This is a genomic window from Herbaspirillum sp. WKF16 (genome assembly GCF_028993615.1).
In the GTDB taxonomy this organism is placed as follows: domain Bacteria; phylum Pseudomonadota; class Gammaproteobacteria; order Burkholderiales; family Burkholderiaceae_D; genus Herbaspirillum.
In genome coordinates this window covers 113,402-225,648 of sequence record NZ_CP118632.1, presented here as the reverse complement: position 1 = coordinate 225,648, position 112,247 = coordinate 113,402, and the positions used below count along the sequence as shown (strand labels likewise).

Annotated in this window: 112 protein-coding genes and 4 tRNA genes (2 of these 116 running past the window's edge); 27 read left to right on the top strand and 89 right to left on the bottom strand. The window is 64.0% G+C overall.

From position 1 onward, the window contains the following. From putA to Herbaro_RS00980, 9 genes are all read right to left on the bottom strand, one after another. On the bottom strand, positions 1-3,491 hold the 5' portion of the coding sequence (gene putA, locus Herbaro_RS01020) for a trifunctional transcriptional regulator/proline dehydrogenase/L-glutamate gamma-semialdehyde dehydrogenase (RefSeq protein ID WP_275011990.1). The gene continues 202 nt to the left of window position 1, outside the view; only the first 3,491 of its 3,693 coding nucleotides appear in the window; it begins with the start codon at positions 3,489-3,491; its stop codon lies off the left edge, out of view. Positions 3,492-3,670: 179 nt separating this feature from the next. After that, the gene (locus Herbaro_RS01015; RefSeq protein WP_275011989.1) at positions 3,671-4,714 is read right to left on the bottom strand and encodes an acyltransferase family protein; all 1,044 of its coding nucleotides are present in this window, start codon (positions 4,712-4,714) and stop codon (positions 3,671-3,673) included. Positions 4,715-4,870: 156 nt separating this feature from the next. Further along, entirely contained in the window at positions 4,871-5,593 is a 723-nt protein-coding gene (locus Herbaro_RS01010; RefSeq protein WP_275011988.1) for an ABC transporter ATP-binding protein, read from the bottom strand. Between the two features lie 48 nt (positions 5,594-5,641). Then, positions 5,642-6,409, bottom strand: a complete 768-nt coding sequence (locus tag Herbaro_RS01005; RefSeq protein WP_275011987.1) for an ABC transporter ATP-binding protein — start codon at positions 6,407-6,409, stop codon at positions 5,642-5,644. A 12-nt stretch (positions 6,410-6,421) separates the two neighbouring features. Beyond that, positions 6,422-7,636: an ABC transporter permease subunit gene (locus Herbaro_RS01000; protein WP_275011986.1), complete on the bottom strand. Its 1,215-nt coding sequence runs from the start codon at positions 7,634-7,636 to the stop codon at positions 6,422-6,424. 149 nt (positions 7,637-7,785) lie between these two features. Beyond that, positions 7,786-8,715, bottom strand: a complete 930-nt coding sequence (locus tag Herbaro_RS00995) for a branched-chain amino acid ABC transporter permease (protein ID WP_275011985.1) — start codon at positions 8,713-8,715, stop codon at positions 7,786-7,788. 181 nt (positions 8,716-8,896) lie between these two features. After that, positions 8,897-9,835: a delta(1)-pyrroline-2-carboxylate reductase family protein gene (locus Herbaro_RS00990; RefSeq protein ID WP_275011984.1), complete on the bottom strand. Its 939-nt coding sequence runs from the start codon at positions 9,833-9,835 to the stop codon at positions 8,897-8,899. Between the two features lie 27 nt (positions 9,836-9,862). Then, on the bottom strand, positions 9,863-10,873 hold the full coding sequence (locus Herbaro_RS00985) for a proline racemase family protein (protein ID WP_275011983.1): 1,011 nt from the start codon (positions 10,871-10,873) through the stop codon (positions 9,863-9,865). Positions 10,874-11,100: 227 nt separating this feature from the next. Further along, a complete protein-coding gene (locus Herbaro_RS00980) occupies positions 11,101-12,237 on the bottom strand; it encodes a branched-chain amino acid ABC transporter substrate-binding protein (RefSeq protein ID WP_275011982.1) in 1,137 nt (378 codons plus the stop codon). A gap of 353 nt (positions 12,238-12,590) precedes the next feature. Here Herbaro_RS00980 and Herbaro_RS00975 point away from each other — a divergent pair, with 353 nt between their 5' ends. Then, positions 12,591-13,055 (top strand): Lrp/AsnC ligand binding domain-containing protein, encoded by a 465-nt coding sequence (locus Herbaro_RS00975; protein WP_275011981.1) that lies wholly within the window; start codon positions 12,591-12,593, stop codon positions 13,053-13,055. A gap of 15 nt (positions 13,056-13,070) precedes the next feature. On the opposite strand, the gene Herbaro_RS00970 is transcribed toward Herbaro_RS00975, so the two are convergent. Further along, positions 13,071-14,051 carry an AraC family transcriptional regulator gene (locus tag Herbaro_RS00970; RefSeq protein ID WP_275011980.1) on the bottom strand — a complete coding sequence of 327 codons (981 nt, stop codon included), beginning with the start codon at positions 14,049-14,051 and terminating at the stop codon, positions 13,071-13,073. 152 nt (positions 14,052-14,203) lie between these two features. Between Herbaro_RS00970 and Herbaro_RS00965 the strand changes: the two genes are divergently transcribed. Beyond that, entirely contained in the window at positions 14,204-14,737 is a 534-nt protein-coding gene (locus Herbaro_RS00965; RefSeq protein WP_275011979.1) for a carboxymuconolactone decarboxylase family protein, read from the top strand. A gap of 116 nt (positions 14,738-14,853) precedes the next feature. Here the strand turns inward: Herbaro_RS00965 and Herbaro_RS00960 are convergent, their stop codons facing one another. The 7 genes from Herbaro_RS00960 to gpmA all read right to left on the bottom strand — a co-directional run bounded on the left by Herbaro_RS00960 (position 14,854) and on the right by gpmA (position 23,209). Continuing rightward, entirely contained in the window at positions 14,854-16,890 is a 2,037-nt protein-coding gene (locus Herbaro_RS00960; RefSeq protein WP_275011978.1) for a TonB-dependent receptor, read from the bottom strand. Positions 16,891-17,082: 192 nt separating this feature from the next. Continuing rightward, the gene (locus Herbaro_RS00955; RefSeq protein ID WP_275011977.1) at positions 17,083-17,484 is read right to left on the bottom strand and encodes a hypothetical protein; all 402 of its coding nucleotides are present in this window, start codon (positions 17,482-17,484) and stop codon (positions 17,083-17,085) included. A gap of 220 nt (positions 17,485-17,704) precedes the next feature. After that, the gene (dksA, locus tag Herbaro_RS00950) at positions 17,705-18,109 is read right to left on the bottom strand and encodes an RNA polymerase-binding protein DksA (protein WP_342456516.1); all 405 of its coding nucleotides are present in this window, start codon (positions 18,107-18,109) and stop codon (positions 17,705-17,707) included. 483 nt (positions 18,110-18,592) lie between these two features. Further along, a complete protein-coding gene (locus tag Herbaro_RS00945) occupies positions 18,593-19,348 on the bottom strand; it encodes a HesA/MoeB/ThiF family protein (protein ID WP_275011975.1) in 756 nt (251 codons plus the stop codon). A 91-nt stretch (positions 19,349-19,439) separates the two neighbouring features. Then, positions 19,440-20,936: a S41 family peptidase gene (locus tag Herbaro_RS00940; RefSeq protein WP_275011974.1), complete on the bottom strand. Its 1,497-nt coding sequence runs from the start codon at positions 20,934-20,936 to the stop codon at positions 19,440-19,442. Between the two features lie 3 nt (positions 20,937-20,939). After that, the gene (locus Herbaro_RS00935; RefSeq protein WP_275011973.1) at positions 20,940-22,334 is read right to left on the bottom strand and encodes a murein hydrolase activator EnvC family protein; all 1,395 of its coding nucleotides are present in this window, start codon (positions 22,332-22,334) and stop codon (positions 20,940-20,942) included. A gap of 128 nt (positions 22,335-22,462) precedes the next feature. After that, a complete protein-coding gene (gene gpmA / locus Herbaro_RS00930; RefSeq protein ID WP_275011972.1) occupies positions 22,463-23,209 on the bottom strand; it encodes a 2,3-diphosphoglycerate-dependent phosphoglycerate mutase in 747 nt (248 codons plus the stop codon). 167 nt (positions 23,210-23,376) lie between these two features. Between gpmA and Herbaro_RS00925 the strand changes: the two genes are divergently transcribed. The 5 genes from Herbaro_RS00925 to Herbaro_RS00905 all read left to right on the top strand — a co-directional run bounded on the left by Herbaro_RS00925 (position 23,377) and on the right by Herbaro_RS00905 (position 26,214). Then, the gene (locus Herbaro_RS00925; protein WP_275011971.1) at positions 23,377-23,790 is read left to right on the top strand and encodes a rhodanese-like domain-containing protein; all 414 of its coding nucleotides are present in this window, start codon (positions 23,377-23,379) and stop codon (positions 23,788-23,790) included. After that, positions 23,790-24,050 carry a glutaredoxin 3 gene (gene grxC, locus Herbaro_RS00920; RefSeq protein ID WP_275011970.1) on the top strand — a complete coding sequence of 87 codons (261 nt, stop codon included), beginning with the start codon at positions 23,790-23,792 and terminating at the stop codon, positions 24,048-24,050. The genes Herbaro_RS00925 and grxC overlap by 1 nt, the downstream gene beginning before the upstream one ends. Positions 24,051-24,097: 47 nt before the next feature. Beyond that, complete coding sequence (secB, locus tag Herbaro_RS00915) at positions 24,098-24,592, top strand: protein-export chaperone SecB (RefSeq protein WP_275011969.1); 495 nt, start codon at positions 24,098-24,100, stop codon at positions 24,590-24,592. A gap of 122 nt (positions 24,593-24,714) precedes the next feature. Beyond that, positions 24,715-25,164 carry an SH3 domain-containing protein gene (locus Herbaro_RS00910; RefSeq protein WP_275011968.1) on the top strand — a complete coding sequence of 150 codons (450 nt, stop codon included), beginning with the start codon at positions 24,715-24,717 and terminating at the stop codon, positions 25,162-25,164. Between the two features lie 45 nt (positions 25,165-25,209). Continuing rightward, positions 25,210-26,214, top strand: coding sequence for an NAD(P)H-dependent glycerol-3-phosphate dehydrogenase (locus Herbaro_RS00905; RefSeq protein ID WP_275011967.1), 1,005 nt, complete (start codon positions 25,210-25,212; stop codon positions 26,212-26,214). A gap of 88 nt (positions 26,215-26,302) precedes the next feature. Here the strand turns inward: Herbaro_RS00905 and Herbaro_RS00900 are convergent, their stop codons facing one another. From Herbaro_RS00900 to Herbaro_RS00875, 6 genes are all read right to left on the bottom strand, one after another. Then, complete coding sequence (locus tag Herbaro_RS00900) at positions 26,303-26,554, bottom strand: hypothetical protein (RefSeq protein ID WP_275011966.1); 252 nt, start codon at positions 26,552-26,554, stop codon at positions 26,303-26,305. Between the two features lie 423 nt (positions 26,555-26,977). Continuing rightward, positions 26,978-27,568: a GNAT family N-acetyltransferase gene (locus Herbaro_RS00895; protein ID WP_275011965.1), complete on the bottom strand. Its 591-nt coding sequence runs from the start codon at positions 27,566-27,568 to the stop codon at positions 26,978-26,980. An 84-nt stretch (positions 27,569-27,652) separates the two neighbouring features. Beyond that, complete coding sequence (locus Herbaro_RS00890) at positions 27,653-28,300, bottom strand: HAD family hydrolase (RefSeq protein ID WP_275011964.1); 648 nt, start codon at positions 28,298-28,300, stop codon at positions 27,653-27,655. 57 nt (positions 28,301-28,357) lie between these two features. Beyond that, positions 28,358-29,512, bottom strand: coding sequence for a c-type cytochrome biogenesis protein CcsB (gene ccsB, locus Herbaro_RS00885; RefSeq protein WP_275011963.1), 1,155 nt, complete (start codon positions 29,510-29,512; stop codon positions 28,358-28,360). A 148-nt stretch (positions 29,513-29,660) separates the two neighbouring features. After that, complete coding sequence (locus Herbaro_RS00880; RefSeq protein ID WP_275011962.1) at positions 29,661-31,814, bottom strand: cytochrome c biogenesis protein ResB; 2,154 nt, start codon at positions 31,812-31,814, stop codon at positions 29,661-29,663. 379 nt (positions 31,815-32,193) lie between these two features. Next, positions 32,194-32,856, bottom strand: coding sequence for a c-type cytochrome (locus tag Herbaro_RS00875; RefSeq protein WP_275011961.1), 663 nt, complete (start codon positions 32,854-32,856; stop codon positions 32,194-32,196). A gap of 204 nt (positions 32,857-33,060) precedes the next feature. Between Herbaro_RS00875 and yihA the strand changes: the two genes are divergently transcribed. The 4 genes from yihA (at position 33,061) to Herbaro_RS00855 (ending at position 36,708) form a co-directional block, all read left to right on the top strand. Next, complete coding sequence (gene yihA, locus Herbaro_RS00870; RefSeq protein ID WP_275011960.1) at positions 33,061-33,798, top strand: ribosome biogenesis GTP-binding protein YihA/YsxC; 738 nt, start codon at positions 33,061-33,063, stop codon at positions 33,796-33,798. Between the two features lie 296 nt (positions 33,799-34,094). Continuing rightward, positions 34,095-35,120 carry a porphobilinogen synthase gene (hemB, locus tag Herbaro_RS00865; protein WP_275011959.1) on the top strand — a complete coding sequence of 342 codons (1,026 nt, stop codon included), beginning with the start codon at positions 34,095-34,097 and terminating at the stop codon, positions 35,118-35,120. A gap of 16 nt (positions 35,121-35,136) precedes the next feature. Beyond that, on the top strand, positions 35,137-36,129 hold the full coding sequence (gene sigJ, locus Herbaro_RS00860) for an RNA polymerase sigma factor SigJ (RefSeq protein WP_275011958.1): 993 nt from the start codon (positions 35,137-35,139) through the stop codon (positions 36,127-36,129). A 117-nt stretch (positions 36,130-36,246) separates the two neighbouring features. Then, a complete protein-coding gene (locus Herbaro_RS00855; protein WP_275011957.1) occupies positions 36,247-36,708 on the top strand; it encodes a carboxymuconolactone decarboxylase family protein in 462 nt (153 codons plus the stop codon). A gap of 341 nt (positions 36,709-37,049) precedes the next feature. Here Herbaro_RS00855 and Herbaro_RS00850 read toward each other — a convergent pair whose 3' ends face one another. The 3 genes from Herbaro_RS00850 to Herbaro_RS00840 form a co-directional block, all read right to left on the bottom strand. Continuing rightward, complete coding sequence (locus Herbaro_RS00850; RefSeq protein ID WP_275011956.1) at positions 37,050-38,267, bottom strand: ABC transporter substrate-binding protein; 1,218 nt, start codon at positions 38,265-38,267, stop codon at positions 37,050-37,052. A 163-nt stretch (positions 38,268-38,430) separates the two neighbouring features. Further along, a complete protein-coding gene (locus Herbaro_RS00845; protein ID WP_275011955.1) occupies positions 38,431-40,020 on the bottom strand; it encodes an aldehyde dehydrogenase (NADP(+)) in 1,590 nt (529 codons plus the stop codon). 138 nt (positions 40,021-40,158) lie between these two features. Continuing rightward, positions 40,159-41,298, bottom strand: a complete 1,140-nt coding sequence (locus tag Herbaro_RS00840; protein ID WP_275011954.1) for a 4-hydroxybutyrate dehydrogenase — start codon at positions 41,296-41,298, stop codon at positions 40,159-40,161. 205 nt (positions 41,299-41,503) lie between these two features. On the opposite strand from Herbaro_RS00840, the gene Herbaro_RS00835 reads away from it, so the two are divergent. After that, positions 41,504-42,445, top strand: a complete 942-nt coding sequence (locus tag Herbaro_RS00835; RefSeq protein ID WP_275011953.1) for a LysR substrate-binding domain-containing protein — start codon at positions 41,504-41,506, stop codon at positions 42,443-42,445. Positions 42,446-42,523: 78 nt separating this feature from the next. Here the strand turns inward: Herbaro_RS00835 and Herbaro_RS00830 are convergent, their stop codons facing one another. From Herbaro_RS00830 to Herbaro_RS00535, 60 genes are all read right to left on the bottom strand, one after another. Next, positions 42,524-43,162, bottom strand: coding sequence for a peroxiredoxin (locus tag Herbaro_RS00830; protein WP_275011952.1), 639 nt, complete (start codon positions 43,160-43,162; stop codon positions 42,524-42,526). Between the two features lie 165 nt (positions 43,163-43,327). Next, the gene (gene dsbD / locus Herbaro_RS00825; protein WP_275011951.1) at positions 43,328-45,112 is read right to left on the bottom strand and encodes a protein-disulfide reductase DsbD; all 1,785 of its coding nucleotides are present in this window, start codon (positions 45,110-45,112) and stop codon (positions 43,328-43,330) included. Between the two features lie 51 nt (positions 45,113-45,163). Then, the gene (gene cutA / locus Herbaro_RS00820) at positions 45,164-45,511 is read right to left on the bottom strand and encodes a divalent-cation tolerance protein CutA (protein WP_275011950.1); all 348 of its coding nucleotides are present in this window, start codon (positions 45,509-45,511) and stop codon (positions 45,164-45,166) included. Between the two features lie 187 nt (positions 45,512-45,698). After that, the gene (rplQ, locus tag Herbaro_RS00815; protein WP_275011949.1) at positions 45,699-46,094 is read right to left on the bottom strand and encodes a 50S ribosomal protein L17; all 396 of its coding nucleotides are present in this window, start codon (positions 46,092-46,094) and stop codon (positions 45,699-45,701) included. A gap of 192 nt (positions 46,095-46,286) precedes the next feature. Continuing rightward, positions 46,287-47,264, bottom strand: a complete 978-nt coding sequence (locus Herbaro_RS00810) for a DNA-directed RNA polymerase subunit alpha (RefSeq protein ID WP_079217263.1) — start codon at positions 47,262-47,264, stop codon at positions 46,287-46,289. Between the two features lie 103 nt (positions 47,265-47,367). Further along, a complete protein-coding gene (gene rpsD / locus Herbaro_RS00805; protein ID WP_275011948.1) occupies positions 47,368-47,991 on the bottom strand; it encodes a 30S ribosomal protein S4 in 624 nt (207 codons plus the stop codon). A gap of 173 nt (positions 47,992-48,164) precedes the next feature. Further along, positions 48,165-48,569, bottom strand: a complete 405-nt coding sequence (gene rpsK, locus Herbaro_RS00800; protein ID WP_050469922.1) for a 30S ribosomal protein S11 — start codon at positions 48,567-48,569, stop codon at positions 48,165-48,167. A gap of 42 nt (positions 48,570-48,611) precedes the next feature. After that, positions 48,612-48,977, bottom strand: a complete 366-nt coding sequence (gene rpsM, locus Herbaro_RS00795; RefSeq protein WP_040501720.1) for a 30S ribosomal protein S13 — start codon at positions 48,975-48,977, stop codon at positions 48,612-48,614. 27 nt (positions 48,978-49,004) lie between these two features. Continuing rightward, on the bottom strand, positions 49,005-49,118 hold the full coding sequence (gene rpmJ / locus Herbaro_RS00790; RefSeq protein ID WP_006464913.1) for a 50S ribosomal protein L36: 114 nt from the start codon (positions 49,116-49,118) through the stop codon (positions 49,005-49,007). Positions 49,119-49,148: 30 nt separating this feature from the next. Next, positions 49,149-49,367 (bottom strand): translation initiation factor IF-1, encoded by a 219-nt coding sequence (infA, locus tag Herbaro_RS00785; protein ID WP_010812378.1) that lies wholly within the window; start codon positions 49,365-49,367, stop codon positions 49,149-49,151. Between the two features lie 33 nt (positions 49,368-49,400). After that, complete coding sequence (gene secY, locus Herbaro_RS00780; protein ID WP_275011947.1) at positions 49,401-50,732, bottom strand: preprotein translocase subunit SecY; 1,332 nt, start codon at positions 50,730-50,732, stop codon at positions 49,401-49,403. A gap of 20 nt (positions 50,733-50,752) precedes the next feature. After that, complete coding sequence (rplO, locus tag Herbaro_RS00775) at positions 50,753-51,187, bottom strand: 50S ribosomal protein L15 (RefSeq protein ID WP_196872242.1); 435 nt, start codon at positions 51,185-51,187, stop codon at positions 50,753-50,755. A gap of 26 nt (positions 51,188-51,213) precedes the next feature. Then, positions 51,214-51,393 carry a 50S ribosomal protein L30 gene (rpmD, locus tag Herbaro_RS00770; protein ID WP_006464916.1) on the bottom strand — a complete coding sequence of 60 codons (180 nt, stop codon included), beginning with the start codon at positions 51,391-51,393 and terminating at the stop codon, positions 51,214-51,216. A 10-nt stretch (positions 51,394-51,403) separates the two neighbouring features. Further along, complete coding sequence (rpsE, locus tag Herbaro_RS00765) at positions 51,404-51,922, bottom strand: 30S ribosomal protein S5 (protein ID WP_006464917.1); 519 nt, start codon at positions 51,920-51,922, stop codon at positions 51,404-51,406. A 12-nt stretch (positions 51,923-51,934) separates the two neighbouring features. Further along, the gene (gene rplR / locus Herbaro_RS00760; RefSeq protein ID WP_006464918.1) at positions 51,935-52,297 is read right to left on the bottom strand and encodes a 50S ribosomal protein L18; all 363 of its coding nucleotides are present in this window, start codon (positions 52,295-52,297) and stop codon (positions 51,935-51,937) included. Positions 52,298-52,309: 12 nt separating this feature from the next. Further along, positions 52,310-52,843, bottom strand: a complete 534-nt coding sequence (gene rplF / locus Herbaro_RS00755) for a 50S ribosomal protein L6 (RefSeq protein WP_275011946.1) — start codon at positions 52,841-52,843, stop codon at positions 52,310-52,312. A gap of 10 nt (positions 52,844-52,853) precedes the next feature. Further along, on the bottom strand, positions 52,854-53,249 hold the full coding sequence (gene rpsH, locus Herbaro_RS00750) for a 30S ribosomal protein S8 (protein WP_275011945.1): 396 nt from the start codon (positions 53,247-53,249) through the stop codon (positions 52,854-52,856). A gap of 14 nt (positions 53,250-53,263) precedes the next feature. Continuing rightward, positions 53,264-53,569, bottom strand: coding sequence for a 30S ribosomal protein S14 (rpsN, locus tag Herbaro_RS00745; protein WP_275011944.1), 306 nt, complete (start codon positions 53,567-53,569; stop codon positions 53,264-53,266). A gap of 7 nt (positions 53,570-53,576) precedes the next feature. After that, the gene (gene rplE, locus Herbaro_RS00740) at positions 53,577-54,116 is read right to left on the bottom strand and encodes a 50S ribosomal protein L5 (RefSeq protein ID WP_275011943.1); all 540 of its coding nucleotides are present in this window, start codon (positions 54,114-54,116) and stop codon (positions 53,577-53,579) included. Between the two features lie 5 nt (positions 54,117-54,121). Continuing rightward, complete coding sequence (gene rplX / locus Herbaro_RS00735) at positions 54,122-54,436, bottom strand: 50S ribosomal protein L24 (RefSeq protein ID WP_079217274.1); 315 nt, start codon at positions 54,434-54,436, stop codon at positions 54,122-54,124. A 9-nt stretch (positions 54,437-54,445) separates the two neighbouring features. Then, positions 54,446-54,814, bottom strand: a complete 369-nt coding sequence (gene rplN, locus Herbaro_RS00730; protein WP_006464924.1) for a 50S ribosomal protein L14 — start codon at positions 54,812-54,814, stop codon at positions 54,446-54,448. Between the two features lie 195 nt (positions 54,815-55,009). Then, on the bottom strand, positions 55,010-55,282 hold the full coding sequence (gene rpsQ / locus Herbaro_RS00725) for a 30S ribosomal protein S17 (RefSeq protein WP_275011942.1): 273 nt from the start codon (positions 55,280-55,282) through the stop codon (positions 55,010-55,012). Beyond that, a complete protein-coding gene (rpmC, locus tag Herbaro_RS00720) occupies positions 55,279-55,473 on the bottom strand; it encodes a 50S ribosomal protein L29 (protein ID WP_275011941.1) in 195 nt (64 codons plus the stop codon). Before rpmC ends, rpsQ begins: the two co-directional genes overlap by 4 nt. A 13-nt stretch (positions 55,474-55,486) precedes the next feature. Beyond that, positions 55,487-55,906, bottom strand: coding sequence for a 50S ribosomal protein L16 (rplP, locus tag Herbaro_RS00715; protein WP_275011940.1), 420 nt, complete (start codon positions 55,904-55,906; stop codon positions 55,487-55,489). A gap of 2 nt (positions 55,907-55,908) precedes the next feature. Continuing rightward, on the bottom strand, positions 55,909-56,727 hold the full coding sequence (gene rpsC, locus Herbaro_RS00710) for a 30S ribosomal protein S3 (RefSeq protein ID WP_275011939.1): 819 nt from the start codon (positions 56,725-56,727) through the stop codon (positions 55,909-55,911). A gap of 9 nt (positions 56,728-56,736) precedes the next feature. After that, entirely contained in the window at positions 56,737-57,069 is a 333-nt protein-coding gene (gene rplV, locus Herbaro_RS00705; protein ID WP_175354815.1) for a 50S ribosomal protein L22, read from the bottom strand. A 6-nt stretch (positions 57,070-57,075) separates the two neighbouring features. Next, entirely contained in the window at positions 57,076-57,351 is a 276-nt protein-coding gene (gene rpsS, locus Herbaro_RS00700; protein ID WP_105530985.1) for a 30S ribosomal protein S19, read from the bottom strand. Positions 57,352-57,361: 10 nt separating this feature from the next. Next, on the bottom strand, positions 57,362-58,189 hold the full coding sequence (rplB, locus tag Herbaro_RS00695; RefSeq protein WP_275011938.1) for a 50S ribosomal protein L2: 828 nt from the start codon (positions 58,187-58,189) through the stop codon (positions 57,362-57,364). Next, positions 58,189-58,506, bottom strand: coding sequence for a 50S ribosomal protein L23 (rplW, locus tag Herbaro_RS00690; protein ID WP_275011937.1), 318 nt, complete (start codon positions 58,504-58,506; stop codon positions 58,189-58,191). The genes rplB and rplW overlap by 1 nt, the downstream gene beginning before the upstream one ends. Continuing rightward, positions 58,503-59,123, bottom strand: a complete 621-nt coding sequence (gene rplD, locus Herbaro_RS00685; protein ID WP_275011936.1) for a 50S ribosomal protein L4 — start codon at positions 59,121-59,123, stop codon at positions 58,503-58,505. Before rplD ends, rplW begins: the two co-directional genes overlap by 4 nt. A gap of 3 nt (positions 59,124-59,126) precedes the next feature. Beyond that, entirely contained in the window at positions 59,127-59,783 is a 657-nt protein-coding gene (rplC, locus tag Herbaro_RS00680; protein WP_275011935.1) for a 50S ribosomal protein L3, read from the bottom strand. 163 nt (positions 59,784-59,946) lie between these two features. Then, positions 59,947-60,264: a 30S ribosomal protein S10 gene (rpsJ, locus tag Herbaro_RS00675; protein WP_006464935.1), complete on the bottom strand. Its 318-nt coding sequence runs from the start codon at positions 60,262-60,264 to the stop codon at positions 59,947-59,949. Positions 60,265-60,345: 81 nt separating this feature from the next. Continuing rightward, positions 60,346-61,536, bottom strand: coding sequence for an elongation factor Tu (gene tuf / locus Herbaro_RS00670; protein ID WP_275011927.1), 1,191 nt, complete (start codon positions 61,534-61,536; stop codon positions 60,346-60,348). Positions 61,537-61,625: 89 nt separating this feature from the next. Then, positions 61,626-63,731 (bottom strand): elongation factor G, encoded by a 2,106-nt coding sequence (gene fusA / locus Herbaro_RS00665; RefSeq protein ID WP_275011934.1) that lies wholly within the window; start codon positions 63,729-63,731, stop codon positions 61,626-61,628. A gap of 126 nt (positions 63,732-63,857) precedes the next feature. Beyond that, positions 63,858-64,328, bottom strand: coding sequence for a 30S ribosomal protein S7 (rpsG, locus tag Herbaro_RS00660; protein ID WP_079217283.1), 471 nt, complete (start codon positions 64,326-64,328; stop codon positions 63,858-63,860). 147 nt (positions 64,329-64,475) lie between these two features. Next, on the bottom strand, positions 64,476-64,859 hold the full coding sequence (rpsL, locus tag Herbaro_RS00655) for a 30S ribosomal protein S12 (protein WP_079217284.1): 384 nt from the start codon (positions 64,857-64,859) through the stop codon (positions 64,476-64,478). Between the two features lie 535 nt (positions 64,860-65,394). Beyond that, positions 65,395-69,636: a DNA-directed RNA polymerase subunit beta' gene (gene rpoC / locus Herbaro_RS00650; protein WP_275011933.1), complete on the bottom strand. Its 4,242-nt coding sequence runs from the start codon at positions 69,634-69,636 to the stop codon at positions 65,395-65,397. Positions 69,637-69,865: 229 nt separating this feature from the next. After that, positions 69,866-73,972, bottom strand: coding sequence for a DNA-directed RNA polymerase subunit beta (gene rpoB / locus Herbaro_RS00645; RefSeq protein WP_275011932.1), 4,107 nt, complete (start codon positions 73,970-73,972; stop codon positions 69,866-69,868). Between the two features lie 281 nt (positions 73,973-74,253). Then, positions 74,254-74,634, bottom strand: a complete 381-nt coding sequence (gene rplL, locus Herbaro_RS00640) for a 50S ribosomal protein L7/L12 (protein WP_275011931.1) — start codon at positions 74,632-74,634, stop codon at positions 74,254-74,256. 96 nt (positions 74,635-74,730) lie between these two features. After that, entirely contained in the window at positions 74,731-75,228 is a 498-nt protein-coding gene (gene rplJ, locus Herbaro_RS00635) for a 50S ribosomal protein L10 (RefSeq protein ID WP_275011930.1), read from the bottom strand. Positions 75,229-75,559: 331 nt separating this feature from the next. Then, entirely contained in the window at positions 75,560-76,255 is a 696-nt protein-coding gene (rplA, locus tag Herbaro_RS00630) for a 50S ribosomal protein L1 (RefSeq protein ID WP_275011929.1), read from the bottom strand. Beyond that, positions 76,255-76,686 (bottom strand): 50S ribosomal protein L11, encoded by a 432-nt coding sequence (gene rplK, locus Herbaro_RS00625; protein ID WP_007875265.1) that lies wholly within the window; start codon positions 76,684-76,686, stop codon positions 76,255-76,257. The genes rplA and rplK overlap by 1 nt, the downstream gene beginning before the upstream one ends. A 162-nt stretch (positions 76,687-76,848) precedes the next feature. Beyond that, the gene (gene nusG / locus Herbaro_RS00620) at positions 76,849-77,439 is read right to left on the bottom strand and encodes a transcription termination/antitermination protein NusG (protein WP_446719295.1); all 591 of its coding nucleotides are present in this window, start codon (positions 77,437-77,439) and stop codon (positions 76,849-76,851) included. A 1-nt stretch (position 77,440) separates the two neighbouring features. Further along, positions 77,441-77,821: a preprotein translocase subunit SecE gene (gene secE, locus Herbaro_RS00615; protein WP_275011928.1), complete on the bottom strand. Its 381-nt coding sequence runs from the start codon at positions 77,819-77,821 to the stop codon at positions 77,441-77,443. Between the two features lie 32 nt (positions 77,822-77,853). After that, positions 77,854-77,929 (bottom strand) — tRNA-Trp (locus Herbaro_RS00610). Positions 77,930-78,004: 75 nt separating this feature from the next. Then, positions 78,005-79,195 (bottom strand): elongation factor Tu, encoded by a 1,191-nt coding sequence (gene tuf, locus Herbaro_RS00605; RefSeq protein WP_275011927.1) that lies wholly within the window; start codon positions 79,193-79,195, stop codon positions 78,005-78,007. 82 nt (positions 79,196-79,277) lie between these two features. Further along, a tRNA-Thr gene (locus Herbaro_RS00600) sits at positions 79,278-79,352 on the bottom strand. Positions 79,353-79,399: 47 nt separating this feature from the next. Further along, a tRNA-Gly gene (locus Herbaro_RS00595) sits at positions 79,400-79,473 on the bottom strand. 75 nt (positions 79,474-79,548) lie between these two features. Continuing rightward, a tRNA-Tyr gene (locus Herbaro_RS00590) sits at positions 79,549-79,634 on the bottom strand. A 129-nt stretch (positions 79,635-79,763) separates the two neighbouring features. After that, the gene (locus Herbaro_RS00585) at positions 79,764-81,026 is read right to left on the bottom strand and encodes an AmpG family muropeptide MFS transporter (RefSeq protein ID WP_275011926.1); all 1,263 of its coding nucleotides are present in this window, start codon (positions 81,024-81,026) and stop codon (positions 79,764-79,766) included. Between the two features lie 108 nt (positions 81,027-81,134). Beyond that, positions 81,135-81,737 (bottom strand): methionine biosynthesis protein MetW, encoded by a 603-nt coding sequence (gene metW / locus Herbaro_RS00580; RefSeq protein WP_275011925.1) that lies wholly within the window; start codon positions 81,735-81,737, stop codon positions 81,135-81,137. After that, positions 81,734-82,873, bottom strand: a complete 1,140-nt coding sequence (metX, locus tag Herbaro_RS00575) for a homoserine O-succinyltransferase MetX (protein WP_275011924.1) — start codon at positions 82,871-82,873, stop codon at positions 81,734-81,736. Before metX ends, metW begins: the two co-directional genes overlap by 4 nt. 340 nt (positions 82,874-83,213) lie before the next feature. After that, a complete protein-coding gene (gene ptsP, locus Herbaro_RS00570) occupies positions 83,214-85,001 on the bottom strand; it encodes a phosphoenolpyruvate--protein phosphotransferase (RefSeq protein WP_275011923.1) in 1,788 nt (595 codons plus the stop codon). A gap of 264 nt (positions 85,002-85,265) precedes the next feature. Continuing rightward, on the bottom strand, positions 85,266-85,535 hold the full coding sequence (locus Herbaro_RS00565; RefSeq protein ID WP_275011922.1) for an HPr family phosphocarrier protein: 270 nt from the start codon (positions 85,533-85,535) through the stop codon (positions 85,266-85,268). Between the two features lie 53 nt (positions 85,536-85,588). Beyond that, positions 85,589-85,999: a PTS sugar transporter subunit IIA gene (locus tag Herbaro_RS00560; RefSeq protein WP_275011921.1), complete on the bottom strand. Its 411-nt coding sequence runs from the start codon at positions 85,997-85,999 to the stop codon at positions 85,589-85,591. Between the two features lie 66 nt (positions 86,000-86,065). Then, the gene (gshB, locus tag Herbaro_RS00555; protein ID WP_275011920.1) at positions 86,066-87,016 is read right to left on the bottom strand and encodes a glutathione synthase; all 951 of its coding nucleotides are present in this window, start codon (positions 87,014-87,016) and stop codon (positions 86,066-86,068) included. Positions 87,017-87,060: 44 nt separating this feature from the next. Further along, positions 87,061-88,359, bottom strand: coding sequence for a glutamate--cysteine ligase (gene gshA / locus Herbaro_RS00550; protein ID WP_275011919.1), 1,299 nt, complete (start codon positions 88,357-88,359; stop codon positions 87,061-87,063). Positions 88,360-88,671: 312 nt separating this feature from the next. Further along, complete coding sequence (locus Herbaro_RS00545; RefSeq protein ID WP_275011918.1) at positions 88,672-90,207, bottom strand: ammonium transporter; 1,536 nt, start codon at positions 90,205-90,207, stop codon at positions 88,672-88,674. Between the two features lie 15 nt (positions 90,208-90,222). Next, positions 90,223-90,561 carry a P-II family nitrogen regulator gene (locus tag Herbaro_RS00540; RefSeq protein WP_006713297.1) on the bottom strand — a complete coding sequence of 113 codons (339 nt, stop codon included), beginning with the start codon at positions 90,559-90,561 and terminating at the stop codon, positions 90,223-90,225. Positions 90,562-90,573: 12 nt separating this feature from the next. Further along, a complete protein-coding gene (locus Herbaro_RS00535; RefSeq protein ID WP_275011917.1) occupies positions 90,574-91,371 on the bottom strand; it encodes a TorF family putative porin in 798 nt (265 codons plus the stop codon). Between the two features lie 429 nt (positions 91,372-91,800). On the opposite strand from Herbaro_RS00535, the gene Herbaro_RS00530 reads away from it, so the two are divergent. Beyond that, positions 91,801-92,046 (top strand): accessory factor UbiK family protein, encoded by a 246-nt coding sequence (locus Herbaro_RS00530; RefSeq protein ID WP_275011916.1) that lies wholly within the window; start codon positions 91,801-91,803, stop codon positions 92,044-92,046. Between the two features lie 76 nt (positions 92,047-92,122). Then, complete coding sequence (locus Herbaro_RS00525) at positions 92,123-93,646, top strand: YifB family Mg chelatase-like AAA ATPase (RefSeq protein WP_275011915.1); 1,524 nt, start codon at positions 92,123-92,125, stop codon at positions 93,644-93,646. Positions 93,647-93,667: 21 nt separating this feature from the next. Here Herbaro_RS00525 and Herbaro_RS00520 read toward each other — a convergent pair whose 3' ends face one another. Next, positions 93,668-95,680, bottom strand: a complete 2,013-nt coding sequence (locus Herbaro_RS00520; protein WP_275011914.1) for an OPT family oligopeptide transporter — start codon at positions 95,678-95,680, stop codon at positions 93,668-93,670. 136 nt (positions 95,681-95,816) lie between these two features. Here Herbaro_RS00520 and Herbaro_RS00515 point away from each other — a divergent pair, with 136 nt between their 5' ends. Both Herbaro_RS00515 and Herbaro_RS00510 read left to right on the top strand, forming a co-directional pair. Then, positions 95,817-96,353 carry a hypothetical protein gene (locus Herbaro_RS00515; protein WP_275011913.1) on the top strand — a complete coding sequence of 179 codons (537 nt, stop codon included), beginning with the start codon at positions 95,817-95,819 and terminating at the stop codon, positions 96,351-96,353. Positions 96,354-96,545: 192 nt separating this feature from the next. Continuing rightward, a complete protein-coding gene (locus Herbaro_RS00510) occupies positions 96,546-96,890 on the top strand; it encodes a DUF1840 domain-containing protein (RefSeq protein ID WP_275011912.1) in 345 nt (114 codons plus the stop codon). A gap of 107 nt (positions 96,891-96,997) precedes the next feature. Here Herbaro_RS00510 and Herbaro_RS00505 read toward each other — a convergent pair whose 3' ends face one another. Beyond that, positions 96,998-98,197 carry an MFS transporter gene (locus Herbaro_RS00505; protein ID WP_275011911.1) on the bottom strand — a complete coding sequence of 400 codons (1,200 nt, stop codon included), beginning with the start codon at positions 98,195-98,197 and terminating at the stop codon, positions 96,998-97,000. A gap of 209 nt (positions 98,198-98,406) precedes the next feature. On the opposite strand from Herbaro_RS00505, the gene rsmB reads away from it, so the two are divergent. From rsmB to Herbaro_RS00470, 7 genes are all read left to right on the top strand, one after another. Further along, positions 98,407-99,729: a 16S rRNA (cytosine(967)-C(5))-methyltransferase RsmB gene (gene rsmB / locus Herbaro_RS00500; RefSeq protein ID WP_275011910.1), complete on the top strand. Its 1,323-nt coding sequence runs from the start codon at positions 98,407-98,409 to the stop codon at positions 99,727-99,729. Beyond that, positions 99,726-100,379 carry a DUF4390 domain-containing protein gene (locus Herbaro_RS00495; RefSeq protein ID WP_275011909.1) on the top strand — a complete coding sequence of 218 codons (654 nt, stop codon included), beginning with the start codon at positions 99,726-99,728 and terminating at the stop codon, positions 100,377-100,379. The genes rsmB and Herbaro_RS00495 overlap by 4 nt, the downstream gene beginning before the upstream one ends. Then, the gene (locus Herbaro_RS00490; protein ID WP_275011908.1) at positions 100,376-102,673 is read left to right on the top strand and encodes a sensor histidine kinase; all 2,298 of its coding nucleotides are present in this window, start codon (positions 100,376-100,378) and stop codon (positions 102,671-102,673) included. The genes Herbaro_RS00495 and Herbaro_RS00490 overlap by 4 nt, the downstream gene beginning before the upstream one ends. 135 nt (positions 102,674-102,808) lie before the next feature. Further along, positions 102,809-103,561: a response regulator gene (locus tag Herbaro_RS00485; RefSeq protein ID WP_275011907.1), complete on the top strand. Its 753-nt coding sequence runs from the start codon at positions 102,809-102,811 to the stop codon at positions 103,559-103,561. A gap of 588 nt (positions 103,562-104,149) precedes the next feature. Then, on the top strand, positions 104,150-104,407 hold the full coding sequence (locus tag Herbaro_RS00480) for a BTH_I0359 family protein (RefSeq protein ID WP_209607549.1): 258 nt from the start codon (positions 104,150-104,152) through the stop codon (positions 104,405-104,407). Positions 104,408-104,509: 102 nt separating this feature from the next. Next, complete coding sequence (trmB, locus tag Herbaro_RS00475) at positions 104,510-105,187, top strand: tRNA (guanine(46)-N(7))-methyltransferase TrmB (protein ID WP_275011906.1); 678 nt, start codon at positions 104,510-104,512, stop codon at positions 105,185-105,187. 117 nt (positions 105,188-105,304) lie between these two features. Then, positions 105,305-106,150, top strand: a complete 846-nt coding sequence (locus Herbaro_RS00470; RefSeq protein WP_275011905.1) for a DMT family transporter — start codon at positions 105,305-105,307, stop codon at positions 106,148-106,150. Positions 106,151-106,221: 71 nt separating this feature from the next. Here Herbaro_RS00470 and Herbaro_RS00465 read toward each other — a convergent pair whose 3' ends face one another. Continuing rightward, on the bottom strand, positions 106,222-108,123 hold the full coding sequence (locus Herbaro_RS00465; RefSeq protein ID WP_275011904.1) for a potassium transporter Kup: 1,902 nt from the start codon (positions 108,121-108,123) through the stop codon (positions 106,222-106,224). Positions 108,124-108,610: 487 nt separating this feature from the next. Here Herbaro_RS00465 and Herbaro_RS00460 point away from each other — a divergent pair, with 487 nt between their 5' ends. The 4 genes in view from Herbaro_RS00460 to Herbaro_RS00445 are tightly spaced (at most 1 nt apart) and all read left to right on the top strand, a layout consistent with a single transcriptional unit that may run on beyond the window. Continuing rightward, positions 108,611-109,651 (top strand): ABC transporter substrate-binding protein, encoded by a 1,041-nt coding sequence (locus tag Herbaro_RS00460; RefSeq protein WP_275011903.1) that lies wholly within the window; start codon positions 108,611-108,613, stop codon positions 109,649-109,651. A gap of 1 nt (position 109,652) precedes the next feature. Beyond that, on the top strand, positions 109,653-110,666 hold the full coding sequence (locus tag Herbaro_RS00455) for an ABC transporter substrate-binding protein (RefSeq protein ID WP_446719294.1): 1,014 nt from the start codon (positions 109,653-109,655) through the stop codon (positions 110,664-110,666). Between the two features lies 1 nt (position 110,667). Continuing rightward, the gene (locus tag Herbaro_RS00450; protein ID WP_275011902.1) at positions 110,668-111,675 is read left to right on the top strand and encodes an ABC transporter substrate-binding protein; all 1,008 of its coding nucleotides are present in this window, start codon (positions 110,668-110,670) and stop codon (positions 111,673-111,675) included. Next, positions 111,656-112,247, top strand: the 5' portion of a protein-coding gene (locus Herbaro_RS00445) for an ABC transporter ATP-binding protein (protein WP_275011901.1). It continues 269 nt past the right edge of the window; only the first 592 of its 861 coding nucleotides appear in the window; it begins with the start codon at positions 111,656-111,658; the stop codon falls past the right edge of the window. Before Herbaro_RS00450 ends, Herbaro_RS00445 begins: the two co-directional genes overlap by 20 nt.

Genomic DNA, 112,247 nt, shown 5'->3' with positions numbered 1-112,247 from the left:
GGCTCGCGCTCCAGCTGCGCAGCCTGGCGGATCGCCGCGCGCACCTGCGGCGGCAAGCCGGCCGGGATGAAGGCCGCGGTGGCGGCATCCACCAGCACGCTGTTGCCGGTCGCGAACGCCGCCGCCAACTGGTTGAACAGCGCGCCGACGCTGCCGGCCACGCACAGCACCAGGCCGCGCGCAGCGAAAGCCAGGGTGTTGCGCTCGCCGGTCGGACCGGGCAGAAGCAGGCTGCGCTGCAGCAGGCTGTCGCCGTGATAGCGGCGGCCGGCCGCGGCCAGGCGCTCATGGCCGTGGGTCTGCGCCCATTGCAGCAGGCTCTCCAGCAAGGCATTGGCCGGAGCGCCGGCGGCCGGCTGCGCGCGGGCAAGCTCGCCCAGCAGTTGCGGATTGCGCTGCAGGCGCTTCAGATAGAGCGGGCCGCCGGCCTTGGGACCGGTGCCCGACTTGCCCTCGCCGCCGAAGGGCTGCACGCCCACCACGGCGCCGACGATATTGCGGTTGACGTAGATATTGCCCACGTGCGCGCGCTGCGCCACGAAGTCGATGGTCTCATCGATGCGCGAGTGCACGCCCAGCGTCAGGCCGTAGCCGGTAGCGTTGATCGCGTCGACCAGCTGCGGCAGCTGTTCGCGGCGGTAGCGCAGCACGTGCAGCACCGGACCGAACACCTCGCGCTGCAGCTGCGAGAGGTCGTTGATCTCGATCACCGTGGGCGGCACGAAGGTGCCGTGCTCGCACTCAGGCCCCAGTGCCAGCTGGTGCACCGACTTGGCGCCGGCGCGCATGCGTTCGATGTGGCCCAGCAGGTTCTGGCGCGCCTCGGCGTCGATCACCGGGCCGATGTCGGTGGACAGGCGATCCGGACGGCCCACGCGCAGTTCGGCCATGGCGCCCCGGAGCATGTCCAGGGTGCGCTCGGCGATGTCTTCCTGCAGGCACAGCACGCGCAGCGCCGAGCAGCGCTGGCCGGCGCTGTCGAAGGCGGACGAGAGCACGTCCACCACCACCTGCTCGGCCAGGGCGCTGGAGTCGACGATCAGCGCGTTCTGGCCGCCGGTCTCGGCGATCAGCGGCACTTCGCCGTGCTCGCCGTTCTCTCCGTGATTGCGCTTGGCGAGGGTACGGTTGATCAGCTGCGCCACCTCGGTGGAGCCGGTGAAGATCACGCCCTTGACGCGCTCGTCCGAGGTCAGCGCGGCGCCGACGGTCTCGCCGCGGCCCGGCAACAGTTGCAGCGCGGCGCGCGGCACGCCGGCCTCGTGCAGCAATTGCACGGCGCGATGGGCGATCAGCGCGGTCTGCTCGGCCGGCTTGGCCAGCACCGTATTGCCGGCGGCCAGCGCGGCGCTGACTTCGCCCACGAAGATCGCCAGCGGGAAGTTCCACGGACTGATGCACACCACGGGGCCATAGGCCAGCGCGTTGCCGTCATGGCGCGAGGCGATGGCGTAGTAGCGCAGGAAGTCGACCGCCTCGCGCACCTCGGCGATGGCGTTGGGCAGCGACTTGCCGGCTTCGCGCACGGCCAGCGCCATCAGCTCGGCGATGTTGTCTTCCAGGAGGTCGGCCGCGCGCTCCAGCATGCGGGCGCGCTCGTCGGCCGGCGTGGCTTGCCATTGCGGCGCGAAGTCGGCGGCGGCGGCCAGCGCGGTCTCGACGTCGGGCAGCGCGGCCTCGATCACCCGGCCCACGGTCTCGCGACGGTCGGCCGGGTTCAGCACGGCCTGCGCCGCATCCGCGACGACCGGGCCGGCGATCAGCGGCGCGGCTTGCCACTGGCGTTCCACCATGCGGCCGAACAGCTGGTCCAGCTGGCGCAGGCGGTCTTCGTTGGAGAGGTCGATGCCTGATGAATTCTTGCGTTCCTGGCCGTACAGGCGCTGCGGCAGCGCGATGGCCGGATGCGGCAGGCCGCCCTGGGCGCGCACGGTCTCGATGGGGTCGGCGACCAGGCGCTCCAGCGGCACCTCGGCGTCGACGATCTGGTTCACGAACGAGGAGTTGGCGCCGTTCTCCAGCAGGCGGCGCACCAGATACGCCAGCAGCGTCTGGTGCGAGCCGACCGGTGCGTACACGCGGCAAGCCTTGCCGAGATTCTCCTGGCCCACCACCTGGTCGTACAGGGTCTCGCCCATGCCGTGCAGGCACTGGAATTCGTAGTCGTCCACGTTGTGCAGCTTGGCCCAGTGCCAGATCGCCGCCAGCGTTGCCGCGTTGTGGGTGGCGAACTGCGGGTAGATGACGTCGGTGGCGGCCAGCAGCTTCTGCGCGCAGGTCAGGTAGGACAAGTCGGTATGCACCTTGCGGGTGTAGACCGGATAGCCCTCCAGGCCATCCACCTGGGCGCGCTTGATCTCGCTGTCCCAGTAGGCGCCCTTGACCAGGCGGATCATCAGGCGACGCTTGTTGCGGCGGGCCAGGTCGACCAGGTAGTCGATCACGAAGGGGCAGCGCTTCTGGTAACCCTGCACCACGAAGCCGATGCCGTCGAAGCCGGCCAGGTCGGGATCGGCCGCCAGCACTTCCATCATGTCCAGCGACAGCTCCAGGCGGTCGGCTTCCTCGGCGTCGATGTTCAGGCCGATGTCGTATTGCTTGGCCAGCAGCAGCAGCTTCTTCAGGCGCGGCAGCAGCTCGCTCATCACGCGCGACTGCTGGGCGCGCGAATAGCGCGGGTGCAGCGCCGACAGCTTGACCGAGATGCCCGGGCCGTCCTTGATGCCACGGCCGTTGGAAGCGCGCCCGATGGCGTGGATCGCGTCTTCATACGATTGGTAGTAGGCGTCGGCGTCGTGCATGGTCAGCGCCGCCTCGCCCAGCATGTCGTAGGAATAGCGATAGCCGCGCTTCTCGTTCTCGCGGCTGTTGTCGAGCGCTTCGGCGATGGTCTGGCCGGTCACGAACTGGTTGCCCAGCATGCGCATGGCCAGGTCCACTCCCTTGCGGATCAGCGGCTCGCCGCCGCGCCCGATCAGGCGCGTGATGGCCGAGCCCAGGCTGCTTTCGCTGCTGGTCGAGACCAGCTTGCCGGTGATCAGCAGGCCCCAGGTGGCGGCATTGACGAACAACGACGGCGACTCGCCCAGGTGCTTGCGCCAGTCGCCGCGGCTGATCTTGTCTGCGATCAGGCGATCCGCGGTCTGGCGGTCGGGAATGCGCAGCAACGCTTCGGCCAGGCACATCAGCGCCACGCCTTCTTCCGAGGACAGCGAGAATTCATGCATCAGCGCATCCACGCCCGAGGAGCGGGTGCGCTTCTCGCGCACTTGCCGCACCAGCTTGCCGGCCAGCGCCTGGGTCTGCTCCTGCCAGGAGGGAGCGTTGCCGACCTGTCCCAGCAGCCATTGCACGGCGTCCGGTTCGTCGCGGCGATAGGCGGCGGTGATGGCGGCGCGCAGCGCGGCGGGCGCGTGCATGACTTCAGCATGGAAATCGCCGAACGGCAAACCGGCGGGGGAAGTGGGTGCGGAGGGAGCGGCGGTGGTCATGACTGGCCTGGAATCTCAATAGGAAACGGTAATTGGAAGGTTTTTCGCACCCGGATTCTATGTGGGATCAACCAATATTAATTCTGTATTTATGGCATATATCCAATATTTAATTTGGTAAATAAAAATATCAAGGAATTAAATTCGACTCCATTTTGCCGATGGGACGGTTTTCCAGCTCAGCCGCGCGTTGCCCGGCGATGCCCGCCCAGCGCCGCGAGATCAGGGGCCGAACCCAGCAGCAGCGCCCTGCTCCAGGTCCACCTGAGGCTTGCGCGATACAGCAGCCAGCTGCCGCCCAGGCCCGCCGCCACGCGCAGCAGACGGTACTGCTCGCCCAGCAGCGCCGCCAGCCCCATGGTAAACACCATGTGCATGAACATGATGACGAAGGCGGCCCGGCCGAGTTCCGCCAGCCAGCGCGCCAGGGCGGGTCGGCTGGCGTCGATCCGGCGCGCCGCGCGCATCATGCACACGCAGCAGGCCAGCGCCGCGGCGAAGCTCAGGACCGGCACGCCGTATTGCGTGACCTTCATGTCGTAGCCCAGGCTCAGGCGCCAGCCGGCGTAGTGGTTGACCGTCACCGCAACCAACCCGAGCGCGGCCACCGTTGCGGCGGGGCGATACAGACGCCCGGGCTCACGCATCCGGCCGAACCGATAGCCGGCATGGAAGATCGGCGCGGCCGCCAGCGCCACATTGACGGCAAACGGCACCTGCAGGCCCGGCGCCAGATGCGCATTGGCATATGCCAGCGCCAGCATCGCCGCGTGCAGCCAAAGCAGCGTGGCGCGCGAACAGCGGCCGACCAGCGCCGCCTCGATCGCCAGCACCGCGTAGAAGGACGTCACGAACCAGAATGCCGCCAGCCAGGCCGACAGGCGGCTGCCTCCCAGCAGCAGGTTGCCGGCAAAGCCGAGCAACGCGGCCGTGTCGCGCGGGTTCTTCATGTAGAGGCTGATCGCCAGTGGAATGCCGATGGCCAGCAGGAACATCGCATAGGGAATCAGCAGCTGCGCCGCCTTGCGCCGGCAAAACGCCGCGGGTGAAGCCACCGGGCGAAACAGGTAACCGCTGATGAAGAAGAACAGCGGCATGTGGAACAGGAAGATGAGCTCGAAGCTGTAGCCGCCATAGACGTGACCCCACACCACCAGCGCGATGCCGATGCCGCGGTAGACGTCTATCCAGCGTTCTCTTTGCAGGGGCGGTTGCCGGGGCATGGCGGGCGGCTTGCGGGCGAGTGGGCGATATCCAAGGGACAGCGGCCACGGGCTGGGAGTTCTGCGATACCTTCGCCATCGCTTGACGACGCTGCGGCAATAAAAAAGCCGCATGCGAGCATGCGGCCTTCGGGTATTGCGATGCGCAGGAGAAGCTCAGCCTTCCCCGAGATAAGCCGCCTTCACCCGCGGATCATCCAGCATCTGCCTGGCCTCGCCGTTCATGGTGATCAGCCCCGACTCCATCACATAGCCGCGGTGCGCCGCCTCCAGCGCCAGCTTGGCGTTCTGCTCCACCAAGAGGATCGTGATCCCCTGCGCCGACACATTGCGGATCACCTCGAAGATCTTCTCCACCATGATCGGCGACAGGCCCATCGACGGTTCGTCCAGCAGCAGCAGCGTCGGATGGCTCATCAGCGCGCGCGCCATGGCCAGCATCTGCTGCTCCCCGCCCGACAGGGTGCCCGCCATCTGCGCCGCGCGTTCCTTCAAGCGCGGGAAAACCTCGAACCACTTGTCGATGTCGGCTTGTATTTGCCCCTTGTCATCGCTGGTGTAGGCGCCCATCAACAGGTTTTCCTGGATGCTCATGCGCGTGAAGACCCCGCGACCTTCCGGCACCATCGCCAGCTTGTCCTTGACCAGCTCGAAGGACTTCTTGCCCTTCAGGCCCTGCCCCAGGTATTCGATATGGCCGTCCACCTTGCTGCTGGGCAGCGTGCCGGTGATGGCTTTGAGGGTCGTGGTCTTGCCCGCGCCGTTGGCGCCGATCAGCGTCACCAGTTCGCCTTCGTTCACTTCCAGGCTGATGCCCTTCACGGCCTGGATGCCGCCGTAGGCCACCGACAGGTTTTCAACTTTAAGAATATTCGTCATCGCTTTTCAATCTCGAATAATGTTCTGACTAATCTGTGGCATGCAACGTCAATGGCCGGCGCCCAGGTAGGCCTCGATCACGGCCGGGTTCTTCTGCACATCCGCCGGCACGCCCTCGGCAATCGGCTTGCCGTAGTCCAGCACCGTGATGCGGTTGCACAGGCCCATCATCAGTTTCACATCGTGTTCGATCAATAGGATCGTCTTGCCTTCGGCCTGGATCTTCACCAGCAGCTCGCGCAGGCCCAGCTTCTCGGTGGCGTTCATGCCCGCCGCCGGTTCGTCCAGCGCCAGCAGTTGCGGGTCGGTCGCCAGCGCCCGGGCGATCTCCAGGCGCCGCTGGTCGCCGTACGACAGGTGGCGCGCGGTGCGCTTGGCGAACTGGCCGATGCCCACGAAGTCCAGCAGCTGCTGCGACTTGGCGCGGATCGCCGCTTCCTCTTCGCGCGCCGCCTTGTGGCGGAACACCGCCCCGAAGACGTTCTGTTTGGTGCGCACGTGGCAGCCCACCATCACGTTCTCCAGCACCGTCATCTCGCCGAACAGGCGGATGTTCTGGAAGGTGCGCGCAATGCCGGCCTTGGCCACTTCGTGCGGCGCGCTCGGGCTATACGGCTTGCCGTCCAGCTCGAAGCTGCCGGTGTCGGGCTGGTACAGCCCGGTGATGACGTTGAAGAAGGTGGTCTTGCCGGCGCCGTTGGGGCCGATCAGGCCGTAGATCTGGCCGCGTTCGATCGTGATGCCCACGCCGTTCAAGGCCTGCAGGCCGCCGAAGCGCTTGCTCACGTCGCGGATCTTGAGCAGTGTCTGTGTCATGTGATGTGCTCCTTATGCCTTGACTTCGCCGGTGCTGCCCACCGACGCGTGATCCGCTTCCGGACGGTCTTCATGCCGCGGCGAGGGCCACAGGCCTGCCGGGCGCGTCAGCATGATCACCACCATGGCCAGGCCGTAGAGCAGCTGGCGCAGCACTTCGGCGTCGATCCAGACCTTGCCGAAGATGGCCATCTGCAGCGGCTCCACCACGTGGCGCAGCACTTCCGGCAGCGCCGCCAGGATCACCCCGCCCAGCACCACGCCGGGGATGTGGCCGATGCCGCCCAGCACCACCATGGCCAGCACCGCGATGGACTCGGTCAGCGAGAACGATTCCGGCGACACGAAGCCCTGGAAGGCGCCGAACATGGCGCCCGAGACGCCGCCGAAGGACGCGCCCATGGCGAACGCCAGCAGCTTGACGTTGCGGGTGTTGATGCCCATCGCCTTGGCGGCGATCTCATCCTCGCGGATCGCCACCCAGGCGCGGCCCAGGCGCGAGTCCTGCAGCCGCACCGAGAAGAAGATCACGCCGATGCACAACAGCAGGAACAGGAAGTAGTAGGCGTTCACCGAGGGCGTGCTCATGCCGAAGATCTTGACCATCGAGCCCGAACCCGGCTCGCCGGCCAGCGACACCCCGAACACCCGGATCGGGTCGATCAGGTTGATCCCCTGCGGGCCGTTGGTGATGTTCACCGGCGCGTTCAGGTTGTTCATGAAGATGCGGATGATCTCGCCGAAGCCCAGCGTCACGATGGCCAGGTAGTCGCCGCGCAGCTTCAGGGTCGGCGCGCCCAGCAACGCCCCGAACAGCGCCGCGAACAGGCCCGACACCGGCACGATCAGCCACAGCGACAGGTGGATGCCGTTCTGCACGATCTCCGGCCCGCACACCCACACCAGGAAGTTGCCCACCGCCGGGTAGGTGTTGACGAAGGATTCGATCACCGCCGCAAACTGCGGCGAGGCCAGCAGGCCCGCCGTGTACGCGCCGATGGCGTAGAAGGCGATGTAGCCCAGGTCCAGCAGGCCGGCAAAGCCCACCACCACGTTCAGGCCCAGCGCCAGCATGATGTACAGCAGGGCGATGTCCATGATGCGCACCCAGGAGTTGCCGAACTGCTGCGCGATGAAGGGGAACACGATCATCAGCGCCAGCAGCACCAGCAGGCTGGTCCTGGCTTGCGCCGGGTTGCGTTTCATGTCGAAGGATAGGAGAGCCATATTGGTTTCCGATTCAATAAATAAGTAAGCTACCTGTCGTCCCTGCGAAAGCAGGGACCCAGTGTCGTTTCAATGTCTTGACGGCGCTCGCCTTTCGCCACTGACGTCACTGGGTTCCTGCTTGCGCAGGAACGACGGCTTGTTCTTGATCAGGCGCGGTCTGCGACTCGCTCACCCATGATGCCGGACGGACGCAGCGTGAGCACGATGATCAGCACGATGAAGGCGAAGATGTCCTGGTAGTTGCTGCCCAGGAAGTCGCCCGTCAGGTCGCCGATGTAACCCGCGCCCAGGCTCTCGATCAGCCCCAGCAAGATGCCGCCCAGCATGGCGCCGTAGATGTTGCCGATGCCGCCCAGCACCGCCGCCGAGAACGCCTTCAAGCCCGGCACGAAGCCCATGGCGAACTGCGCCGTCGAGTAGTTGGCCGCCCACATCACCCCGGCAATGGCCGCCAGGCCCGCGCCGATGGCGAACGTCACCACGATCACCTTGTTCGAATCCACCCCCATCAAGCCCGCAATGCGCGGGTTCTCCGCCGTGGCCCGCATGGCGCGCCCCATCTTGGTCTTCTCCACCACCAGCACCAACCCCACCATGGCCAGCACCGCCAGCGCCAGCAGCATGATCTGCGTGGGCGAAATCAGCGCCCCGGCGATATGCACCGGATCCGACGGCATCACCTGCGGGAACGGCAAGGGGCTGCGGCCCCAGATCATCATGGCGATGGTCTGCAACAGGATCGACACGCCGATGGCCGTGATCAAGGGCGCCAGCCGCGGCGCGTTGCGCAGCGGACGATACGCCACCCGCTCGATGACCAGGCTGACCACGATGCACACCGGAATGGCGCCCACGATGGCGATGATCAATTGCACGATCCCCGGCAACTGCGGCGCCACGTTCTGCACCAGCTTGAGCAGCGAGAGGCCCACCATCGCCCCCACCATCAGGATGTCCCCGTGCGCAAAGTTGATCAGGTTCAGCACGCCGTACACCATCGTGTAACCCAATGCGATCAGCGCGTACATGCTGCCCAGCACCAGGCCGTTGATGATCTGCTGGATGAAAATGTCCATGAGTCTGTCTCCTCTGTCTCTTTACGGTCGGACCGGAGGCCGGACGATGTGGTTGCCTGCGCCTTGTGGACGACGCTGCGGTGTGGTGGTCATTGCATTCTCCCTGTTGTGCCCAAGTGTGCTGCCGGTTTGCTGCTGATAAGAAAAGAGCGCGAACCAGGTTCGCGCTCCGTCAATGGGGTCATGCGGCCAGCGACGCTCGCATCACGCGCGCCGCGGCCAGGTCCCAGGAGGCCTGGCCCACGGTCTTGAAGACCGGCAGCGCGCCGTTGCGCACCAGCGCGGCGGCCGCGGTCTTGCCCGAGAGCACGTCGCCGATGGCGCTCACGCCGTTCCAGTCCACCTTGGCCTGGATCAGGTCGCCGGCCTCGTGCTGCGCGCCGCCCAGATCGTCGACCACGATGGCGCGCGCATGCAGCAGCGAGGCCGGGAATTCGACCATGTCGGGCTTGAAGGCGCCCACGCCGATGGCCAGCGTGTCGGGCGCGACCTGCTCGGGGATGACGGCGCTGCGCGAGGTGGTCAGCGCGATCAGCACGTCGGTATGCGGCAGGTCGCGCGCCAGCAGTTCGGTGGGCAGCGGGCTGGCGACGGCGTGCGGATGGCGCGCGCACAGGTCGCTGCAGAAGGCCTGGGTGCGCGGCAGGTCGCGCGCGGCGATCCAGAACTGGGTGACGCCGAAGAACTCGGCCAGGGCGTCGGCATGCGCCGCGGCCTGCACGCCGGTGCCGATCAGCAGCGCCGAGCGCGGCGCGCGCGGCAGCAAGGTCTTGATGCCCAGCATGGTCATGGCGGCGGTGCGGCGGCCGGTGACGGTGGGGCCGTCCATGAGCGCGATGCGACGGCCGGTATGCGTCTCGAAGGCCACCACCTCGCCCTGGATGGCGGGCAGGCCGTGCCGGCCGTTGTCGGCGTGCACGGTGATCAGCTTGGTCACCGAGAGGTCGTCGGCGATCGCCGGCATGCTCAGCAGCACGCTGGCCGGGTCGATCGGCACCACCTGGCGCTCGGGCGCGCGGATGCGGCCGGAGACGAACTCCTGCGCGGCGGTCTCAAGCGCGGCGACCAGTTTGGCGTAGGGCAGCGCGGCGGCGGTTTGCTGTGCGTCCAGGATGTGCATGGCGTGTCCTTGATGTCCGGCGCCGGCTCAGCGCAGGAAGAAACCGGTGGGGAAGGGATCGGACTCTTCCAGCACCCACTGGTTGGTGCTCATGATGTGGGCGTGGCCGCTGACCTCGGTGAGCGCGCCGTCGAATTCGCCAACCTTGACGGGCGCGGTCACGCGCACGCCGAAGTTGCTGCCGACGATGCTGCCGTTGACGTAGTTCTGGCCCAGCGCCAGCCGCCCGCGCAGGAACAGCTGCGCGGCGCGGCCGGAGGTGCCGGTGCCGGTGGGCGAACGGTCCACTTCGCGGTCGGCGAAGATGCACACGTTGGACTGGTCGGCGCCGGGGAAATTGGGTTCGCTGTCGACGATGGTGCCGTACAGGGTATTGAGGCCCGGCTCCAGCGGATGCTGGATGTCGACCTTGGCGATCACTGCGGCCTTGGTTTCGGCGCCCAGCTGGATCAGCTGGCGCACCAGCTCCGGCTTGACGGTGAGCTTGGCCTGCCGGGCGTTGATGTAATAGTAAAAGGCGCCGCCGAAGACGATGTCGCCGGTGATCTTGCCGAAGCTGGGCGTGTCGACCTCGACGTCGCGCCGATAGATGAAGGCCGGCACGTTGTTGAAGCTCACGCGCCCGGCGCGCTTGCCGTCCCACTCGACGAAGGCCTCGATGAAGCCGGCCGGGGCGTCGAAGCAGATGCGCGTGACCGGCGCCACCGGTTCGACGTAGCCCATCTCGACCAGCACCTTGCCCAGGGCGATGATGCCGTGGCCGCACATGTCGCTGTAGCCTTCGTTGTGGATGAAGATGACGCCGAAGTCGGCGCCCGCGGTGACCGGCGGCAGCAGGTAGGCGCCATACATGTCGGCGTGGCCGCGCGGTTCGTTCATCAGGAACTGGCGCAAGTCGTCGCGATGCTCTTTCAGCCAAGCGCGCTGCTGCAGGATCGGGCCGGCCGGGATCTTGGGCAGGCCGGACACCACGATGCGCAGCGGCTCCCCGCCGGTATGGGCGTCGATGGTCTGGACGGTGCGGGTATAGCTGAGCATAGTATTCCTTCTAACTTCCGAGTATTTTTTGCCGCTGCGGCCGAGGCGACAGGGTACCACCTTGGGACGCCGGGCGACCGCGGGCAAACGCTCTCCCGCCACCGGACGAAGCCGGCAGGAAAAACTGCAACGGGAGGGAGTGCGGACAGGCGGCGCCGGCCGCCTGCCGCCCCGCCGGCTGCGGCCGGACGGGGCGATGGATCAGGCGATGACAGGCCGGGGGCCGATCAGTAGCTGGTCAGCGGAACCGGCAGGCCGTTCTTGAAGCGGTACACGGTCACCGGGGATTGCTTCAGGTCGTGGTTGGCGTCGAAGTCGTACTGGCCGGCCACACCCTTGTAGCTGATCTTGGCCAGGGCCGGGCCGAACTGCTTGGGCTCGACCGAGTTGGCGTCCTTCATGGCCTGGGCGATCAGCATCATGCCGTCGTAGAACGACACGGCGTAGGTTTCCGCGGGACGGCCGAACTTCTTCTGGTAGTCGTCGGCGAAGATCTTGCCTTCCTTGGCCTTGTCCAGCATGGTGCCGCCTTGGGTACAGTAGACCGACTCGCCGATGGCGTCGCCGCCCAGGCGGCCCATTTCCGGCGAGCAGATGCCGTCGCCGCCCATGAGCACGACGTCGATGCCCAGCTGCTTCATCTGGCGCTTGATCGGGCCGCCTTGGGGAGCGTAGCCGCCGATGAACACGGCGTCGGGCTTCTTGCCCTTGATGGAGGTCAGGATGGCGGTGAAGTCGGTCGCCTTGTCGTTGGTGAAGTCCTTGCTGACCACTTCCAGGCCGTTGGCCTTGGCGACCTTGCTGAACTCCTCGGCCAGGCCCTGGCCGTAGGCGGTGCGGTCGTCGATCACCGAGACGCGCTTGAGCTTGAGCTCCTTGGCGGCGTACAGGGCCATCTTGCCGCCCAGCTGGCTGTCGCTGGCGGCGACGCGGAACAGGGTGGCGAAACCTTGCTGGGTGATCTTGGGATTGGAGGCCACGGTGGCAACCACGATGCCGGCGTCATTGAACACGCGCGAAGCGGGGATGGTCACGCCCGAGTTGTAGGGACCGACGATGGCCTTGATGCCCTGGTCGGCCAGCTTCTGCGCGGCGGCCACGCCCGACTTCGGGTCGGCCTGGTCGTCTTCGGCGATCACTTCGAACTTGATCTTCTTGCCGCCGACGGTGATGGGCTGCGCATTCAGGCGCTCGACGGCCATCGTCAGGCCGCCCTGGTTGTCCTTGCCGGCCGATGCCTGCGGACCGGTCAGCGGGCTGGAGAAGCCGATCTTGACCACCTGGGTTTCCTGCGCCATGGCGAACGCGGGGATGAGCGCCAGCGAAGCGGCGATGATGTTGAGTCCGGAGACGCGCTTGAACATGTGGGTGTTTCCTCTCTTCTAGAAAGTCAGACTGCGGGTGATTGGTTAAAACGCTGGAAAAGCAGGATATGCGCCACCCCGGTCCCAGTGGGACGCGAGGCCGCGGTTCCGTCGATGCTGTACTGGCTGCGCCGTTGCAGGTACGAACATATAAAACTCGTAAAAGAAATTCCGGAAATGCTGCTGTCATCCGCGCAAGCGCGCCGCCGTTGGCGCGCCATGCCCGCATTACGTTGTATTTTTTATGAGGGAGGATTCTATTTACTCTTCCCTGATATTAGGCGTGTTTATTGCCTTTATAATCAGAATTAAATTCTCTTTAAAATTATTTTACTGAATAAAATTCAGAAACCATGGCTACGCTCGACAAGATCAGCAAGAAAATTCTGGCGGAACTGCAAAACGATGGCCGCATCAGCAACGTCGACCTAGCCGCGCGCGTGAACCTGTCGCCCGCCGCTTGCCTGGAACGGGTGCGCAAGCTGCAGGAGGCCGGCTATATCCTGGGCTATGCCGCGCAGTTGAATCCCGAGCTGCTGGACGTGTCGTTGCTGGTGTTCATCGAGGTGGTGCTGGACCGCACCACGCCGGACGTCTTCGCCGAGTTCAAGAAGAGCGTGCAGAGCATTCCCGAGATCATGGAGTGCCACATGGTGGCGGGCGGCTTCGACTACCTGGTCAAGTCGCGCGTCAAGGACATGAACGCCTATCGCGAATTCCTCGGCAAGTCGCTGCTGCAGTTGAAGGGCGTGCGCGAGACCCACACCTACGCGGTGATGGAAGAAGTGAAGAACACCATCCGCCTGCCGATCCGCTGATCCCCGCCTCCGCCCTCAGGCGCCCGGCGCGGGGTCGGCATCCCCTGCACCGCCGCGCAGCCGGCGCCGGTAAGCGCCGGGCCCGATCCCGCTGTATTTCTTGAACACCCGGTTGAACGCCGCTTCCGACTGGTAGCCCACCGCTTCGCCGATCTCGGCCGTTCCCATCTTGCCGTAGGCCAGCAACCTGGCCGCCTGGGCCATGCGCAGCTGCTGCAGCATGTCGCCCGGCGTGGCCCCGCCGACCTCGCGGAACTGGCGCGCGAAGGTGGCGCGCGAGAGATGGCAGGCCGCGGCCAGGCGCTCCAGCGGCCACTCGTCCTGGGGCGCATCCAGCATGGCCTGGACCGCCCGTTGCAGGCGCGGATGCGCCAGCAGCGCCAGCAAACCCGGCTGGGGGCCGCCTTGCCCCAGCCAGGCGCGCATCGCCAACCCGAACAGCGCCGCGGCCAGGCCCGCCACCACCGCCTGCGCGCCCTCGCGCAGCGCGCCGCTGCCGTCGCTCCCGCCGCATTCGTCGCGCAGCAGCGTGGCCAACATGCGCAACCCATGTCCTTCTGGCAGTTCGTCGCCGCGCACCAGCACCACCTCCGGCATGGCCTGCATCAGGGCATTGGAGTGCGGTGATTCGAAATGAAATTGCCCGCACAGGAAATCGGACACCGGCTGCGCGCCACCGGCGGCGCCGTCGTTGACGTGCAGTTGCACCGGCGCCGCCGCATCGACCACCCGCACCGCCGCCGCGCGCTCGGGCGGCGCGGTATAGATGCCGTGGGCGGCGCCGCGCGCGAACAGCACCAGGTCGCCGGCCTGCAGCGCCAGCGGCGGCTGGCCGGCCACCTCGACCCAGGCGCGGCCTTCGAGAATGAAGTGATAGGGAGCCACGCCCAGCGCCAGGGCCTCGTTGCGCAGGTTCCAGGGCTCGCCGAAGCGACAGCGGATATCCAGCGCGGCGCGCACCGGGTGCAGGGACAGCAGGCGGCTCAAGGCATCCATATTTTTCGATCGATGAGATTTTTGAGCAATTTTAAGCGATTTAATGGCATTAAAAATTACATCGACTGGGCCTACAGTACGTCCATGCGCTGAACGAACAACGAACCACCGGCAATCCCGCCGCTGCGCGCCAACCCGTAAAGGAAAACATCATGCCCCGTCTCTCCACCCAACCGATCACCGAAGCCACCGGCCAGGCCGCCCAACTGTTCACTGCTATCAAGTCGGCGGCCGGCATGGTTCCCAACGCCTACGCCAACATGGGCATGCTCAGCCCGGTGGCGCTGGAATCCGTGCTGCACCTGGACGGCGCGCTGCGCAAGAGCAGCCTGTCGGCCAAGGAAATCGAAGCGGTCAAGCTGGCCGTCAGCGAAAAGGCCGGCTGCGATTACTGCCTGGCCGCCCATAGCCTGATGGGCAAGAAGGCCGGCCTGGACAACCAGGCCATCCTGGGCGCCCGTCATGGCCAGGCTACCGGCGACGACAAGCTGGACCTGCTGACCGAATTCGCGCGCAACCTGGTGGGCACCCGCGGCACCGTGGCCGCCGCGCTGGTCGAGCGCGTGCGTGCGGTCTACAGCGACGCCCAGATCGTCGACACCCTGCTGGCAGTGAGCGCCATCACCCTCACCAACCTGTTCAACCGCGTCAACGACACGGTGGTGGATTTCCCGCCGGCGGCGTAAGGCCCGCGCACCTCGCTGAAAAAAAAGCCCGGACCGCTTCGTGATGAAGCGGTCCGGGCCGTTTTTGCGGCACACCGGCAGGATCGCGGGAAGCAGCTGCGTCCCGCGTCCCTATCTTAGAAGCTGGTGCGCGCGCCGACGATGAAGTTGCGGCCGCCCAGCGGCACCGACTCCTTCAGCACCGAGGTGGACAGGCGAATGTCCTGGTTCAGCAGGTTGCGCGCCAACGCGAACCAGGTCAGCTTCACGCCATTGAGTTTCTGCGTGTACGACAGGTTGGCGTCGAGCTGGGTGTATGCCGGGGTCTCGTAGGTCTCGAACGAAGCCAGGCGATCCTGCTTCTGCGCGCGCAGCACCTTCACGCCGCCGGCCCACGGACCGGTCTTGTAGCCCAGCTCGGCGCCGTAGCGCGTGGCCGGCTGCAGGGGCAGGCTGCCGAGGTCGTCCAGCGTGCCGCGCGAGGTGTCGGCGAAGACCCGTCCGGAGATGCCTTCGCCGTTCCAGTTGTAGGTCAGCTCGGCTTCGGCGCCGCGGATGGTGGCGTTGCCCTGCGACCAGAAGCGCTGGGTGAATTCGCCGGTCGGATCCGGCGCGCCGGAGTCGTCCACCTGGCCGTTGGTGCGGCCGTAGATGAAGTTGTTCACCTTGTTGCGGAACAGGTTGCCCTTCCAGCGGAACAGGCCCTCGGTCTTTTGCAGCGTCAGCTCGATGTTGTGGGAGGTCTCCTTCTTCAGCTGGCCGTCGCCGATGTCGAAGGTGGCGGTCGATTCATGCGGGCCGTTGGAATACAGCTCCTCCACCGTCGGCGCGCGCTGCGCCAGCGAGTAGGTCAGGCCCAGGCCGTAGCCGGGTTGGAAACTCCACAACGCCCCGGCCGACCAGGACAGCAGGCTGAAGTCGCGCCCGGCCAGGCCGCTGGCGCTGTCCGGACGACGGTTCACGCTCTCGGCGCGCAGGCCGGCGCTGGCCAGTACCTGGCCGAACTGGCGCTCTTCCACCAGGAAGCCGGCGAAGGAGCTGGAGCGCGTCGGCGGGGTCAGCTCGGAGGCGCCGGTCGCGGCCGACAGCGCCGAGTAGTTGCCCTGCTCGGTCTGCACGCCGAAGGTGCCGCGCCAGCCGGCCAACGGCGCATGGGTCAGCTCCCAGCGGGTCTGCAGCACGCGGTTGCGGAACACCGTAGCGGGCGTGCCGTCCTCTTCCTTCTCGGTGTGGGTGTAGTCGGTGTAGCCGAACTTGAAGCGGAACTTCTCGATGCCGGCGAAGGGATTGTTGACCAGCGTGTCGATGTCGTAGCGGCTCTGGTGAAGGTCGATGAAGGACTTCTCGTCGGTGGGAATGCCATAGTGATCATCCATGGTCGCCGCCGACAGGCCCACGTAGCCCCAGTTGGCGACATAGGACGCGCCCACGCCGCCGCTGGTCTCGTGCGTGAACGAGTTGGGCAGGCGGCCCGAGGCGCTGGAAGCGTCGCCTTGCCTGGCGTTGCCCGGGATCTTGTAGTTGTCGGTGTCGCGGTAGTTGCCGTCCACGTGCAGGCCGATCTGGCCAGCCGAGGTGTCCAGCGAGAAGGAGCTGTTCTTCTCGCCATCCACCGTGCCGTAGCGTCCCTCGACGGTGCCGGTGGGCTTGCCGACCAGTTCGGTGGGAATGCGGTCGTTGACCACGTTGACCAGGCCGCCGATGGCGCCCGAGCCGTACAGCAGCGCCGCCGGACCGCGCAGGATCTCGATCTGGCGCGCGGTGGCGGCCTCGGTGGCGACCGCGTGGTCGTTGGAGACGGTGGAAACGTCGGACACGCCCATGCCGTTCTGCAGGATCATCACGCGCGGGCCTTCCATGCCGCGGATGATGGGGCGCGAGGCGCCGGCGCCGAAGGCCGAGGCCGACACGCCCAGCTCGGAGGACAGGGTGTCGCCCAGCGAATTGCCCAGTTTGTTCTTCAGTTCGTCACCGGCCAGCACCTTGGCCGGCGCCAGCACCTGCACGCTTTCGTCGGAAGCGAAGGGCGTGGCGGTGACGACGATGGGTTGCAGCGCGGGTTGCGCCGGCGCGGCGTCGCCGCCGGCGGAGATGGCCTGGGCCGAGGCGGAGACCGACCATGCCGACAAAGCGGAGACGACCGCGGCGGCGAGAAGTTGGCGTTGAAGTGCCATGTGAATTCCTTGTAGTACGCGAAGCGCCGCCCGCCGGTTCAGGGAGGGATGCGGGGGCGGCGCGAAATACGCCGGCCGTCCGGACGTGCCCATGCCGCGCCGGCGCATGACGCCGGCAAGGGCGATGCGCGCGCGGCCGGATGCACGAGGGACAACCGGCAACGAGAATGAACGTTCAGCGTGGGAAGGAATTCAGCGCGGCGGCGCGCGCGAGGAGAAATGGCAGTTGAGCGGCGCATCCCAGGATGCGAAGGCCTGCCACAGCGCCAGCACGCGCACCGGCGGCAGCAGCGGCAACGGCGGGAAATCGAAATGCACGCCGGCCGACAGCGTGGCGGCGTCGTAGGCGGCGCAGGAGTGATGCAGGTCGTGGGCGTGCTGGCCCGATTGCTCGCCGTCGGCGCGGTCGGCCGCGGCGTCGAGGTGGTCTTCGCCGTAGTCGAACAGCGATTCGTCGATCAGCGAATGCACCGCGCCGCTCTGCCAGCCCGCGTGCGCGATGCCGTGCACGAAACCCATCATCTGCGCGAACAGCAGCGACAGCGCCAGGACGGCGATGAAGGCTGATTGACGCAGGGAACGCGAGGTGGGCATGGCGCAGTTCTGGTTCGGAAGCGGCGCCGGGCAAATGCGGCGCACGTGGAAATTCTGTCTGGCGGTAACGGGTGATGCGGTATTGCGGTGATGCGCGACCTGGACGCTACACAGGGCGGGGCCGGTCTGAAAACGATGCGGTCAGTCTACCCTCGCCGGCAGCCGCGCTGCCGGCGTCATGGCCCGGCCGCCGCGCGGCACGGGCTTGCCCTGGGGCGAATCAGTCGCCGTACAGCTTTTGCTTCAGCTCGCGGCGTTGCTGGGCTTCCAGCGACAGGGTCGCAGTCGGACGCGCCAGCAGACGCGGAATGCCGATGGGCTCACCGGTTTCTTCACACCAGCCGTACTCGCCGTTGTCGATCGAGACGATGGACTGCTGAACCTTCTTCAGCAGCTTGCGTTCGCGATCGCGGGTGCGCAGTTCGAGGGCGTGTTCTTCCTCGATGGTGGCGCGGTCGGCCGGGTCCGGCACCAGCACGGTTTCGCGCAGGTGTTCGGTGGTTTCGCCCGCATTCTTGAGCAGATCCTTTTCCAGTTGCTGGAGACGGGCCTTGAAGAAAGCAAGCTGCGCTTCGTTCATGTAGTCCTTCTCAGCCATCTTGAGGATTTGCTCCTCGGTCAGCAATTGTTGCGCTGCAGGGGTAGTTTTGGGAGTTTTGGTTGCCACTTCGCTTACTTTCAATACTACGGGGTTTTTCAACTAATCCATTTTCCCGGCGGATACTTCGCTGCCGGAACTGGTCGCTTGTGAATCCACTTCCCTTGCCGCGTGGGCACCTCTTCGATTGAAGTTCGCGCGGCCGCATCGCCGACGTTGATCTGCCTGCCGGACCGCGACTGCAGGTGGCGCAGCCTTTTTCGCGGTCAAGGATTGTACACCAACGCTCCCGGATGCCAAGAGGCAGGGCCGCCTCGGCGGCCGGGAGAAACCGGGAGCGCCGGCGCGCCTGGTCGTGGTGGTGGTTGTTCTATTGATTCCGGCAACAGCCTCGGCCCGCCGCGCGGCGTGTTGCAGCGGCAGGCCGACTAAGCGTTTATACCAGAAGATAGGCCGGAAGTGGCGCGCCGTCTTATCCCGACGGCAACAAAGCGGCCCGGGCGGCCGGGTTCAGGCGTGCCTGGCGCCGCAGACGGGGCAATTGCGGTCGCGCGCGACGGCGATCTCGGTCCATTCCATCTCGCGCGCGTCCAGGATCAGCAGGCGCGCGGCCAGCGAGCGGCCGATGCCGGCCACCAGCTTGATGGCCTCGGCCGCCTGCATGGCGCCGATGATCCCCACCAGCGGCGAGAAGACGCCCATCACCGAACATTGCACTTCCTCGAACTCGCGCTCGGGCGGGAACAGGCAGGCATAGCATGGCGCCTCGTCGCGCCGCGTATCGAACACGCTGATCTGGCCGTCGAACCGGATCGCCGCGCCCGATACCAGCGGCACGCCGGCCTCCACGCAGGCCTGGTTGACGGCGTGGCGGGTGGCGAAGTTGTCGCTGCAATCGAGCACCACGTCGGCCGCGCGCACCAGTTCCCGCAAGCGCTCGCCCTCGACGCGTTCGGCCAGGCCGACCACCTCCACGCCCGGATTGATCTGCGCCAGCGCCTCGCGCCCGGACTCGACCTTGGGCCGGCCCACGCGCGCCGTGGTGTGCATGATCTGGCGCTGCAGGTTGGTCAGGTCCACCGTGTCGTCGTCCACCAGCGTGATGCGGCCGAGGCCGGCCGAGGCCAGGTACATGGCGGCCGGCGAGCCCAGCCCGCCGGCTCCGATCACCAGAGCGTGCGCGGCCAGCAGGCGCGACTGGCCTGCGATGTCGATCTCGTCGAGCAGGATGTGGCGCGAGTAGCGCAGCAACTGTTGGTCGTCCATGGCGGGTCCGGTTGGTGGGCGATGCTGCCGCTCCATGAAAAAGGGCCACTGCTTGCCGGCAGCGGCCCGGAGCGATCCCGATGCGCCGGGATTACTTGTTGGTGTCGATCTTTTCCGGCGGCGCCTTGTTGTCCTTGCGGTCGTCCTTCACCGGCGCGGCTTGCTTGCCTTCTTCGTTGCGCACTTCAGGCTTGGCGTTGGACACCTTCACCGGCAGGCCCTTGAGGTGGTTCAGGGCCTGGGACAGCTGGAAGTCGTCCTTGCTGCCGAAGTCCAGCGGCTTGCGCTTCTTCTCGGCGGCGATCAGGCGTTCCTCGGCGATTTCATCCATGGCCTGCGCCTTCACTTCGGCCGACTTGTCGGTGTCGTTGCTCAGGTGCTTGGAGAGATCGGCCTCGCGCAGGCGCAGGCCGTTCAAGCCGTCGCCGTCGGGGTATTCGTCGACCATGATGTCAGGCACGATGCCGCGCGCCTGGATCGAACGGCCCTTGGGCGTGTAGTAGCGCGCGGTGGTCAGCTTGACGGCGGTGTTCTTCTCCGGCGGCAGCGCGATCACTGACTGCACCGAGCCCTTGCCGAAGGACTGCGTGCCCATGATGGTGGCGCGCTGGTAGTCCTGCAGCGCGCCGGCCACGATTTCGGAAGCCGAGGCCGAGCCGCTGTTGATCAGCACCACCATCGGCACCTTCTTGATGGCGTCCGGCAGGCGCGACAGCGGGTCGTTCAGCGGGTTGGCCGCGTAGAACTCGCGCTTGGCGTAGAAGGTCTGCTTGGAGCTGGGGATCTGGCCGTTGGTCGAGACCACCACCGCATCCTTGGGCAGGAAGGCGGCCGACACGCCGATGGCGCCCGGCAGCACGCCGCCCGGGTCGTTGCGCAGGTCCAGCACGATGCCCTTCAGGTTGGGTTCCTGGGCGTAGATCGCGGCCAGCTTCTTGGCCATGTCGTCCACCGTCGGTTCCTGGAACTGGGTGACGCGCAGCCAGGCGTAGCCGGGCTCGACCACCTTGGACTTGACGCTCTGCACACGGATTTCCTGGCGCATGATGGTCAGCACGATGGGCTTGTCTTCTTCCTTGCGGGCGATGGTCAGGGTGATCTTGGTGTTGGGCTCGCCGCGCATCTTCTTGACGGCTTCATCCAGGGTCAGGCCCTTGACCGGGGTGCTGTCCAGGCGGGTGATCAGGTCGCCGGCCTTGATGCCGGCCTTGAACGCCGGGGAATCCTCGATCGGCGAGATCACCTTGACGTAGCCGTCTTCCATGCCGACCTCGATGCCCAGGCCGACGAACTTGCCCATGGTGCCTTCACGCAGCTCCTTGTAGGCCTTCTTGTCCAGGTAGGCCGAGTGCGGATCGAGCGAGGCGACCATGCCGGAAATGGCTTCGGTCAGCAGCTTCTTGTCATCCACCTGCTCGACGTAGTCGGACTTGATGAGGCCGAACACGTCGGCCATCTGGCGCAGCTCCTCCAGCGGCAGCGACGCCGTTGCGTTCTTTTGCGCGATGGCGTCGAATTGAATCATCGCGGTGGCGCCTGCCACCATGCCCAACCCGATCAGACTGATATTCTTGAGTTTGCTGCCCATGTGTCACCTAGTAGTTACCCACCCTTGTGGGTCGAATGCGCGGCCCTGATGCCGCATTTCAAAGTATAAACCCGATTGCTCGTTGCCGCCGCTGTTGCCAGCGGTGGCGATGGCCTCCCCTGCCTTGACCACATCGCCGGCGCGTTTGAGCACCGACTGGTTGTTGCCGTAGATCGTCATGTACTGGCTGCCGTGATCGACGATGATCAGGTTGCCGAATCCGCGCAGCCAATCGGCGAACACCACCCGTCCGGCCGCCACGGCGCGCACTTCCGCGCCTTCCGCGGCGCGGATGAAGAAGCCGCGCGAGGTCGGCCCGTCGCCGTGGCGGCTGCCGAACCTGGAGGTCAGGTCGCCCTTGACCGGCAGGCGCAGCTGGCCGCGCAGGCTGGCGAAGGGCTTGCCGAAGTTGTCGGCCTGCGGCTCGGGCAAGACGTCGTTGCGGCCCAGCGAGGCGGCCTGCGGCGGTTCGTCGTCGTCGATGGCGTCGGCCGGATCGGGCTGCTTGGGCACGGGCTTGCCGGCCTTGGCCGCTTCGGCGGCGCGCGCCGCCGCGCGTGCGCGCTGTTCGGCCAAACGCTTCTCGCGTTCGGCACGGGCTTTGGCCAATTGTTCCTGGCGCCGCTTCTCGCGCGCCTCGGCTTCGGCCTTTTTCTGCTGTTCGATGATCTGCGCCAGCTTGTCCACCAGGGCCGACAGGCGCTGCTGGTCCTGCTCGATGCGGCCGACCTCGCGGCGCTGCGCGGTCAGCTTGGTGGACAACTGCGACAGCAGCGTGGAGCGGCGCGCCTTTTCCTTCTCCAGCACCTTCTTCTGCTCGATTTCTTCCTGGGCGATCTCTTCCAGCTCGTACTTGGCGTTCTGGGTATCGGCCTTGTTGGCGCGGATCGCCTGCTGGTTGGCGCGCAGGGTCTCGATCAGCCTGGCCTGGGCCTGCGAGACGTAGCCCATGTACTGCAGCTCGCGGTTGATGCGATTGGGGTTGTCGCCCGAGAGCAGCAGCTTGATGCGGTCCTCGTTGCCGGCCACGTACTGCTCGCGCATCAGCTTGGAGAGCTGCGCCTGCTGGGCATTGACCAGCGCCGTCAACTCATTGAGCTGCCTGACCAGCTGCGCCAGGCGCTGCTCGGTTTCCAGCTGCTCCTGGGTCAGGTCGCGCAGCGAGCGGTTGGCCTTGGAGATGGCCTGCTCGGAGACGGCCAGCGCGTCGGCGGCGTTGTCCTTGGCGGTCTCGGTCTGGTCGATGTCGCGCTTGAGGCTGGAGAGGCGCTGCTGCAGGTCGGCCCGCTCCTTCTCGGCGGCCTGCTTCTGCCTGGCGCGCTCGGTGATGGCCTGGGCCTGCGCGGAGGGCGGCCATGCGCCGGCGGCGGCCGCCAGCAGCAACGCGGCGGCGCCCATCCGGCGCACCGACGCGGACAGGCGAACGCGCCCGCCGCGCGCGCCGGAAGATCCGGAGCGCGTCAGCGATTCGCATTCGCCTGGAGACGAAGCCTGCGCGAGCGGCGCCGCGCGGAAGAAACGCAGTTTTATTTCGACTTCCCTTGATTGGCCACCGCCTTGAGCGCCGCTTCGATGGCGGACTGGTCGCCCAGGTAGTAGCTCTTGATCGGCTTGAGGTCGGCGTCCAGCTCATACACCAGCGGCTGGCCGTTGGGGATGTTCAGGCCGACGATGTCGTTGTCGCTGATGCCGTCCAGGTACTTGATCAGGGCGCGCAGGCTGTTGCCGTGGGCGGACACGATGATCTGGCGGCCGGCGCGGATGGCCGGGGCGATGGAGTCGTTCCAGGCCGGCAGCACGCGGGCCACGGTGTCCTTCAGGCATTCGGTCAGCGGCACCTGCTGGCGCGACAGGCCGGCGTAACGGGCGTCGCCGAAGGCGTCGCGCTCGTCGCCGGGCGTCAGCGGATTGGGCGGGGTGTCGTAGCTGCGGCGCCAGACCAGCACCTGCTCGTCGCCGTACTGGGCGGCGGTCTCGGCCTTGTTCAGGCCTTGCAGCGCGCCGTAGTGGCGCTCGTTCAGGCGCCAGTCGTTCTTCACCGGGACGTACATCTGGTCCATCTCGTCGAGCGTGGTCCACAGGGTGCGGATGGCGCGCTTGAGCACCGAGGTGTAGGCCAGGTCGAAGGAGAAACCGGCTTCCTTGAGCAGCTTGCCGGCTTGGCGCGCCTCGGCCACGCCCTTTTCGGTCAGGTCGACGTCGACCCAGCCGGTGAAGCGGTTGGCCAGGTTCCAGGTCGATTCGCCGTGGCGCATGAATACGATCTTGTACATAGTGGGACTTTTCTGATGATGGATAAACTGTACGGGATGGCGCAAGCGCGTGGCCGCTGCGGCTTCCGGGCCTTTGCAGGCGCGCGGCTGCGATAATACGAACGGCATGCAAACCGCGAATGCTTCTATTTTATAATGCCGGGATTCAGTAAACTCATTGGATAGCCGTGAAATTCATCATCGATAATATTTTCCTGATCGCTTTGGCCTTGGTCTCGGGCGGCGCCCTGCTGGTTCCTTACATCCAGCAGCGCGGCAGCAAGCTGACCCTGCTGCAGGCCACGCAAATGCTCAACCAGGGCAAGACCCTGGTGCTGGACGTGCGCGACACCGAGCAATTCGCCGCCGGGCATCTGCGCGACGCCCGCAACATCCCGTTGAAGGAGTTGCCGCAGCGCATTTCCGAGCTCGACAAGTTGAAGGGCCGCCCGGTGATCGTGGTGTGCCAGAACGGCACCCAGGCCAATCGCGCCGAAGCCACCCTGAAGAGGGCCGGCTTCACCGAGGTCTACGGCTTGAGCGGCGGCATCGCCGCCTGGAGCGGCCAGGGTCTGCCGCTGACCACCAAGGACGCGAAATAATGAGCGCCGCGGTCAAAATGTACTGCACCGCCGTGTGCCCCTATTGCATGATGGCCGAGCGCCTGCTCGCCAACAAGGGCGTGACGCAGATCGAAAAGATCCGCGTCGACCTCGAACCTCAGCAGCGCGAGCTGATGATGCAACAGACCGGCCGCCGCACCGTGCCCCAGATCTACATCGGCGACACCCATGTCGGCGGTTTCGACGATCTGAGCGCACTGGACCGCGCCGGCAAGCTGGACCCGCTGCTGCAAGCGTAAAGCGCGGCACACACCTTTAAACGATTCACCGAACCTGAAAGAAATCCATGTCGGAACAGAACCAACAAGCTGAGCAGCAACCCGTTTTCCAGATCCAGCGCGTCTACCTGAAGGACCTGTCGCTGGAACAGCCGAACTCGCCGGGCATCTTCCTGGAGCAGGAAGCGCCGTCGATCGAGGTGTCCGTGGACGTCGGCGCCGAGGCGCTGGCCGATGGCGTGTTCGAGTCGACCGTGACCATCACCGTGACCGCCAAGGTCAAGGACAAGACCGCCTTCCTGGTCGAGGGCAAGCAAGCCGGCATCTTCGAGATCCGCAACGTGCCGGCCGAACAGCTGGATCCGCTGTTGGGCATCGGCTGCCCCAACATCATCTACCCGTACCTGCGCGCCAACATCGCCGACGCCATCACCCGCGCCGGTTTCCCGCCGGTGCACCTGGCCGAGATCAACTTCGAAGTGTTCTACCAGCAGCGCCTGCAGGCGCTGGCCGAGCAGCAAGGCGCGACCCTGGTCAACAACGGCTCGACCGCGGTCAACTGATCGCAGCTTGCCCGCCGGCCGGGCAGCCGGGCCACATCCGGAGCCCGCGCCCGGCGCACCGACCTGCCGCCGCGCCCCCCTCTGCGGGCCGCGGCGCTTCCCCTCCCGCGGAGACTTCAACGATGAAACGCCTGCCCCTGATCCTTTCCGCAACCCTGTTCGGCGCCGTCATGGCCAAGGACGCTCTCGCGCTCGATTTCAAATCAGTCGGCGCCGCGCCGGTCATCATGTACGACGCCCCGTCCGAGAAGGGCCGCCGCGTCTACGTCGCCCCGCGCGGCATGCCGGTGGAAGTGGTGCTGACCTACGGCGAATGGAGCAAGGTGCGCGACGCCGCCGGCACGCTGTCCTGGATGCAGTCCAAGGCGCTCACGCCCAAGCGCATGCTGGTGGTGTCGGCCGCCAACGCCCGCATTTTCAACGCCGCCGACGAGAGCGGCCCGGTGGTGTTTACCGCCGACAAGAACGTGCTGCTGGAAATGCTGGAGAGCCCCAACAACGGCTGGGTCAAGGTTCGCCACCGTGACGGCCAGACCGGCTACGCCAAGGTCGGCGACGTCTGGGGCGACTGAGCCGCCCCTTCCTGCAAGCATCACTACCGCGATCGACGCCATCCAATGAAAATCACCATCCTGGGCGCCGGAGCATGGGGCACCGCCCTGGCCATCCCGCTGGCGCGCAAGCACGAGGTCGTTCTGTGGGGGCGCAATGCCCAGGCCATGGAACAGGCTGCCCGGCTGCGCGAGAACGCGCTTTACCTGCCGGGCTTCCCGCTGCCGGACGAACTGGCGGTCACCGCCGATTTCGGGGCGGCAGTGCGCCACGTCTGCGACGCGCCCGACGATTCGCTGCTGATTGCCGCCTCCTCGGTGGCGGGCCTGCGCGAACTGGCCGGCCAGCTGCGCGCGTATCCCATTCCCAATCTGGTGTGGCTGTGCAAGGGCCTGGAAGAAGGCTCTCGACTGCTGCCGCACCAGGTGGTGCAAGAGGTGCTGGGGGCCGACGTCCCCGCCGGCGCGCTGTCGGGCCCCTCGTTCGCCCAGGAAGTCGCGCGCGGCCTGCCCTGCGCGCTGACCATCGCCGGCGCCGACGCCACGCTGTGCGCGCGCGTGGTGCAGGCGGTCCACGGCAACAACATCCGCATCTATTCCAGCGACGACCTGATCGGCGTGGAAATCGGCGGCGCGGTCAAGAACATCCTGGCCATTGCCACCGGCGTGGCCGACGGCCTGCAATTGGGCCTCAATGCGCGCGCCGCGCTGATCACCCGCGGCCTGGCCGAGATCACCCGGCTGGGCGTGGCGCTGGGCGGCCGGCCTGAGACCTTCATGGGACTGTCGGGCGTGGGCGACCTCATCCTGACCTGCACCGGCGACCTGTCGCGCAACCGGCGCGTGGGCCTGGGCCTGGCGCAAGACAAGAAGCTTGAGGATATCGTGGCCGAACTGGGCCATGTGGCCGAAGGAGTGCGCTGCGCCAAGGCGGTGCGCGAACTGGCACGGGAACAGGCGATCGACATGCCGATCACCGATGCGGTGGCCGCGGCCTTGTTCGATGGGGTATCGGTAAAGGAGATGGTGTCGCGCCTGCTGTCGCGGGATGCCCGCGAAGAGACGATCTGAACGATCCGGGCGCTGCGCCGCGCATGCGGCCTGCGCCGTTCAAAAGAATGCCGCCGCCTCCCTCGCGGGATGCGGCGGCATTGTTGTTTCAGCGAGCAATGATGTCGCTTTCCATCTTGGGACGTTTGAAGCGCTGCGGCGAACCGCCTTCCACGATGTCGTCCATCTGCTTGGAGATCTTGTCGTAACGTGGAGCGCAGTCGTCCTGGGGCGCGGTTTCGGCGCCCTTGAGGCGCTTGGCCAGGCGCGAAGCGCGTGCTTCGCCGCCCATGACGTATTGTTGGGCGGCGCGGCCGGCGTGATTATTATTGGCGGTCTTGTTGCGTTGAATAGCTTGCATCGCATTTCCTCTTACGTCGCTTGACGCTCAAAATTCTCCGTTCCTGAGTTTTTCGGAGAACCGGCAGCGTCCGGGCACAACACGCTTGATCCCGGGCAACTGCTCCAGATACACAGGCGACCTTAACGGGCGCTTTAACTATGTAACGCTCCAGCGGCGATTTGGAATACGCGAAAAGTCAGTATTTTGTCAGCCAATTTCGATTTATTTTAGGGCAACATTTCTACGCTGCTGCGCAAAAATGACGCAAACCCGCGCCCATACTGGCTGACAAGGCTGTCAGCAAACGACGGTTTGTGCACTTTTTCGGAACAAAATAAAAACGAAACAATTGTTGCCAAACGTATCGTCGCCGCCGGAACGGCGCAAAAAAACGACGCAGGATGCGAAAGTTTTCTTCTTTGAAAGATTTTTAACGAAATGTCAGGCCGCCGCCGGCACCGATATTCCCAGGTCGGAGGGCACCAGCGAGAACACCTTGGCGTCGCGCGGCTCGCCATGGAAAACCAGCCGGTTGCGCGCCAGGCATTCCAGCGTGGCCCCGGCCTTTTCCGCCACCCGCTGGCTGCGCAGGTTGCCGGCCTGGGCCACGATCTCCAGCCGGGTCAGGCCGGTCTTGGCGAAGGCGAAGGCCGCCGCCGCGCGCGCGGCCAGCACCGCGATGCCGCGCCCGGTGTGCCCCTCGCGCACCCAGTAGCCGAGGTTGGCCAGCTGGTTCAGCTGGCTGACCTGGTTAATCGCCACCGAGCCGACCACCAGGCCCGATGAGCGTTCGATGACGTTGAAGTCGTAGGCCGCGCGAACGTTCCACTGCTCGATACTGCGCTGCAGGAACAGCTTGGCGTCGGCCAGCGCATAGTCGCGCGTGCACCACGCCTCCCATTCGCTGATGGCCGGCACCGACTGGCGCACGGCGTCGTACAGCGCCGGCGCTTCGCGCAAACCCAGCGGACGCACTTCATAGTTGCGGTCGCAGTAAATGATTTGCCGGTCGCGGTCGATGTGGCGGTTCATGCTCGCTTGCTTGGCGTGGATAGGTGCGGTGGCGTTGCTCGCCTGCTGTCGATCTTACCTAAATTCGGCGCGCTCCGATGCCGCTCACGCCAGATGGGGATGCAGCTCGGCCAGGCGGGTGATGACGGATACGCCTTCGGGCATGCCGGCATGCACGCCATGTTCCTGCAGTGCGATCACCTTCATGCCGGCGGCCAGGCCCGCCTGCACGCCGGGCAGGCTGTCCTCGACCACCGCGCAACGCGCCGGATCCACGCCCAGGCTTTGCGCGGCGAACAGGAACAACGCCGGATCCGGCTTCCAGCGCTGCACGTCGTAGGCGCTGTAGATGCGACCGGCGAAATACGGCAACAGGCCGGTCACGCGCAGGCAGAGTTCGATCTTGTGATGCGGCGCGTTGGAGGCCAGCGCATAGGGAACGGCCAGCGCCTGCACCATCTCGAGGGCGCCGGCGATGGGCTGCAGGCGCTGCTCCAGCATCTCGCCCATGAGCGCGCGCAGCTCCTGCTCGAAGCTCGCGGGCAGGGGCTTGCCGTGCAGCTCCTCGATGCGGGCCAGGCACAGCGTCATGCTCACGCCGCGAAACTGCGCCAGCGCCTGCTGGGCGGTGAGGTCGACGCCGTAGCGGGCGACGTGCTCGGACCAGGCCTGGGCCGCCACCACTTCGCTGTCGACCAGGGTGCCGTCGCAATCGAAGATGACCAGATCGATGGCGTTGCCGGAGTCTTTCATTGCGCTTCCTTTATCAGCGTATGTTTGCCGCACTCCGCAGGGAGCGCGCAAACGGAGTCAAAGTTCGCCGTAGGAATGCAGCCCGGAGAGGAACATGTTCACGCCCAGGAAGGCGAAGGTGGTCACCAGCAGGCCCACCAGCGCCCACCATGCCGCGACTTGCCCGCGCAGGCCCTTCATCAGGCGCATGTGCAGCCAGGCGGCGTAGTTGAGCCAGACGATCAGCGCCCAGGTTTCCTTGGGATCCCACGACCAGTAGCCGCCCCAGGCCTCGGCCGCCCACAGCGCGCCGAGGATGGTGGCGATGGTGAAGAAGGCGAAGCCCACGGCGATGGCCTTGTACATCAGGTCGTCCAGCACCTCCAGCGAAGGCAGGCGGTCGGCCAGGTAGCCCCGGTCCTTGAGCAGGTAGGCGACCGCGACCATGGCCGCCAGCGCGAAGGTGCCGTAGCCGATGAAGTTGGCCGGCACGTGGATCTTCATCCACCAGCTCTGCAGCGCGGGCACCAGCGGCTGGATCTCGGCCGCATCCCGCGAAACGGTGTACCACATCAGGAAGCCGACCGCCGCCGAGATCACCGTCAGCACGAAGGCGCCCAGCTGGCGCGTGGCGTAGCGCTCTTCGTAGTACAGGTAGAACAGCGCGGTGATCATGCAGAACAGCACGAAGACTTCGTACAGGTTGGAAATGGGGATGTGACCGACATCGGCGCCGATCAGGTAGGACTCGTACCAGCGCACCATCATGCCGGTGAAGCCCAGCAGCACCGCCGCCCAGCACAGGCGCGAACCGATCGCGGTGCCGGTGCCGGCGCGGGTGGCCAGGCCGCCCCAGTAGAACAGCGTGGAGAGGAAGAACAATGCGCTCATCCACAGGATCGCCGACTGGCTGGAGAGCATGTACTTGAGGAAGAATTTCTTGTCGGCCATCTCCAGCGCGCCGCCGTACATGGCGATGGCGCCCAGCGAGCAGATCGCGATCAGCGCCATCAGCAGGCGCGCCGGCTTCCAGTGCCAGCCCAGCCAGGCGAAGGTGGGCGCAGCCAGCAGCAGCACCGCCTTCTCGTAATAATCCATGAAGCCGCCGAAACGCGCGAACGCGTACAGCGAGCCGGCCACCAGGGCGGCAGCGTAAATCCAGTCCACCACGCTCAAGCGGCGAAAGAAGCCTGGCTCCTGGGCATAACCTTGGGTTGCTTCTGTCAGTTCCATTCCATTCTCCACTGCACTCCTGCTGCCACGCCGGCGACGCCGCCGGCATGCATCTCCACAGGATGATAACCGCCATACGCCGGCGGCACGGTCTGCGTCATATGCGACTGCCGGCTGCATGCGCTGCGCCGCCGGCTTGTTCCGTCCCTCAGGAAGCGCTGCCGGAAGTACCGGTCAAGCGCGTCTTCATCTGCTCGAATTCCTTGTCGAAGTCCAGCGTCTTGCGCTGGGTGCTCATTGCCATGAGCGCATGGCTGCGGCCGTCATTGTCGCCGTCCTTGATCCAGATCCACAAACGACGCTCGCGGATGTACAGCATCGAGAACACGCCCAGCACCAGGAACAGGCACCCCAGGTAGACCACCTTCTTGCCCGGCGAACGCGTCACCTGCAGCACCGAGGCCTTGATCTCCTGGAAGCTCGAGAGCTGCAGGAACACCGGCGCCGGGTAGAAGGCGGCGTCGGCCAACGCATTGATCGCCAGCTGCAGGTACTTGCCGTGCGCCTCGTCGCTCTTGACCGGCTCCAGCCCGTCCTTGACGCGCGCGGCCTGCCACAGCTCCCACATGCTGCCGTTGAGGATCTTCATGAAGATGTCGGCCGCCTTCTCCTGCTCGGCTGCAGGCAGCTTTTCCAGGAAGCGCGTCACCGCGATGAAGCCGGTGACCTTGCCGTCGCCGGCGAAGATGCTCAGACCGCGCAGCGCCGATTGCTGCAGTTGCTCGCGCAGCGCGGCCGGCGCTTCGCGGCCGCCGGCGATGGCCTGCTGCGCGTAGCGGCGCGCCGCCTCTTCGCGCAAGGCGGGATTGGACAAGGCTGCGCGCAGGCGCATCCATTCGGCTACGCTGTCGTTGTCGTCGGCGGGGATGCGCAGGTAGCGGAACGGCTGGTCGGGCTGCTCGCGCATGCCGGCCAGGAACACATAGGCGCCGTCGATCTGCAGCGACTGCATGTAGTTGAAGTATTCGCGCGCCTGGCCGGTCTTGTCGCGCAGCTTGTACTGCAGGCTCGGGCCGACGTTCTTGAAGTCCTTGGTGTTGACGCTCTTGGCGCTGGAACCGAGGTGCTTGTCGAGGTCGCCCATGAAGCCGCGATTGACGCTCTTGCCGACGTTGACCGCGCGCGCGTCGCCCGAGGCCGTGGCCGCGCCGGCGCCATTGCCGGCGGTGTTCATGTTCTCGACGTTGAAGGGACGAAAGCCCGTCCACTCCACCGTGTAGTCGCCCATGCCCTGCGGCAGCGCAGTGCTGCCGCTGACTTCGCCGGCGAGGTCGAAGCGGCTGTCGGCGCCGCCGCGCATCGCATAGCCGACCAGCTTGAGCTTGCTGCCGCCGTCCTCGAAACTGGACTGGTAGATCGCCACGTTCTTGTAGATCAGCGGCTCGTTGACCTTGATGGTAGCCGCGGTTTCCTGCCCGGTCTCATGGTCGCGCACCACCACTTCGCTGGCGAACAGCTTGGGCATGCCGGTCGAGTAGAAGTCGATGATGAAGCGCTTGAGGTGGATCGAGAACGGCAGGTCCTGGATCATCACGCCGTCCTTTTGCGGGATGATGGCGGTGCTGCTGGTGGCGCCCTCGGGGATCATCGTATTGCCGCGGAAGGTCGGATTGCCGATGCCCAGGCGATAGCGCTCCGGGATCTGCGAGATGATGCCGTTGCCGGCGAACGCCTCCTTGCCGTAGAACCATTGCTGGAAGCGGATCGGCAGGTCGGAGTCGAGCAGGCCGCCCAGGCAGATGATGACGATGGCCGCGTGCGCGAAGATGTAGCCCCACTTGTTGGCCGCGCCCTGCTTGGCCGCCAGCAGCGTGCCGCCGTCTTTCTCCACCAGCTTGACCTTGTAGCCGCGCGCGGCCACCTGCCGGGCCAACAGCGGCGCGACCTGCGCCGGCGCGCCGGCGAGGCGCCATTCGACCTTGTGGTGGAAGTTGCGCAGCGACTGCTCGCGCACGTTGTCGCGCCAGCTCTTGACGTCGCGCAGCATCTTGGGCGCGTTGCGCGCAATGCACAGCGAGGTCGACAGCACCAGGAAGCCCATGATCAGCAGGAACCACCAGGCCGAATACACTGCGTACAGCCCCAGCTTGTTGAACACCTCGAACCAGAACGGACCGAACTGGTTGACGTAGTTGGGCATCGGCTCGTTCTGCTTCATCACGGTGCCGATGACGGAGGCGATGGCGATCAGCGTCAGCAGGCTGATCGCAAAGCGCATCGATGACACCAGCTCCACCGCGTCGCCGACCCAGCGCTGCCTGGTCCTGATCTGAATCCCTTGGGTACTGCTGCCCGTCGTCATATTCCTGCCTTACCGGATCCGGCGCGCGGATCCGCTTACATGGGGTTCGCCTTGCCGAACGGCAAAGCATGGTCAACCCGGGATTTTACCGTCCCCGGCGAAAGTCCGTGATACGCGGCGCCATAGCCGCGGTATGCGCGAACGCTTATCTTCTGCGTCTGTGCCGCGAAAAAACGCGAATCTTCCCAGCCCGACCCGTCCCGGTGATCCGGCTGCGAACGGCGCCCGTTGCGCGCGTGGCCATGATGGTGATGCGAGCCGCGGCGGCGCGCCAGGACCTGCATCAAGGAAGCCGCCGAAAAGGCCGGCGCCCGGCAAGATGCGGACAAAAAAAGAGGCGGCACCACGGCCGCCTCTCTTCCCGGATCCCTGCGGGTCCTTACTTCAGGCCGGCGATGTAGTCCGCCACCGCCTTGATTTCCTTGTCCGACAGGCGCTCGGCGATGGCCGTCATCTGCGGGCTGTTGCTGCGGGCGCCGCCGCGGAAGTTGGTCAGCTGGGCCACCGTGTAGTCCTGGTGCTGGCCGGCCAGTCGCGGGTACTGGGCCGGGATGCCGGCGCCGTTGGGGCTGTGGCAGCCGGCACAGGCCGGCACGCTCTTGGCCGCGATGCCGCCGCGCCAGATCTGCTTGCCCAGGTCGATGGTTTCCTTGTTCTTGGCCGCGCCCGGCTTGGGCGCCTGGGCCGAGAGGTAGGCCGCGACGTTGCGGATGTCATCGTCCGACAAGGCCTTGGCCAGCGGCGACATCACCGGATTGTTGCGTTCCGGCGCGCGGAAGTTCATCAATTGCTTGGCGATGTAGGCCTCGTGCTGCCCGGCCAGCCTGGGATTCTGGGTAATGGTCGAGTTGCCGGCGGCGCCGTGGCAAGACACGCAGGCCACGATGTTGCGGGCGTTGTCGCCGTTGGTGTAGAGGGTTTCACCCTTGGCCGGATCGGCCTTGGCTACTGCTTTTTTCTCTTCGGCTGCATGGGCCAGCGAGGATACTGCCAGCAATGCAACAAACACGGTATGCAAAAGCGGGGAAAAGGCACGGTTCATTCGTCACCCTAATACTTATTGTGAATTGGAAGATTTTGCCCGTTTGGCGGCTGGCTGCCCCCATACCAAATGCCGGTCTTTTGACCTGTCTCCAATGGCCGCCATATTTTTTGATTGCTTGGCGTCAACACGGCAATGGGTATCGGGCCATTGTACAATAGCTTCTCCGCGTTACTAGCCCCCTCTTTCGGATTTCCCCCCACCATGTCGCAACTTTGGCAAGCCCGCTTTTTCACCACCGTCAATCACCTGCGGGACCTGCCCAAGACTACCGTGCCTGAGATCGCCTTCGCCGGCCGCTCCAACGCAGGCAAGTCCACCGCCATCAATGTGCTGTGCAACCAGAAGCGCCTGGCCTTCGCCTCGAAGACGCCGGGCCGCACCCAGCACATCAATTATTTCTCGATCGGCGGCGCCCACGTGGGCCAGCACCGCAACGACGAGGCGCGTCCGGACGACATCCGCGCCATGATCGTCGACCTCCCGGGCTACGGCTACGCCGAAGTCTCCGGCTCGGCCAAGCACCACTGGCAGGCGTTGCTGGGCGACTACGTGCGCCATCGCCCGCAGCTGGCGGCGCTGGTGCTGATCGTCGACTCGCGCCGCCCCTTCACCGACCTGGATATCCAGATGATCGAGTGGTTCGCCCCTACCGGCAAACCGATCCATTGCATCCTGAGCAAGGCCGACAAGCTCAACCGCAACGACGCCACCAACGCCCTGCGCCAGGCGCGCACTTACCTGTCCAGCTACGTCGACGCCAACGGCGAGCCCTTCCCGTTCACCGCCCAGCTGTTCTCCGCGCTCAAGCGCACCGGGCTGGACGAGGCCAACGACCGTATCCTGGAAATGGCGGGCTTGCTGGATGAGCCCGAGGCGCAGACCGGAGGGCAAGGCGAAGAAGCGCCCGGCGAGGAACCGCTGAACGACGAAGCGCCATGACCGTGCGCAAGGCGCACCGCGGCGGAAAGAGGTAAAAAGGAAGACCCGAAAAAAAGCCCCGGAGAAAGGGGAACAATCTCCGGGGCAGAACGCCTTTCGCTACCGCGATCGGCCCCGCTCAGGGAGGGAAGGGGAAGCGGGAGGCAACGACGTGCCCAAACGCAAGATAAACTTCCCCCTGCGTAAAATGGCAGAACCTGCCCGACAACACTGAATACTTCAGAAATCGACGACATTTTCTTCAAAGTCATTTCAAGACAATGCTCGTCAGCGCCACTTTGAACTGAGAGAGCCACATGCCAGTTTCCGATTCACGCCCCCAATCCTCCGCCGCCTATCCCGCCATCCGCATGCGCCGCATGCGCCGCGACGCGTTCTCGCGCGCCCTGATGGCCGAAAACGTCATCACCGCCGCCGACCTGATCTACCCGGTCTTCGTCCAGGAAGGCCAGAAGCTGCGCACGCCCGTGCCTTCGCTGCCGGGCGTGGAGCGCCTGTCGCTCGATACCCTGCTGCCGGTGGCCGAGGAATGCGTCAAGCTGGGCGTGCCGGTGCTGGCGCTGTTCCCGGTGATCGACCCGGCGCTGAAGACGCCCGACGGCATCGAAGCCACCAACCCGGACGGCCTGATCCCGCGCGTCGTGCATGCCTTGAAGCAACGCTTCCCCGAACTGGGCGTGCTGTGCGACGTTGCGCTCGACCCCTACACCAGCCACGGCCAGGACGGCGTGCTGGACGACACCGGCTACATCCTCAACGACGAGACCATCGAGCTGCTGGTACGCCAGGCGCAGACCCAGGCCGACGCCGGCGTCGACGTGGTCGCGCCCTCGGACATGATGGACGGCCGCATCGCCGCCATCCGCGCCATGCTGGAATCCAAGGGCCACATCTACACCCGCATCATGGCCTACTCGGCCAAGTACGCCTCGGCCTTCTACGGCCCCTTCCGCGACGCGGTGGGCTCGGCCGCCAACCTGGGCAAGGGCAGCAAGGCCACCTACCAGATGGATCCGGCCAACAGCGACGAGGCGCTGCGCGAGGTCGCGCTCGATTTGCAGGAAGGCGCCGACATGGTGATGGTCAAGCCCGGCATGCCGTACCTCGACATCGTGCGCCGCGTGAAGGACGAGTTCCGGGTGCCGACCTTCGCCTATCAGGTCAGCGGCGAGTACGCGATGATCAAGGCGGCCGCCCAGAACGGCTGGCTGGACCACGACAAGACCATGATGGAGGCCATGATGGCCTTCAAGCGCGCCGGCGCCGACGGTGTGCTGACCTACTTCGCGCTGGACATTGCGCGCAAGCTCAAGCAGGCGTAAGCCCCTGCGGCCAGCCATGAGCGCCAGCGCCAAAGCCGACGACACCGACGCCTTCACGCGCCACCGGCCGCGCCTGTTCGGCGTGGCCTACCGCATGCTCGGCTCGCGCAGCGACGCCGAGGATGTGCTGCAGGACGCCTGGCTGCGCTGGCATGGCCGGGATGCGCAGGCGCTGGATTCGGCCGAGGCCTGGCTGGTCACCGTGGTCACGCGCCTGTGCATCGACCGCCTGCGCCAGGCGCAGCAGGAGCGCCTGTCCTATGTCGGCCACTGGCTGCCGGAACCGCTGGTGGACCTGGCCGAGGCCGGCCCGGAGATCGACCTGTTCGGCCACGCCATGCTGGCGCCCTCGCCCGAAACCCTGCTGGAACAGCACAGCGACCTTTCCTTCGCCTACCTGCTGCTGCTCGAACGCCTGAAACCGGAGGAGCGCGCCGCCTTCCTGCTGCGCGAAGTGTTCGACAATGACTATCCCGACATCGCCGCCATCCTGCAAAAGAACGAAGCGAGCTGTCGCCAGCTGGTGCATCGCGCGCGCGAACGGCTGGCCAGCCTGGAAGAAGCCGACCGGTCCGACAAGCGCAGCCCGGCGCCGCGCAAACCCTTGCGCACGGCATCCAGCCCGGTCTCGCGCGAAGCCCACACCACGCTGCTGCAGAAGTTCATGCAGGCGGTGCAAAGCGGCGAGCGCGAGGCCATGCTGGGCCTGCTGGCCGAGGACGCCCGCCTGATCGGCGACGGCGGCGACAAGGTCGCGTCCTTCCCGCATCCGCTGTTCTCCGGCCAGCGCATCTCATGGCTGTATTACGCCAACATCCGCCGCTTCGGCGAACGCATCGCCTACCGCGCCGCCTGGATCAACGGCAGCCCGGGCCTGCTGCGTTATGTGGATGACAAGCTGGAGTCGGCCCAGGTGCTGGAAACCGAGAACGGCCTCATTGCCGAGATCTACGTCGTGCGCAATCCCGACAAGCTGGCGGCGATCGCGCGCCAGACCCTGGCCCCCTAAAATTTTTTTCCGTTTTTTTTCACAAAAACTGTCACACGCGGGCATGGCCCTCCGTCTTATGGATGAACCCCGGCGATTTGCGTCGGCGTCACCCTCAATCCGATAGGAGATATTGCCATGTCCGACTTCAAGCAACGCCTGCCCCACGCCAAGCTCGCCGCTCCCGCCTTCAACGCCCTGCTCAAGGCCAGCGAGGCCGTGCACCAGAGCGGCGTCGACCCCAAGCTGCTGGAACTGATCTTCCTGCGCGTCTCGCAGATCAACGGCTGCGCCTTCTGCGCCGACATGCACTCGCACGACCTGCTCAAGGCCGGTGAAGACCAGCAGCGCCTCAACACCCTGGCCGCCTGGCGCGAGATCCCCTTCTTCACTGAACAGGAACGCGCCGCCCTGAACTGGGCCGAGCGTTTCACCGACCTGAAGAACCCCGACGGCGAAAAGGAAGATGCCGCCTTCGCGCTCATGAAGCAGCACTTCAGCGAATCCGAAATCGCCAACGTCACCTTCGCGGTCGCCATCATCAACGCCTGGAACCGCCTGGGCGTATCGATGCGCCCGCAGGTGCAGCGCCGCGCCTGAGCGTCGCCTCGGCCTGAGCAGGGCGCGACGAACGACACTGGGTCCTGACTTTCGTCAGGACGACAGGCAGGAACTCGAACCGATTGCGGTGCGAATTTCTCTTCCTTGTCGTCCCGGCGCAGGCCGGGATCCAGTGTCGTTGACTTGTCGTCGAACGGCGGAAAAGGCCGCAAAGTCTTTTGCACGGCAACGTACCGGTTGCAGACATTGAAAAGCCGAAAAAAAACGCACCCCGGTTACCCGGGATGCGCTGAACATGGTCCGATCCACATCAGACTTGGTGCTCAAAATCTTGCGGGCGGCGGCAGTGGCGCCGCCCGTCTTGTCGTTTCACGCGGCCATTATTTCCACAGCGCGCATTTGGACTCGGCCTTGGTCATGTAGGCCTGGTCGCCGGGGATGGTCTGCACCAGCTTGTAGTAGTCCCACGGACGCTTGGACTCGGACGGCTTCTTCACTTCCATCAGGTACATGTCGTGCACCATGCGGCCGTCCGGACGGACCACGCCGTTGGGGGTGAAGAAGTCGCTGATCTTGTTCTTGCGCAGGTAGTCCATGACCTTGTCGGCGTCGGTGCTGCCGACCGCCTTGACCGCCTTCAGGTACTGGCCCACGGCCGAGGCGTCGCCGGCCTGGAACATGGTCGGCATCTTCTTCATCTTGCCGAAGTAGCGGTTGCCCCAGGCGCGGGTCTGGTCGTTCATGTCCCAGTACCAGCCGTCGGTGAGGTACATGCCCTGGGTGACCTGCAGGCCCAGCGAATGCGTGTCGGTGATGAAGATCAGGAGGCCGGCCAGCTTCATCGTCTTGTTCACGCCGAATTCATTGGCCGCCTTGATGGCGTTGATCACGTCGCCGCCCGCCACCGCCAGGCCCAGGATCTGCGCCTTGGAAGATTGCGCCTGCAGCAGGAAGGACGAGAAGTCCGAGGTCGCCAGCGGTGCGCGCACCTGGCCCACGACGGTGCCGCCGCCGGCCTTCACGACGTCGCTGGTGTCCTTCTCCAGCGACGTGCCGAAGGCATAGTCGGCCGTCACGAAGTACCACGACTTGCCGCCCTGCTTGGTGATGGCCGCGCCCGTGCCGCGCGCCAATGCCGTGGTGTCGTAGGCGTACTGGATGGTGTAGGCGTTGCATTCCTCATTGGTCTGGCGCGTGGTGCCCGCGCCGACCGAGATGAAGACCTTCTTCTTTTCGCCGGCGACCTTGCCCATGGCCAGGCTGGCCGCCGAGTTGACGCCGCCGACGAGCATGTCGACGCCGTCGCGGTCGAACCATTCACGCGCCTTGTTGGCGGCGATGTCGGCCTTGTTCTGGTGGTCGGCGAAGACGAACTCGACCTTCTTGCCGTTGATGGTGCCGCCGGCGTCCGCAATGGCCATCTTGATGGCTTCGATGCCGCCCTGGCCGTCCATGTCGGCATAGGTGCCGGAGAGGTCGGTGATGAAGCCGATCTTGATGGTGTCGCCTGCGGCGTGGGCCAGCGGCGAGGCGCCCAGGGCGGCCAGCGCTGCGCATACGGCGACCGACGAGGCCGCGCGTTTGATGATGTTCTTCAAGGGTTCTCCTCCTGTAGATGGAAGCCGCGGCAGCCTGCCTGCGGCCCGTTTCGATTTCTTGTGGTGTTCTTGTTGCGACCCGGCAGTCGAGTGCCGGGAAGTCATGCGGTAATGCGGCGTTGCGGGCATGCGCCGCGCGGCGCATGCCCGGTGTTGCGATGGATCAGCCGACCACGGCGCGCGTCTGCTCGCCATCGACCAGGCGCAAGAGGCCCAGCGGATTGGCGTTCTTCAGCGGCGCCGGCAGCATGCTGTCCGGGTAGTTCTGGTAGCACACCGGACGCAGGAAGCGCTCGATGGCCAGCGTGCCCACCGAGGTGCCGCGCGCGTCGGAGGTGGCCGGGTACGGGCCGCCGTGAACCATCGCGTCGCACACTTCGACGCCGGTCGGGTAGCCGTTCAGCAGCAGGCGGCCGGCCTTCTGCTCCAGGATCGCGATCAGGTCTTCATTGCCTTGCAGGTCGCCGATCTCGGCTTGCAGCGTGGCCGTCAGCTGGCCGTGCATGTTGGCGGCGAAGTCCAGCAGCTGCTCGCGGCTTTCCAGCTCGACGATCACGGTCGAGGGGCCGAACACTTCTTCTTCCAGCGGCGCTTCCTTGGAGAACAGCAGCGAGGCGTCGGCCTGGAACAGGTGCGGCACGGCCTGGGTGTAGCTGCTGCCGCCGGTGGAGATGACCTTCACGCCAGGCAACTGGGTCAGGCGCGCCACCCCGCTGTTGTAGTGCGACAGGCCGCCGCTGTTGAGCATGGTGGCGGGGTTGGCGCCGCCGAACGCGGCCGACAGCTTCTCGATGAAGGCGGTCAGCTCGGGCGACTTCACGCCCATCAAGAGGCCGGGGCTGGTGCACAGCTGACCCACGCCGACCGTGACCGAACCGGCCAGGTCCTTGGCGATGGCCTCGCCGCGCACCTTCAGCGCTTCGGGCATCAGGATGATGGGGTTGATGCTGGACATCTCGGCAAACACCGGGATCGGCTGCGGGCGCGCGGCCGCCATGTCGCACAGCGCGCGGCCGCCGCGCAGCGAGCCGGTGAAGCCGACCGCCTGGATGCCGGCGCTCTTGACCAGCTGGGCGCCGACGCGGTCGCCGTAGACCATGTTGAAGGTGCCGGCCGGCATGCCGGTCTTCTTGACCGCGCGTTCGATGGCATCGGCTACCAGTTCGGACGTCACCAGGTGACCGGTGTGGGCCTTGAACACCACCGGGCAGCCGGCCGCCAGCGCAGCGGCGGTGTCGCCGCCGGCCACCGAGAAGGCCAGCGGGAAGTTGCTGGCGCCGAACACGGCCACGGGACCCACGCCGATCTTGTACTGGCGCACGTCCGGACGCGGCAGCGGCTTGCGCTCGGGCAGCGCGGTGTCGATGCGCGCACCGTAGAAGTCGCCGCGGCGCAGGACCTTGGCGAACAGGCGCATCTGGCCGCTGGTGCGGGCGCGCTCGCCGGTCAGGCGCGGCGCGGCGGGCAGCGCGGTCTCGCGCGCGACTTGCGCGATGAAGTCGTCGCCGAGGGCGTCGATCTCGTCGGCAACTGCTTCCAGGAAGGCGGCGCGCTGTTCCGAGGTGGTCGCGCGGTAAGCCGGATAGGCCTTTTCGGCGGCGTGCACGGCGGCGGCGACTTCCTTGTCGGTCGCGGTCAGGAACGGCGTTTCAAACAGCGCGCCGGTGGCGGCGTCCACGCTGTGCAGTTGGACGTCGCCTTCGCCGCTGCGTTGGCCGCCGATGTAGTTGTGTCCGAGGATCTTGAAGCTCACGGTGTTCTCCTGCTGTGTTCGTTGGCGCCGCCCGTTTCGGGTCACGCGCGAATGGCCGCGCCCGCGGGGCGGGAACGGCCGGTTATGTCGCTCAGGCTCTTGCGTGCGCGGCAACGCGCACGCCTGCATTGTCTGCCATCACATGGACTGCTGCAGCATCTGTTCGTAGTCCTGCTCGGAAGCCACGCGCGGATTGGTCTTGTGGCTGTGGTCGGCCAATGCGCCCTTGATGATCTTGGGGAACATGTCGGTCGTCACGCCCAGCTCGGCCAGGCCGGCAGGCAGGCCCAGGCGGCGGCTCATGGCCTTGATCGCCGGCCCGATCTCGGCGCCGTCCTTCAAGCCCATGGCGTGCGCCATGCGCGCCATCTTGCTGTCCTTGACCATGGTCTCGGCGCTCTCGTTGAACGCGATGATGGCCGGCAGGAAAATGGCGTTGAGGGTGCCGTGGTGCAGCTTGGGATTGATGCCGCCCAGCGAGTGCGACAGGCTGTGCACGCAACCCAGGCCCTTCTGGAACGCCAGCGCGCCCTGCATCGACGCGCTCATCATGTTCAGGCGCGCCTCGCGGTCGCCGGGCTCCTTGGTGGCGCGTTCGATATGGCCCCAGGCGCGCCACAGGCCGTCCAGCGCGATGCCGTCGGCGGGCGGATTGAACGAGGGCGCCATGAAGGTTTCCAGGCAGTGGGCGATGGCGTCCATGCCGGTGGCGGCGGTCATCAGCGGCGGCAGGCCGAGCGTCAGCTCCGGGTCGCAGATGGCGACCTTGGGCACGATGAAGGGCGACAGCACGCCGACCTTGCGGCCGTCGTCCAGGATCAGGATGGCGCCGCGGCCGACTTCGCTGCCGGTGCCGGCGGTGGTCGGGATGGCGATCACCGGCGCGGTCTTGGCGGTGATGTTGGACAGGCCGCCTTCGATCAGCGCGAAGGACTTCAGCGGGCCCTCGTGCGTGCCGCACACCGCCACGCCCTTGGCCAGGTCGATCGAGGAACCGCCGCCGACGGCGACGATGCCGTCGCAACCCGCTTCGCGGAACATCGCCACGGCGCCGCGCACGGCGTTTTCATTGGGGTTCGGCGGAGTCTGGTCGTAGACGGGCACGGCGGCGCCATCCTTCAGCTGGCCCAGCACCTTGTCGAGGATGCCGGCGTTGCGGATGCCCATGTCGGTGACCACCAGCGGCTTCTTGATGCCGATGCGCTCGCATTCCTGCTGCAGCAACGACAATGCGCCGTAGTCGAACTGGACTTGGGTAATGTAATTGATGAGTGCCATCACATAGCCTTGATTTATAGATGCCTGGCCATCGGTCGCTTGGGCATCCTGCCCGGCGGGAATTCGTCGGCGAACCGGGTTTCCGCTTGCGGCCGTGGTTTGGAAAGCCAGACTGTAAGCCAATGCGAACGCCTTGCCTAATGAGAGCTGTTGATATGGGTATAACCAACGTTCATACTTAAGGCTTTTCCACGCCGGAGCCGCCATGCAAGCCACCCTGCCCTCGCTCGCCTCGATCACCTCCAGGTTGCACCTGAGGCAGCTGCGCCTGCTCATTGCGCTGTCCGACCACGGCTCCCTGCTCAAGGCCGCAGAACAGGTGGCGCTGACCCAGCCCGGCGCCAGCAAGGCGCTGCAGGAGATCGAAAGCACCCTGGGCGCGCAGCTCTTTACCCGCACCAACCGCGGGCTGGAGCCGACCGACCTCGGCCATTGCGTGATCCGCTACGCGCGCCTGATCCAGACCGACCTCACCCACCTGCGCGAGGAAATGCTGTCGATCATGCAAGGCAACGGCGGCCGGCTGGCGGTGGGCACCATCATGGGCGCGGTGCCGCTGCTGACCGACGCCTTGACGCGGCTACTGGAGAAACGGCCCACCTTGTCGGTGGAAATCGTCGAGGACACCAGCGCGCGCCTGCTGCGCCTGCTGGACCAGGGCCGGCTGGACATGGCGATCTGCCGCACCAGCATCAGCCAGCGCCCGCACCTGTACGACGCCTTCAACATCCACGACGAGGAGCTGGCGGTGGTGGCCAGCGTGAACCACCCGCTGGCCCATGCGCAGGAGCTGCAGCTGTCGGACCTGGCCGATTCGCGCTGGGTGGTGTATTCGGCCAACATGCCGATGCGGGTCTCGCTGGAGCGCGAATTCCACAACGCCGACCTGCGCTTCCCGCTGCACTTGATGGAAACCACCTCGGCCTTCACCACGCTCTCGCTGCTGCAGAAGAATCCGCATTTCGTGGCCCTGTTGTCGGTGGACGTGGCGCAGTTCTGCACCCGCTTCGGCATGACCCGCATCCTGCCGCTGCAGTTGCACACGCGCAGCGAACCCTACCAGTTGGTGACGCGCCACGGCACCCAGATCTCGCCGGTGGCGCGCCTGTTCATCGAAGATTTCGCGCAGGCGGCGGCGCCGCAGTGAAGCATTGCATCGGGCAAACAAAAAGCGCCCCCGGAGGAGCGCTTTCTTTGCTGCCGCAATGCTTGCCGCGGCCCGGTCTTACTTGTTCGGCTGCGGAGTGATGCGCAGGTAAGGACGCGGGGACTTGTAGCCCTTCGGGTACTTCTGCTTGATCACTTCCTCGTCCTTGACCGACAGCGGAATGATCACGTCGTCGCCGTCCTTCCAGTTGCCCGGCGTGGCCACGGTGTAGCCGTCGGTCAGCTGCAGGGCGTCCAGCACGCGCAGCACTTCATCGAAGTTGCGGCCGGTGCTCATCGGGTAGGTGATGATCAGGCGCACCTTCTTCTTGGGGTCGATCACGAACAGCGAGCGCACCGTGGCGGTCTCGGACTGGTTCGGGTGGATCATGTCGTACAGGCCGGCGACCTTCTTGTCGACGTCGGCCACGATGGGGAAGCCGACCACGGTCTGCTGGGTGTCCTCGATGTCCTTGATCCATTGCTGGTGGGCTTCGGCGCCGTCCACCGACAGGGCGATGGCCTTGACGTTGCGCTTGTCGAATTCAGGCTTGAGCTTGGCCGTCAGGCCCAGCTCGGTGGTGCAGACCGGCGTGAAGTCGGCCGGATGCGAGAACAGCACGATCCAGGAGTCCCCCGCCCAGTCGTGGAATTTGATCTTGCCGATGGAGGATTCTTGTTCGAAATCAGGTGCGGTATCGCCCAGGCGCAGCGTCATGACGGTCTCCTTGTCCGAGAGGGTGAGGGTAAAGAACGCAGACTATAACCTGCGTCCCATTGAAGTCCAACAACTATTAAGGCGTAACCAAATAACCCGGCGCAATGACGAAATCCCGGTTTCTGCCGACGCAACTTCCCGCAATCCAATCCGGTTTGCGCTTTGCTATTGCAGGCTCTGCAGGGTCGCGCTGAAGCGATCGGCATCCTGGTAACCGATCACGCGCCGGTCTGCCAGCTCCCGGCCGTCGGCATTGAAGAACATGATGCCGGGCGGCCCGAACAGATTGAAGCGCTTGAGCATGGCGCGGTCGTCGCCATTGTTGGCGGTGACGTCGATCTGCAGCAGCAGCATGCGCTCGAAGCTTTGCTTGACGCGCGCATCGGTGAAGGTGAAACGCTCCATTTCCTTGCAGGAGACGCACCAGTCGGCATAGAAATCCAGCATCACCGGACGACGCTCGCCGGCGGCGTTCTGCGCCAGCGCGGCATCCAGCTCGGCCGAGGAGCGCACCCGCGCGAAGTGGGTATGCGCTCCTTGCGCACCGGATGCGTCGCCCTGCGCCCGCAGGTGCGACAGCGGCGCCAGCGCGTCGCGCCCGCCGGTGGCGACGCTGACCAGTTGCAGCAACCCCAGGGCCGCGAACGCCAGGCCGAAACCGCGCGCCACCCAGCCGGCCGGCGTCGACCACAGCAAGAACGCGCCATAGCCGATGCCCAATGCCGCCCAGCCGAGCACCTGCAGCCAATCGGGGATGACCGGGGCCACCATCCACAGCGCGGTGCCCAGCATGAGCACGCCGAAGAAGCGCTTGACCGCACCCATCCATGCGCCGGCGCCCGGCAGCATCGCGCCCGCAGAAGCGCCGATCAGCAGCAGCGGCACGCTCATGCCGGTGGCCATCGCAAACAGGGCGCCGCCGCCCAGCAGCACGTTGCCGCTCTGGCTGATGTAGATCAGCGCGCCGGCCAGCGGCGCCGCCACGCAAGGGCCGACGATCAGCGCCGAGATCGCGCCCATCAGGAACACGCCCACCCACTTGCCGCTGCCTCCGCCGGAGGAGTCCGAGAGTTTCGACTGCAGCGCCGCCGGCACCTGCAGCGTGTAGAGATCGAACATGGACAGGGCCAGGCCTGCCATCAACAGCGCGAAGGCGCCCAGGATCCAGGGGTTTTGCAAGTAGGCCGAGAGGCCTTCGCCGAGCATGCCGGCGGCCACGCCCAGCGCGGTATAGACCAGCGCCATGCCGAGCGCGTAGTCGACCGACAACAAGAAGCTGCGCGCGCGCGCGCCGGAGCCCCCGCCTTGCTGGCCGACGATGATGGAGGACAGGATAGGCACCATCGGCAGCACGCAAGGCGTGAACGACAAGCCGATGCCGAGCACGAAGAACAACGACAGGATGCTCCACAGCTTGCCGCCGTTGAGCACCGCCGCAATACCCTCGGCGTCGCCGCCGGCGCCAGCCGCGGACGCATCGGCGCCGCCCGCCTTGACCACGGCGCCGACCTGTTGCGCCGACATCGACAGCTTGAGCGTCATCGGCGGATAGCACAGCCCCTTGTCGGCGCAGCCCTGGGAAACGGCAGCCACGGCAAAGGCGCCGGCCGCGCCTGAGACCGGCACGCGGACCACCACGGCATCGTGGTAGGTCTCCACTTCCTTCTGGAAATTCTCGTCGTACTTGGTCACGCCGTGCGGAAACTGCGGCTCACCCAGGGTGGCGCCCTCGGCGCTGAAGTGGAACCTGTCACGGTACATGTAGTAGCCCGCAGCGATGCGATAGCTGAGCTCCAGCGTGCCGGCGTCCAGCATGCGCGCGCTCAGCTGGAAGGCCTCGTCCGGCGGCAGGTAGTCATCGGCCGCACGCGCCGCGGAGGGCGCCAGCAATACGGCCAGCGGCAGCAACAGCAGGATCCGGATCACCAGGCGCCGCAGGGCAACGGCCATGCTGTTTTTCATCGTTGTCTTGTTCATGGGGTTCAACTACGTTCCTTCACTTCAGACGCGCGCGGGCTTGGCCGTCTCTTGCTGCATCCACGCCAGGTAGGCCGGCAGGCCGGTGGCCAGCGGCAGCGCAACGATCTCGGGCACGTCGTAGGGGTGCGCCTGCAGTATCGCCTGCTCCACTTCGAGGTAGCGCGCCTGCGTGGTCTTGACCAGCACGGGGATCTCGGTGGCGTGCTCGATTGCTCCCTGCCAGCGATACGTGGAGGCCACCGGCGCCAGGACGTTGACGCAGGCAGCCAGGCCTTGCTCCACCAAAGCGCGCGCCAGCGAGTCCGCCAGCGCCTGCTCCGGCACATTGGTCATCACCAGCAGCGGCTGGTTCAACAAAGATCCGCTCATGCCTGCCCCTTTCATTGCACGTTGGGCGACGGCGCACTGCGCCGCCTATGCCGTATTCAACCACATCCACGCCCGCAGCGCCGCCCGACAACGCCAGGACAAGAGGCGATATCGGCATCCAGCGATGCCGCGCTCCAGAATGCAAAAAAGCCAGGCAATGCCTGGCTTCTTTTTGCGACGACCTGAATTACTCGGCGGTCGGGACTGCTGCGTCGTCGGAGACTTCCGGACGATCGACCAGCTCGACGAATGCCATCGGGGCGTTGTCGCCTTGACGGAAGCCCATCTTCAGGATGCGCAGGTAGCCGCCGTTGCGGGCAGCGTAGCGGGGGCCCAGTTCAGCGAACAGCTTGAGCACGATTTCGCGGTCGCGCAGACGGCTGAATGCCAGGCGCTTGTTGGCCAGGGTATCGGTCTTGCCCAGGGTCAGGATCGGCTCGACAACGCGGCGCAGTTCCTTGGCCTTCGGCAGGGTGGTCTTGATGGCTTCGTGCTTCAGCAGCGAAACGGTCATGTTGCGCAGCATTGCCAGACGGTGGGACGAAGTACGATTCAGTTTGCGGAGACCGTGACGGTGACGCATGGTAATTTCCTTTCAGGTGACAGTTTTGATCCAGTTCTTCGATCGGACGGGCTTGCTTGCCTGGCCTGTCCGCGGACCGGTAAATAACGATGAAAAAACGATGTTGCGATTTCGGTGTTGCCAGTGTTGCCAACTACATGCTTGCCGGTACGGCCGGCCGGACCGAGGTCCGCGCCGGCCATGCCGTCAAAATTACTTCTCCAGGCCGGCAGGCGGCCAGTTTTCCAGCTTCATGCCCAGGGTCAGGCCGCGCGAAGCCAGGACTTCCTTGATTTCGTTGAGCGACTTGCGACCCAGGTTCGGGGTCTTCAGCAGTTCGTTCTCGCTGCGCTGGATCAGGTCGCCGATGTAGTAGATGTTCTCGGCCTTCAGGCAGTTTGCCGAACGCACGGTCAGCTCCAGGTCGTCGACCGGACGCAACAGGATCGGATCGACCTGCGGTGCGCGCGACGGCGCTTCGGCGGTCGCTTCGGTGCCTTCCAGGGCGGCGAACACGTTCAACTGGTCGACCAGCACGCGCGCCGACTGGCGAATCGCTTCTTCCGGCGTGATGACGCCGTTGGTCTCGATGTTCATGACCAGCTTGTCCAGGTCGGTACGCTGTTCCACACGCGCCGATTCGACGGCGTAGGAAACGCGGCGCACAGGCGAGAACGATGCGTCCAGGATGATGCGGCCGATGGTCTTGTTGGTGTCTTCCGACAGGCGGCGGACGTTGCCCGGCACATAGCCGCGGCCCTTTTCGACCTTGATCTGCATGTCCAGCTTGCCGCCACCGGTCAGGTTGGCGATCACGTGATCCGGGTTGATCAGCTCCACGTCGTGCGGCAGATCGATATCGGATGCCAGGACGACGCCTTCGCCTTCCTTCTTCAGGGTCAGCGTGACTTCATCACGGTTGTGCAGCTTGAAAACCACGCCCTTGAGGTTCAGCAGGATGTCGACCACGTCTTCCTGAACGCCGTCCAGCGAGGAATACTCGTGCACGACGCCGGCGATGGTGACTTCGGTCGGAGCGTAGCCGGTCATGGTCGACAGCAGGACGCGACGCAGCGCGTTGCCCAGGGTGTGACCGTAACCGCGCTCGAACGGCTCCATCACGACCTTGGCGTGACCGGGAGCCAGTGCTTCCACTTCGATGATGCGGGGCTTCAACAAACTGTTTTGCATGAAATGTCCTTTTCAATACCCTCGGCTCGTTACGCCGATAAGGCTGATGACTTTCGGAAAAATGCCCACCGTATGGTGGGCACGGGTGATGCAGTACTGCGGATTAACGCGAATACAGTTCGACGATCAGCGATTCGTTGACGTCGTTGGCGATTTCGCTGCGGTCCGGCGCCGACTTGAAGGTGCCTTCCAGCTTCTTGGCGTCGACCGACACCCACGACGGGAAGCCCGACGATTCGGCCAGCGACAGCGCTTCGGCGATACGCACTTGCTTCTTGGCCTTTTCGCGCACGGCAACCACGTCGCCGGCCTTGACCAGGTAGGAAGCGATGTTCACGACTTGACCGTTCACGGTCAGGGCCTTGTGGGACACCAGCTGACGCGCTTCCGAGCGGGTCGAGCCGAAGCCCATGCGGTAGACGACGTTGTCCAGACGGGCTTCCAGCAGCTTCAGCAGGTTTTCGCCGGTGTTGCCCTTGCGGCGGTCGGCTTCAGCGAAGTAGCGGCGGAACTGGCGCTCGAGGACGCCGTACATGCGCTTGACCTTCTGCTTTTCACGCAGCTGGTTGCCGTAGTCGGAGGTGCGGGCGCCCGAAGTGCGGCCATGCTGACCCGGCTTGGAGTCCAGCTTGCACTTGGAATCCAGCGAGCGGCGTGCGCTCTTCAGGAACAGGTCGGTGCCTTCGCGGCGGGAGAGCTTTGCTTTTGGTCCGATATAACGTGCCACAGTATTTCCTTTGTTGAATGACGTCCCGTATTGACGGACGCTAGTCTGACCTGCGTGCGGTCAGACAGTGGGCTTAAGAACAAAACCCGCCAAGGTCGTTGGCGGGTGATTTCCGGCGCTTTGCGGTGCCCTTTTCGGGGCAAAACACGCGAAGCGCACGATTATACTACAAATTAGATACGACGGCGCTTCGGAGGACGGCAGCCGTTATGCGGCACCGGAGTCACGTCCTGGATCTGGGTGATCTTGATGCCCAGATTGTTCAGAGCGCGCACTGCGGATTCACGGCCCGGGCCTGGGCCCTTGATACGCACTTCCAGGTTCTTGATGCCGCACTCGATCGCGACCTTGCCGGCAGTCTCAGCTGCGACCTGGGCTGCGAACGGAGTCGACTTGCGCGAACCCTTGAAGCCAGCACCACCCGAGGTCGCCCACGACAGAGCGTTGCCCTGACGGTCGGTGATCGTGATGATGGTGTTGTTGAACGAAGCGTGAACGTGCGCGATGCCTTCAGCAACGTTCTTCTTAACTTTCTTACGAACACGCGATGCTGCTGCGTTGTTGGGGGACTTTGCCATAATTTCTTCCTTGAATCCGACCAGTGACTAGCGCTGCCGGGATTATTTCTTCAGCGATTGAGCGGCCTTGCGCGGACCCTTGCGAGTACGGGCGTTGGTGCGGGTGCGTTGACCACGGACCGGCAGGCCACGACGGTGACGCAGGCCACGGTAGCAACCCAGGTCCATCAAACGCTTGATGTTCATGGACAGCTCACGGCGCAGGTCGCCTTCGACCACGAACTTGGCGATCTCGTCACGCAGCTTTTCCAGCTCGTTATCGTCCAGGTCCTTGACCTTCTTGTTGGTCGGAACGCCGGTAGCGACGCAGATGTCTTCCGCGCGCGGACGGCCAATACCATAGATGGCGGTCAGGCCGATTACGGTGTGCTGATGGTTGGGGATGTTGACCCCTGCAATACGTGCCATTCGTTATTCCTCGATCAATAACGTTAATTAACCCTGGCGCTGCTTATGACGCGGTTCGGTGCAGATCACACGAACGACGCCATTGCGCTTGATGATTTTGCAGTTGCGGCAGATCCGCTTGACTGATGCGAGCACTTTCATTGTGGCCCTCTTTCTTTCAATGTTTCACTGTTACTTGGTACGGAACACGATACGTGCCCGGCTCAAATCGTAAGGCGTCAGTTCCACCGTTACCTTATCGCCCGGCAGGATGCGGATGTAGTTCATGCGCATCTTGCCGGAGATATGGCCGAGTACAACGTGACCGTTTTCTAACTTAACCCTGAATGTCGCATTGGGCAGGTTTTCAAGAACCTCCCCTTGCATCTGAATAACGTCGTCTTTTGCCATTCCGCGTCATCTCTCCGGGACAACACCCACCGCCTATCGCGGGGTCATGCCACCCTTGAAATTCGCCTTGCGGAGCAACGACTCATACTGCTGCGACATTACATAATTCTGAACCTGGGCCATGAAGTCCATCGTCACGACCACAATGATCAAGAGCGATGTGCCGCCGAAATAGAACGGCACCTTCCAGCGCGCGATCAGGAACTCAGGCAGCAAGCACACCAGGGTGATGTACACGGCGCCGGCCAGAGTCAGACGCATCAGGATCTTGTCGATGTAACGAGCCGTCTGGTCACCCGGACGGATACCCGGAACAAATGCACCACTCTTCTTCAGGTTGTCTGCCGTTTCCTTGCTGTTGAACACCAGCGCGGTATAGAAGAAACAGAAGAACACAATCGCGACCGCGTACAGCAGAGCATGGATCGGCTCACCCGGCGCCATCGAAGCCGCCAGATCCTTCAGGAAACGAATGAAGGGATTCGACGTATCGCCCGACGTAAACCAGCTGGTGATCGTCGCCGGGAACAGGATGATCGACGATGCAAAGATCGGCGGGATCACGCCTGCCATGTTCAGCTTCAGCGGCAGGTGGCTGCTTTGGCCGCCGTAGATCTTGTTGCCGACCTGACGCTTGGCGTAGTTCACCAGGATCTTGCGCTGGCCGCGTTCAATGAACACCACCAGGAAGGTCACCAGCGCCACGATCACGCAGATCAGGATCGCCGACAGCGCGCCCATCGAACCCGTGCGAACCAGCTCGAACAAACCACCCAGCGCATTCGGCAGACCTGCCGCGATACCAGCGAAGATGATGATCGAGATGCCGTTGCCCAGACCACGCTCGGTAATCTGCTCACCCAGCCACATCAGGAACATCGTGCCGGTGATCAGCGTCACCACCGTCGTCAGACGGAAGGCCAGGCCGGGATCCAGCACCAGACCAGCTTGCGACTCCAGCGCCACTGCAATGCCCAGCGCCTGGAAGGTTGCCAGCACCAGGGTGCCGTAGCGGGTGTACTGGGTAATCTTGCGACGCCCCGCTTCACCCTCTTTTTTCAACGCCTCCAGCTGCGGCGACACCACAGACAACAGCTGCATGATGATCGATGCCGAAATATACGGCATGATCCCCAGTGCGAAGATCGTGAAGCGCGACAGAGCACCACCGGAGAACATGTTGAACATGCCCAGGATGCCGCCCTGATTCTGCTTGAACAGCTGCGCCAACTGCGTCGGATCAATACCCGGAACCGGGATATGCGCACCGACGCGATAAACGATCAACGCTCCCAGCAGGAACCACAAACGCCCCCAGGGGAAGCCTTTTGCGGCGCCTTTCGCTAATTGAGGAGTAGTTGCCAATTAATGCTCCGGGACCCGGATCACTCAGCGACGGAACCGCCGGCTGCTTCGATAGCAGCCTTGGCACCCGCAGTTGCGATCAGACCCTTGACGGTCACCTTCTTGGTCAGCTCACCAGCCTTGATGATGCGCACGACACGAGCCAGTTCCGACACCAGGCCGGCTTGCTTCAGTGCCAGCACGTCGATCTCGGCGACGGGCAGCTTTTCCAGGTCGGACAGACGAACTTCAGCCTTGTACGGCGTTGCCAGCGACTTGAAACCGCGCTTGGGCAGACGACGTTGCAGGGGCATCTGGCCGCCTTCGAAGCCGACCTTGTGGAAACCGCCCGAACGCGACTTCTGACCCTTGTGGCCACGGCCGGCAGTCTTGCCCAGGCCAGAACCGATACCACGACCGACGCGACGCTTAGCGTGCTTTGCGCCTTCTGCGGGTTGGATAGTGTTTAATTGCATGATTCGCTCCGTTCGCAAGCAACTGCTTACGAAACAACTTTCACAAGATAGGACACTTTGTTGATCATGCCGCGCACCGAAGGGGTGTCTTCCAGCTCGGAAACCGAGTTGACGCGACGCAGACCCAGGCCGCGCACGGTGGCGCGGTGGTCCTGGCGAGTACCGATCAGACCTTTGACCAGCTTGACTTTGATTGTGTTAGCCATCTGAATCACCTTAGCCCAGGATTTCTTCGACCGACTTGCCGCGCTTGGCAGCAATTTCAGCCGGAGTGTTCATCTTCGACAGGCCGTCCAAAGTGGCACGGACCATGTTGTAGGGGTTGGTCGAACCAGTCGACTTCGCCACCACGTTGGTCACGCCCATCACTTCGAAGATCGCGCGCATCGGGCCGCCGGCGATAACACCGGTACCATCCTTGGCGGGCGAAATCATGACCGACGACGCGCCGTGCTTGCCGATGACGGTGTGCTGCACGGTACCGTTCTTCAGCGTGACCTTGATCAGCTTGCGACGTGCTTCTTCCATTGCCTTTTGCACGGCGACGGGCACTTCCTTCGACTTGCCCTTGCCCATGCCGATGCGGCCATCGCCGTCACCGACCACTGCCAGCGCTGCGAAACCCATGATACGGCCGCCCTTCACCACCTTGGTGACACGGTTGACCGCGATCATTTTTTCGCGCATGCCGTCATCAGGCTTGTCGCTTTGCGTTTTCGATTGCATTTTTGCCATGATCGATATTCCTTAGAACTTCAGGCCGGCTTCACGCGCAGCCTCAGCCAGCGCCTTGACGCGGCCGTGATAACGGAAACCCGAACGGTCGAATGCGACTTCGGTCACACCGGCCTTCAGTGCCTTTTCCGCAACGCGCTTGCCGATCAGGGCTGCAGCAGCGGCATTGCCGCCCTTGCCCGACTGACCGGCCAGCTCGGCGCGCACTTCAGCTTCCAGGGTGGAAGCCGAGGCCAGCACGTTCGCATCGGGGCCGATGACGCTGGCGTAGATGTGCGTGTTGGTACGATGCACGGCCAGACGATTGACCTTCAGTTCTGCGATCTTGGCGCGGGTCTGAGTCGCGCGGCGCAGGCGAGATTGTTTCTTATCCATCGTCAACCCCTATTACTTCTTCTTGGTTTCTTTGAGCGTCACCACTTCGTCAGCGTAGCGCACACCCTTGCCCTTGTAGGGCTCGGGTTCACGGTACGCGCGAATTTCCGCGGCGACCTGGCCAACCACCTGGCGATCGATACCCTTGATCAGGATTTCGGTCTGTGTCGGGGTCTCAACCTTGATGCCGGCAGGCATCTGGTGAACGATGGGGTGCGAGAAGCCCAGCGACAGGTTCAGCTTGTCGCCTTGTGCTTGTGCACGGAAACCCACGCCGACCAGGTTCAGCTTCTTTTCGAAGCCCTTGGTGACGCCGTTGACCATGTTGTTGACCAGAGCACGCAGGGTGCCCGACATCGCATTGGCTTCGCGGCTGTCGTCAGCCACTTCGAAGCTCAGCGAGCCATTGTTGTTCGCCACCTTGACCAGCTTGGTCAGTGGTTGCGTCAGCGAGCCCAGCGGGCCCTTGACGGTGATCTGCTCTGCGGAGATGGTCGCTTCCGCGCCACTCGGCAGTGCAACAGGCATTTTACCTACACGAGACATCTTGCACTCCTTAGGCCACGTAGCAAATCACTTCGCCACCGACACCGGTTGCGCGTGCTTTGCGATCAGTCATGACGCCCGCGGGGGTGGACACAATGGCCACGCCCAGACCGTTCATCACGTTCGGGATATCGTTCTTGCCCTTGTAGATGCGCAGACCCGGACGGGACACGCGCTCCAGGCGCTCGATAACCGGACGGCCGGCGTAATACTTCAAACCGATTTTCAGTTCAGCCTTGCCTTCAGCATCGACAACGGCGAAATCTTCAATGTAACCCTCGTCCTTCAGGACGTTGGCAATGGCAACCTTCACTTTGGAAGACGGCATGGCGACAGTAGTCTTGTTCACGCCTTGTGCATTGCGGATACGGGTCAGCATATCGGCGATAGGATCGCTCATACTCATTGCTTCTTCTCCTATTACCAGCTAGCTTTGGTCAAACCCGGGATTTCGCCGCGCATGGCGATTTCACGGACCTTGATACGGCCCAATCCGAACTTGCGGAAAGTACCACGGGGACGGCCAGTCAGAGCGCAACGGTTGCGCTGACGGATCGGAGCGGAATTACGCGGCAGCGCCTGCAGCTTCAGGCGGGCTTCGTAACGCTCTTCATCCGACTTCGATTGGTCGTCGATAATAGCCTTCAACTCGGCGCGCTTGGCAGCATACTTCTTCACCATTGCGGCGCGCTTCTGTTCACGGTTAATCAGTGCCAGTTTTGCCATGGCATCCTCAGTTTCTGAACGGGAATTTAAATGCGGCGAGAAGCGCCTTCGCTTCGTCGTCGGTCTTCGCAGTGGTGGTGATGCTGATGTTCATGCCACGCAGCGCATCGATCTTGTCGTACTCGATTTCGGGGAAGATGATCTGCTCTTTCACACCGATGTTGTAGTTGCCACGACCGTCGAACGCACGACCCGACACGCCACGGAAGTCACGCACGCGCGGCAGGGCCACGGTGATCAGACGATCCAGGAATTCGTACATGCGGGCGCCGCGCAGGGTCACCATGCAACCGATCGGATAGCCTTCACGGATCTTGAAACCCGCGATAGCCTTGCGTGCCTTGGTCACCACCGGCTTTTGGCCGGCGATCTTGGTCAGATCGCCAACGGCGTGCTCGATGATCTTCTTGTCCGCAACAGCTTCCGACAGACCCATGTTCAGGGTGATCTTCAGAATACGCGGAACTTCCATCACCGACTTGTACGAATACTTCGTGGTCAAATCGGCGACGACCTTATCTTTATAAAACTCTTGAAGACGTGCCATGATGTTTAAACCTTAACGACTTCGCCGCTGGACTTGTAAGCGCGGACCTTCTTGCCGTCCACTTCCTTGTAAGCCACGCGATCTGCCTTGCCGGTAGCTGCGTTGAACAACGCAACGTTCGACACATGAATTGGCATCAGCTTATCGACGATGCCGCCAGTTGCACCAGTCATCGGGTTCGGACGAGTCGCCTTCTTGGCGACGTTGACGCCTTCCACAACGACATAATCGGTGCCGACGCGAGCAGTCACGACACCGCGCTTGCCCTTGTCTTTACCGGTCAACACGATGACTTCATCGTTTTTACGAATCTTTGCCATGACCACTCCTTACAGAACTTCAGGCGCCAGGGAAACGATCTTCATGAAGCGTTCCGTACGCAGCTCACGAGTCACCGGCCCAAAGATACGGGTGCCGATCGGCTCCAGCTTCGCGTTCAACAGGACGGCTGCATTACCATCGAACTTGACCAGCGAACCATCCTGACGACGCACGCCCTTGGCGGTACGAACGACGACAGCGTTATAAATCTCACCCTTCTTGACGCGACCACGCGGGGCTGCGCTCTTGACAGTAACCTTGATCACATCGCCAATGCCGGCATAGCGGCGCTTGGAACCACCCAAGACCTTGATGCACAGAACTTCGCGCGCACCGGTGTTGTCGGCTACTTCGAGCCGGCTTTCAGTTTGAATCATGATATTTTCTTTCCCAACTTAATCCGCTTCGCACAATGCGCTGGCGGTCAGTCTTGGTCCTGTTAGCAAGCGAACTCGCTAGTTAGGGGACGAATAGCTACTTTTTTTTGCCTCTCCTCGCGAACAGAACGTTGCAAGGAAAGAGCTCGATATTATGGCAGCATAATATCGAGCACGCAAGTACTACTGAATTACTTAGACGATTTGTGCGACTTGTACCACACGGGTCACAGTCCAGGCCTTCGTCTTGGAGATCGGACGGCTTTCCTGGATTTCCACCACGTCGCCGGCCTTCGCCGTATTTTGCTCATCATGCGCATGGTACTTCTTGGTGCGCTTGATGATCTTGCCGTACAGCGGGTGCTTCATCTGGCGCTCGATTTCGACGGTGACGGTTTTATCCATCTTGTCCGACACAACCTTGCCAATCAGCGTGCGCTGGAGCGCTTGTTTCACTTGATCGTTCATTGTTGGCCATCCTTCGAGTTGATCACAGTTTTCACACGTGCGATGTCGCGACGTACCTTCTTCAGCTGTGCGGTATTGTTCAATTGCTGAGTAGCAATTTGCATACGCAGGCTGAACTGGGCCTTCAACAGCTCACCCAGTTCTTTTTCCAGCGCTGCCGAGTCCTTACCGCGGAGTTCAGATGCTTTCATTTTCCGCTCCTAATTATTGACCGACTTGGCGGATGACAAAAGTCGTCGCCAGCGGCAATTTGGCGGCAGCCAAACGAAACGCCTCACGCGCCAGAGTCTCGTCCACACCGTCCATCTCGTACAGTACCTTACCCGGCTGGATTTCAGCCACGTAGTACTCCGGATTACCCTTGCCGTTACCCATACGCACTTCAGCAGGCTTCTGGGAAATTGGCTTGTCCGGGAAGACACGAATCCAGATACGGCCACCGCGCTTGATGTGACGGGTCATCGCACGACGAGCAGCTTCGATCTGACGGGCGGTGATACGGCCGCGGCCGACTGCCTTCAGACCAAAGTCGCCGAACGACACAGCGGTACCGCGGGTGTGCGAGATACCGGTGTTACGACCTTTTTGTTCTTTACGATATTTTCTACGTGCTGGTTGCAGCATGATTATTCTCCTGCTTTCTCAGCCGACACACCGGCATCGGCAGCTTGAGGACGACCACCGCGCTTCGCGCCGGCGCCAGGAGCACCAGGCTTCGAGGAACGGGGACGCGCACCCGGCTTGCCGTCGTCACGACGCGGACCACGACGCTTCTTGTCGTCTTCCGGTTCGCCGACCAGCACCGGAGCTTCGCCGTTTGCCAGGCGATCGCCCTTGTAGACCCAGACCTTCACGCCGATGATGCCGTAGGTGGTTTCAGCTTCGCCGAAACCGTAGTCGATATCGGCGCGCAGGGTGTGCAGGGGCACACGACCTTCACGGTACCATTCGGTACGTGCGATTTCGATGCCGTTCAGACGGCCCGACGACATGATCTTGATGCCTTGAGCGCCCAGGCGCATTGCGTTCTGCATCGCGCGCTTCATGGCGCGACGGAACATGATGCGCTTTTCGAGCTGCTGGCAGATCGAATCGGCGATCAGTTGGGCATCGGCTTCCGGCTTGCGGATTTCTTCGATGTTGACGTGCACGGGCACACCCATCAGCTTGGCCAGCGCCGACTTCAGCACTTCGATGTCTTCGCCCTTCTTGCCGATCACAACGCCCGGACGGGAGCTGTAAATGGTGATGCGGGCATTCTTCGCCGGACGCTCGATCACGACGCGACCAACCGAAGCGTTCTTCAGCTTCTTCTTCAGGTAAGCACGGACCTTCAGGTCCTCGTTGAGCATTTCGGCAAAGTTGCTATTGCCGGCATACCAACGCGAGCCCCAGTTACGTGTAACCGCCAGACGGAAACCGGTTGGATGAATCTTCTGTCCCATCGTGACTCCTTAGTTTCCGACGGTCACGTAGATGTGACACGACTGCTTGGAAATACGATCACCACGGCCCTTTGCACGCGCTGTGAAGCGCTTCAGGACCGCACCCTTTTCCACATAAATGGTCTTGACTTTCAGCTCGTCAATGTCAGCGCCATCGTTGTGTTCGGCGTTCGCGATTGCGGACTCCAGAACCTTCTTGATGATCGCCGCGCCCTTCTTGGGGCTGAAGGCCAAGATATTCAGTGCCTGATCAACTTTTTTACCGCGGATCAGGTCTGCAACCAGGCGGCCCTTCTGAGCCGACAGGTGCACACCGCGCAGGTTAGCTTTAGTTTCCATCATAGGACCTTATTTCTTAGCCTTCTTATCGGCTGCGTGACCCTTGAACGTACGGGTCAGCGCGAATTCGCCGAGCTTGTGACCAACCATGTTTTCCGAGACATAAACCGGCACGTGCTGCTTGCCGTTATGCACCGCGATCGTCAGGCCGATGAAGTCCGGCATGATGGTCGAACGACGCGACCAGGTCTTGATTGGCTTTTTGTCCTTGATTGCCTGAGCTGCCTCAACCTTTTTCACCAGGTGGGCGTCGCAGAAAGGACCTTTTTTCAATGAACGTGTCATGTTTTATCCTTTATTTCTTGCCGCGACGCGAGACAATCATCGAAGTCGTACGCTTGTTGCTACGAGTCTTCTTGCCCTTGGTCTGCTGGCCCCACGGCGACACCGGATGACGGCCGGCCGCAGTCTTACCTTCACCACCACCGTGCGGGTGGTCGACCGGGTTCATGACGACGCCACGAACGGTCGGGCGGATACCGCGCCAACGAGTGGCACCGGCCTTACCGATCTTGCGCAGGTTGTGCTCGCCGTTACCGACTTCACCGATGGTGGCGCGGCATTCGATGTGAACGCGACGCACTTCGCCGGAACGCAGACGAACCTGAGCGTAGGTGCCTTCACGCGCCATCAGCACCACAGCGGCGCCGGCGGTACGTGCGATCTGGGCGCCCTTGCCCGGCAGCATTTCCACGCAGTGGATAGTGGTACCCACGGGGATGTTGCGGATCGGCAGGGTGTTGCCCGACTTGATCGGAGCTTCGGAACCGCTGATCAGCTGGTCGCCGACCGACAGGCCCTTAGGAGCGATGATGTACTTGCGCTCGCCGTCCGCGTAGCACAGCAGTGCGATGTGCGCGGTACGGTTCGGGTCGTATTCGATACGCTCGACCTTTGCCGGGATGCCGTCCTTGTTGCGACGGAAATCGACGATACGGTAGTGCTGCTTGTGACCACCGCCGATGTGACGGGTGGTGATGTGACCATTGTTGTTGCGACCGGCGGTCTTGGACTTCTTCTCGACCAGCGCGGCCAGCGGACGGCCCTTGTACAGGTCGGGATTAACGACCTTGACCATGCCGCGCCGACCGGGCGAGGTCGGCTTCACTTTTACGAGTGCCATTATTTAGCCTCCTCGGTGAAGTTGATTTCTTGACCCGGCTTCAGGCTGACGAAAGCACGGCGGGTGTGGTTGCGGCGGCCCATACCGTTCTTCGAGCGCTTTTGCTTGCCCTGACGGTTGGCGACTTGCACCGATTCCACTTCCACCTTGAACAGCAGTTCGACGGCGGCCTTGACTTCCAGCTTGGTTGCATCCTTGGTGACCAGGAAAACGACTTGCTCGTTCTTCTCGGCCACGAAGGTTGCCTTTTCGGAGATGACCGGTGCCAGCAGCACCTTCATCAGGCGCTCTTCGTTATATTTCACGATTGCGTTCATGCCAGCAACTCCTCAATCTTTGCCAGTGCGGGCTTGGTGATCAAGACGTTCTTGAAGTACACCAGCGACACGGGATCAGCTTGACGCGGCTCAACCACCAGCACGCCCGGCAGATTGCGCGAAGCGAGCAGCAGCTTTTCGTCCAGGCTGTCGGTAATGACCAGCACCGATTCCAGGCCCATACCCTTCAACTTCTGGGCCAGCAGCTTGGTCTTCGGAGCTTCGACGGCGAAATCTTCCACGACCGACAGGCGGCCTTCGCGTGCCAACTGAGACAGGATCGAGCAGACGCCTGCGCGATACATCTTCTTGTTGACCTTGTGGGTGAAGTTCTCGTCAGGCGAGTTCGGGAAGATACGACCACCACCGCGCCACAGAGGCGACGAGGACATACCGGCGCGAGCGCGGCCGGTGCCCTTTTGACGCCACGGCTTCTTCGTGGTGTGGCTGACTTCTTCACGGTCTTTTTGCTTGCGGTTGCCGCTGCGAGCGTTTGCTTGATAGGCAACCACGACCTGGTGAATCAGTGCTTCGTTGTAGTCGCGACCGAAAATAGTATCCGGTGCGGCGACGTTCGAAGCAGCTTGACCTTGGTCATTCAGGAGCTTCAGTTCCATTGATTAGGCCCCCTTCTTCGCTTTGACTTTGACTGCCGGCGAGACGATCACTTGACCGTTCTTGGCGCCGGGAACGGCACCCTTCACCAGCAGCAGCTGACGTTCTGCGTCGACACGAGCGATCTCCAGGTTCTGCACGGTAGTCGTGACATCACCCAGGTGACCGGTCATGCGCTTGCCGGGGAACACGCGACCCGGATCCTGGGCCATACCGATGGAGCCAGGAACGTTGTGGGAACGGGAGTTACCGTGGGTCGCGCGACCCGACGAGAAGTTGTAACGCTTGATGGTACCGGCGTAGCCCTTACCGATCGACACGCCTTGCACGTCGACCTTCTGGCCAGCTTCGAAGACAGCGATGCCAACGGCATCACCAGCCTTGAATTCGGCAGCCTTGGCGGCGTCAACACGGAATTCTTTGAGGACAGTACCAGCTTCAACGCCAGCTTTGGCGTAGTGGCCGGCAGCGGCTTTGGTCACGCGGGAAGCGCGACGTTGACCGAAGGTCACCTGAACAGCGGAATAACCATCCACTTCAGGCGTTTTGATTTGTGTCACGCGGTTGTTGGACACGTCCAGCACGGTCACAGGGATCGAATCCCCATCTTCCGTGAAGATGCGCATCATACCAACCTTGCGACCAACAAGGCCCAGGCTCATTGTTTTCTCCATTCCCGCCTGCGATTGGGCGGGGCTGATGTTCGTACTACCAATAATTGCGGGCCTTGCAGACGCAAAACCCACATCGAAGCCGAGCATTATAGCCCGAAATAAAAAAGCGCACAACCAGGGGTTGTGCGCTTTTCCAACAGCTTGCCTGTTTTTATTGCAGCTTGATTTCTACGTCAACGCCAGCAGGCAGGTCCAGCTTCATCAATGCGTCAACCGTCTTGTCGGTCGGATCGACGATATCCATCAGGCGCTGATGGGTACGGATTTCGAACTGGTCGCGCGAAGTCTTGTTGACGTGCGGCGAGCGCAGGACGTCGAAGCGCTGGATACGGGTCGGCAGGGGAACCGGGCCCTTGACGACAGCGCCGGTACGCTTGGCGGTGTCGACGATTTCCAGTGCGGACTGGTCGATCAGACGATAGTCGAATGCTTTCAGACGGATACGGATTTTTTGGCTAGGAACCGACATGATTTTCCTTTAAAGAACGAACCGGGGATGGGAATCATCCCCGGCGATGGTAAAAAACTACTGTATTGCCTGCGACTGCGATCAGTCGAAGATCTTGGCGACGACGCCGGCGCCGACGGTACGACCGCCTTCACGGATAGCGAAACGCAGACCTTCTTCCATGGCGATCGGGTTGATCAGCTTGACGGTGATCGACACGTTGTCGCCAGGCATGACCATTTCCTTGCCTTCCGGCAGTTCGATCGCACCGGTCACGTCGGTGGTGCGGAAGTAGAACTGCGGGCGGTAGTTGTTGAAGAACGGGGTGTGACGGCCGCCTTCGTCCTTCGACAGAACATAGATCTCGCCGGTGAAGTGCTTGTGCGGCTTGATCGAACCCGGCTTGGCCAGAACCTGGCCACGCTCCACGTCTTCACGCTTGGTGCCGCGCAGCAGCACGCCGACGTTGTCGCCAGCCTGACCCTGGTCCAGCAGCTTGCGGAACATTTCCACGCCGGTGCAGGTGGTCTTCACGGTGTCGCGGATACCGACGATTTCGATTTCTTCGCCGACCTTGACCACGCCGCGCTCAACGCGACCGGTCACCACGGTGCCGCGGCCCGAGATCGAGAACACGTCTTCCACCGGCATCAGGAAGGTACCGTCAACGGCACGTTCCGGCGTCGGGATGTAGGTGTCCAGCGCTTCGGCCAGGGCCATGATCGCTTGCTCGCCCAGGGGACCGGTGTCGCCTTCCAGCGCCAGCTTGGCCGAACCCTTCACGATGGGCAGGTCGTCGCCGGGGAACTCGTACTTCGACAACAGTTCGCGCACTTCCATTTCCACCAGCTCCAGCAGCTCGGCGTCGTCCACCATGTCGGCCTTGTTCAGGAAGACGATGATGTAAGGAACGCCAACCTGACGCGACAGCAGGATGTGTTCGCGGGTCTGGGGCATCGGGCCGTCAGCGGCCGAGCACACCAGGATCGCGCCGTCCATCTGCGCTGCGCCGGTGATCATGTTCTTGACGTAGTCGGCGTGGCCGGGGCAGTCAACGTGAGCGTAGTGGCGGTTGGCGGTTTCGTATTCGACGTGTGCGGTGTTGATGGTGATGCCGCGGGCCTTTTCTTCAGGTGCCGCGTCGATCTGGTCGTATGCCTTCGCTTCGCCGCCGAACTTCTTCGACAGAACCGTTGCGATCGCTGCAGTCAGCGTGGTCTTGCCGTGGTCAACGTGGCCGATGGTGCCAACGTTCACGTGCGGCTTGGTCCGCTCAAATTTACCTTTTGCCATTTTCTATATCCTTCAAAAGAACGATTCGTTCAATATCAACTAGATTCAGCCCGCCCCCACACGGGACGGGCCGTATTTCATCGCAAAACTTACTTGGCCTTGGAAGTGACGATCGCGTCGATCACGTTCTTCGGAGCTTCGGAGTAGTGCTTGAATTCCATCGAGTAGGTTGCGCGGCCTTGGGTTGCCGAACGCAGCGTGGTCGAGTAACCGAACATTTCCGACAGCGGGACTTCAGCCTTGATGATCTTGCCGCCACCGCCGGCGATTTCATCCATGCCCTGCACCATGCCGCGGCGGGACGACAGGTCGCCCATCACGGTACCGGCGTAGTCTTCCGGAGTCTCGACTTCCACAGCCATCATCGGCTCCAGAATGACGGGGCTGGCGCGACGGCAGCCATCCTTGAAGGCCATCGAACCGGCCATGCGGAAGGCGTTTTCGTTCGAGTCCACATCGTGGTACGAACCGAAGAACAGGGTGACCTTCACGTCGACCACCGGGTAACCGGCCAGCACGCCCGTGTTCAGGGTTTCACGCACGCCCTTTTCAACGGCGGGGATGAATTCGCGAGGAACGGTACCGCCCTTGATCGCGTCGACGAACTCGAAGCCCTTGCCGGCTTCTTGCGGTTCGATCTTCAGCACGACGTGACCGTATTGACCACGGCCGCCGGACTGCTTGACGAACTTGCCTTCGGACTCTTCGCAGGTCTTGCGGATGGTTTCGCGGTAGGCGACCTGCGGCTTGCCGACGGTCGCTTCAACGTTGAATTCGCGCTTCATGCGGTCGACGATGATGTCCAGGTGCAGCTCGCCCATACCGGCGATGATGGTCTGGCCCGATTCTTCGTCGGTGCGCACGCGGAACGACGGATCTTCCGCAGCCAGGCGGTTCAGGGCCAGGCCCATCTTTTCCTGGTCGGCCTTGGTCTTCGGCTCGACAGCCTGCGAGATCACCGGCTCAGGGAAGACCATGCGTTCCAGCACGACCACAGCCTTGTCGTCGCACAGGGTGTCGCCGGTGGTGGTGTCCTTCAGGCCCACCACGGCGGCGATGTCGCCGGCCAGCATTTCCTTGATTTCTTCACGCTGGTTGGCGTGCATCTGCACGATACGGCCGATACGTTCCTTCTTCGACTTCACCGAGTTCAGCACGGTGTCGCCCGAATTCAGGGTGCCCGAGTAGCAGCGGATGAAGCACAGCTGGCCGACGAACGGGTCGGTTGCGATCTTGAAGGCCAGGGCCGAGAACTTCTCGTCGTCCTTGGCTTGGCGCACGACCGGCTCGTCGTCTTCGTCCAGGCCCGGAACCGGGGGGATGTCGACCGGCGACGGCAGGTATTCGATCACGCCGTCCAGCATGGCCTGCACGCCCTTGTTCTTGAACGCGGTGCCGCACATCATCGGGACGATTTCGCCCGAGATGGTGCGCTGGCGGATGGCGCCCTTGATCTCTTCTTCGGTCAGGTCGCCTTCTTCCAGGTACTTGTTCATCAGGTCTTCCGACGCTTCAGCGGCGGTTTCGACCAGGTTCTCGCGCCACTTTTGCGCGTCGACCTTCAGGCCTTCGGGAATGTCGCGGTAGTCGAACTTCATGCCCTGGGAAGCGTCGTCCCAGTAGATCGCGCGCATCTTGACCAGATCGATCACGCCTTCGAAGTTTTCTTCGGCGCCGATAGGCACTTGCATCGGGATCGGGTTGGCCTTCAGGCGAGCGCGCATCTGCTCGTAGACCTTGAAGAAGTTGGCGCCGGTACGGTCCATCTTGTTGACGAAGGCCAGACGCGGGACCTTGTACTTGTTGGCCTGACGCCACACGGTTTCCGACTGCGGCTGCACGCCGCCGACTGCACAGTAGACCATGCAGGCGCCGTCCAGCACGCGCATCGAGCGCTCGACTTCAATGGTGAAGTCAACGTGGCCCGGGGTGTCGATGATGTTGATGTGGTGGGCGGGGAAGTTGTTCGCCATGCCCTTCCAGTAACAGGTCGTGGCAGCCGAGGTAATGGTGATACCGCGCTCCTGCTCCTGTTCCATCCAGTCCATGGTGGCAGCGCCATCGTGCACTTCACCGATCTTGTGGTTCACGCCTGTGTAGAACAGAACGCGTTCGGTGGTGGTGGTCTTGCCGGCATCGATGTGGGCGGAAATACCGATGTTGCGGTAGCGCTCAATGGGGGTCTTGCGAGCCATGATTTATTCCTAAGTCTTTAATGCACGAAACCGAGCGTCATTTTTTTCAAATAAACGCTCGGCTCGAACCAATTCAGATGTAGACATGGGCCCTGCCGATGCGACCAGGGCCCAGTCCTGTCTTTGTTAGAAGCGGAAGTGCGAGAACGCCTTGTTCGCTTCTGCCATACGGTGCACTTCGTCACGCTTCTTCATTGCACCGCCACGGCCTTCGGCGGCTTCCATCAGCTCGCCACCCAGGCGTTGCGGCATGGACTTCTCGCTGCGCTTGTTGGCGGCTTCACGCAGCCAACGCATCGACAGCGCCATACGACGCACCGGACGCACTTCGACCGGCACTTGATAGTTGGCGCCGCCAACGCGACGCGACTTCACTTCAACCATCGGCTTGCAGTTTGCCAGGGCAGCGGCGAACACTTCCAGCGGGTCCTTGCCGGACTTTTGCTGAATGTGGTCGAAGGCGCCGTAGATGATGTTTTCGGCGACCGACTTCTTGCCGGACAGCATCAGCACGTTCACGAACTTGGCAACATCAACGTTACCGAACTTCGGATCTGGCAGGATTTCCCGCTTGGGAACTTCACGACGACGTGGCATTTCGATTCCTTTCAATCTTCAGTTGAGTGGGCGAGCCCTTATTCAACTTCGCCTGCACTCGCGGGAGCCATCATGGCTTCCACTTACTCGGCCCATCCGGACCGACACTTTTTACCAGGCGACAAGCGCCATGATAAAGACCAATTATTACTTCTTCGCTGCCTTGGCGCGCTTGGCACCGTACTTCGAGCGAGCTTGCTTACGATCCTTGACGCCCTGGGTATCCAGTGCACCGCGAACCATGTGGTAACGCACACCCGGCAAGTCCTTCACACGGCCGCCGCGGATCAGCACGACACTGTGTTCCTGCAGGTTGTGGCCTTCACCGCCGATGTACGAAATGACTTCGAAACCGTTGGTCAGGCGCACCTTGGCCACCTTACGCAGCGCCGAGTTCGGCTTCTTCGGGGTGGTGGTGTACACGCGGGTGCAGACACCACGCTTTTGCGGGCTGTTTTCCAGCGCCGGCGATTTGCTCTTCACGGTCGCGCGGACACGTGGGTTGCTAATCAGTTGATTGATGGTTGGCATCGTTTTAATCCAACAAAGTACAACATTGAAAACAGGTTCCGGAAACGGTTGCCCGGAACCACGGAAAACTTTCACGCGGAAAACCGCGCATTCGATTCAAGACCGGAAGGGAGAGTGCGTCGCAACAGCGAGACATCAGACCAAAGAACGCATAAGCCCGGGCGAGCCTAAATTCGAGAACTCGCGAGTATATGCCTGAAAGACCGTCCGGTCAACCTGGAGCGGGCTTTTGAGGCAGCCGGGGCCTGCTTGAGGCCATTTTGCGACGCTTATTGCATTGCATAAAAGCAATATTTCCTCCATGCACCGGATCCTCCGTCCCAGCGAAGGATCGGCCGGGCTGCGCCAGGCCACGTTTCTCCATCCCGCGACCAGGCTGCGCGACATGCCGGGCGTGCAAAACCAGCGATGCGCGGCAAATCGGGAGTGAGCGGCAACGCGTAAAAAAACGGCGCCGGAATTTCTTCCGGCGCCGTTTTCCTTGCTCAGCGCTCAATGCCAAGCGACCTGCACGCCGATCGCTTCAGCGGTCCATTCAGACCTGGCCTTCGTTGCCGCCGATGGCTTCGGTCGAGGAGACTTCCTCGCCCTCGGCGCCGACAGGAGCGTTGCGTTCGGCTTCGAGCAGTGCTGCGCGCTCTTCGGCTTCCCAGACATCCTTCTCCTTGCGGGCGCGGTGGAACGCGAGACCGGTGCCGGCCGGGATCAGGCGGCCGACGATCACATTTTCCTTCAGGCCGCGCAGGCCGTCCTTCTTGCCCATGATTGCGGCTTCGGTCAGCACGCGGGTGGTTTCCTGGAACGATGCGGCCGAGATGAACGAGTCGGTCGACAGCGATGCCTTGGTAATACCCAGCAGGACGTTCTCGTAAGTCGCCGGCAGCTTGCCTTCGGCGTTCACGCGATCGTTCTCGTCCAGCAGTTCCGAACGCTCGACCTGCTCACCGGTGATGTAGTTGGTGTCGCCCGGCTCCACCACTTGCACGCGGCGCAGCATCTGGCGCACGATCACTTCGATGTGCTTGTCGTTGATCTTCACGCCCTGCAGACGGTACACGTCCTGCACTTCGTCGACGATGTAACGCGCCAGCGCTTCGATACCCAGGAGGCGCAGGATGTCCTGCGGATCGGCCGGGCCGTCCACGATCATTTCGCCCTTGTTCACCACCTGGCCGTCGTGCACCAGCACTTGCTTGTCCTTGGTGATCAGGAACTCGTGCTTGGTGCCTTCCATATCGGTGATTTCCAGGCGCTGCTTGCCCTTGGTTTCCTTGCCGAATGCAACGGTACCGGTGACTTCGGCCAGCATGCCGGCGTCCTTCGGCGAACGCGCTTCGAACAATTCGGCCACGCGCGGCAGACCGCCGGTAATGTCACGGGTCTTCTGCGATTCGGTCGGGATACGCGCCAGAACTTCGCCCACGGTCACTTGCTGGCCGTCCTTGACGGTGATCAGCGCGCCGACCTGGAAGCCGATGGTCACCGAGTGTTCGGTGCCGGCGATCTTCACTTCTTCGCCCTGTTCGTTCAACAGCTTGACCTGCGGACGCTGCACCTTCGACGACGGACCGCGACGCTTGGCGTCGATGACCACCAGGGTCGACAGACCGGTGACTTCGTCGATCTGCTTGGCCACGGTGGAGCCCTCTTCCACGTTCTCGAACTTCACGGTACCGGTGTACTCGGTGATGATAGGACGGGTCAGCGGATCCCAGGTTGCCAGCGCGGTGCCGGCCTTGATCGTCAGGCCATCCTTGACGATCAGCGTCGCGCCGTACGGCACTTTGTGACGCTCGCGCTCACGGCCCAGGTCGTCGGTGATCAGCACTTCGCCGGAACGCGAAATGACGATCTGCTCGCCCTTGCCGTTGGTCACGTAGCGCATGGTCGCGGTGAAGCGAACCGTGCCGTTGGACTTGGCTTCCACCGAGGATGCCACTGCCGCACGCGACGCCGCACCACCGATGTGGAAGGTACGCATGGTCAGCTGGGTGCCCGGTTCGCCGATCGACTGCGCGGCGATCACGCCGACCGCTTCGCCGGAGTTGACCAGCAGGCCGCGGCCCAGGTCGCGGCCGTAGCACTTGGCGCACAGGCCATAGCGGGTGTCGCAGGTCAGCGGGGTGCGAACCTTCACTTCGTCGATGCCCAGACGCTCGATCTCTTCGACCTTGTCTTCGTCCATCAGGGTGCCGGCTTCGTACAGGGTAGCCTGGTCTTCCGGATTGATGACGTCGGTGGCGGCGACGCGGCCGAGGATACGGTCGCGCAGCGCTTCGATGACTTCACCGCCTTCGACCAGGGCCTTCATGGCCGCGCCGTTGGAAGTGCCGCAATCATCCTCGATCACGACCAGATCCTGGGTCACGTCCACCAGGCGACGGGTCAGGTAACCGGAGTTCGCGGTCTTCAGCGCGGTGTCGGCCAGACCCTTACGGGCGCCGTGCGTCGAGATGAAGTACTGCAGAACGTTCAGGCCTTCGCGGAAGTTCGCGGTAATCGGCGTTTCGATGATGGAGCCGTCAGGCTTGGCCATCAGGCCGCGCATACCGGCCAGCTGGCGGATCTGGGCGGCCGAACCACGGGCGCCGGAGTCGGCCATCATGTAAATCGCGTTGAACGATTCCTGAGTGGTCTTCTTGCCTTCGCGGGTGACGACGTCTTCCACCTTCAGCTGGTCCATCATGGCCTTGCCGACTTCGTCGCCGGCCTTGCCCCAGATGTCCACCACCTTGTTGTAACGCTCGCCGGCGGTCACCAGACCGGAGGCGTATTGCTGCTCGATCTGCTTGACTTCCGATTCCGCGGCGGCGATCAGGGTCGCCTTTTGCGGCGGCACCAGCATGTCGTCCACGCAGATGGAGATACCGGCGCGGGTCGCCAGGCGGAAGCCCGACTGCATCAGCTGGTCGGCGAACACGACGGTGGCGCGCAGGCCGCACTTGCGGAACGACGTATTGATCAGCTTCGAGATTTCCTTCTTCTTCAGCGCGCGGTTCAGCACCGAGAACGGCAGGCCCTTGGGCAGGATCTCGGACAGGATGGCGCGGCCGACGGTGGTCTCGTAGCGCTTGATCAGCTTCTCGAACTCGCCCGGAGTCGCGGTCTTGGCGTATTCGGTGATACGCACCGTGATACGCGTGGCCAGCTCGACTTCCTTGTTGTCGTAGGCGCGAATGACTTCGGACACGTCCGGGAACATCATGCCTTCGTTCTTGCCGTTGATGGCTTCACGCGAGGCGTAGTACAGGCCCAGCACGATATCCTGCGACGGCACGATCGACGGTTCGCCGTTGGACGGGAACAGGATGTTGTTGGAGGCCAGCATCAGGGTGCGGGCTTCCATCTGCGCTTCGATCGACAGCGGCACGTGAACGGCCATCTGGTCGCCGTCGAAGTCGGCGTTGAACGCGGCGCAAACCAGCGGGTGCAGCTGGATCGCCTTGCCTTCGATCAGGACCGGCTCGAACGCCTGGATGCCCAGGCGGTGCAGCGTCGGCGCGCGGTTGAGCATGACCGGGTGTTCGCGGATGACTTCTTCCAGGATGTCCCAGACCACCGGCTCTTGCGCTTCCACCAGCTTCTTGGCGGCCTTGATGGTGGTCGACAGACCCATCAGTTCCAGCTTGTTGAAGATGAAGGGCTTGAACAATTCGAGCGCCATCAGCTTGGGCAGGCCGCACTGGTGCAGCTTCAACTGCGGACCCACCACGATGACCGAACGGCCCGAGTAGTCGACGCGCTTGCCCAGCAAGTTCTGACGGAAACGGCCGCCCTTGCCCTTGATCATTTCAGCCAGCGACTTCAGCGGACGCTTGTTGGCGCCGGTCATCGCCTTGCCGCGACGGCCGTTGTCCAGCAGCGAGTCGACCGCTTCCTGCAGCATGCGCTTTTCGTTGCGCGTGATGATTTCAGGCGCGCGCAGCTCCATCAATCGCTTCAGGCGATTGTTGCGGTTGATCACGCGGCGGTACAGGTCGTTCAGGTCGGAGGTCGCGAAGCGGCCGCCGTCCAGCGGCACCAGCGGACGCAGTTCCGGCGGCAGCACCGGCAGCACTTCCATGATCATCCAGTCGGGCTTGATGCCCGAGCGCTGGAACGCCTCCAGCACCTTCAGGCGCTTGGCGTACTTCTTGATCTTGGCTTCGGACTTGGATTCCTTCAGTTCCTGGCGCAGGGTCTCGGCGTCGCGGTCGATATCGATCGAGCGCAGCAGTTCGCGGATGCCTTCGGCGCCCATGAACGCGACGAAGTCGTCGCCGTACTCTTCGTACTTGGCGGCGTAGTCGTCCTCGGACATGATCTGGCACTTCTTCAGCGGGGTCATGCCGGGATCGGTCACGACGTAGGCTTCGAAGTACAGCACGCGTTCGATGTCGCGCAGGGTCATGTCCAGCACCATGCCCAGGCGGGACGGCAGGGACTTCAGGAACCAGATGTGGGCGGTCGGCGAGGCCAGCTCGATGTGGCCCATGCGCTCACGGCGCACCTTGGCCAGCGTGACTTCAACGCCGCACTTCTCGCAGATCACGCCGCGGTGCTTCAGGCGCTTGTACTTGCCGCACAGGCACTCGTAGTCCTTGATGGGGCCGAAGATCTTGGCGCAGAACAGGCCGTCGCGCTCAGGCTTGAAGGTACGGTAGTTGATGGTTTCCGGCTTCTTGACTTCGCCGTAGGACCACGAACGGATTTTCTCAGGCGACGCCAGGCCGATCTTGATGGCGTCGAACTGTTCGTTTTGCTGGACTTGCTTGAATAGATCGAGCAGTGCTTTCATGTATCACTCCAGTTGGCGTGAAAAAACTAAATTTACGTGTGGCCGGTTCACCCTGCTGAACCCTGTTCGCACCGGCGGGAGAGCCTGCAAAACCTCGTGCTTTGCGGTTCCACCGGTACCGGGACAGACCTCCCCGGCCTAACTGCCTTGACTTCTGAATTCTTGTTGGCCGGACGAACCGGCGGGGCGCGCGGCGGAGTTTTCACTCCGGCCGCGGCGCCCCGTTACATCATTCGCGTTCCAGGTCGATGTCGATACCCAGCGAACGGATTTCCTTCACCAGCACGTTGAACGACTCCGGCATGCCGGCGTCGATCACGTGATCGCCCTTGACCAGGTTCTCGTAGACCTTGGTACGGCCGTTCACGTCGTCGGACTTCACGGTCAGCATTTCCTGCAGGACGTACGATGCGCCGTAAGCTTCCAGCGCCCAGACTTCCATTTCGCCGAAACGCTGGCCGCCGAACTGCGCCTTGCCGCCCAGCGGCTGCTGGGTCACCAGCGAGTACGGGCCGGTGGAGCGGGCGTGCATCTTGTCGTCGACCAAGTGGTGCAGCTTCAGGTAGTGCATGTAGCCGACGGTGACGGTGCGCTCGAAAGCTTCGCCGGTGCGGCCGTCGTACATCGTGACCTGGTTCTTCGACGGGGTCATGCCCAGCTGCTTGGCGACCGGATCCGGATACGCCAGGTCCAGCATGCGACGGGTTTCCTTTTCGTGCGCGCCGTCGAACACCGGGGTGGCGAAAGGCACGCCCTTCTTCAGGTTGGCCACCAGCTCGACGATCTCATCGTCGCTGAACTTGTCCAGCTCTTCCTGCTTGCCCGACTCGTTGTAGATGGTGGTCAGGAACTTGCGCAGTTCCGCGACCTTGGCTTGCGCCTGCACCATCTCGCCCAGGCGCAGGCCCAGACCCTTGGCGGCCCAGCCCAGGTGGACTTCCAGCACCTGACCCACGTTCATGCGCGACGGCACGCCCAGCGGGTTCAGCACGATGTCGGCAGGGGTGCCGTCGGCCATGTGCGGCATGTCTTCGATCGGCAGGATGCGCGACACCACACCCTTGTTGCCGTGACGACCCGCCATCTTGTCGCCGGGCTGCAGGCGACGCTTCACGGCCAGGTAGACCTTGACCATCTTCTGCACGCCTGGCGGCAGTTCGTCGCCCTGGGTCAGCTTCTTGCGCTTCTCTTCGAAGGCCAGGTCGAACTGGTGACGCTTCTCGGCGATCGATTCCTTGATCGCTTCCAGGGCGTTGGCCATGTCGTCGTCGGCCGGACGGATGTCGAACCAATGGTACTTGTCCAGGTCGTCCAGGTAAGCCTTGTCCAGCTTGGTGCCCTTGACCAGCTTCTTCGGGCCGCCATTGGCGACCTTGCCGATCAGCAGGCGTTCCAGACGCTGGAAGGCGTCGCCTTCCACGATACGCAGCTGGTCGTTCAGGTCCAGGCGGTAGCGCTTGAGTTCATCGTCGATGATCTGCTGGGCGCGCTTGTCGCGCTGGATGCCTTCGCGGGTGAACACCTGCACGTCGATGACGGTGCCGACCATGCCCGAAGGCACGCGCAGCGAGGTGTCCTTCACGTCGGAAGCCTTCTCGCCGAAGATCGCGCGCAGCAGCTTCTCTTCCGGCGTCAGCTGGGTCTCGCCCTTCGGGGTGACCTTGCCGACCAGGGTATCGCCTGCTTCGACTTCAGCGCCGATGTAGGTGATGCCGGACTCGTCCAGGCGAGCCAGTTGGTTCTCAGCCAGGTTCGAGATGTCGCGGGTGATTTCTTCCGCGCCCAGCTTGGTGTCACGTGCGACCACCGACAGTTCCTCGATGTGGATCGAGGTGTAGCGGTCGTCGGCCACGACCTTCTCGGAGATCAGGATCGAGTCTTCGAAGTTGTAGCCGTTCCACGGCATGAAGGCCACCAGCATGTTCTGGCCCAGGGCCAGTTCGCCCAGGTCGGTCGATGCGCCGTCGGCGATCACGTCATGCTTCGCAACGCGGTCGCCCACCTTGACGATCGGACGCTGGTTGATGTTGGTGTTCTGGTTGGAACGGGTGTACTTGATCAGGTTGTAGATGTCCACGCCGACTTCGCCGGCTTGCGCCTCGTCGTCGTTCACGCGGATCACCACACGGCCGGCGTCGACGTAGTCGACCACGCCGCCGCGCAGCGCCTGCACGGTGGTGCCCGAGTCAACCGCCACGGTGCGCTCGATGCCGGTGCCGACCAGCGGCTTTTCCGGACGCAGGCAAGGCACGGCCTGGCGCTGCATGTTGGCGCCCATCAATGCGCGGTTCGCGTCATCGTGCTCGAGGAACGGGATCAGCGAAGCCGCCACCGACACCACCTGGCCCGGGGCCACGTCCATGTACTGCACGCGCTCCGGCGAGACCAGGATGGTTTCGCCGGCTTCACGCGCCGACACCAGTTCATCGGACAGCTTGCCGCCGGCGTCGATGGTGGCGTTGGCCTGGGCGATCACATAGCGGCCTTCTTCGATGGCCGACAGATAGTCGATCTGGTTGGTGACCTTGCTGCCCTCGACCTTGCGGTACGGGGTTTCCAGGAAGCCGTATTCGTTCAGGCGGGCATACAGCGCCAGCGAGTTGATCAGGCCGATGTTCGGGCCTTCAGGCGTTTCGATCGGGCACACGCGGCCGTAGTGGGTCGGGTGCACGTCGCGCACTTCGAAGCCGGCGCGTTCGCGGGTCAGGCCGCCAGGGCCCAGGGCGGAAACGCGGCGCTTGTGCGTGATTTCCGACAGCGGGTTGGTCTGGTCCATGAACTGCGACAGCTGCGACGAACCGAAGAACTCGCGGATTGCGGCCGAGATCGGCTTGGAGTTGATCAGGTCGTGCGGCATCAGGTTGTCCGCCTCGGCTTGGCCCAGGCGTTCCTTGACGGCGCGCTCGACGCGCACCAGGCCTGCGCGGAACTGGTTTTCGGCCAGCTCGCCCACGCAACGCACGCGGCGGTTGCCCAGGTGATCGATGTCATCGACTTCGCCGCGGCCGTTGCGCAGCTCGACCAGGATCTTGATGACCGCCAGGATGTCCTCGTTGGACAGGGTCATGGTGCCGGTCAGCTCGTCGCGGCTCACGCGGCGGTTGAACTTCATGCGGCCCACGGCCGACAGGTCGTAGCGGTCTTCGCTGTAGAACAGGCCGTTGAACAGCGCCTCCACCGACTCTTCGGTCGGCGGCTCGCCGGGACGCATCATGCGGTAGATCGCCACGCGTGCGGCGGTCTGGTCGGCGGTGTCGTCGGTGCGCAGGGTCGACGAGATGTAGCTGCCCTGGTCCAGGTCGTTGGTGTACAGCGTCTGGATGGTGGCGATGTTGGATTCGCGCAGCTTGGCCAGCAGTTCTTCGGTCAGCTCATCGTTGGCCACGGCGATGACTTCGCCGGTGTCGGGATCGACGATGTTCTTGGCCAGCACGCGGCCCAGCAGGTAGTCCTCGGGAACCGAGATGTGCTTGATGCCGGCGGCTTCGATGTCGCGCACGTGCTTGGCGTTGATGCGCTTGTCCTTGGCGACCATCACCTTGCCCGACTTGTCGGTGATGTCGAAACGCGCGACTTCACCGCGCAGGCGCTCGGAGACGAACTCCATGTCGGCGCCTTCGGCGTGCAGGTTGAAATTGTCGAACACGAAGAAGTTCGCCAGGATCTGCTCGGACGTCATGCCGATGGCCTTGAGCAGGATCGTGACGGGCATCTTGCGGCGGCGGTCGACGCGGAAGAACAGGATGTCCTTCGGATCGAATTCGAAGTCCAGCCACGAGCCGCGGTAAGGAATGATGCGCGCCGAGAACAGCAGCTTGCCCGACGAGTGCGTCTTGCCGCGGTCGTGCTCGAAGAACACGCCCGGCGAACGGTGCAGCTGGGACACGATGACGCGCTCGGTGCCGTTGATCACGAACGAACCGGTAGTCGTCATCAGGGGCAGTTCGCCCATGTAGACTTCCTGTTCCTTCATTTCCTTGACCACCGGCTTGGTCGGCGATTCACGGTCCAGGATCACCAGGCGCACCTTGGCGCGCAGCGGCGAAGCGAAGGTCAGGCCACGCTGCTGGCACTCTTTCACGTCGAACGGAGGAGCACCCAGCACGTAGGAAAGGAATTCGAGTCGCGCAAAACCGTTGTGCGAGACGATGGGAAAAATCGAGGAGAAGGCGGATTGCAGGCCTTCGTTCTTGCGCTCCGAAGCGCTGCGCTCGGGTTGCAGGAAATTCTGGTACGACTCGATCTGAGTCGCAAGCAGGAACGGAACGTTGTGGACGTTTGCGCGTTTCGCGAAGGATTTGCGAATGCGCTTCTTCTCAGTAAATGAGTAGTGCATGGACACTCCGTGAGTGACAGGAAGGATAGATAATTCAAGATTCGATCAAACCGGCCGGCCGGCGGTGAAGCTGGCCCGGATAACCGACAACTCAAATCTTCAAGTTTCCACCCTAGTTTTTTGCCTCGTTCGCGCTTACTATTCCGGCATCGGAAGATTGCAGCGCACCAATACGACGAACAAAAATAAGAAACGACAAAGGAGCCAAAGCCGAATCCCTTTTTCAAGGGATTCTGCACTTTGACTCCGGAGCAACAAACTCGCCTTGACAGGCAAGTGAATTACTTCAGTTCGGCCTTGGCGCCGGCTTCTTCCAGCTTCTTCTTGGCAGCTTCGGCGTCAGCCTTGGCGATGCCTTCCTTCACTGGCTTCGGTGCGCCGTCGACCAGATCCTTGGCTTCCTTCAGGCCCAGGCCGGTGATTTCACGCACGGCCTTGATGACGCCGACCTTGTTGGCGCCGACTTCAGCCAGAACCACGGTGAATTCGGTCTGCTCTTCAGCAGCGGCAGCACCGCCGCCAGCACCGCCACCAGCGGCCGGAGCGGCCATAGCGGCTGCGGAAACGCCGAACTTTTCTTCGAATGCCTTGACCAGGTCATTCAGTTCCATCACGGACAGCGCGCCAACGGCTTCCAGGATCTCTTCTTTGCTAATTGCCATTTGAAACTCCTAAATTTATTTCGGTAATAACATCAGATTGGTAGTGACGCGAAAGCATCGAAACTGCGGGGCTGGCCGCCGCTGGCGGCCGGCGCCTTACGCGGCTTCGGCTTCCTTCTTGGCTGCCAGGGCAGCCAGGCCACGCACGAAGCCCGACACGGGAGCCTGCATCATGCCCAACACTTGGGCCAGCAGAACCTCGCGGCTCGGGATGTTTGCCAACGCGGCGACAGCAGCCTTATCCAGCTGCTTGCCTGCGAAGTTACCTGCCTTCACAACCAGCTTGTCGTTGGTCTTGGCAAAGTCGGACACGACTTTGGCAGCGGCCACGGCGTCTTCCGAGATCGAGTAGATCAGCGGACCGGTCAGTTGCGGGGCGAGGTCGGCAAACTGGGTGCCTTCAACAGCGCGACGAGCCAGCGTGTTTTTCAACACGCGCAGGTACACGCCTTGGGCACGCGCTTGTGCGCGCAGTTGCGTCAAGGAACCAACCTGGATGCCACGGTATTCGGCCACGACGATAGTTTGCGCGGTTGCAACTTTCGCGGAAACTTCGGCGACGACGGCCTTTTTGTCATTCAGATTGAGACTCAAGATCAACCTCCAAAAATAGTGCTCAGCGACGACACAGACGAAGATGCCTGCTTGCCTTGCACCGGTTCGAACACGGCGTCCGAGGTTTAGGAGTTCATCGCAGCATAGAGCAAAGCTCCATTTACCGCTTGAGACTACGAAACTTGTTCGGGTTCACCATCTGCGTTGGGTTGATTGCATTTGCATGCGCCCTGTTTAACTTTTTCCGGCATTGTTGCCACCGGCGTCCGCCCAACGGTCTTTGACTGCCTGCAGCGATCGATGAAATCAAGCGCTGCAGCCCAAAGATGCGCCCCGCGCTCCAATCGGAGAACGGGGACTTGATTCCTTCTTAGCCGGCCAGGGAAGCCTGGTCGATACGCACGCCGGCGCCCATGGTGGACGACAGAGCGATCTTGCGCACGTAGATACCCTTGCTGGTGGCCGGCTTGGCCTTGTTCAGGGCATCGATCAGGGCCAGCAGGTTGGCCTTCAGATCGGCGTCGCTGAACGACTTGCGGCCGATGGTGGCGTGGATGATGCCGGACTTGTCAGTACGGTATTGCACCTGGCCAGCCTTGGCGTTCTTGACGGCGGTAGCGACGTCCGGGGTCACGGTGCCGACCTTCGGGTTCGGCATCAGGCCGCGGGGGCCCAGGATCTGACCCAGGGTGCCGACGATACGCATGGTGTCCGGCGAAGCGATCACGATGTCGAACGGCATGTCGCCGGCCTTCACGCGCTCTGCCAGATCTTCCATGCCGACCACGTCGGCGCCGGCTGCCTTGGCAGCCTCAGCCTTGTCGCCCGAGGCGAACACGGCCACACGCACGCTCTTGCCGGTGCCTGCGGGCAGAACCACGGAACCGCGAACAACCTGGTCCGACTTCTTGGCGTCCACGCCCAGTTGAACGGCGACGTCGATCGACTCGTTGAACTTGGCGGTGGCGAATTCCTTGATCAGGGAAACGGCGTTGTCGAACGGATAGGCCTTGGTGCGGTCGACCTTTTCCTTCAATGCCTTCATGCGCTTGGATACCTTAGCCATTACAGACCCTCCACCGTGATGCCCATCGAACGTGCGGAACCAGCGATGGTGCGCACTGCAGCTTCCAGATCAGCAGCGGTCAGGTCCGGCTTCTTCTGGGTTGCGATCTCTTCCGCTTGCTTGCGGGTGATCTTGCCGACCTTGTCGGTATGCGGCTTGGCGGAACCCTTCTGGATGCCGGCGGCCTTCTTGATCAGGATCGTTGCCGGCGGAGTCTTCATCACGAAGGTGAAGGACTTGTCCGCGAAGGCGGTGATCACGACCGGAATCGGCAGACCCGGCTCAACGCCTTGCGTTTGCGCGTTGAAGGCCTTGCAGAATTCCATGATGTTCAGGCCGCGCTGACCCAGCGCAGGACCGATCGGGGGGGACGGGTTGGCTTTACCAGCTGGCACTTGCAGCTTGATAAAACCGATGATTTTCTTTGCCATGACGGCTCCTTAGTGATTGAGTTTTAGCGCCGGTTCATTCGCCTTGCGGCTCCTTACTTTGGCTCCTCGGTTTGCCGGATTGACCGAGCGGGGATACCCGTCCGATGCGCTCCTGCGGGCGCTATGTCTGGTTCAGAGAAAAGTGGGATTCCGCGAAAGGGATCAGACTTTTTCCAGCTGGCCGAATTCGAGCTCGACCGGGGTGGCGCGACCGAAGATGGTGACCGACACGCGCACGCGCGATTTTTCGTAGTTCACTTCTTCGACGTTGCCGTTGAAATCGGTGAACGGGCCTTCCTTGATGCGCACCATTTCGCCGACTTCGTAGAGCACCTTCGGACGCGGCTTCTCGACGCCTTCCTGCATCTGGCGGATCAGCGCATCGACTTCGCGCTGCGGCAGCGGGGTCGGGCGATTGGACTTGCCGCCGATGAAACCGGTCACCTTGCTGGTGTTCTTCACCAGGTGCCAGGTCTCGTCGGTCATTTCCATTTCCACCAGGACATAGCCCGGGAAGAAACGGCGCTCGGTCACCGACTTGTGACCGTTCTTCATATCGACGACTTCTTCAGTCGGCACCAGGATCTGGCCGAACTGTTCCTGCATGCCCGCGCGAGCGATACGCTCGGTCAACGCACGCTGAACGCTCTTTTCCATGCCCGAATATGCATGCACCACGTACCAGCGCATTTTTCCTGCGCCTGAAACGCTTTGCGCACCAATCGGTGCGCTGTCTTGTGTGCTATCGCTCATGTTATTTCCAGCCCAAAATTACGTCGTACAACAGGAACTCGAGCAGCTTGTCCGTGCCCCACAGGAAGATCGCCATGATCAGCACGAATGCGAACACCACTGCGGTGATCTGCATCGCTTCCTTGCGGGTGGGCCAGACGACCTTCTTGGTTTCGCGCACGGACTCCTTGGCGAAACCGACGAAGCCGCGGCCTTGCGCAGAGGTCCAGGCAAATGCCACAGCCACCAGCAGACCGGCCACCAGAGCGACAGCGCGCACGGGAGTGGACTGATCAGACAACACAAAAAAACCGACCACGCCCGCGACGACCGCCACGATTGCCAATGCAATCTTGATCTTGTCGTTGGAGGTGTTGACGGTTTGGACTGGCTGGTTAGACATTGCTTACTTTCTGTACCCTGCACCAGATTCGGTGGCAGGGGCGGAGGGCATCGAACCCCCAACCTTCGGTTTTGGAGACCGACGCTCTGCCAATTGAGCTACGCCCCTACGAAAACTCGCGATTGAGACACGAATGCCGCGATACGAAATTCGCATCGCGGCAAGGTGTTTTACAGCTTGATCTTAGTCGAAGATCTTGGCGACGACGCCGGCGCCGACGGTACGACCGCCTTCACGGATAGCGAAACGCAGACCTTCTTCCATGGCGATCGGGTTGATCAGCTTGACGGTGATCGACACGTTGTCGCCAGGCATGACCATTTCCTTGCCTTCCGGCAGTTCGATCGCACCGGTCACGTCGGTGGTGCGGAAGTAGAACTGCGGGCGGTAGTTGTTGAAGAACGGGGTGTGACGGCCGCCTTCGTCCTTCGACAGAACATAGATCTCGCCGGTGAAGTGCTTGTGCGGCTTGATCGAACCCGGCTTGGCCAGAACCTGGCCACGCTCCACGTCTTCACGCTTGGTGCCGCGCAGCAGCACGCCGACGTTGTCGCCAGCCTGACCCTGGTCCAGCAGCTTGCGGAACATTTCCACGCCGGTGCAGGTGGTCTTCACGGTGTCGCGGATACCGACGATTTCGATTTCTTCGCCGACCTTGACCACGCCGCGCTCAACGCGACCGGTCACCACGGTGCCGCGGCCCGAGATCGAGAACACGTCTTCCACCGGCATCAGGAAGGTACCGTCAACGGCACGTTCCGGCGTCGGGATGTAGGTGTCCAGCGCTTCGGCCAGGGCCATGATCGCTTGCTCGCCCAGGGGACCGGTGTCGCCTTCCAGCGCCAGCTTGGCCGAACCCTTCACGATGGGCAGGTCGTCGCCGGGGAACTCGTACTTCGACAACAGTTCGCGCACTTCCATTTCCACCAGCTCCAGCAGCTCGGCGTCGTCCACCATGTCGGCCTTGTTCAGGAAGACGATGATGTAAGGAACGCCAACCTGACGCGACAGCAGGATGTGTTCGCGGGTCTGGGGCATCGGGCCGTCAGCGGCCGAGCACACCAGGATCGCGCCGTCCATCTGCGCTGCGCCGGTGATCATGTTCTTGACGTAGTCGGCGTGGCCGGGGCAGTCAACGTGAGCGTAGTGGCGGTTGGCGGTTTCGTATTCGACGTGTGCGGTGTTGATGGTGATGCCGCGGGCCTTTTCTTCAGGTGCCGCGTCGATCTGGTCGTATGCCTTCGCTTCGCCGCCGAACTTCTTCGACAGAACCGTTGCGATCGCTGCAGTCAGCGTGGTCTTGCCGTGGTCAACGTGGCCGATGGTGCCAACGTTCACGTGCGGCTTGGTCCGCTCAAACTTGCCTTTTGCCATTTTAGACTCCTAAATTTGATGAGAATGTCCAGGCAATACGCCCGACTGATTGCTGACCTGCTCTAGCGATACGACTCAAAACTGGTGCCCTTGACGTGGATTGAACACGTGGCCTCTCCCTTACCAAGGGAGTGCTCTACCACTGAGCTACAAGGGCATTTTTGCCGACTGCACAACAACCAAACATGCAACCGGACCAAAACTTGGAGCGGGTGAAGGGAATCGAACCCTCGTCTTAAGCTTGGAAGGCTTCAGCTCTACCATTGAGCTACACCCGCGAGGAAACAACTTTCACTTCACATCCGCCGCGTCTTTCGACCGCGAACTTCAACTTCTTTTTACTTCCCGCCTAATGGTGGAGAGGGCTGGATTCGAACCAGCGTACTCGTAAGAGGGCAGATTTACAGTCTGCTGCCATTAACCACTCGGCCACCTCTCCGCGCAGGGAACTCAAAACTATAGAGTAACAACTTCATGTTGTCAACCAAAAACAAGAGGCAAGGCAAATATTTTTAGTGGCATACCGAGAGTTGCTCTCGGGAACGAATCGCGACGTTTTTTCGAATCTTCAGGCTTTTGTTGTCTGCGACTCAACCGGCTTTTCATTCCAGGGCGCAATTCTAGGCAACATCAGCATTCCAGGCAAGGCTAGAACGAAGCAAATTAGAAAAAAATTTAGCCAGCCGGTTTCCGCCACGATGTAACCGACCGAAGAATTGACGAAAGTCCGTGGTACGGCCATCAAGCTGGTGAACAGCGCGAACTGCGTCGCGGTATAGCGCGGGTCGGTCTCGCGCATGATGTAGGCGACGAAAGCGGTGGTGCCCAGGCCCACGCCGAAGGCTTCCACCCCGATCACCGCCGCCAGCACGGGCAGGCTGGTGCCGACGTGGGCCAGCCAGGCAAAGCCGAGGATGGGGATGGCCTGCAGCACGCCGAACACCCACAGCCCGCGATTGATGCCCAGCCGCACCATCCAGATGCCGCCCAGGATGCCGCCGGCCACGCTGGCCCACAGGCTGGTGGTCTTGGAGACCACGCCGATCTCGGTCATCGAGAAACCGAGGTCGATGTAGAACTTGGTGGCCAGCGCGGTGGCCATGCTGTCGCCCAGCTTGTAGAGGAAGATGAAGCCCAGCACCCACAGCGCGTTGCCCCAGCCGCCACGCGCGATGAACTCGCGGAACGGCAGCACCACCGCGTCCGACAGGCTCCTGGGGGGCGCGCCGTAGACCTTGGGCTCCTTGACCAGCAGCGAACACAGCAAGCCGGGCAGCATGAAGGCCGCGGTCACCCAGAATACGCTGGCCCAGGGCATGCGGTCGGCCAGCACCAGCGACAGCGCCCCGGGCACCATGCCGGAAAGCTTGTAGGCGTTGACGTGGATGGCGCTGCCCAGGCCCAGCTCTTCATCGGGCAGGATCTCGCGCCGATAGGCGTCGATGGCGATGTCCTGGCTGGCCGAGAGGAAAGCCACTACCGAGGCCATGAAGGCGATCGTGCCGACCTCGGTCAGCGGGTCGAGCATGCCCATGGCGCCGATGCCCAGGAACAGCAGCAGCTGGGTGACGAACATCCAGCCGCGACGGCGCCCCATGCGGCCGAAGTGGAAGCGATCCATCAGCGGCGACCAGACGAACTTCCAGGTATAGGGGAACATCACCAGCGCGAACAGGCCGAGCGTCTTCACGTTCAGGCCCGACTTGGCCAGCCAGGCCTGCAGCAGCGACAGCAGGATGAACAGCGGCAGTCCGGAAGTGAAGCCGAGGAAGACGCAGATCAGCATGCGCCGGTTGAGGTATTGACGCCAGGAAGCGGCGGGTGCGGTCATGGGCGGGCCGAGTCAGAGAACAGAGGGACAAAAGAAAAACGCCGGCGGCCGGCGGACGTTGCCGCGGTCGGACCGGCGTTTGCGGATGAACTGCGCGCAGGCGGGAGCTTATTTCTTGCGCAGCCTGAACACCGCCAGGCTGCCGCGCCAGTTGGGCAGGTAACGCACCGGCTTGCCGTCCTTGAGCGCCACGCATTCCAGCACTTCCAGCCCGACTTCGTTGGCCAGCGCCTCGAAATCCCTGATCGTGGCGCAGCGCAGGTTCGGCGTATCATACCATTGGTATGGCAGCGTCTTGGACACCGGCATGCGCCCCCGCAAGAGCGCCACGCGGTGCGGCCAGTAGGCGAAATTGGGGAAGGAGACGGTGGCCTCGCGGCCTACCCGCGCGATCTCGCGCAGCGTGCCCTCCACATCCTTGACCATCTGCAGCGCCGACAGGCACAGCACCGTGTCGAAGGCGTTGTCCTCGAACATGGCCAGGCCGCCATTCAGGTCCTGCTGGATCACCGAGACGTCGCGCGCCACGCACTTGGGGATCTCGTTGTCGTCGATCTCCACGCCATAGCCCACGCATTTCTTGTCGGTCTGCAAGTAGTCCAGCATCACGCCGTCGCCGCAGCCCAGGTCCAGCACGTTCGATTGCTCGCGCACCCAATGCGCGATGAACGCCAGGTCGGGGCGCAATTGGCTCAGTTCGTTGAAAGTCATGCGCGGCCCTCCTGCTCCAGTTCGTTCCAGATGCTTGCGTAATACTCGCGCACCACCGCCATGTAGCGCGCGTCGTCCAGCAGGAAAGCGTCGTGCCCGTGCGGCGCGTCGATCTCCGCATAGCTCACGCGGCGCCTGTTGGCTACCAGCGCCTGCACCATCTCGCGGCTGCGCTCCGGCGAGAAGCGCCAGTCGGTGGTGAAGGACACCAGCAGGAAGCGCGCCTTGGTGCGCGCCAGCGCCTTGACCAGGTCGCCGCCGAATTCGCGCGCCGGGTCGAAGTAGTCGAGCGCCTTGGTGATCAGCAGGTAGGTGTTGGCGTCGAAGTAGGTGGAGAACTTGTCGCCCTGGTAGCGCAGGTAGGACTCGATCTCGAAATCAATGCCGTAGCCGAATTGATAGTTGTCGGCGCGCAGGTCGCGACCGAATTTCTCGGCCATGTCGTCATCCGACAGGTAGGTGATATGACCCACCATGCGCGCCACGCGCAGGCCGTTCTTGGGCACCACGCCGTGCGCGTAGAAATCGCCGCCGTGGTACTGCGGATCGGTCAGGATGGCCTGGCGGGCGACGTCGTTGAAGGCGATGTTCTGCGCCGACAGCTTGGGCGTGGAGGCGATCACCAGGCAGTGGCCCAGGCGGTCCGGGTACATCATGCTCCAGGCCAGCGCCTGCATGCCGCCCAGCGAGCCGCCCATCACCGCGGCGAAGCGGACGATGCCGAGCCGGTCCGCCAGGCGCGCCTGGGCGTTGACCCAGTCTTCCACCGTGACCACCGGAAAATCGGCGCCGTAGGGCTTGCCGGTGGCCGGATTGGCGTGCATCGGCCCGGTCGAGCCGAAACAGGAGCCGAGGTTGTTGACGCCGATGACGAAGAACTTGTCGGTATCCAGCGATTTGCCGGGGCCGACCATGTTGTCCCACCAGCCGACGTTGTCCGGCTCCCCGGCATACACACCGGCCACGTGATGCGAGGCGTTGAGCGCATGGCACACCAGCACGGCGTTGGATTTGTCGGCATTGAGCGTGCCGTAGGTCTCATAGGTCAGCGAGTAATCCGCCAGCTGCGCGCCGCCCTGCAGCGGCAAGGGCTCGGCGAAATGCATGACCTGGGGCGATACGATTCCGATCGACATGATTGTTCTGCTTGAGTGGCAAGGCGTCCGCCGTCGCGGCTGGCGCGACGGACATGGACGATCGCTTCGCCTCAGCGAAGGTTGGCCACCTGCTCGGGCGGGCAATAAAAAAGCCCGGAAGCATTGCTTGCGGGCTCGTATCGAGAGAGTCTTGGGGAGGGAACAACTGACTCCAAGCTCGCTTTAGCCGCATTTAGATGGGAGCAATCTCCCGGCGCCCGCAAGCTGAGGTTGGTCAAACCGTTCAAATCGGCGCAGTGGCGTAAGAATACCCAAGTCGGGCGGGCCAGTCAAACGCACCGGGTCGCGCGCGAGCGGCCCGGTGCGCATATGCGGCGCGTCAGCGGCGCCGCGCGACCTTGGTTTCCTTGACCTCAGGCTCGGCCACCAGCGCCTGCAGCTGCGCCATGGCGGCGGCAATGGCGGCCGGCTCGCTGGCGCGCGTCACCTTCTTCACCTGCGGCTCCAGCAGGCGCAGGTCGCTGTTGAGGATCTCGTTCTTCACCGACAGGATCTGCGAGGGATGCATCGAAAACTCCAGCAAACCCATGCCCAGCAGCAGGCGCGTCCACTTCACGTCGCCCGCCATTTCGCCGCACACCGAGACCGGGATGCCGGCCTTGCGGCCCTGCGAGATCACCGTCGACAACAGGAACAGCACCGCCGGATGCAGCGGATCGTAGAGGTGCGCCACCTCGTGGTCGACGCGGTCGATGGCCAGCGTGTACTGGATCAGGTCGTTGGTGCCGATGGAGAGGAAATCCAGGCGCTTGATGAACAGCGGCAAGGCCAGCGCCGCCGCCGGGATCTCGATCATGGCGCCGACCGGGATCTCCTCGTCGAACTTCTGCTTGCGCTCGCGCAGCTGCTGCTTGGCCTGTTCGATGATGGCCAGGGTCTGGTCGATCTCGAAGGCGTGCGCCATCATCGGCACCAAGAGCTTGATCGGGCCGAAGGCGGAGGCGCGCAGGATGGCGCGCAGCTGCGTGAGGAACATCTGCGGCTCGGACAGGCAATAGCGGATGGCGCGCAAGCCCAGCGCCGGGTTCAGCGCGGTTTCCTCGTCTTCGTCCAACGGCTTGTCGGCGCCCACATCGAGCGTGCGGATGGTGACGACGCGGCCCTTCATGGCGATCACCGCCTGCTTGTACGACTCGAACTGCTCGTCCTCGCTGGGGAATTTCTCGAGATGGCCGGCGCGCCCCATGAACAGGAATTCGGAACGGAACAGGCCGATGCCCATCGCGCCCGCTTCCCAGGCATTGGCGGCGTCGGCCGGCAATTCGATGTTGGCCAGCAGCGTGATCGGTTCGCCGTCCTGGGTGATGGCCGGCGTCTTCTTCAGGCGCGAGAGCTTCTTGCGCTCGCGCAGCATGCGCTCCTGGCGCGCGCGGTATTGCGCCAGCACCAGCGGCGAAGGATCGACGATCACCACGCCGGCGTCGCCGTCAATGATCAGCAGGTCGTCGTGCTTCACCAGCACCGAGGCGTTGTGCATGCCGACGGCGGCCGGGATGTCCAGGCTGCGGGCGACGATGGCGGTGTGCGAGTTGGGGCCGCCCAGGTCGGTGACGAAACCGGCGAAGGCGCTGTCGCGGAACTGCAGCATGTCGGCCGGCGAGATGTCGTGCGCCACCACGATGATGTTGGCGGCGGCCTCGCCGGTGGGCGGCAGGTGAATGGCGCTGCCGGTCAGCACCTTCAGGATGCGCTCGCCGACCTGCTGGATATCGGCCTTGCGCTCGCGCAGGTACGGATCCTCGATCTCGTCGAACTGCGCCGAGAGCTCGTCGATCTGGGTGACCAGCGCCCACTCGGCGTTGTAGTAGCGGTTGCGGATGATGTTCTGCGGCACCTCCGAGAGCATCGGGTCCGACAGGATCAGGGAGTGTACGTCGATGAAGGCGCCCAGCTCGGCGGGCGCGTCCTTGGGGAGGTCGGAGCGGATGGCGTGCAGCTCTTCGTGCACCGCCTTGATGGCGCTCTTGAGGCGCTCGATCTCGGCCTCGACCTGCTCGTCGGCGATCAGGTAATGTTTGACGTCCAGCGCGGCCGGCGCCATCAAGTGCGCGCGTCCGATGGCGATGCCTTGCGACACCGCGATTCCATGTAAGCTGAAAGAAGCCATCGCGTTATCTCCTGCCTGGTTTTTATATTCCGCCGTATGTTCTGGTCGCGGTAGCTTCGAGGAAGTTACCGAACAAATGACGGTTTGGCAATCGCCGACATCGCGAAATCCGGGGAATAGAAAAACGGGCAGCCTGGTTGAAAAGCCATGCATGCCGGGGCGGCGCCTGTTGAGCGCCGCCCCGGCATGAACCATGTCGCAAGAAGTATTCCAGCGGGTAACGAATGCTGCGGCGCAATGCCGCGGCAAGGATGCGCCGGGCGCTTACTGGCCTTCGCCGAACTTGTCGGCGATCAGGGCTTCCAGCGCGGCGAAGCATTCCTGTTCGTCCTCGCCGTTGGTTTCCAGGCTGATCACGCTGCCCTTGCCGGCGGCCAACATCATCACGCCCATGATGGACTTGGCGTTGACGCGGCGTTTGTTGAAGGTCATCCAGACTTCGCTCTTGAACTTGCCGGCGAGCTGGGTGAATTTGGCGGAGGCGCGCGCATGCAGGCCGAGCTTGTTGACGATCTCTAGTTCTTTTTGAATCATTTTTCAGCTTTCGTTTTTATGTCTCTTGCGCGATGTCCGGCGCCGCTGTCCCGTCAGGCCGATGCCGCCACGCGGATGCGATTGTCGATGCGCACCGCGCCGTTCTGGCCGCCAGCCAGCGCCATCTCGACCACCACGTCCAGGGTGTCGTTGCGGTAGGTCAGCGCGCGCAACAGCATCGGCAGGCTGATGCCGGCGATCACCGAGACGTTTTCCAGGCCGCACAGGAAACCCGTGCAGTTGGAAGGCGTGCCGCCCATGACGTCGGTGATCACCAGCACGCCGCTGCCGTCGTCGAGGCGCTTGACCGCCTCGATCGCCAGTTTTTGCACATCCGCGGGATTCTGGTCGGCGACCACGTCGATCGCCTCTATCCGTTCGGGCCGGCCACGGAAGACGTGGGTCGCGGCATCCAGAAAAGCTTGCCCCAGCGGGGCGTGCGTCAAAAGAAGAATTCCAACCATGAAATTGTTGCCATCCGATGCGACGCGCTTTTCCCCGAGCAGCCCGTCATGCTCCACCGAGCCCATTTATGCTCCTGCACCTGCGGCGGCTTCAAGCGCGTCGACGAACATCGCCGCCACATCGAAGCCGGTCTGCTGGGTGATTTCCTGGAAGCAGGTTGGACTCGTCACGTTGATCTCCGTGAGATAGTCGCCGATGGCATCCAGCCCGACCAGCAACAATCCACGTTCATACAGCACAGGCGCCAGCGCCTCGCCGATTTCCAAATCGCGCTCGGAGGCCCGCTGTGCACGGCCCAGGCCGCCGGCGGCCAGGTTGCCGCGCACTTCATTGCCCTGCGGAATGCGCGCCAGCACGTTGGGCACGACCTTGCCGCCGATCAGCAGGATGCGCTTGTCGCCGGCGCTGATCTGAGGAATGAAACGCTGCGCCATGATCGTGCGTTGACCGTTGTCGGTCAGCGTCTCGATGATGGAGCCCAGGTTCATGCCGTCGGCCTTGATGCGGAAGATGCCCATGCCGCCCATGCCGTCGAGCGGCTTGAGGATCACATCCTGGTGCTCGCCATGGAAGTCGCGCAGGCGCTTGGCGTCGCGCGTGACCAGGGTGGGCGCGGTGTATTGCGGGAACTGGGCGATCGCCAGTTTCTCGTTGTGGCTGCGGATCGCGGCCGGCTTGTTGTACACCCGCGCGCCCTGCTTCTCGGCCAGCTCCAGCAGGTAGGTGGTGTAGATGTACTCCATGTCGAACGGCGGATCCTTACGCACGATCACGGCGTCGAACTCCGACAGGAAACAGGCGGCCGGCTTGTCGGCGCGATACCAGTCGTCGGCCTCGCCGGTCAGCGTGACCTTGAAGGCGCCGGCCGTCACCAGCCCGTTCTCCAGCACCAGGTCGGCCTGCTCGAACGCGTAGATGGCATGGCCGCGGCGGGCGGCCTCGCGCATCATGGCGAAGGTGGAATCCTTGTACGTCTTGAACGTATCGAGCGGATCGGCGAGGAAAGCGATTTTCATGTTGCTGGCGTCCTGTTGGGCTTGGCTGGTGGGTGATTATGCCGTCAATAGACTTCCGGGTTCGGATCGGTCTTTTCCATCTCCAGCGATGCGGCCAGCAGCGCCAGACGCGCCACCACGCCATACATGTAGAAACGGTTGGGCGCGGCGGTGCCGGGCTTGGCGTGCACGTCCGGCAAGGCGTGCTGCTGGGCGAAGGCCAGCGGCACGAAGTGCGCGCCGGGGGCGTTCAGGTTTTCGTTGACGTCGCGGTCGGCGTGCACGCGATAGAAGCCGCCCACCACGTAGCGGTCGATCATGTAGACCACCGGCTCGGCCACGGCTTCATTGATGCGCTCGAAGGAATGCACGCCTTCCTGCACGATCACTTCGGACACCTCCAGCCCTTCCTTGCCGGCCACCATCCTGGTGCGCTGCTGGCGGTTCAGGTCCTTGACCTCGCTGGCGTCCTTGACGGCCATGATGCCCATGCCGTAAGTGCCGGCATTGGCCTTGATGAACACGAAGGGCTGTTCCTTGATGCCGTATTCCTTGTACTTCTTGCGGATCTTCGACAGCAGCGAGGACACGCTGTCGGCCAGCGCGTCGGTACCGGTGCGCTCCTGGAAGTCGATGTCGCCGACCTTGGCGAACATCGGGTTGAGCATCCACGGGTCGACCTCGACCATCTTGGCGAATTTCTTGACCACGTCGTCGTAGGCGGCGAAGTGGTTGCTCTTGCGGCGCAGCGCCCAGCCGGCATGCAGCGGCGGCAGCACGCTCTGCTCATGCAGGCCCTCCAGCACCGACGGCACGCCGATGGAGAGATCGTTGTTGAGCAGCACGGTACAGGGATCGAAGTTCTTCAAGCCCAGTCGGCGGCCGTTGGAGGAGCGCTCCAGCGGCTCCAGCGTGATGCTGGTGCCGTCGGGCAGCTCAATGTTCTTCGGCTTGGTGACATCCGGCGCCAGGGTGCCCAGGCGTACGTTGAGCCCGGTCTGGCGGAAGATCTGCATCAGCCGGCCGATGTTTTGCAGGTAGAAGGTGTTGCCGGTATGGTTTTCCGGGATCAGCAGCAGGTTTCTTGCGTCGGGACAATATTTCTCGATGGCCGCCATCGCCGCCTGCACCGCCAAAGGCAGCATCTCGGGCGAGAGGTTGTTGAAGCCGCCCGGGAACAGGTTGGTGTCGACCGGCGCCAGCTTGAAACCCGCATTGCGCAGGTCGACCGAGCAATAGAACGGCGGCGTGTGCTCTTGCCACTCCATGCGGAACCAGCGTTCGATGGCCGGCGTGGCGCCCAGGATTTTCTTCTCCAGCTCCAGCAGGGGACCATTCAGAGCGGTGACAAGATGCGGGACCATAAAAGACCTTAACAATTTAGAAATGCCGGCTGCGAATGTTGATTTTAGCGGATTCCTGAAATCGTGTTGCAACGCGCAAGACGGCCGCGTTGCCATTTCACCAAAACCATTTCCGGGATCCGCTCCGGCGCCGGACGGGAGTTCAGGTCATCCAGATGGCGGCCGCCGCGTCTTTTTAAAGAGCCCGAGTCAAATGGTCGGGAATTATTTATTTCCCTGGCGGAAACGGCGCCAATAAAAAAGGCGCCCCGAAGGGCGCCTTTGAAAGGGACCGTCGCCGGCCCCGAAGGAATAAGACTCTGTTGCAGGCGATCAGTGGTAGGCCGATTCGCCGTGGCTGGAGATATCCAGGCCTTCGCGCTCTTCCTCTTCGGTCACGCGCAGGCCGATCACCACGTCGACGATCTTGTAGGCGATGAAGGAGACCACGCCCGACAGCACCAGGGTAGTCAGCACACCTTGGAACTGGATCCACACCTGGCCGCCGATCGAATAGTCGGGAGCGACCGCGTTGGCCACGTAGTCGTAGATGCCGGTGCCGCCCAGGCTCGGCGCAGCGAACACGCCGGTCAGGATGGCGCCCAGGATGCCGCCCACGCCGTGCACGCCGAACACGTCAAGCGCGTCGTCGGAACCCAGCAGCTTCTTGAGGCCGGTAACGCCCCACAGGCACAGCAGGCCAGCCAGCAGGCCCATGACGACCGCGCCGATCACGCCGACGAAGCCGGCAGCCGGAGTGATGGCCACCAGGCCGGCGACGGCGCCCGAAGCAGCACCCAGCATCGAGGGCTTGCCCTTGCCGATCCATTCGCCGAAGCTCCAGGACAGGACAGCGGCGGCGGTTGCCAGGATGGTGTTGACGAAGGCCAGTGCGGCGCCGCCGTTGGCTTCCAGGCCCGAGCCTGCGTTGAAGCCGAACCAGCCGAACCACAGCAGCGAGGCGCCGACCATGGTCAGGGTCAGGCTATGCGGCTTGAAGGCTTCCTTGCCGAAACCGACGCGCTTGCCGATCACGTAGGAACCGACCAGGCCCGCCACGGCGGCGTTGATGTGCACCACGGTGCCGCCGGCATAATCCAGCGCGCCCTTCTGGAACAGCCAGCCCGAGATCGCGGTCGCCTTTTCAGCGGCGGCGGCGTCGGTGAAGGCGTCCGGACCAGGCCAGAACCAGACCATGTGCGCCATCGGCAGGTAGGAGAAGGTGAACCACAGGATCGAGAACAGGATCACTGCCGAGAACTTCACGCGCTCGGCGAAGGAGCCGATGATCAGCGCCACGGTGATGGCCGCGAACGCACCCTGGAAGGCCACGAACACCAGCTCGGGAATCACGACGCCCTTGCTGAAGGTGGCGGTATTGGAGTCGCCGGTCAGGCCGTGCAGGAACAGGCGATCGAAGCCGCCGAAGAACGCTCCGCCTTCGGTGAACGCGATGCTGTAGCCGTAGACGAACCACAGGATGTAGATCAGCGAGAAGATCATGAAGCACTGCATCAGCACCGACAGCATGTTCTTGCTGCGGACCAGGCCGCCGTAGAACAGGCCCAGGCCGGGCAGGGTCATGAGGATCACGAACGCGGTGCACACCAGCATCCACGCGGTGTCGCCCTTGTTGGGAACAGGCGCGGGAGCGGCGGCGGCCGCAGCAGGAGCCGCGGCGGGCGCGGCTGCGGCAGGCGCAGCGGCAGCAGCCTTGGGAGCTTCGGCCGCAGCGGCGGGTGCGGCGGCGGTTGCCGCTGCTGCTTCAGGCTTGGGCGCGTCCTGCGCTTGGGCCGGTGCGGCAAAACCTACCGCCAACAGCAAAGCGCCAATGGCGACGGCGCTGGAAAACATTTTCTTCATGCTCATTAGAATTCCCCTTTTTTACAGAGCGTCTTTGCCGGTTTCGCCGGTGCGGATACGAATCACGTCCAGCAGATCCTGGACGAAGATCTTGCCGTCGCCGATCTTGCCGGTGCGGGCGGCCGTCTCGATGGCCTCCAGCGCGCGTTCGACGATGGCGTCATCGACTGCCGCCTCGATCTTGGTCTTGGGCAGGAAGTCGACCACATACTCGGCGCCGCGATACAGCTCGGTATGTCCCTTCTGGCGACCGAAGCCCTTGACTTCAGTCACGGTAATGCCCTGCACGCCGATGGCCGAGAGCGCTTCGCGCACCTCATCGAGCTTGAACGGTTTGATGATCGCTGTGATCAGTTTCATACGAACCTCTGATTAGAAAGTCTTGCTGACGGAAACGACAATACCCTTCTTGCCGACATTCTTCGCACCATCGGAAGCCGGCGTCAGGTTCACGCCATCCTTCAGGTCGGTACCGACGTAGGCCACGCCCAGCGTGATGCCGGCGGCTTCTTCGAAGGTCTTGGACAGGCCGACCTTCCAGTCGGTGTAGCTGTACTGGCTGTTGGACACGCCGTTAGGCTTGCCCTTGACGGTCTGGTGGCCAAGGTGCAGGCCGAGGATCACGCCGTAGAAGGTGTCGATGTTGGCGCCCAGGTCGAAGTACTGGCTGTTCTTGCTGTCGACGGCGCCGAACAGGTTGGTCAGCGCATGCGAATACTTGAAGTAGGCCGGGCCGTAGCCGATCTGGCCGTAGAGCTCGAAGGTGTTGGCGTTCTTGGAGCCGCTGTTGGCCAGGGTGTTGCCCGGGTAGTAGTAGTACAGGCCGCCGACGTCGTAGGTGAAGCCGCCGCCGATGTCGCCGCGCTTGCCGCCGTAGATATCCCACTCGATATCGCCCTTGGTGCTGGTATTGGTGTTGGTGCCAGCATCCTTGATCCACTTGATGTTGGTCAGCCAGGTGCCGGCGTACAGGCCGGTCGGGTTATGGGTGTAGTCAGCGCCGACTTGCAATGCCGGATCGAAGCGGGTCTGGGTCAGGCCGCGATAGCGGTAGTCGTTCACGACGGCGGCGTTGAAGCTGAATTCGTTGTCCGGCTTGGCGTCTTCTGCGCGCGCCACGGTGGAAACGAACGATGCTGCGATTGCAGTTGCAAGAATCAGTTTCTTCATGACTTTCCCTCTGGTTTGCTGTTGAACAATTAATCGTTTTTTTGTTTTGCCCAAACCATGTAGCAGGAGCCGTGCCAAGTCCTTTCACGGCGACGCCCTCCGCTTTTTCAGAGAAACAAGATATTCGAACCGTTTTTTTTGGAGTTATAGACCAAAATAGTGCATGTCGGCACAGATGGCACGAAATTGGTGCGACATTGATTTCTTTTCATTAACCATTCCTGCCGGACGGCAAACACATTTTGGTGCGCGAGGGGCCTTTGGCCAGGCGAATCACCAAGTCGGCACATTTCCACAAGGCATGCCCGCGCTGCCATCTCCCGCCGGGCACGAACTCGCCAATCCGCGGTCTGAACCTGGGCCGGAGTTTGTGAATGGCCCGGAAACGGCTAAACTTGACGCAACAGCAACCCGCCCAGGAGATCCGACATGGACAAGCCCCAATTCTTTGAAGACCTGCAATCCAAAATCAACAAGGCGATCGAGCACTCCCCGGCCAAGGACATCGAGAAGAACGTCAAGGCCATGCTGAGCCAGGGCTTTGCCAAGCTGGACCTGGTCACGCGCGAGGAATTCGACGTCCAGGCCCAGGTGCTGGCCAAGACCCGGGCCCGCCTGGAGGCGCTGGAGGCGCGTGTTGCCGAGCTGGAAGCCCAGCAAAAACAGACTCAATGACACGACCGGCCCGCTATTTAATACCCGACTCCCCCCGCTTCTCCCGTCATCAACAAGCACGACCGGGCTCGCCGCCATGAGCCTGGCCGTCCTCCACAGCCGCGCACTGTCCGGCATGGCCGCGCCGCCGGTCACCGTGGAAGTCCATCTGGCCAACGGCCTGCCCGCCTTTGCCATCGTCGGCCTGCCCGAAGCCGAAGTGAAGGAGGCCAAGGACCGCGTCCGGGCCGCGCTGCAAAATGCGCGGTTCGAATTCCCGGCGCGGCGCATCACGGTCAACCTGGCGCCGGCCGACCTTCCCAAGGAATCAGGACGATTCGACCTGCCCATTGCACTGGGCATCCTGGTCGCCTCCGGGCAGATGCCGGGCGACGAGCTCGACGACTACGAATTCGCCGGCGAGCTGTCGCTCTCGGGCCAGTTGCGCGCCGTGCGCGGCGCGCTGGCGATGACCTGCGCCATGCACCGTGCCGGCCGCGACGACGGCCGCAAGCGCGGCTTCATCCTGCCTGCCGCCAATGCCGGCGAGGCGGCGCTGGTCGCCGGCGCTTCCATCCTGCCGGCGGCCTCGCTGCTGGAGGTCTGCGCGCATTTCACCGCGCGCGGCGCCGAGGGCCGCCTGCAGCGCTATCGCGCAACGCCCGCCGTCGCCGCGCCGGCCTATCCCGACTTCGCCGACGTCAAGGGCCAGTTGCAGGCCCGGCGCGCCATGGAAGTGGCGGCCGCGGGCAACCACAGCATCTTGCTGGTGGGCCCGCCGGGATCCGGCAAGTCCATGCTGGCCTCGCGCTTCCCCGGCATCCTGCCGCCGATGGATGAAGAACAGGCGCTGGAGTCGGCCGCGGTGCGCTCGTTGACCGGCGGCTTCGATGCCGCCCAATGGAAGCAGCGCCCCTACCGCGCGCCGCACCATACCGCCTCGGCGGTGGCGCTGGTGGGTGGCGGCGGCACGCCCAGGCCGGGCGAAATTTCGCTGGCGCATCATGGCGTGCTGTTTCTCGATGAACTCCCGGAGTTTCAAAGGGCCGTGCTGGAAGTGCTGCGCGAGCCGCTCGAATCCGGCCGCATCACCATCTCGCGCGCGGCGCGGCAGGCCGACTTCCCGGCGCGCTTCCAGCTGATCGCGGCGATGAATCCCTGTCCTTGCGGCTTCCATGGCCATCCCAACGGCAAGTGCCGCTGCACGCCCGATATCGTCCGCCGTTACCAGGGCCGCATTTCCGGCCCCTTGCTTGATCGCATCGACATGCAGATGCCGGTCGGTTCGCTATCGCCCGCCGAACTGGCCGACCAGGCGCCGGGCGAGGCCAGCGTCGCCATCGCCGCCCGCGTCGGCCAAGCCTTCGCGCGGCAGTTGCAGCGCCAGGGCGTGAGCAACAGCCAGCTGGCGGGTAGCGCCATCGACGTGCACTGTCGTCCCGACGACGCCGGCGCGCAGTTGTTGCAAACCGCGCTGGCGCGCCTGGACTGGTCCGCACGCTCCTATCATCGGGTGCTCAAGGTGGCGCGCACGATCGCCGACCTGGCCGGGCAGGCGCAGGTCGGCAAGACCCATGTGGCGGAGGCGATCCAATATCGCCGGGGCTTCCAGGGGCCATGAAGCGATAAAGAAAGGCTGTCTTCAGCGCGACGGCATGATGCGCCGCGCGAACGCCAGCAGGATCAGCAGGAAGGCGGCCAGTCCCAGCCATTGGCCGATCCCTTCGAAGCCCGCCGGTGCCAGCGCCAGCGGCGCGTCCTTGCCGGTGAATCCGATGACGGCAGCCAGCAGCACGCCGACCAGGCTCTCGCCCACGATCAGTCCCGACGCCACCAGGATGCCGCGCTGGCGCGGCTTCTCTGCGTACGCATCGAAATCGGCGGTAGCCGCAGCAGCGCGGCGGCGCAGGGCGCGGTCGATCAGCCAGCCCAGCACCGCGCCGAAGAACAGCGCCATGCTGACCACCGGCGGCAGGTAGATGCCGATGCCCACCGCCAGCACCGGCAGGCGCGCGACACCGCCGCGCCTGGCCAGCAGGCCGTCGACGATGATCAGGGCGATGCCCAGCGCCACGCCGATGGCAAGCATCGACCAGTTCAGTTCGCGGGTGAAGATGCCGGTGGCGATCGCCGTCATCAGCGTGGCCTGCGGCGCGGCCAGCGCCTGCGCGGCGTCCATGCCCTCGCGCGGCAGCGCGCCCGTGAAACCGTAGGCGTTGTACAGCAGGTTGAGCACCGGCGGGATGATCAGCGCGCCCACCACGCACCCCACCAGCAGCGCCACCTGCTGGCGCCAGGGCGTAGCGCCGACCAGTTGGCCGGTCTTGAGGTCTTGCAGGTTGTCGTTGGCGATGGCGGCCACGGCGATGATGGCGGCCGTCACGAACAGTGCGATGGCGATTGCCAGCTTGCCGCCCTGGGGCGTGGCCAGCAGCGGGTCGACCGCGCCCGAGGCCAGCAGCAGCAAGGACACCAGGATCACCGCGACGATGCCGATGCCCGAGATCGGGCTGGACGATGAACCGATCAGCCCGGCCATGTAGCCGCAGGCGGCCGCCACCAGGAAGCCGAAGATGAAGGCGAACAGCACCGCGTAGACGATGAGGCCGGCGAACAGCGCCGGCGACACCGGCGCCTCCGCCAGGAAGGACGCGAAGACCACCGCCAGCAGCGCAATCATGGCCAGGCTGATGGCGATGATCCATCCCGGCGGCATGTCGCGGTCGGTGCGGTCGGCACCTTCGCCGCCGGGCCGGCGGCGCGAGAACGTGGAGAGCGAGGCCTTGACGCCCTCCACCATCGGCCTCAACAGCGTGATCAGCGTCCACACCGCCGCCACGCCGATCATGCCGGCGCCCATGAAGCGCACCTGCTTGCTCCAGATGCCGGTGGCGAACGCGGAGATGGCGGTGCCGGCCTCGCGCGGCGTGACCGCGGTCAGGTAGGGCACGGCGATGCCCCAGGCAATCAGCAGCCCGATGAGGATGGCGATGCCGGAGACGATGCCGATCATGTAGCCCGCGCCCACCAGCGCCAGCGAAAATCCTACCGGCAGGCGCAGCACCGAGGCGCCGGCCGAAAACCACAGGTTCATGTTCTCGGCGAACACCTTCAGGCCGCTGGCGGCCAGGCTGAAGCCGGCCGACAGCGCGCCGCCGAACAGGATGTCGTGCAGGCCGCGCCGGGTCTCCTCGCCGCCGTCGGCGTCCGAGCTGCCCACGCGCAGGATCTCGGCCGCCGCCACGCCTTCCGGATAGGGCAGCTCGCCCTGCACCACCATCGCGCGCCGCAGCGGGATCGAGAACATCACGCCCAGCATGCCGCCGGCGGCGCAGATGCCCAGCGTCTGCAGGAAGGGGAAGCCGTGCCAGTGCCCCATCATCACCAGCCCGGGCAGGATGAAGATGATCGACGACAGCGTGCCGGCAGCCGACGCCTGGGTCTGCACCATGTTGTTCTCGAGGATGTTGGCGCCGGCGAACAGGCGCAGCACCGCCATCGAGATCACCGCCGCCGGAATCGCAGAGGAGAAGGTCAACCCGACCTTCAGGCCGAGATAGACGTTGGACGCCGTAAACACCACCGTGATCAGCGCGCCCAGCACCATGCCGCGCAGGGTCAGCTCTGGCAGGTCGGCCAGCTTGTTGTCATGCATGTCGGTTCCCGTTCTTGATGGAATGCATTCTTATACCGCAAGAATTGGCGCCCTACTATCGGACAACATCCGATTTTTCAGCGCATCGGTTTTGCTATGATGGGTTCCGCCGATCGCTCCCCTTGCCTGCCGCCCCATGCCGATGCTCCCGCCGCGCCGCTGCCTGTCCGTCCTCGCCATGATCGCGCTGCTGGCGCTGGGCGCCTGCTCGCCGGACTACAACTGGCGCGAAAGCAGCGACAACGGCGCGCATTTCATCGTCCTGCTGCCGGGCAAGCCGGCCAGCGCGACCCGCAGCGTCGACCTCGACGGTCCCAGGGTCGACATGAACATGACCGCCGCCGAAGCCGGCGGCGCCACCTTCGCCGTCGGCACCGCCGAGCTGCCCGATGCCGCCGCCGCCAGCCGCGCGCTGGACGCGATGGCCGCCGCGCTGCTCAACAATATCGTCGCCAGGGCGCAGGCCGCGCCCACGCTGCCCGGCGCCACCGACGGCTACGCGCGCACGCTCGAACTCGATGCCCACGGCGTGGCCGGCGGCCGCCCGGTGCGCCTGGTGGCGCGGCTGGCGGCGCGCGGCAAACGGGTCTACCAGTTGCTGGTCCTGGGCGAGGAAAAGGCCATCACGGATGAGAATATTGAAACCTTTTTCGCCTCTTTCAAACCAACCTAGGCGAAGGATGCGCAGCGGCCGCGGGCGGATGACAAATGCCTGGGGCGCGGAGTATTCTAAGAACCGGATGCCCGCCCAAGGCAGGCAAACCCGCAGAAGTGCGGATGCAGTTGCAGCGCATTTCCCGATGATCCCGGCGCCAACCGGGCCTCACCGACAAAAATCGTTACCAATCAAAGACCCTGAGGAAATATGCTGATCACATTCAAATCGAAGGCTGCCGCCGACGTCGTCATGTACGAGTCGCACGCCAAGCCCATCCTGGACCTGCTGCACAAGGATCCCGCGCGCGGCGTGATCACCGCCGCCGAAGCCGGCGACGCCATCGCGCTGCTGGAAAAGCAGATCACCGCGAGCAAGGCGCATGAGGCGGCCGAGGTGCTGGAGCGCGACGTCAATGCCCATCACAACGCCAATACCGACGACCACAACCACGAGAAGATCGAGGCGGTCAGCTTCTCGGCGCGCGCCTACCCGCTGCTGGACATGCTGCGCGAAGCCAGGAAGGGCGACCACGACATCCTGTGGGGCGTCTGAACCCGCTGCGCTGCCCCTGGCGGTAAAGCCGCGCCGGCCGGCGCGGACAAAAAAACGGCTGCCGCGATCATCCACCGCGGCAGCCGTTTTTGCGTCCTGGGTCGGGTTTATTTGCGCGCGCGCAGCTCGGTCAGGTAGAACAGCAGCGCCAGGAACGGGAAGGCGAAACCGACCCAGGTGGCGCCGCTCCAGCCCGCCTGGGCATACACCCAGCCGCCCAGGGCCGAGCCGAGCGCGCCGCCGGCGAAGAAGGTGGCCATGAACAGGCCGTTCAAACGGCTGCGGATCTCGCCGCCCAGCGCGTAGATGGCGCGCTGGCTCAGCACCAGGTTGGCCGCCACGGCGAAGTCCAGCAGGATCGCCACCGCCAGCAAGACACCCAGCGACAGCTCGCGCCCGCCCTGCACCAGGTGCGGCAGGAGGAAGGACAGCGAGGCGCACAGCAGCGCCGCGCCGGTGGCCGGGCGGCTCCAGCCGCGGTCGGCCATGCGCCCGGCGATGGGCGCGGCGACCACGCCGATCACGCCGGCGAAGGCGAACAGCGCGATGCCCTTTTGCGAGATGCCCAGCTCCGCCAGGAACAGCGGCGAGGCGGTCCAGAACAGGCTGAAGGAAGCGAACAGCATGGCGTGGTACAGCGAGCGGCGGCGCAGCACCGGCGTGGTCTTCACCAGCGTCCACATCGACGCCAGCAGCGCCAGGTAATGCATGCCGGCCGGCGGATGGCGCTGCGGCAGGTAGCGCGAGAGCACCGCGATCAGCGCCGCCACCACCACCGCCGACAGGCCGAAGATGGCGTGCCAGCCGAAGAGGTCGGCCACCAGGCTGGCCAGCGGCCGCGCCAGCAGGATCCCCAGCAGCAGGCCGCTCATCACGTTGCCCACCGCGCGCCCGCGCGTCTCCGGGCGCGAGAAGTGCGCCGCGTAAGGCACCAGCACCTGGGCGCCCACCGAGGAAATGCCGATCAGCAGCACCGAGGCCAGCAACTGCATCGCGCTCTCGGCCAGGGCCGCGCCCACCAGCGCCACGCAGGTCAGGACCAGGCCGGTCAGCACCAGCCGGCGGTTTTCGAAGAGGTCGCCCATGGGCACGATGAACAGCAGGCCCAGGCCGTAGCCGATCTGGGTCAGCGTCACGATCAGGCCGGCCGCGCCCAGCGAAATGCCGGTGGCGCGGCTGATCGGCCCGATCAGCGGCTGCGCGTAATAGAGATTGGCGACGATGATGCCGCAGGCGGCAGCCAGCAGCATGACCATCCAGCGGGGAATATCCTGTTGCAGGGGGGTATCGGCCGTGGCGGCTTGCATGGTGTGTTTTCCTGTCGGGGTGGCGTCCGGGTGGGCCCGGCTCATGAAGGCAGCCACTTTAGCCGAACTCGCCGAGTCTTGCCGAAGCGGCCGGAACCGCCCGCGGGCGTCCCGAGCTGTTAAACTGGCGGCCCGCGCCAGCCGCAGGTTCCTGCGCGACGCCGGACCGAATACGACGCCGGCGGCGCCCGCTTTGAGCAGACATTGACGTGATCCAGGTTTCCCTTATTTCTTCCTCGGCCAAGGCCGACTCGCTGGCATACCAGCTGGCCTATGCCGCCCAGGCCGTGGCCGCCGTGCGCGCCGGCTCCGCCCTGCCGCAGGCGCTGGCCCAGATCTTCGCCCGCGCCGACGCCCCGCCGCCGGCGCGCGGCGCGATCCAGGACATCAGCTACCGCGCCATGCGCCGCCTGGGCGTCACCGACGCCCTCTTGGCGTTGCTGGCCAACAAGCCGCCCGAACCCGAGGTCCTGCGCGGCCTGCTGGATTGCGCGCTGGCGCTGCTGGTGGACGAGGAGGAGGCCGGCTACGACGGCTTCACGGTAGTGAACCAGGCGGTCGAAGCGGCCGCCGCCAGCCCCGACATGGCCTTCGCCAAGGGCGTGGTCAATGCGATCCTGCGCCGCTTCCAGCGCGAACGCGCCACGCTCATGCCGCAGGCGACCAAGACCCCGCCCGGCACCTGGAACTACCCGACCTGGTGGATCGACCGCCTCAAGGGCGCCTATCCCGACGACTGGCAACGCATCCTGTACGCCGGCAACCAGGCGCCGCCGCTGACCTTGCGCGTGAACCGTCGTCAAGCTACGGTTGAACAATATCTCGCCACCCTGGCGGCGGCCGGCATGCCGGCGCGCCAGGTCGGCCCCAGCGCGGTGCGGCTGGACAAGCCGGTGCCGGTGCAGCAGATCCCCGGCTTCGCCGACGGCGCGGCCTCGGTGCAGGACGCCGCGGCGCAGCTGGCCGCGCCGCTGCTGGACGCGGCCGACGGCATGCGCGTGCTCGACGCCTGCGCCGCCCCCGGCGGCAAGACCGGCCACCTGCTGGAACTGGCCGACATCGAGCTGCAGGCGCTGGATCACGATGGGCGCCGGCTGGCGCGCATCGACGAGAACCTGCGGCGGCTGGGCCTGACGGCGCAGCTGATCGCCGGCGATGCGCGCCAGCGCGACGGCTGGTGGGACGGCAAGCCCTTCGACCGCATCCTGGCCGACGTGCCCTGCACCGCCTCGGGCATCGTGCGGCGCCATCCCGACATCCGCTGGCTGCGCCGCAAGACCGATACCGCGCAGCTTGCAACACTTTCGGCGCAAATTTTGGACAACCTTTGGCAGATGCTGCGGCCGGATGGTAAATTGCTGCTCGTAACATGCTCGCTGTGGCCACAGGAGTCGGAACAGCAGGCAATTGCCTTCGCGCAAAGAAATAACGCCATACGACTGCCAGCCCCAGGTCAACTGTTGCCGACTGCCAGCGCAGAAACCGACCATGATGGCCTGTTTTACGCGCTGTTCCAAAAAACTGGTGCATGAATTTGACGCAATCGGCCCTCCTCCCCTCCAGCTTGCCATCCGGTCCGCGCCAGGCCTCCAGCGGCGCTCATCCACGACGATTCGCCCGCCTCGCGTTCTGGTTGCGCCAGGTCGTGCTGGCGCTCGTGCTGGCATGCGCCGGCGCAGCGCCGACGCATGCCGCCGAGATCACGATCTCCCAGGCCTCGATCGAAGCCAGCGATGAGGGCTATCGCCTGGCGCTGGCCTATTCCTTCGAGCTCAACCGCGGCCTGGAGGATGCGCTCTCGCGCGGCGTGCCGCTGTACTTCACGACCGAGGTGCAGATGACGCGGCGCCGCTGGTACTGGTTCGACGAGAGCAGCGTGTCGGCCGCGCGCACCGTGCGCATCTCCTACAACGTGCTGACCCGCCAGTACCACACCGCCATCAGCGGCCAGCTGCAGCAGAGCTTCTCCAACCTGGAAGACGCGATGGCGCTGATCCGCCGTCCGCCGCGCTGGATCATCGCCGACAACGGCACGCTCAAGGCCGGCGACGTCTACACCGTCGGCGTGCGCATGCGCCTGGACGTGGCGCAGCTGCCCAAGCCGTTCCAGGTGAACGCGCTCAACAACAGCGACTGGCGCCTGTCCTCCGACTGGATCGAATTCAACTACAAACCCGAATGAGCCGCACCTTACGCTATCTGCTGGTGGTCGGCGGGGGCGTCATCAGCATCCTGCTGTTCCTGCTGGCCTCGGCTTCCGAAAACTCCGCCCTGTTCGAACAGCACTATCCCTGGCTGCTGTTCCTCAACGGCCTGGCCGCGATCTCGCTGCTGTGCCTGGTGCTGCTGCTGCTCACGCGCCTTTACAAACGTTATCGGCGCGGCAAGTTCGGCTCCAAGCTGCTGGCGCGGCTGGTGCTGATGTTCGCGCTCATCGGCATCCTGCCGGGGGCGGTGATCTACCTGATGTCGGTGCAGTTCGTGACGCGATCGATCGAATCATGGTTCGACGTGCGCATGGAAGCGGCGCTGGAGTCGGGCCTGAACCTGGGCCGCAACGCGCTCGATTCGTCGCTGTCGGATCTCTCCTCGCGCGCGCGCAGCATGGCCCAGGAGCTGTCGGACATGAGCGAGTCCGAGCAGGTGACCTACCTCTCGCGCCTGCGCGACCAGAACATGGAGATCACCATCGTCAACGGCAACGGCCAGGTGCTGTCGGCCGTGGGCGGCAGCATCGGCTCGCTCACGCCGGTGCTGCCGAACGCCCAGGCGCTGCGCCAGGCGCGCATCTCGCGCGCCTTCGCGGCGGTGGAGAGCGACGACTCGCGCCCGCCCGGTGGCGAGTCCGACTCCGACGCCAACCTGCGGCTGCACGTGGTGGTGCTGATCCCGGCCAGCAGCCGCGGCCTCTCCCTGCAGAACGACAGCCGCTACCTGCAGCTGCTGCAGCCGGTGCCGGACTACCTGGCCACCAATGCCGAGACCTTGCGCCAGGCCTACAGCGAATACCAGCAACGCTCGGTGTCGCGCTCGGGTTTGCGCAAGATCTACCTGGTGACCCTGACGCTGACGCTGCTGCTGGCCATCTTCGCGGCCATCGCCAGCGCCTTCCTGATCGCCAGCGACCTGGCCAAGCCGCTGCTGCTGCTGGCCGAGGGCACCAAGGCGGTGGCCGAGGGCAACCTGTCGCCGCGTCCCATCGTCAGCACCTCCGACGAACTGGGCACGCTCACGCAATCCTTCAACACCATGACGCGCCAGCTGCTGGAGGCGCGCACCTCGGTCGAGAAGAACCGCGCCGAGCTGGAAAACGCCAAGGCCTACCTGGAGTCGGTGCTGGCCAACATGTCGGCCGGCGTGCTGGTGCTGGACGACCAGTTCAACATCGTCAGCAGCAACGACTCGGTGCGGCGCATCCTGGACTACGACTTCTCGCGCGACATCGGCACGCCGCTGCAGACCATCGACGGCCAGGCGCTGTTTGCCCAGGCCATCATCCGCGCCTTCTCCGAGCAGCGCGCCCAGCAAAGCGCCGGCGCGCCGCACGACGGCCTGCACTGGCAGCGCCAGATCGAGCTGCCGCGCCAGCCCGGCATGCAAGCCGATGGCGAGGACGGCCTGGGCGGCGGCGGCAAGCCCGACCACGACAAGCTGACCCTGTTCGCGCGCGGCTCGCACCTGCCGGTGGAAAGCGGCGTGGGCTACGTGGTGGTGTTCGACGACATCAGCAACGTCATCTCGGCCCAGCGCTCGATCGCCTGGGGCGAGGTGGCGCGCCGCCTGGCCCATGAGATCAAGAACCCGCTGACGCCCATCCAGCTGTCGGCCGAGCGTCTGCAGCACCGTCTCTCGGACAAGCTGATGCCGGCCGACGCGGCGATCCTGGATCGCGGCACCACCACCATCGTCAACCAGGTCACGGCCATGAAGCGCATGGTCGATGATTTCCGCGACTACGCCAGGACCCCGCCGGCCAAGCCGGTGGCGCTGGACCTCAACGCGCTGATCGAGGAGATCCTCAACCTCTACCTGGCCGGCGACGGGCGCGACGCGATCCAGCCGCGCCTGGCGCCGGGCATGACCAAGATCCTGGGCGACGCCACCCAGATGCGCCAGGTCATCCATAACCTGCTGCAGAATGCCCAGGACGCCGTCGGCGACGAGAGCCAGCAGGGCGGCGTGGCGCCGCGCATCGACGTGCTCACCGAACAGATCGAGATCGCCGGCGGCGGCGGCGCGCGCCAGCCTGCAGTGCGCCTGTCCATCATCGACAATGGCCCCGGCTTCTCGGCCAAGGTGCTGGCGCGCGCCTTCGAACCCTACGTCACCTCCAAGCCGCGCGGCACCGGCCTGGGGCTGGCCATGGTCAAGAAAATCGTGGAAGAACACGGCGGAAGGATCGATATCCAGAATCGCACGGACGGTAGAGGCGCAAAAATAGTAATTTTGCTGGTAAAGTTAGCACCTATTGATTAAGACCCAAGATTCAAGTGCAATACTCCCCGGGGGAAGTCGGCAGTTCATCGAAGTCTGCTCCTTGCATCGGGGCAGGATCGGCCCGGAACAAGACCGAAAACTTGGACAATGAACTAGCAGCGAGGAAAGCAGCACATGGCTAACATCCTGGTCGTCGACGACGAAATGGGTATCCGCGAATTGCTCTCAGAAATCCTGGGCGATGAAGGGCATGTCGTGGCCACTGCGGAAAATGCGCAGCAGGCGCGCGAGCTGCGCCAGGGCAGCGTGCCCGACCTCGTGCTGCTCGATATCTGGATGCCCGACACGGACGGCGTGACGCTGCTCAAGGAATGGCAGCGCGACGGCCTGCTCACCATGCCGGTGATCATGATGTCCGGCCACGCCACCATCGACACCGCCGTCGAGGCCACCCGCATCGGCGCGCTCAACTTCCTGGAAAAACCGATCGCCCTGCAAAAGCTGTTGAAGGCCGTGCAGCAGGGCCTGACCCACAGCCGCGAACCGGTGCGCCCCGCCAGCAGCTATCGCCCGGCCGCGGTGGCGACGGTCGCCAACGGCGCCGCGGAAGGCCTGCATGCCCCCGAACACGCCGCGCCGATCACCAGCTACGCGCCCGCCCTCGGCGGCGACACGCTGCATCACGGCACGCCGGCGGCGGCGCCCTACGGCCAGGTGGCCGACAACGCCGCCAACATCTCCTTCGACCTGCCGCTGCGCGAAGCGCGCGACGCCTTCGAGCGCGCCTATTTCGAATACCACCTGGTGCGCGAGAACGGCAGCATGACGCGCGTGGCCGAACGCACCGGCCTGGAGCGCACCCACCTCTATCGCAAGCTCAAGCAGCTGGGCGTGGAACCGGGCAAGCTGGCCAAGCGCAACCACTGACTCCGGCTCGCGCCGCCAGCGCAGCCCGCCGCGCTGACGGCGCAGGCAATGCAAACAGGACCCTTCGGGGTCCTGTTTGCATTTGGGCGCGCGCCAGTCATCGCAGCACCATCCCCTGCAAAGCCTCATGCATGGCTTCGCCCGGCGCGATGTTCGGGATAGGAATTTCCCTGATGGTCATGTCGCCCTGAAGGCGGCATGCTGGAATCGCTCGGTGCCGTCCTGCATGACGGTAGTTCTACGGTATCGAACCGGGCGGGGCGGCGGACGGGCGAGTCCGCCGCCCCGTCGCAATGTTTTCCGGATGGCAAGATGAACTTCCGCGCAGCGGTCGTCTCTATTTTGTGAGGCCGCCGGATGGCGGAACAAAGGTGCAAGGGGAATGCAAAAGTTTTCTCCCCGTGCGCCGTAACCAGACTCAGGAGCGCGCGCATGGCGGCCAACGGCGTCAATGACGCGCTCCGTGAGGGTGCAGCGGCAACAAGGCAGCAGAAATGCCTCAAGGGCGGGCCAGGGGGCCAGCCCTTGAAATTCCCGGTGAAGACGCCACTTCCTTTTCGAAGCAGTATTCCAGCATAAGGAGTCACCATGAACCTGATCTATAACAGCGAGCAATACAGCGTCGTCGAGTTCGGCGCCGACAACGACCATGAAGCCCTGCGTTTCGGCGGTTACGAGATCATGGACAAGTCAGGCCAGCGGGAAATCTACATCGACGGCCCCGCCGCGGAGCTGTTCCGCAAGGACGTCCAGGAGCTCATCGCCAGCGAACCGACCATGGAAGACATCGACACCTTCCTGAGCCGTTACGACATGCTGATGCGCCATCCGATGACGCTGCACTGACCGCTGCTGCAGCAGTCGGGCAAATGGCCGCGCGGCATGCGCGGCTTTTTTTTCGCCTGCCGTTTCCATTAAGATTGCGCATCCGCGTCCGACACCGAACCTGTGAATTCCACTCCCATCAGCAGCGCCCAGAGCGGCGTGCACGAACAGCTGGCCGCCCTGGTCGCGCGCCACGCCGCGCATCCGTTCAGGAAGCCCGTGACCGACTACAACCGGCGCGCCTTCGAACACAGCCTGGCCGCCTGGCGCGCCGCCGGCGAGCCGCCGCTGATCCTCGACACCGGCTGCGGCGTGGGCCTGTCGACGCTGAACCTGGCGGCGCAGTATCCCGGCCATTTCGTGATCGGGATCGACCAGTCGGCAGATCGCCTGGCGCGCAACACCTTGTGGGACGGCCCGGAGCCGGCCAACCTCTGCTTCGTGCGCGCCGACCTGGTCGACTACTGGCGCCTGGCGCTGGACGCCGGCCTGCGCCCGGCGCGCCACTACCTGCTCTACCCCAATCCCTGGCCCAAGATCGGCCACCTGGCGCGACGCTGGCAGGGCCATGCTGTGTTTCCCGCCATCGTGGCGCTGGGCGGGATCATCGAGTGCCGCAGCAACTGGCGCATCTATGTCGAGGAGTTCGCCGCCGCCCTGCGCCAGCTGAGCGCCGTCGACGTGCGCACCGAGCCCTATCTCACCGACGCCCCGATCACGCCCTTCGAGCGCAAGTACCTCGCCTCCGGCCACGCGCTGTGGCGCTGCGCCGCCGATCTCGGCCCGCGCGGCTTGCCGTAGGACAAGGCGGCGACCCGCCGACGCGGTATCATCTCGCTTTTTCCGCGCCGACTGCGCGCGCCGCCCGTACGCGCAGGCCAACGAGATGACAACAACGACAGCAACCGCCACCGCCCCATGAACCCCGCCGTGATCGGCCTGGTGCTGGCCGCCGCCCTCCTGCACGCTTCCTGGAACGCCCTGCTCAAAAGCAGCGCCGACCGCCTGGCCTCGCTGTCGCTGATGACCATCGGCGCCGGCCTGGCCGCCATCCCGCTGGTGCTGCTGCGCCCGTTGCCGCATGGGCCGAGCTGGTTCTACATCATCCTCTCCGGCATCCTGCACACCGGCTACAACCTGTTCCTGATCCGCGCCTACAGGATCGGCGACTTCGGCCAGTCCTATCCGATCGCGCGCGGCTCCTCGCCGCTGCTGGTGGCGCTGGGCGCCGCGGTGTTCGCCGGCGAGCGGCTCAACGTCTATACCGTGGCCGGCATCGCGCTGGTGTCGGCCGGCATCGTCAGCCTGGCCAACCTGCGCGGCCTGCGCCGGCGCGAGAACCTGTCCGGCCCGGCGGCCGCCTTCGCCACCGGCGCCTTCATCGCCGCCTACACCGTCACCGACGGCATCGGCGCGCGCCTGGCGGGCGATTCGGTGTCCTATGCCGGCTGGCTGTTCGTGCTCGACAGCATCCCGCTGGCGCTGATCTACTGGCGCCGCCACGGCCGCATCCCGGTGGCCCTGGGCGAACGCGACACCTGGATCGGCCTGGCCGGCGGCGTGATGTCGCTGCTGGCCTATGGCATCGTGATCTGGGCCGTCACGCTGGCGCCGATGGGCATGGTCTCGGCGCTGCGCGAGACCTCGGTGCTGTTCGCGCTGCTGATCGGCTGGCTGTTCCTGGGCGAGCAGCTGACGCTGCGGCGCGTGCTGTCCTGCCTGGTGATCGCCGCCGGCGCGGTGGTGCTGGGGATGCGGCACTGAAGCGGCGATGCAAACAAAAACGGCGATGATCACTCATCGCCGTTTTTCATTTCAGGCTGGCCCAGGCTGCGTCAGATCTCCACCTTGGTCCCCAGCTCCACCACCCGGTTGGCCGGGATGTTGAAGAAGTCCGAAGGCTTGGCGCCGTTCTGGTACATCCAGGCGAACAGGCGCTCGCGCCACAGCGACATGCCCAGCAGCTTGCTCGGCACCACCGTGTCGCGCGCCAGGAAGAAGGAGGTGTCCATCAGGTCGAAGTGATGGCCGAACTGCTGTTCGGTGAGCGCCATCACGCGGTTCACTTCCGGCGTTTCCTTGAAGCCGAAGGAAGCGCGCAGCAGGTAGACGTTGCCGCCCAGGTCCTTCATGGTCAGGCGTTCGCTGTCGGCCACGTAGGGCACGTCCCAGATGCTGATCTTCAGGAAGAACACGCGCTCGTGCAGGATGCGGTTGTGCTTCAGGTTGTGCAGCAGCGCCACCGGCACGGTGGCGATGTTGCCGGTCATGAAGACCGCGGTGCCGCCCACGCGGTGCGGCGGGTGCGCCAGCAGGCCTTCGATGAAGGGCTCGATCGGGATGCCGTCGTCCTTGATGCGCATGCGCAGCAGCATGCGGCCCGAATACCAGGTCATCAGCAGGAAGAAGGCGGCGCCGCCGATCACCAGCGGGAACCAGCCGCCCTCGGTGAGCTTCAACAGGTTGGCCGCGAAGAAGGCGATATCCACGATCAGGAAGCAGCCGATGGCGATCACCACCGCCGGCATCCGCCACTTCCAGATGTGGCGCATCACCACGCCCAGCAGCATGGTGGTGATCACCATGGTGGTGGTCACCGCCACGCCGTAGGCGGCGGCCAGGTTGTCCGATTTCTTGAAGGCCAGCACCACGGCCACCACCACCACCAGCAGCATCCAGTTGATCAGCGGGATATAGATCTGGCCCTGCTCATCCTCGGAGGTGTGCAGGATGCGCATGCGCGGCACGAAGCCCAGCAGGATGGCCTGGCTGGTCAGCGAGAAGGCGCCGGAGATCACCGCCTGCGACGCGATCACGGTGGCGCAGGTCGACAGCAGCACCATGGGCAGCACCAGCGGCTCGGGCACCATCAGGTAGAACGGGTTCTTGATCGCGGCCGGATTGGCGATCAGGTTGGCGCCCTGGCCGAAGTAGTTGATCAGCAGCGACGGCATCACCGTGAAGATCCACGCATAGCGGATCGGCTTGATGCCGAAGTGGCCCATGTCGGCATACAGCGCCTCGGCGCCGGTCAGCACCAGCACCACCGAACCCAGCACGATGAAGGCTTGCAGCGAATGATCGGCCATGAAGCGCACGGCGTAATAGGGATTGATCGCCACCAGCACTTCCGGCGCCTTGGTGATGTTGTACAGGCCCAGCAGCGCCAGGGACAGGAACCACACGAACATCACCGGCCCGAAGAAGCGCCCCACCACGCTGGTGCCGTGGCGCTGGATCAGGAACAACCCGACCACGATGATGATGGTCAGCGGAATCACCACCCGCGCGGTCTGCGGCGCGGCGATCTCCAGCCCTTCCACCGCCGACAGCACCGAGATGGCCGGGGTGATCACCACGTCGCCGTAGAACATGCAGGCGCCGAACACGCCCAGCATCATCAGCAGCTTGGCGCGCGGCGAGCCCGAGAGCGCCGAGCGCAGCGACAGCGCCATCAGCGCCAGCACGCCGCCTTCGCCGTTGTTGTCGGCGCGCAGCACGAACAGCACGTACTTGATCGTCACCACGATGGTGATCGCCCAGAACAGCATGGAGATGATGCCCAGCACCGCGTCGGGAGAGAAGGCGATGCCATGGTCGGGGCTGAAACACTCCTTGAGCGCATACAGCGGGCTGGTGCCGATATCGCCGAACACCACGCCCAAGGCGGCCAATGTAATCAGGTGCAGTTTCTGCGAACGGAAGGAAAGATTCGGATTGGTGTGAGACGAACTCATCGGGCTCCCTTTGCTTCTTCAAATTGTTGCCGCCGGGGGCGCGGACCGGTTGCGGCGGGTCCGTCGCGGGTCTCCCTGCGGGCAGGAGGCGTACTTTATCTCACTCTACCTGCGGTGCGCTGAAAATGCCCGCGCCGTTGCGCCGCCGCCTCTGTGGTCCGCCGCAAAACTTGACAGCGCGGCAATGGGCCGGTTCCGGAATTGGCCCCGGCGACGGCGGCGGCCGATTGTAAAGACCGCGGCGCGGCCCTGGCCGCAAGGCCTGTGCGGCGTCTTCCGCCGCCGCTCCGATGCGAGCTGCGGCGCGGCTTTGCGCGCCATGCGATGGCCGCATATGGATATGCGGTAATCGAGTTTTTCTTTCTTACGGCTGCTTTATATACTCCGAACGAATAAAGAATCGCCATTTTTCATCAAGACGGTTCTAAGCGGGATCCGCGCCCTCACCCGCCGGCGCCGCCGGTCTTCCACCCAGGAACAGCACATCATGAAAACAGCTCGCCCCCAGCCGGGACGTCTCCGGCGGCTCATTACCCACACCCTGGCCGGCGGCCTGGCGCTGACGCTGCTGGGCGCCGCCGTTCCGGCGCAGGCCGAAGGCCAGCTGCGCATCGCCGAGCAGTTCGGCATCGTCTACCTGCTGCTCAACGTGGCGCAGGACCAGCAACTGATCGAGAAGCATGGGAAGGCGGCCGGCGTCGACATCAAGGTCGACTGGCTCAAGCTCTCGGGCGGCTCGGCGGTCAACGACGCGCTGCTGTCGGGCTCGGTGGACATCGCCGGCGCCGGCGTGGGGCCGCTGCTGACCATCTGGGACCGCACCTATGGCAAGCAGAATGTGCGCGGCGTGGCCTCGCTGGGCAACTTCCCCTATTACCTGGTGAGCAACAACCCGAACGTGAAGACCATCGCCGACTTCAGCGAGAAGGACCGCATCGCCCTGCCGGCAGTGGGCGTGTCGGTGCAGTCGCGCATGTTGCAGTACGCCTCGGCCAAGCTGTGGGGCGACGCCCAGTACAACAAGCTCGACAAGATCAGCATCGCCGTGCCGCACCCCGACGCCACCGCCGCCATCATCAGCGGCGGCACCGAGATCACCGGCCACTTCGGCAACCCGCCGTTCCAGGAGCAGGAACTGGCCGGCAATCCGAAGGCGCACATCGTGCTGAACTCCTACCAGGTGCTGGGCGGCCCGTCCTCGGCCACGGTGCTGTACGCCACCGAGAAATTCCGCCGCGACAATCCCAAGACCTACGGCGCCTTCGTCGGCGCGTTGGATGAAGCGGCCAAGTTCATCAGCGCCAATCCCGAGAAGGCGGCCGACATCTACCTCAAGGTCAACAAGGGCAACACCGACCGCAAGCTGCTGCTGCAGATCATCAAGAACCCGGAAGTGCAGTTCAAGATCGGCCCGCAGAACACCTACGGCCTGGCCGAGTTCATGCATCGCGTGGGCGCCATCAAGAACAAGCCGGCCTCGGTGAAGGATTACTTCTTCGACGATGCCCACATCCAGGGCGGCAGCTGACATGAGGCTCCAGAACGCGCTGCGCCGGCCGCTGGCGGCGGCGGCCCTGGCGCTGTGCATGGCCGCCGCGCCGGCGCAGGCCGAAGGCCGGCTGCGCATCGCCGAACAGTTCGGCGTGGTCTACCTGCTGCTCAACGTGGCGCAGGACCAGCAACTGATCGAGAAGCACGGCCGCGCCGCCGGCGTCGACATCAAGGTGGACTGGGTCAGGCTCTCCGGCGGCAACACCGTCAACGACGCCTTGCTGTCGGGCGCGATCGACATCGCCGGCGCCGGCGTGGCGCCGCTGCTGACCGTGTGTGACCGCACCTACGGCCGCCAGAACGTGCGCGGCGTGGCCTCGCTGGGCAATTTCCCGTTCTACCTGGTGAGCAACAACCCCAGGGTCAAGACCATCGCCGACTTCGGCGAGAAGGATCGCATCGCCCTGCCGGCGGTGGGCGTCTCGATCATGTCGCGGGTGCTGCAGATCGCTTCGGCCAGGTTGTGGGGCGATGCCCAGTTCGATCGCCTGGACAAGATCAGCGTCGCGCTGCCGCATCCGGAAGCAGCCGTCGCCGTCATCGGCGGCGGCACCGAGATCAACGCGCACTTCGGCAATCCGCCGTTCCAGGAGCAGGAGCTGGCCGGCAATCCGAACGCCCACGTGGTGCTCAATTCGTACGATGTGGTGGGCGGCCCGCTGTCGGCCACGGTGCTGTACGCCACCGAGAAATTCCGGCGCGACAATCCGCTGACCTACGACGCCTTCCTCGGCGCATTGGATGAAGCGGCCAAATTCATCAGCGCCCATCCCGAGAAGGCGGCCGACATCTACCTGAAATCCAACAAGGGCAAGACCGACCGCGCGCTGCTCCTGAAGATCATCAAGAGCCCCGAGGTGCAATTCAAGATTGCGCCGCAAAACACCTATGCCATCGCCGGGTTCATGCACCGGGTCGGCGTCATCAAACACAAACCCGCGTCGGTGAAGGATTATTTCTTCGACGACGCCCACATCCATGGAGGCAGCTGACATGCTGTTCACACGCACATTCCTGCCGGCGCTCGCCGCCGGCCTCATCACCTTCGGCCTGGCCGGCAACGCGCAGGCCGAAGGGCAGATCCGCATCGCCCAGCAGTTCGGCATCGGCTACCTGATCCTCGACGTGGTGCAGGACCAGAAACTGATCGAGAAGTACGGCAAGAAGGAAGGCGTCGACATCAAGGTCGAGTGGACCAGCCTGTCCGGCGCCACCGGCATGAACGAGGCCTTGCTGGCCGGCGCGCTCGACGTGGTCTCGGCCGGCGCGCCGCCGGCGCTGGTGCTGTGGGACCGCACCCGCGGCCGCCAGAACGTCAAGGCCATCGCCTCGCTGGGCTCGATGCCCAACTACCTGCTGTCCAACAATCCGAACGTGAAGACGGTCAAGGACTTCAGCGACAAGGATCGCATCGCGGTGCCGGCCGCCGGCGTCGGCTTCCAGTCGCGCACGCTGCAGATCGAGACCGCCAAGCTCTATGGCAAAGCCGACTACAAGCGCTTCGACAGCATCACCGTGAGCCTGTCGCACCCGGATGCCACCGCCGCGCTGATTGCCGGCGGCTCGGAGATCAACGCCCACTTCTCCAGCCCGCCGTTCCAGTACCAGGCGCTGGAGAACAAGAACGTGCACAAGGTAATCAGCTCCTACGACATCCTGGGCGGCCCGGCCACCTTCAACTTCCTGTACACCACGCAGAAGTTCCACGACGAGAACCCCAAGACCTATCGCGCCTTCTACAGCGCGCTGGTGGAAGCGGCCGAGTTCATCCGCAACAACAAGGCAAAGGCGGCCGACACCTTCATCCGCGTGCAGAAGTCCAAGCTGTCGCCGGAGTTCGTGCGCAAGATCGTCGAGGATCCGGAGATCAACTTCACCGTCTCGCCCGAGCGCAGCTTCGTCTATGCCGAGAAGCTGCATGAGATCGGCGTGCTGAAGAACCGGGCCTCGTCCTGGAAAGACTACTTCTTCGAGGAAGCGTATGCACAACCCGGCAGCTGAAACCGCGCAGGTGGCCGCGGCCGGCCCCGCGCCGCTGCTGCAGGTGGACCGTGTGAGCCTGCAGTACCGCACCTCGACCGCGGTGGTGCAGGCCACGCATGAGGTCAGCTTCGGCGTGCACCCGGCCGATCGCTTCGTGCTGCTGGGGCCCTCGGGCTGCGGCAAGTCCAGCCTGCTGAAATCGGTGGCGGGCTTCCTGCCGCCGGCTTCGGGCGAGATCCGCCTGGACGGGCAGTCGATCCGCCATCCGGGGCCGGACCGCATCGTGGTGTTCCAGGAGTTCGACCAGCTGCCGCCGTGGAAGACGGTGCTGGGCAATGTGATGTTCCCGCTGCTGGCCTCGAAGACCCTGGGCCGCCGCGAGGCCGCCGAGCGCGCCCGCCACTATCTCGACAAGGTCGGCCTGGCGCGCTTCGCCGACGCCTATCCGCACACGCTCTCGGGCGGCATGAAGGCGCGCGTGGCGATCGCGCGCGCCTTGGCCATGCAGCCCAAGATGCTGTTGATGGACGAGCCCTTCGCCGCGCTCGACGCGCTCACCCGCCGCAAGATGCAGGAAGAGCTGCTGATAC

Coding starts and splice junctions, on each gene's coding strand:
- rpsK (WP_050469922.1), bottom strand. CDS start 48,569: ATGGCAAAGTCCCCCAACAACGCAGCAGCATCGCGTGTTCGTAAGAAA.
- rplN (WP_006464924.1), bottom strand. CDS start 54,814: ATGATTCAAACTGAAAGCCGGCTCGAAGTAGCCGACAACACCGGTGCG.
- Herbaro_RS00585 (WP_275011926.1), bottom strand. CDS start 81,026: ATGACCGCACCCGCCGCTTCCTGGCGTCAATACCTCAACCGGCGCATG.
- rpsG (WP_079217283.1), bottom strand. CDS start 64,328: ATGCCACGTCGTCGTGAAGTTCCCAAGCGGGAAATCCTGCCAGATCCG.
- rpsJ (WP_006464935.1), bottom strand. CDS start 60,264: ATGTCGGTTCCTAGCCAAAAAATCCGTATCCGTCTGAAAGCATTCGAC.
- gshB (WP_275011920.1), bottom strand. CDS start 87,016: ATGAAAATCGCTTTCCTCGCCGATCCGCTCGATACGTTCAAGACGTAC.
- Herbaro_RS00905 (WP_275011967.1), top strand. CDS start 25,210: ATGAAAATCACCATCCTGGGCGCCGGAGCATGGGGCACCGCCCTGGCC.
- rpsM (WP_040501720.1), bottom strand. CDS start 48,977: ATGGCACGTATTGCAGGGGTCAACATCCCCAACCATCAGCACACCGTA.
- rpsE (WP_006464917.1), bottom strand. CDS start 51,922: ATGGCAAAAATGCAATCGAAAACGCAAAGCGACAAGCCTGATGACGGC.
- rplD (WP_275011936.1), bottom strand. CDS start 59,123: ATGGAACTGAAGCTCCTGAATGACCAAGGTCAAGCTGCTTCGAACGTC.
- rpsL (WP_079217284.1), bottom strand. CDS start 64,859: ATGCCAACCATCAATCAACTGATTAGCAACCCACGTGTCCGCGCGACC.
- rplB (WP_275011938.1), bottom strand. CDS start 58,189: ATGGCACTCGTAAAAGTGAAGCCGACCTCGCCCGGTCGGCGCGGCATG.
- Herbaro_RS00810 (WP_079217263.1), bottom strand. CDS start 47,264: ATGCAAAACAGTTTGTTGAAGCCCCGCATCATCGAAGTGGAAGCACTG.
- Herbaro_RS00890 (WP_275011964.1), bottom strand. CDS start 28,300: ATGAAAGACTCCGGCAACGCCATCGATCTGGTCATCTTCGATTGCGAC.
- rpsH (WP_275011945.1), bottom strand. CDS start 53,249: ATGAGTATGAGCGATCCTATCGCCGATATGCTGACCCGTATCCGCAAT.
- Herbaro_RS00945 (WP_275011975.1), bottom strand. CDS start 19,348: ATGGACGACCAACAGTTGCTGCGCTACTCGCGCCACATCCTGCTCGAC.
- Herbaro_RS00480 (WP_209607549.1), top strand. CDS start 104,150: ATGAACCTGATCTATAACAGCGAGCAATACAGCGTCGTCGAGTTCGGC.
- secB (WP_275011969.1), top strand. CDS start 24,098: ATGTCGGAACAGAACCAACAAGCTGAGCAGCAACCCGTTTTCCAGATC.
- Herbaro_RS00455 (WP_446719294.1), top strand. CDS start 109,653: ATGAGGCTCCAGAACGCGCTGCGCCGGCCGCTGGCGGCGGCGGCCCTG.
- Herbaro_RS00975 (WP_275011981.1), top strand. CDS start 12,591: ATGGCTACGCTCGACAAGATCAGCAAGAAAATTCTGGCGGAACTGCAA.
- yihA (WP_275011960.1), top strand. CDS start 33,061: ATGTCGCAACTTTGGCAAGCCCGCTTTTTCACCACCGTCAATCACCTG.
- nusG (WP_446719295.1), bottom strand. CDS start 77,439: ATGAGCGATAGCACACAAGACAGCGCACCGATTGGTGCGCAAAGCGTT.
- Herbaro_RS00840 (WP_275011954.1), bottom strand. CDS start 41,298: ATGGCACTCATCAATTACATTACCCAAGTCCAGTTCGACTACGGCGCA.
- Herbaro_RS01005 (WP_275011987.1), bottom strand. CDS start 6,409: ATGACACAGACACTGCTCAAGATCCGCGACGTGAGCAAGCGCTTCGGC.
- Herbaro_RS00465 (WP_275011904.1), bottom strand. CDS start 108,123: ATGAGTTCGTCTCACACCAATCCGAATCTTTCCTTCCGTTCGCAGAAA.
- Herbaro_RS00520 (WP_275011914.1), bottom strand. CDS start 95,680: ATGCATGACAACAAGCTGGCCGACCTGCCAGAGCTGACCCTGCGCGGC.
- Herbaro_RS00505 (WP_275011911.1), bottom strand. CDS start 98,197: ATGCAAGCCGCCACGGCCGATACCCCCCTGCAACAGGATATTCCCCGC.
- Herbaro_RS00530 (WP_275011916.1), top strand. CDS start 91,801: ATGGACAAGCCCCAATTCTTTGAAGACCTGCAATCCAAAATCAACAAG.
- rpmC (WP_275011941.1), bottom strand. CDS start 55,473: ATGAAAGCATCTGAACTCCGCGGTAAGGACTCGGCAGCGCTGGAAAAA.
- Herbaro_RS00935 (WP_275011973.1), bottom strand. CDS start 22,334: ATGGGCGCCGCCGCGTTGCTGCTGGCGGCCGCCGCCGGCGCATGGCCG.
- tuf (WP_275011927.1), bottom strand. CDS start 61,536: ATGGCAAAAGGTAAATTTGAGCGGACCAAGCCGCACGTGAACGTTGGC.
- Herbaro_RS00895 (WP_275011965.1), bottom strand. CDS start 27,568: ATGAACCGCCACATCGACCGCGACCGGCAAATCATTTACTGCGACCGC.
- Herbaro_RS00965 (WP_275011979.1), top strand. CDS start 14,204: ATGCCCCGTCTCTCCACCCAACCGATCACCGAAGCCACCGGCCAGGCC.
- metX (WP_275011924.1), bottom strand. CDS start 82,873: ATGTCGATCGGAATCGTATCGCCCCAGGTCATGCATTTCGCCGAGCCC.
- Herbaro_RS00535 (WP_275011917.1), bottom strand. CDS start 91,371: ATGAAGAAACTGATTCTTGCAACTGCAATCGCAGCATCGTTCGTTTCC.
- Herbaro_RS00450 (WP_275011902.1), top strand. CDS start 110,668: ATGCTGTTCACACGCACATTCCTGCCGGCGCTCGCCGCCGGCCTCATC.
- Herbaro_RS00470 (WP_275011905.1), top strand. CDS start 105,305: ATGAACCCCGCCGTGATCGGCCTGGTGCTGGCCGCCGCCCTCCTGCAC.
- gshA (WP_275011919.1), bottom strand. CDS start 88,359: ATGGTCCCGCATCTTGTCACCGCTCTGAATGGTCCCCTGCTGGAGCTG.
- sigJ (WP_275011958.1), top strand. CDS start 35,137: ATGAGCGCCAGCGCCAAAGCCGACGACACCGACGCCTTCACGCGCCAC.
- rpoC (WP_275011933.1), bottom strand. CDS start 69,636: ATGAAAGCACTGCTCGATCTATTCAAGCAAGTCCAGCAAAACGAACAG.
- gpmA (WP_275011972.1), bottom strand. CDS start 23,209: ATGTACAAGATCGTATTCATGCGCCACGGCGAATCGACCTGGAACCTG.
- secE (WP_275011928.1), bottom strand. CDS start 77,821: ATGTCTAACCAGCCAGTCCAAACCGTCAACACCTCCAACGACAAGATC.
- Herbaro_RS00510 (WP_275011912.1), top strand. CDS start 96,546: ATGCTGATCACATTCAAATCGAAGGCTGCCGCCGACGTCGTCATGTAC.
- metW (WP_275011925.1), bottom strand. CDS start 81,737: ATGACTTTCAACGAACTGAGCCAATTGCGCCCCGACCTGGCGTTCATC.
- rplE (WP_275011943.1), bottom strand. CDS start 54,116: ATGGCACGTCTTCAAGAGTTTTATAAAGATAAGGTCGTCGCCGATTTG.
- Herbaro_RS00490 (WP_275011908.1), top strand. CDS start 100,376: ATGAGCCGCACCTTACGCTATCTGCTGGTGGTCGGCGGGGGCGTCATC.
- rpsC (WP_275011939.1), bottom strand. CDS start 56,727: ATGGGACAGAAGATTCATCCAACCGGTTTCCGTCTGGCGGTTACACGT.
- Herbaro_RS01010 (WP_275011988.1), bottom strand. CDS start 5,593: ATGACGAATATTCTTAAAGTTGAAAACCTGTCGGTGGCCTACGGCGGC.
- Herbaro_RS00515 (WP_275011913.1), top strand. CDS start 95,817: ATGCCGATGCTCCCGCCGCGCCGCTGCCTGTCCGTCCTCGCCATGATC.
- cutA (WP_275011950.1), bottom strand. CDS start 45,511: ATGAGCGGATCTTTGTTGAACCAGCCGCTGCTGGTGATGACCAATGTG.
- Herbaro_RS00955 (WP_275011977.1), bottom strand. CDS start 17,484: ATGCCCACCTCGCGTTCCCTGCGTCAATCAGCCTTCATCGCCGTCCTG.
- hemB (WP_275011959.1), top strand. CDS start 34,095: ATGCCAGTTTCCGATTCACGCCCCCAATCCTCCGCCGCCTATCCCGCC.
- Herbaro_RS00940 (WP_275011974.1), bottom strand. CDS start 20,936: ATGGGCAGCAAACTCAAGAATATCAGTCTGATCGGGTTGGGCATGGTG.
- Herbaro_RS00985 (WP_275011983.1), bottom strand. CDS start 10,873: ATGCTCAGCTATACCCGCACCGTCCAGACCATCGACGCCCATACCGGC.
- infA (WP_010812378.1), bottom strand. CDS start 49,367: ATGGCAAAAGACGACGTTATTCAGATGCAAGGGGAGGTTCTTGAAAAC.
- Herbaro_RS00545 (WP_275011918.1), bottom strand. CDS start 90,207: ATGAGCATGAAGAAAATGTTTTCCAGCGCCGTCGCCATTGGCGCTTTG.
- rpmD (WP_006464916.1), bottom strand. CDS start 51,393: ATGGCTAACACAATCAAAGTCAAGCTGGTCAAAGGTCTGATCGGTACT.
- dsbD (WP_275011951.1), bottom strand. CDS start 45,112: ATGGCCGTTGCCCTGCGGCGCCTGGTGATCCGGATCCTGCTGTTGCTG.
- Herbaro_RS00880 (WP_275011962.1), bottom strand. CDS start 31,814: ATGACGACGGGCAGCAGTACCCAAGGGATTCAGATCAGGACCAGGCAG.
- Herbaro_RS00565 (WP_275011922.1), bottom strand. CDS start 85,535: ATGATTCAAAAAGAACTAGAGATCGTCAACAAGCTCGGCCTGCATGCG.
- rplQ (WP_275011949.1), bottom strand. CDS start 46,094: ATGCGTCACCGTCACGGTCTCCGCAAACTGAATCGTACTTCGTCCCAC.
- Herbaro_RS00835 (WP_275011953.1), top strand. CDS start 41,504: ATGCAAGCCACCCTGCCCTCGCTCGCCTCGATCACCTCCAGGTTGCAC.
- Herbaro_RS00560 (WP_275011921.1), bottom strand. CDS start 85,999: ATGGTTGGAATTCTTCTTTTGACGCACGCCCCGCTGGGGCAAGCTTTT.
- Herbaro_RS00875 (WP_275011961.1), bottom strand. CDS start 32,856: ATGAACCGTGCCTTTTCCCCGCTTTTGCATACCGTGTTTGTTGCATTG.
- rplP (WP_275011940.1), bottom strand. CDS start 55,906: ATGCTGCAACCAGCACGTAGAAAATATCGTAAAGAACAAAAAGGTCGT.
- Herbaro_RS00485 (WP_275011907.1), top strand. CDS start 102,809: ATGGCTAACATCCTGGTCGTCGACGACGAAATGGGTATCCGCGAATTG.
- Herbaro_RS00525 (WP_275011915.1), top strand. CDS start 92,123: ATGAGCCTGGCCGTCCTCCACAGCCGCGCACTGTCCGGCATGGCCGCG.
- rpmJ (WP_006464913.1), bottom strand. CDS start 49,118: ATGAAAGTGCTCGCATCAGTCAAGCGGATCTGCCGCAACTGCAAAATC.
- Herbaro_RS00900 (WP_275011966.1), bottom strand. CDS start 26,554: ATGCAAGCTATTCAACGCAACAAGACCGCCAATAATAATCACGCCGGC.
- Herbaro_RS00990 (WP_275011984.1), bottom strand. CDS start 9,835: ATGCACATCCTGGACGCACAGCAAACCGCCGCCGCGCTGCCCTACGCC.
- Herbaro_RS01000 (WP_275011986.1), bottom strand. CDS start 7,636: ATGGCTCTCCTATCCTTCGACATGAAACGCAACCCGGCGCAAGCCAGG.
- rpoB (WP_275011932.1), bottom strand. CDS start 73,972: ATGCACTACTCATTTACTGAGAAGAAGCGCATTCGCAAATCCTTCGCG.
- rplW (WP_275011937.1), bottom strand. CDS start 58,506: ATGAACGCAATCGTGAAATATAACGAAGAGCGCCTGATGAAGGTGCTG.
- Herbaro_RS00495 (WP_275011909.1), top strand. CDS start 99,726: ATGAATTTGACGCAATCGGCCCTCCTCCCCTCCAGCTTGCCATCCGGT.
- rplX (WP_079217274.1), bottom strand. CDS start 54,436: ATGGCAAAGATTCGTAAAAACGATGAAGTCATCGTGTTGACCGGTAAA.
- Herbaro_RS00995 (WP_275011985.1), bottom strand. CDS start 8,715: ATGGACATTTTCATCCAGCAGATCATCAACGGCCTGGTGCTGGGCAGC.
- Herbaro_RS00540 (WP_006713297.1), bottom strand. CDS start 90,561: ATGAAACTGATCACAGCGATCATCAAACCGTTCAAGCTCGATGAGGTG.
- Herbaro_RS00910 (WP_275011968.1), top strand. CDS start 24,715: ATGAAACGCCTGCCCCTGATCCTTTCCGCAACCCTGTTCGGCGCCGTC.
- rplA (WP_275011929.1), bottom strand. CDS start 76,255: ATGGCTAAGGTATCCAAGCGCATGAAGGCATTGAAGGAAAAGGTCGAC.
- Herbaro_RS01015 (WP_275011989.1), bottom strand. CDS start 4,714: ATGCCCCGGCAACCGCCCCTGCAAAGAGAACGCTGGATAGACGTCTAC.
- tuf (WP_275011927.1), bottom strand. CDS start 79,195: ATGGCAAAAGGCAAGTTTGAGCGGACCAAGCCGCACGTGAACGTTGGC.
- rplC (WP_275011935.1), bottom strand. CDS start 59,783: ATGAGCCTGGGCCTTGTTGGTCGCAAGGTTGGTATGATGCGCATCTTC.
- fusA (WP_275011934.1), bottom strand. CDS start 63,731: ATGGCTCGCAAGACCCCCATTGAGCGCTACCGCAACATCGGTATTTCC.
- Herbaro_RS00980 (WP_275011982.1), bottom strand. CDS start 12,237: ATGTTCAAGCGCGTCTCCGGACTCAACATCATCGCCGCTTCGCTGGCG.
- ptsP (WP_275011923.1), bottom strand. CDS start 85,001: ATGGCTTCTTTCAGCTTACATGGAATCGCGGTGTCGCAAGGCATCGCC.
- rpsS (WP_105530985.1), bottom strand. CDS start 57,351: ATGACACGTTCATTGAAAAAAGGTCCTTTCTGCGACGCCCACCTGGTG.
- Herbaro_RS00460 (WP_275011903.1), top strand. CDS start 108,611: ATGAAAACAGCTCGCCCCCAGCCGGGACGTCTCCGGCGGCTCATTACC.
- rpsN (WP_275011944.1), bottom strand. CDS start 53,569: ATGGCAAAACTGGCACTGATTAACCGTGAACAGAAGCGCGCCGCAATG.
- rplK (WP_007875265.1), bottom strand. CDS start 76,686: ATGGCAAAGAAAATCATCGGTTTTATCAAGCTGCAAGTGCCAGCTGGT.
- Herbaro_RS00960 (WP_275011978.1), bottom strand. CDS start 16,890: ATGGCACTTCAACGCCAACTTCTCGCCGCCGCGGTCGTCTCCGCTTTG.
- rplR (WP_006464918.1), bottom strand. CDS start 52,297: ATGGATAAGAAACAATCTCGCCTGCGCCGCGCGACTCAGACCCGCGCC.
- rplV (WP_175354815.1), bottom strand. CDS start 57,069: ATGATGGAAACTAAAGCTAACCTGCGCGGTGTGCACCTGTCGGCTCAG.
- rplL (WP_275011931.1), bottom strand. CDS start 74,634: ATGGCAATTAGCAAAGAAGAGATCCTGGAAGCCGTTGGCGCGCTGTCC.
- ccsB (WP_275011963.1), bottom strand. CDS start 29,512: ATGGAACTGACAGAAGCAACCCAAGGTTATGCCCAGGAGCCAGGCTTC.
- rplO (WP_196872242.1), bottom strand. CDS start 51,187: ATGCAATTAAACACTATCCAACCCGCAGAAGGCGCAAAGCACGCTAAG.
- rpsQ (WP_275011942.1), bottom strand. CDS start 55,282: ATGAACGATCAAGTGAAACAAGCGCTCCAGCGCACGCTGATTGGCAAG.
- Herbaro_RS00830 (WP_275011952.1), bottom strand. CDS start 43,162: ATGACGCTGCGCCTGGGCGATACCGCACCTGATTTCGAACAAGAATCC.
- grxC (WP_275011970.1), top strand. CDS start 23,790: ATGAGCGCCGCGGTCAAAATGTACTGCACCGCCGTGTGCCCCTATTGC.
- Herbaro_RS00970 (WP_275011980.1), bottom strand. CDS start 14,051: ATGGATGCCTTGAGCCGCCTGCTGTCCCTGCACCCGGTGCGCGCCGCG.
- rplF (WP_275011946.1), bottom strand. CDS start 52,843: ATGTCTCGTGTAGGTAAAATGCCTGTTGCACTGCCGAGTGGCGCGGAA.
- Herbaro_RS00855 (WP_275011957.1), top strand. CDS start 36,247: ATGTCCGACTTCAAGCAACGCCTGCCCCACGCCAAGCTCGCCGCTCCC.